The organism is Candidatus Rhodobacter oscarellae (genome assembly GCF_001078595.1).
In the GTDB taxonomy this organism is placed as follows: Bacteria; Pseudomonadota; Alphaproteobacteria; order Rhodobacterales; family Rhodobacteraceae; genus Rhodobacter_B; species Rhodobacter_B oscarellae.
In genome coordinates this window covers 3,904,572-3,995,303 of the sequence record NZ_LFTY01000002.1, presented here as the reverse complement: position 1 = coordinate 3,995,303, position 90,732 = coordinate 3,904,572, and the positions used below count along the sequence as shown (strand labels likewise).

Genomic DNA, 90,732 nt, shown 5'->3' with positions numbered 1-90,732 from the left:
CCAGCACTCGCAGAGCGCGATCTCCTCGGCCCGCGCCTCGATCCCCTCGGCCACGCGCAGCAGGATCGCGCGCCGCTCCCTGGCGGGCATGTCGCGCCAGGCAGGAAAGGCCCCGGCGGCGGCCCGCGCGGCGGCGTCGATGTCGCGCGCGTCACCCCGCGCAACCTGGCAGATCAGGCTCTTGTCAACCGGCGAACGGGATTGGAACACGCCCTGGTTGCCCGCCACATCCTGGCCCGCGATGCGGTTCAGGATTCCGTCCTTGCGGAAGCGGGCAAGATGGGCTTCAAGTTTTGCGGTGTTTTCCTTAAGCGCGCTCATGCGCGGTCCTCCATTTGGGTGCGCGGATCCACGGATGCGGGCGCGCGCTTGTCATTGGCGATTTTGCGGGGCATTTGAGGGGTCATGACCAGGCCGCTACCCACCACGTCCCGCTCGCTCCCCATCGCGCTTATCCGCGCCCGCGAGGGTGTTATGTCGCCCATTCGTGACATGCTGTCAGAGACCGGGATCACCGAACAACAATGGCGCACTCTAAGGGTGCTTGGCGAATTCGGGCGCATGGACACCAAGACGCTCGCCGACCGCTCCAGCCTTTTGTTCCCCAGCATGACCCGCATCGTGGCGACCATGCTCAAGAAGGGGCTTGTGACCCAGACCCAGGGCACAGACGACCGGCGCCGGCGGTATGTCGAGATCACGTCCCATGGGCAGCGTATCATCGACGATTACGCTCCTCAGGCGGCCAGCATCGCGGAAAGTTACAAACGGGTTCTGGGCGAGCAGGACTACGAGACCCTTCTGGATCTGCTGACCAAATTGGACCCCGGCGCACAGACCTAAACCTTGATCGTGCCATTGGCGCGCCATCCGTCGAAGATCTCCAGCGCCTTTTCAGCAAAGGCCGCATCGTTGATGTGGTGGGGGATGCGATGGGCATCGACGGTTTCGGGCAATTGGGCCTGGAGCTCGGCCAGGAAGGCCGCAAGCCCTTGGGGGTTGTGCAGATCCGCCCCCTCGCGGTCCCACTCTCCCAGGCCCAGGTCGGGAAGGATCATTGCGACCGGTCCTTTCGCCTTTGCAAGCTGATCACAATGGGCGCGGGCCACCCGTTTGGTCTCTGCCGCTTCCAGCACAATCGAGGTCAAGAGCCTGTTGTGCTCGTGCTTTAGATGCTGGTCCCACTTGCCTTCGATGGGCTGCCACCCGACGACATCCACCAGGTCATAGCAGCCGGGCGCCACGATCTGCGGCGTGCCGCTGGCGCCTGCGTTGGTCAACCGGTCCGCCCCGGCAGAGATGTTGGACCCATTGACGTGGTTGCCCAGCTCCTGCGTGCAGAAGTCGAAGACGCAGGCAAAGGCGCCCTGCCCAGCCAGGTTCTCGAACGCCCGCCCGCCCATGCCCGTGGCGTGAAAGACGGCGACTTCGAAGCCGCGCGCCTCTAATGCGGGCTTCAGCGGGACCACGTATTTCAGGGCCGAGGTGCCCAAAGACGTCATCCCAATCAGCGGCTTGTCCGGGTTCGGCCCTTGCACCGCCCGCGCCGCCCCCAGCACGGCGCCCGCCGCCTGGCTAAGCGACGCCTTGCAGACCGAGTTCAAACCATAGAGCCCCCCGGCCCAAAGGATCATCTGCGTATCCGCCGCCAGGCGCTCCGCCGGGATCAAGGGCGAGAACGCCACGGTCGAGACGATGTATTTTGGCACGCCAAGTGGCAGGGCAGAGGCGACATCAAGCGCCAGATCGGTGCCCATCGTGCCGCCCAAGGCGATCATTCCGTCGAACCGCCCCTCTCGGTGCAAGCGAGCCGCAAGCTGGCTCGCCCCTTTGGCCATGATCTGCATGGCAAGGTTCTCGTCGCCGCTGTCGATCGCGGTTTGGATCGTGCCGCCGCCTTCCTGCGCCACCTGATGCTTGGATAGATCCGTCGGCTGTGACGGATCGCCCAGCACCGAGACATCCATCGTCAGAACCCGACCGCCCTGCGCGCGGATCACCCCTGCGAGGAAATCCAGCTCGTCGTCTTTCGTGTCATAGGTCCCAATGACCAGGATGGTCTTGTCGGTCATGTCTCCCCCTAAGAGTTTGATCCACGCGGGCTTCAGCCTCACATATCTCTAGCCTGCATGCAGGGATCTGTCAGATCCCTTGCCGGTCGGCCCAGCCCCGCGCAGCGCATCGCACAGCACTGAGCCCGAGTTATGCCTATTGCTGCGAGGTCCATCGCGTGGCCTGTGCTGGCTGTTATGGATGTCGTGATCCGCATCAGGCTGACGGCTGCGCCGCTCTTTGCCATGGCGTCCTGGCTTTGGTGAAAATCGGCATTGGTCTCTCGCCCCTGCAATGGTTCGTGTAATGCATCGCTGTTATGCAAATAAGATTGCTTTAGCAATTATATTTTGTCGAGCCTTTCTTGGGCCCAAAAACCCATGGCCCGCCGGTGACATCCACGTGGCAAGCCGCGACCCTGCTATGCCAGTTCTCAATGGCCAAGCCAGGCAAAGCAGTTCCGCCTTGGCCCAGCCGCGCCGGAACCTGCGCAAGAGCGCCACGCAGCAGCCACTGGGCTGTCCGGCTTGGCTTTTGGGACAAAAGGGCGAACTGCCGACGCGTGCCCGACGTTTTGCCGACGTTTTGCCGACGTTTCGCCGACACCGGTTTTCCCCATAAAATAAGGGCCGATCGCCACAATCCGACCCGATGCGCGGCAGGGCACCGCGCGCGCCGTTTAGAGTTTGGAAATATATGCCCTGCCGCGCCGAAAACGGCGCGGCTCGGGTCTTGCATCCGGTCACAAACGCACAAGTCGTCGACCGGATTTGGGCCCTCTAGTTTACTGCCCGGCCCGCGGTGTTCAGGATCGCGGGGAACAGCTGCTGCAACGAGCGGCTCCATTTCGTGATCGGCTGCTCTTCGATGAACACGATGTCATTGGGGCGCATCTGCATCTGCGTCGCAAAGACGATCTTGGCGGCGTTCTCGATGTTGAGATGATAGGCCGTTATGGTTCCGGCTTCAGAGCCCTGACGTACCCGAAGCACGTAGATCTCCGAAGGGTCCCCCGTCGTGTTGTCGAACCCGCCCTCGCCATAAAGCACATCCGCCAGCGTCGCCTGGCGGTTATACGGCAGGGCCACGCGGGACTGCTTTTCCACCTCGCCCGCAAGGTAGACATAGTCGCGATCCTCGGCGTCGAACTTCGCGCGGGCCTCAAAGTTACGGCGGCGCTCTTCCAAGGCAGCCCGCTGGATACCGATCTCGGCCGTAAGCGCCGACAAGGCCGTCCCGCGCGCCGTGCCCCGAAGGGATATCACGTCGATCTGCTGCTTGTAGAACTCCAGCGCACGGTCCAGATCATAGGTGAGATCCACGAATACGGCATCGCCGTTCACAAGCACTCGATTACGAAGATCGGAATCGGTCAGATAGTTCTCAACTGGGATCTGGTACAAACTGCCGTCGCGGTAGATACGGATCGAGGCGAACTCCTCGTCCTTGACGTCCAGCCCGCCCGCGGCGATCAGCGCCTCGCCCAGCGTTACTGCGTTCAGCCCAATGGGAACCAACGCGGGCTTGCTAACCGCGCCACCCACGGTGACGCGCTGCGAATTGAACTCTGCGATCTCCAGGCTGAACGACGGGTCAATTTGGCTCTCTATAAGCACCTGAAAGAGCGCATCTTCAGCCTCTCGCAGGGTCATACCAGCGATGGAGACCGGGCCGATTTCTGGAATAGCGATCGCGCCATCGTCCCGAACCGTGTACCCCTGGCGGCTATTCTGCGCGGCAAGCAATCCGGACAGCTGCTCTACCGTCGTGGCCGAGCCACGGGTTGCCAGCAACACAACGTCGCCCACGCCGATGCGGTAGGGGGTCGCGTCGACCTCAGGCGGCAGCTCGGCCGCCAGCGTGTTTCGCTGTTCGCTTGGAACATAGGGCGGGTTGGGCAACGCGCCGGCCCCCACGAAGCTGCCGCCGCCGGCAACCGAACTAAAAGCCTTGGGCAGCGTCTTGGGTGAGTATTTCGACCGATTGGCCTCGGCGACCGACGTGGCGATTATCTCGACAACCGTGACGCGCGTGCTTTCGTCATCCGTGTCCACTTTCGGGCTTGTATAGGATACTCCGCAGGCCGGAAGCGCGATGAGCGCGGCAAAGGTCATTGCGCGCCAAAGATCTGGTATCGTTGGTCTTTTAATTGTCGGCTGCAACAATTTCGTTTGCGTCATAGATCGAAGTGCCCCTGTTCAATTCCGCCAAATAAATCACGCGCAGTGCGGTTCGTCACCGACCCATAACGCTCGATGATCGCTTCGATTAACACCTGTCGGAATTTTATCACACATATGTGCATTTGCCTATGAAATTCGTGGGTTATGCACAATGAGCGGCGTGGGAAACTCGTGCGTTGCCACCATTTAGAAGCTCTCACGCCATCCTTCCCTTCACTTCTCCAAGAACGCCCAAAGCGCCCCGAGCACCTCGCCCGGCGCTTCCTCGGCCAGGTAGTGCCCGCACGCAACAGCGCGTCCACTTACAGGACCATCCGCATAGCCAGACCAGATCGCAATCGGCTCATAGAACTTCCCTATGATCCCCTGATCGCCCCATAGCACCAGCAGCGGGCATTGCAAGCGCACCAGTTCCTCACGGCTGGTGCGATCATGCTCCAAGTCGATGGAGGCCGCGGCGCGGTAATCCTCGCAAATACCGCGAATCACGTCCCGGTCCCTGATGGCCGACAGATAATCCGCCAGCGCTTCGGGATGAAACAGCCCCGCCTCCTTCGGCTCGCGCCGGGTGTGGCCATGGAACCAGCCCTCAGGGTCGTTCTCGATGATCTGCTCGGGGAAGGGCGCCTGCATGGCCAGGTAGAACCAATGCGCATAGGCCAGCGCGAAGAGCATGTCGGTGCGCTCGAAATGCTCCAGCGTTGGCACGATGTCCATAACCGCGAGCTTGTCCACCCGCGCGGGGTGGTCCAGCGCCAGTCGGTGCGCCGCCCGCGCGCCGCGGTCATGCGAGACAACGGTGAAGCATTCATGCCCGAAATGGTCCATCAATGCGATGACATCCCCCGCCATGGCCCGCTTGGAATAGGGCGCATGATCGGCGGTGTAACCGGGCTTGGGCGAGAACCCGTAGCCGCGCAGATCGGGGCAGTAGACGGTGAAGCGCTCGGCCAGGGCCGGGGCCACCGCGTGCCACATCATATGCGTCTGGGGGTTGCCGTGCAGGCAGACCAGCGGCGGGCCGGACCCGCCGCGCCGCACCCGCACATCGCCACCCGGCAGCGGCACCGTCTCAAGCGTGAAACCAGGAAACAAGGACATCGCCAACACCTTTCCTTAGCCCCCGCATTCAAGCGCTTTCGGGCCATGACAGCAAGCCCGGGGCTGCGGCAGATGGCCCCCGTTGCCATGCAGGCTTTGCGTCTGGCCCTTAGGGCACTAGGCTGGCCCCGCGAGGAAACCCAAGGGACCGGTGCTGTGCCGCGTGAATCCGTGATCCTTTTGCATGGGCTTGGCCGAGGCGCGGCCTCCATGGCCATGATGGCGCGCGCGCTAGAGGGCGCGGGCTACAATACCATCAACTGTGACTACCCCTCGACCCAGAGCGATATCGAGAGCCTCGCCGAAAGCTCGCTGGACCAGGCGTTTGCGCGGGGCGGCGACGCGCCCGTGCATGTGGTCGCGCATTCGATGGGTGGGATATTGGTGCGCGCCTGGCACGCGCGACACCCCGATGCCGAATTGGGCCGCGTGGTCATGCTTGGCCCGCCGAACCAAGGCAGCGACCTGGTGGACACGCTTGCGGGGCTCGCGCCGTTCCACTGGATTAACGGGCCCGCTGCGGCGCAGCTTGGCACCGCGCCCAAGAGCCTGCCCAACCGGCTGGGGCCCGTCGAGTTCGAGCTTGGCGTCATCGCCGGGAACCTCGCTTTGAACCCGATCTACGCGGCGCTGATCTCGGGGCCCAACGACGGCAAGGTATCGGTGGAGAACACCAAGGTTGACGGCATGGCAGAGCATCTGGTGCTCCCCGTCAGCCACACCTGGATGATGATGAACCCGCTGGTGATCGCGCAGACGCTGGAATTCCTTGCCCATGGGCGTTTTGCGTCGGGCCTGTCGCTTGGCTTGGCGCTGGAACGCCTGGCGGAGGAAACGCTGGGGCTGCGGATTGGGCGTCCCTAAAGCCGCACCGTGCCCGCGATCAAGATGTTGGAGTGCCCGCCCACAAGGACCCTGTCGCCCTCGACACGCACATGGACCCGCCCCGTACGGCCCATATTCGTGCCCTGCGAGATCGTCAGGTCGCGCGTCAGCCGCCCCTCCGCCTGCAGCCAGCGCGCGATGGCGGCGTTCAGCGAGCCGGTGATCGGATCCTCCAGCATGCCCGAGGACGGCGCGATATTGCGGCTCTCATAGGCAAAGTCATGCCCGTCCGGATAAGCGCCCAGCAGCGACAGGCCCTGGAATTCGGGCCAGGTCACCCGCGTGGCGTCCACCGCCAGGGCAGCCTCGGCGCTGGTAAGCTCCAGCAGGTTCCAGACGGGTCCGTTGTCCAAGACCACGGCGTTTGTAATGAGGTCGGGGTCGAGCTCCAGGGCCCGCGCATAGCGGTCACGGTCCGCTTGCGGCATCGGCGCGGCGCTTGTGGGCGGCGCAACAAACCCCGGCACCGCGCCGGTCTGGTCGATCTCGACATGCCCGATGGCGCAGTCCTGAACCACCACCCCCGCGCAGCGCGCCGCGCCGCCGCTGGCCAGCCAGGCCGCGCAGCTGCCCAGCGTGGGGTGGCCCGCGAATTTCATCTCGCGCCCCGGGGTGAAGATGCGCAGCTTGTAATCCGCCACATCGTCCTCGGGCGGCAGGATAAAGGTCGTCTCGGCCAGGTTCGTCCAGGCGGCAAAGCGCTGCATCTGCTCGGTTGTCAGCCCCTCGGCGTCGCGCACCACCGCCAGCCCGTTGCCCAGCGTGGGGTCGGTCGAGAACACATCAACCTGGTAGAAACGGCGGGTCTGAGCCACGGCGGCTACTCCTTTTGGCGCGGGGCGGTGTAGTAGATCAGCGCGATGCTCATTGCGCCCACGATGGCGATGAACAGCGTGGGCTTGCCGATGCAGCCCTCGATCATGGCCAGGTCAACGCCCACGTCGCTGGGGAAGGCGCGGATCGAGGTCCAGACCGCCCAGCCGACCACCACGGCCAGCGCGCCCCACTGGTGGCGCAGGCGGAAGGCCAGCGCGGTGCCTATGAGAAGCAGGACAGAGGGGCCCGAGGCGAAGAGATGCAGGGCTTCGGTGATCAGGGTGGCGGGTATGCCGTTCCAGTCCGGGCGCATAACGGCGCAAACGGGCCCCGACCAAGCCGCAGCAGGCATCGCGGCGCAAAGCGCCGCCGCCCATCCGGGAAGGCGCAGCGACACGGTCAGTCCTCCTCGAACGGGTCCCATTCGTCGTCCACCTCCGGCAGGGCCTCCGCCTCGGCCTCGGCGGCGATGGCGTCCAGGCTGCGCACCTCCAGGATTTGCGCCTGGGGGAAGGCGTCGAACACGGCCTGAACAAGCGGGTGCTGCTTGGCCTCTTCTTCCAGGGCGCGTTTGTCGGCGTCGCGCAGCTCGGCGATGGTCTCGCCGCCGCCCTCGTTGACGAGGCTGACCGCCCAGCGCACGCCGGTCCAAAGCTGCAGCTTGCCCGCCAGCCGCGCGGCGAGGTCCTGCGGCGCCTGCTCGGTGGGCTGGAACTCGATGCGACCGGGCTGGTACTTGGCCAGCCGAAGGCAGGTTTCGATCTCTACCAACAGCTTCACGTCGCGGTTGGCGCGGATGAGATCGACGATTTGGTCAAAACGCGCATAGCGCGCCAGGGCCTGGTCGGCCTGTAACTCTTGCGCCGGTGCGGCTGCGCCACCGCCTCCGCCACCGCCGCCGCCAGACACCACCGCTTGCGTTGGGGCGCGGGCCGAGGCGCCGCCAGGCGCCGAGGCCCCCCCGCCCGCCGCAGGCGCGCCCGCGCTGGCAAAGCCAGCGGGGGCTTGCTGTAGCTTCTTCACCAGGTCCCCCGGCGGCGGCAGGTCCGCCACATGGGTCAGCCTTATCACCGCCATCTCGGCGGCCATCATCGCATTCGGCGCCTGCGCAACCTCGTCGAGCGCCTTCAGCAGCATCTGCCACATCCGCGTCAGCACCCGCATCGGCAGCTTGCCCGCCATGTCCAGCCCCCGTGTGCGCTCGTCGGGGCTAACCGTTGGGTCCTCGGCGGCCTCCGGCGTGATCTTGATCACGCTGACCCAGTGGGTGATCTCGGCCAGGTCCCGCAGCACCGCCAGCGGGTCCGCCCCATCGGCATATTGCGCGGATAACTCCGACAGCGCCTCTGCCGCCGCGCCGCGCAGGATCATGTCAAACAGGTCCAGCACCCGGCCGCGATCCGCCAGCCCCAGCATGGCGCGCACCTGGTCCGCGGTGGTCTCGCCGGCGCCATGGCTCAACGCCTGGTCCAGCAGGGACGTGGCATCGCGCGCCGAGCCCTCCGCCGCGCGGGTGATCAAGGCCAGCGCGTCATCAGAGATCTGCCCGCCCTCGCCTTGGGCGATCTTGCGCATCAGCGCGATCATCACCTCGGGCTCGATCCGGCGCAGGTCGAACCGCTGGCAGCGGCTGAGGACCGTGACGGGCACCTTGCGGATCTCGGTGGTGGCGAAGATGAACTTCACATGCGCGGGCGGCTCTTCCAGCGTCTTCAAGAGCGCGTTGAACGCGCTCGTCGACAGCATATGCACCTCGTCGATGATGTAGATCTTGTAGCGCGCCGAGGCCGCCCGGTAATGCACAGAGTCGATGATCTCGCGGATGTCGTTGACCGAGGTGTTCGAGGCCGCGTCCATCTCCAGCACGTCCACATGCCGGCCCTCGGCGATGGCCACGCAATGCTCGCACTGCCCGCAGGGCTCGGTCGTGGGCCCACCCGCGCCGTCCGGCCCGATGCAGTTCATGCCCTTGGCAATGATCCGCGCCGTGGTGGTCTTCCCGGTGCCCCGGATGCCGGTCATGATGAAGGCCTGGGCGATGCGGTCGGCCTCAAACGCGTTCTTGAGCGTGCGCACCATAGCGTCCTGCCCCACGAGGTCCGCAAAGGTCTCGGGGCGGTACTTGCGCGCAAGGACCTGGTAGGCGGGGGCGTCGGGCGACTCTGTCATCGGGGCGAGACTAGGGCTTGGATCAAACAAGGTCCAGTGATAGCGAGGGGGAACAAATATCGAACACCAAGGAGAGGGCGATGGCAGAGCTATCCACGTATCGCGCCGCATCGGGGCATTTTGTGCCGGTTTGGACTATCGAGATACAGACCCTGCCCGATGATGTTGACCGGATCTTGGACGCGGTGATGAAGGTGCACCCGCTCAGCTATGGCCGCTATCAGCGGAACGCCAGCGTGTCCGCCATAGGTCGCGAGACCGCCCAGCCAGAGCCTGGTTCGACCACGACCACCCATGTCGACGGGTTCGAGGCGGGCTCTACGGAGACCTACCCAATGGTGGAGCTCAAGATCTCCATCGCGCGTGATCTGGAGGTGCTGGAGAAGGTGATGGACGCGGTCATTTACGCGCATCACTATGAGGAGCCCGTGATCTTCTTGCGCGAGGACTGGGCGAGCCGGGCGCGCTATGATCCAAACAGCGACAACCCGAACCGGTGGTGGAACAACGGCCGCGGGTTGCCCGACCGGATATCCTAGACGCATTGGATGGTTTGGAAGAAGCGGTGAGGGACTATTTCGGGACGCGTGTCCGGTGCGGCGGCCAAGGGATCCCTTTCATTTCTTCATGAAATCTAAATCCGAATCGCAACACCCTAAACGGGTGGCGGTTGGGGATGTGAGTCGGGGCAAGGCCCCGACCACCACCCGCATATTATGCGGGGCACTTGGGTTGAGATATCGTTAAATTTGCACCACCCAGGGCCCGCCATAACGCCGCAGCGCGCCGTTTTGCACTACCCCGCGGCGGTGGCACTCTCGCTCTCATCTGGCTGTTTGGAGAACATCCATAGCGCCAGGTAGCCCAGCACCGCCGAGACCGCCGAGCCGCTCAAGACCCCCAGCCGCACCGCGTTCATCAATTCCGGGTCGTCAAAACTCAGCGAGCCGATGAAGAGCGACATGGTGAAGCCAATGCCCGCCAGGCAGGCCACGCCGTATATCTGCGCCCAGTTGGCGCCATGCGGCAGCTGTGCCCAGCCCAGCTTGACCATCGCCCAGACGATCCCGAACACGCCGATCTGCTTGCCGATCACCAGCCCCGCGGCGATGCCCAGAGGCAGCGGCGCAAAGAGGTCGCTGAACGCGATCCCGTCCAATACCACGCCCGCATTCGCAAACGCAAAGACCGGCACGATGAAGTAGAGCACATAGGGCGATAGACCATCCTCGAGCGCGTGTAGCGGCGAGGAACCCCAGCGCGAGGTCAGCGGAATGCAGAAGGCCGTCACCACGCCCGCCAGGGTCGCATGCACGCCGGACTTAAGCACCAGGTACCACAGCACCACGCCCAGCAGGAGCGTCGGCAGGGTGCGGTGCGCGCCGCGCAAGCTCTGATAGGTCATGATCGCCAATGGGATCAGCGCCCAGAGCAGGTAGTTGACCTTCAGCTCCGCGGTGTAGAACAGCGCGATGATCAGGATCGCGCCCATATCGTCCAGGATCGCCAGCGTCAGCAAGAAGATCTTGAGCGAGCTCGGCACCCTGTCGCCCAGCAACGCCAGCACGCCCAACGCAAAGGCGATGTCCGTGGCCGCCGGGATCGCCCAGCCGCCCGCCGCGGGCGTGCCCGCGTTCAGTCCCAAAAAGACGATCGCCGGCACCGCCATCCCGCCGATCGCCGCCATCCCGGGCAGCACCACATCGCGCGGGTTCTTAAGCTTGCCCTCCAAAAGCTCGCGCTTCAACTCCAGCCCGATGAGGAAAAAGAAGATCGCCATCAGCCCGTCATTGATCCAAAGGATCAACGGCTTAGACAGGCCCTGCCCGTCCAAGGTGACCGCCAATTTCGTGCCCAAAAGCGCCTGGTAATCCGGGTTTAACGCCGAATTCGCCACCAACATCGCCGCCAGCGCTGACGCCATCAGGAGCAAGCCCCCCAAAGCCTCGGAGGAGAAGAATTTGTCGAAGGCGCGCAAGAGCATGAAGGGTCCCTGTATTGATATGGCTGTTACATTGCGAAATGGCATTAAGCGGCCAAAAAACAAGCACTTTTTCACTGTTTCACAAAACTGTCACAAAAGTGCCCGAGTTGACGAGGCCCGGCGGATGAATTATTATCAGTGCGCCGGTAGGGGCGGCATCCGGGTCCGCGGAAAGCTGTATCAGCGCCCCTTGATCTGACCGACAATCACTTCGGTTGAACTCGTGCCCGGATAGCGGACCGGCGGGCGGTGAGAGGGAAACCGATGTCTTCATTGGAACAACTACGGCGTCAGGCTAAGGCGCTGCGCAAGGCCTTTGCATCCGGAGCGCCAGAGGCTGTGGCCCGGGTGCGCGCGGTGCTGCCAGAGGCCGCCGAAATCAAGCACGCCGATGCGCTGCATATCCTGGCCCGCGAGGCGGGTCATGCGTCCTGGCCCAAGCTGAAATTCTCGGTGGACGCGGCCGAGATGGACCGGGCGGCCAAAGCCGAACGGCTCAAGATCGCGCTTTACTTTGGCCAGCATTGGGTGGTGGACGCGCTGTTGTCAGAGACCCCGGATCTGGGGCGCGACAATTTCGGCCTCGCCTGTGCGGTTTACGATATCGAACATGTCACGGCTGTTTTGGGCCGCGACCCGGATGCGGCGACCCGTGCGATAGGTGTCAGGCGGCCCATGTGCCACCTGGCTTTCTCGCAGCATCTGCATGGTCAAGGTTCGGAAAGTGACATGCTGGCCGTCGCGAACGCGCTGGCAGAGCATGGCGCCAGCGCGAATGACTTCTATAATTACAATGATCAGGATAATTCTCCACTCTCGGTGCTCTATGGCGCGATTGGGCATTCCAACAACATGGCGTTGGGGCGCTGGCTGCTGGAACGCGGCGCCGACCCCAATGACAACGAGTCGCTCTATCACGCCACCGAGCTTGGCCATCACGAGGGGCTGAGGATGCTGCTGGACCACGGCGCGAAGGTCGAGGGAACCAACGCGCTGCTCCGGGCGATGGACTTCAATGACCATACGGCGATACGGATGATGTTGCAGGCCGGGGCCGACCCGAATGAGGGGTTCTTTCATCACCCCTCGGGCGAGCCGATGGGGCGGGTATACCCGCTGCACCAGGCCGCGCGGCGGATGAACGACGCCGAGATGGTCCGCATCTTGCTGGACGCCGGCGCGGATCCGACGGTGACGTTCGACGGGCTCGCACCCTATGAGTTCGCGCGGGTCTACGGCAATGCCGAGGTCGCTCAGGCGCTGCGCGAGAAGGGCGGCGCGGTGCCGTTGCAAGGCCAAATCGCCTTGCTGGCGCGCATCGCGGATGGCGAGGAGCCCGGCGCCTTCCTGAATCCCGCGAAACTCCCTGACGAGCTGCGCAACATGGTCCGCGCGATCCTGCATCAGCCGAACGTGATGGACCATCTGCAGCGGTTGATCGCCGCCGGCATGGAATGGGACCGCCCCGACGACATGGGCGTGACGCCGGTGCAGACCGCGGGCTGGGAGGGGCTGCCAGATATCATGGCGTATTTCCTGCGCCTCCGCCCCGATCTAAGCCACGTCAACGACTATGGCGGCACGCTCTTGGGCACCATCATCCATGGCTCCGAGAACTGCCCCGACCGGGCAGAGCGCGACCACATCGCCTGCGCGCGCCTGGCCCTTGAAGAGGGCGTGGCCCTTCCCAAACGCGCCATCGAACTGGCCGGAGAGGAGGACATGGCCGAGTTCCTGGCCGAATGGGGCGCGGCGCATCCGGGTCAGGTCGTTCAAGACGGCCCCGGCTGAAGCTTGATATTCCGCTGATCCCCGCGCAAACTGCCGCGGGGATCAATGGGACGGCAGAAGATGCGAAACTTTCTGATCGCGCTCCTCGTTTTCTGGGTGGTGGCCTTCTTTGGCTCGTTCATAGCGTTCTACGTGACACCGTCGCAGGATCTCGGGTTCACGGCGGGCTGGAACAAGTTAGGGGTGTTCATCACGTGGCAAGGTGTTGCCACAGGGCTTGCGGTGCTGTGCCTGTTCTTGCGCTGGACGACCTCGGATGCGCGCCTGCGCCGCTGGGCGGCGATGCCCGCGATCGGGATCGGCATCTTGGTGCTGGGCCTGGGCGGGCTGCTTTTGTGGGCGAACCTGCAACACTCGGCAGCAGTCGGGGGCGCGCCGAGCGTGACGCAACCCGTGACCGTGGCGCCTGACACAGGAAACTAGAGCCCCAACCAAGCCAGGGCGGCCGCGCGTGGCCGCGCCCTCACCGTTTCAGGCCCGCGCAGCTTAGCGCTCACAATTCCTTAAACTTTGCTTCGTTCGCCTTAATGGCGCCACGATGCATTGAGCCCGCATTAACATTCCAAGCCCATCTTTTTCTGCAATGCGTGGGGGCGCAGATCTTGGGGTTATGGGTGGTGGATTTTACCTTCAAGGGGGTTCTCTCAAACGGGCCCGCGAACTTTTTGAACGGCATCACTGATCTCGACATTCGGGTCAGCAACGGCCAAGCCATGCTGTTCACGGCCAACGGCCCCAGCGGGGGCCTGTTGTGTTACCAGCTGTCGGGCGGCAGCGCGACGCTGTTGGACCAGGCGGCGTTTGCAGCCGGCAAGACGCTGGCAAGCCCGACCGCCCTGGAGGAAATTACTCTGAACGGCGGGCAGGCCCTTATCGCATTGGGGCACCATTCGAACGCGCCCGTGCGTTTCGACTTAAACGCAGCCGGTCAGATAACCGGCACCGGCCAATTCCAGGCGCAAGGCGGGTTCGACAGCGCGCTGGTCGCCTTGGAGACCATCTCTTTGGGCGGCGACACGTTCGTTTACACCGGCGAATGGGGCCAATCGGGCCCGGTCGCCTATCGCATCGACGGCAATGGTGTCTTGCAAAAGATCCAATCCAGCGCCAGCGCCGCGCCGCTGCAAGGCGCGGATCTGATCGCGCTGGAGGCCGTGAAAACCGGCGGCAACGACTACCTGGTGACCCTCTCGGCGCAGGGCAATAGCATCACCAGCTACGAGGTCGCCAGCAATGGCATGTTGACAGAGGTCAGCACGCTTGGGGCCGCAGAGGGCCTGGGCATAGACGCCCCGACCGCGATGGTGCGGACCACATTGGACGGCGCTGAGTACCTGATTGTCAGCGCCGCGAACACCGGCTCGCTGTCGGTCCTAGAAATCGGCCCGGACGGCAGCCTGACCAACACCGACCACATCCTTGGCGATCTAAGCATGCGCCTGGGCGGGGTCACCGCGCTTGAAGTCGTCACGATCGAGGGCCGCAGCTTCGTGGTTGCCGGTGGCGGCGAGGGCGGGCTGAACCTGTTCACGCTGCTGCCGGGCGGGCGTCTGCTGCACCTTGATGGCTATGCCGACACCGGCAGCACGGCGCTTGCAAATGTGCAGGCCATAGCGCTGCACGCGACGGCCAGCGGGTTAGAGGTTTTTGCCAGCAGCCAATCCGAGGCCGGGATCACCCACATGTCCATCGGCACCGGCAACATTGCCGCGATGACGCAAGGAACCGGCAGCGGCGACACGCTGAACGGCACCGCGGCGGATGACCTGCTGGACGGCGGCGCGGGCAATGACAGCCTAAATGGCGGGGCGGGCAACGACATCCTCATTGACGGCGCCGGGCGCGACACCCTGACCGGCGGCGCGGGCGCCGACATCTTTGTGTTCACCGATATCGGCAGCAACGAGACGATCACGGATTTCGAGCTGGGGGTCGACCGGATCGACCTCAGCGCCATCGGCTATATCCGCAACCTCTCGCAGATTCAGATCACCTCCACCGCGACCGGGGCGCGGCTTGAATATGGCGGCAAGACGATCACCATTGTCGCGGATGATGGGCAGCCGATAGATCCCGCGCTCTTCGCCATAGAAGACCTCGTGGACATGTCCCATTTCGTGTTCAACCCGACCACGCCAAACAGCCCGACATCTGGGGATGACGTCCTGACCGGCACGGCTGGCGATGACATAATCGACGCCTTGGCTGGGAATGACGAGCTGATGGGCCTGATGGGCAATGACTTTTTGCAGGGCGGGGCGGGCAACGACACGCTGCACGGGGACGCCGATGACGACACGCTGATGGGCGGGGCGGGCGCGGACGACCTGCGCGGAGGCGCGGGCGTTGACACGGCCTTTTACGTCGACAGCACCGCCCCGGTCGGGATCTCTCTGAATGGCGATAGCAATTGGGGCTGGGCAACGGGGGACACGTTCTTTCAGATCGAGAACCTGATCGGCGGGAATTTCAATGACACCCTCGTTGGCAGCGCTGGCGACAACATGCTGGACGGCTGGGACGGCGATGATCAGGTCTTCGCAGGCAACGGCCACGACCTGGTGCTGGGCGGCGGCGGCAACGACTTCTTAAACGGCGACAACGAGAACGACACCGTAATCGGCGGCGACGGCAATGACACGCTGACCGGCGGGCGCGGCGATGACGTGCTCGAAGGCCAGAACGGCGATGACATACTTTGGGGCTGGCTGGGGCTGGACACGATGATCGGCGGGCCGGGGAATGACATGCTGTTTGGCGAGGAGGACAGCGACTACATTGACGGTTGGTCGGACGACGACTCGATCTTTGGCGGCTCTGGGTGGGACACGCTGATCGGCGGCGGCGGCAATGATCTCATCAACGGCGACGACCAGGACGACACGCTTTTGGGCGGCGATGGCTTCGACACGCTCGCGGGCGGGCGCGGCAATGACTACGCCCATGGCGAGGACGGCGACGACTTGCTCTTCGGCTGGCTGGGCCAAGACCTGCTCGAGGGCGGCAACGGCAACGACACGCTGAATGGCGAGGAGGACAACGACACGGTGTCAGGCGGGGCCGGGAATGATCTGGTCATCGGCGGGACGGGTGACGATTTCTTGGTGGGATGGCTCGACCACGACACCCTAGACGGAGGGGCGGGCAACGACCTGATGAACGGCGAGGCCGGAAATGACGTGTTCATATTCTTCGACGGGCATGGCGATGACACCATCCTGGGCTTCGAGGCGAATAACGACCTTGAGGACATCAATCTGAGCGGAATCACCACGATCACCGGGTTCAGTGACCTGCACGCCAATCACATGTCGCAACAGGGCGCCGATGTCGTGATTGACACGGGCACGGGATCCATCCGCCTGGTCGGCGTTTCAATGGCGGATCTCGACGGCGCAGACTTCATTTTCTGAGCCGCGCCACAACCGGCCCGCTTAAGGCCATTGCCCCAGTACAGGCTCATGCTGGCGCGCCCGACCTCGCAGGCGCGCCAGACAATCAAACTTGGTCGTATCTTCTACTTTTTCGTTTTGCCGCTGCCCGGCTTGCGCCCCAGGCCGATCTTCTTGGCCGTTTCTGCGCGGCGCTCAGAGTAGCTGGGCGCGACCATCGGGTAGTCCTTGGACAGCCCCCAACGCTCGCGATACTCGTCCGAGGACATATCGTATGCGGTGCGCAGGTGCCGCTTGAGGGTCTTATACGGCTTGCCATCTTCAAGGCAGATGATGGCGTCCCGTGTGACCGAGGCGTCGATTGGGACGGCGGGGACCAGCGGCGCGTCTGCGGCAGAATCCTGCCCCACAGTGGCACCGCTTGAAAGACCCGTAAGCGTTCCATGGACGGAAGCAATAAGATCCGTAAGCTCGCTTTGCGCCATTTGGTTGTGGCTTGCATAGGCGGCAACGATGTCTGCCGTCATACCCAGAAGGTCTTCGTTCATTTCCGAGTCTTGGTCCGTAGTGTTTGACATTAGGGTTCCTAGCGATGGTACTATTTCATTATAGCCGAAACTGGCCTTCGTTGAGCGTCCTTTAGCATGCATCAATTCAGTAACATGTGAGGGAAAGTCAATAGAATCAGCGGCCAACAAGCGACTTACCGTTCATTTTGAACGTTATAGTAGAACATTCATCGGAATGCCAATACCCATCCGCGCAACGCTCTGCCTCAAGGTTGATCAACCTAAACCAAACAGTGTAATCACCACGACACCCATAGGTTGCATGCCCCAAATCAATGGCCGAAATTACAACATTCCCGGCGAGGATCCGGAACATTCTCGAGTGTATGGAAAATACCGCTTCCCCTCGCAACTTCGCGACGGGATAAAGCGACCATGCGAATTCTGCTTGTGCACAAGAACTTCCCGGGCCAGTTCCGCTATCTCGCCCCGGCCCTAACCAAAGCCGGCCACAAGGTCGGCGTGCTCACTTGGGAGAACAATAAGAACCCCAGGTCTCTGCCCACCGCCGAATACAAATACCAGCCCAGGAAGACCAAGGGACTGTCTGGGTTTTATACCGACAATGTCGAGAATGGCGCCGCAGCGGCAATGCGCGCCTGGCAGCTGTCCAAGGCGGGCGATGCGCCTGATGTGGTGTTCGGATCGATCAATTGGGGAGAGACGCTGTTTCTGAAGGAGGTTTGGCCCAGCGCGCGACTTCTGGGCTATGCCGAGTTCCTCTATGCGACAGAGGGCCGGGATACCGGTTTCGACCCCGAGTTCTCGCGCGAGACCCCCGAGAGCAAGATCCGCACCATCGCGCGCACCGGCCACCTGGTGCTGGCGGCGACGCGCGCGGACGCCCTGCTGTCACCGACAAAGTGGCAGGCCTCGACCTTCCCAGACGAGCTCCAGTCAAAGATCTCGGTCATCCATGACGGGGTCGACACAGACCGGATCGCGCCTGACCCGTCGGCGCAGTATCAGGTCCCAGGCGGGCCGCTCTTGACCGCCAAGGACGAGGTCATCACCTTCGTGAACCGCAACCTAGAGCCCTATCGCGGCTACCACATCTTTATGCGCGCCCTGCCAAAGCTCATGGCGCAGCGGCCGAACCTGCGCGTTGTGCTGGTGGGCGGGAACGGGTCCGGCTATGGCCCGACCCATGCAAGCGGCAAGAGCTGGAAGGATATCTTCCTCGAAGAGGTCTCGGATCGCGTGGATCATTCGCGGCTGCACTTCACGGGCCGCGTGCTTTATAGCGACCTGCTGAATATCCTCCGGATCGGGCGCGCGCATCTCTATCTCACCTACCCCTTCGTTCTAAGCTGGTCGATGCTCGAGGCAATGTCGCTGGGCTGCGTGGTTGTGGGCTCGGCGACCGCGCCGGTGCAGGAGGTCATCCAAGACAGGGTAAACGGGCACCTTGTGGACTTCTTCGACCACGAGGCGCTGGCGGACAGGCTGGCAGAGATCTGCGCGAACCCCGACGCCCAGCAGGGCATCCGGGCCCAGGCCCGGCAGCACATAATCGACACCTATGACCTTAGGCGCGTTTGCCTGCCGCAGCTTATGGACTTCGTCGAGACGGCAGGCGCGTGAGCTCAGCCCGCGTCATGCCGCCAACGCCCCATATCCGGATCTTGATGGCGACCCATTTTGGCGCCGCCTTCATTGACGCCCAACTGGGGTCCATCGCCGAGCAATCCCACAAAGATTGGTCGCTTTGGGTCAGCGACGATGGCTCTAGCGACGCCACGCGGTCCCGGATCGACGCCTTTGCAAGGGCGCATCCCGAACACGAGGTCCAGCTCTTTGACGGCCCCCAAATGGGCGCGGCCGCGAACTTTCTGTCGCTTCTGGCGCGGCTGAAGCCCGGCGAAAGGCACTTCGTCGCGCTGGCGGACCAGGATGATGTCTGGTTCCCGGACAAGCTTGGCCGTGCGCTGCGCGCGCTGGAACCCCTCGACGACGCGCCCGCCGTCTACGCGTCCGCCCAGACCTACACCGACGCCGCGCTGTCCAATCCGCGCCCAAGCCGCGCCTACCCGCGCGGGCCCTCGTTCTCGAACGCCTTGCTGCAGAATATCCTCAGTGGCAGCAGCATCGTATTGACGCCCAACGCGGTGGATCTGCTGGCGTCCGTTCTGCCCGATCAGGCACCAAAGTTCCTCGACTGGTGGATCTACCAGGTCATGACCGGCTGCGAAGCCCATGTGATCTACGACCCAGAGCCCAGCCTGTTCTACCGGCAGCATTCCGGGAACATCTTGGGGGAAGGGCACGGCCTGCGTGCCCGCGCGCGCCGCGTGCTGCTGCTATACGGGTCGGGCTATCGCGCGTGGTTGGACGCCCAGCTGCCCGCGCTCGAGCGCGCCAAGGGCCAGTTCTCGGCAGAGAACCAACGCGTATTTGAGCGCTTTTTGGCGGCCCGCCAGGGCTTTGCGCCAAAGCGGCCCGTTGCGCTTTGGCGAACCGGCGTGCATCGGCAATCCCCCTTAGAGACCGCCCTGCTGCTGTCGGCGTCTGCCTTCGGGCGGCTTTAGCCGAACTGGTCGCCGACAGAGATTTCCGCGCAAGAATGGGCGTTTTGTCCGCCGCCGGATTGCGGTATCTCGACCCAAGATGACACCAAGCGCAACACCAGAGCCCAGCCCGGCACCCGTTTTGGTGCTGATGGCAACCTTGAACGGCGGGCCAGCGTTGCAAGAGCAGCTCGATAGCCTGTCCTCGCAGCAGCACACGCATTGGCGGCTTCACGTCAGCGACGATGGCTCGACGGACGGCACGCTGGACACTGTTGCGGCCTTTGCCAAGGCGCAAGCCGCGCATGGGCGGGATGTGGCGATAACCAGCGGTCCCGGTCGGGGCTTTGTGGCCAATTTCCTCGGCCTTCTGGCCGGCGTGCGGGATGATCCGGCCTTTGTGGCGCTTTGCGATCAAGATGACGTGTGGCTGCCTGACCGGTTGCAGCGCGGGGTCGAAGCCCTGTCCAAGGGCCCGGCTGATCAGCCGGGCCTGTACTGCTCGCGCAGCTGGGTGGTGGATCAGGACCTGCAGAACCCGCGGATCTCGGCGGCGTTTCCCAGGCCGGCCACCTTTGGCAACGCACTGGTGCAGAACATCGCGCCCGGCAACACGATCCTGCTCAACGCCGCCGCGGCCCAGCTGGCGCGCGCGGCCGTTTCAGCGGCGCAGGCGGTGCCCGGGCTGCCGGCCCATGACTGGTGGCTTTACCAGCTGGTCACCGGGGCCGGTGGGTTGGTCATTTGGGACCCCGAGCCGACGCTTCGCTACCGCCAGCACCGATCCAACCAGATCGGCGCCAACAAAGGCTTTGGCGCGACGACCCGGCGGTTTTCTGCAATGCTGGCGGGGCGGTCTCGGAGCTGGACGGACGCCAATTTGGCCGCCCTGCGCGGCGCGGCGCATCTGCTCAGCCCCGAAAGCGCCACGCTTCTAGAGGCATTTGACCGCGCACGTCGCGGGACCCTATGGGTCAGGCTAACGGCTCCATCTAAGCTGGGGATCTACCGAAATGGCACGCTGGCGCAGGCGGCCTTGCTGCTGTCGCTCGCCCTCCGGCGCCTATGAGCCCACGCCCATGTTTTCCTCATGCACCGCAATGGCCTCGTCGACATCGTCATAGATCGTCAGCTTGCCATCCTCGATGACCGCGCCCATGTCGCACAACTCTTTGACCATCGGCATGGAGTGGCTGACAAACAACGCGCCCGACCGTTGCATCCGGTCCAAGAACACCGCGCTGCTTTTCTTGCGGAACGCCGCATCGCCAACCGAGGTGACCTCGTCCACCAGGTAGGTGTCAAATGGGATGCCCATTGACACACCAAACGCCAACCGCGACCGCATGCCAGAGCTGTAGGACCGAAACGGCAGATGGAAGTGTTTTCCCAGCTCGGAAAAATCCTCGACGAAGTCGCATAAGGAATCCGTGTCTATGCCGTAGATGCGCGCAAGAAAGCGGGTGTTTTGTGCGCCCGTCAGCTCGCCATGGAACGACCCCGAAAAACCCACCGGATAAGAGATCGTGCCCGTGGACAGGATTTCGCCGGAGGTCGGCGCGACATTGCCCGCGATCATGTTCATCAGGGTCGACTTGCCCGCACCATTGCGCCCCAAAAGACCCACCGCGGCGCCCGTCGGGATATCCACGGTTATGTTGTCGGCCACGACGTTTCGGCGCCCATTCAGCACAAAAATCTTCGTCAAATTCTGCAGACGGATCATGGCCCAGCGCCCAAATGCCTAACGCCTGTCGCGAAGCGAGTAGGCGATAAGCACAAAGATCGCCCAGACCAGGAAGGAGAACAGCGCAACCAGGCCCAGGATGGTAAGCCGCTGCGGGTATTCCGACTTCTCCGCAAAAGTGGGCGTCAGATAGGGCGCAAGGTAACGCGTCTGGCGCCGCGCATCGGACTGGGCCGCGTCAAAGCTGGCCAGGGCGGCGGTGTAGGTCTGCTCTGCGAACTCGCGATCCACGATCAGCCGCTCGTATTCTCCAACCAGGTTCGCCATGGCGTCGTTAGAGCCCGACTGACCGCCCAGGCCCAGCTTGCGGCGCTCATCCGCGATCCGGTCCTCGATCACCGCCACTTTGCGTTCGAACTGCGATATCCGGGGGTCGGTTTCGCGCGTGGACTGTTTCAGCAGGTCAAGCTCGATCAGCGCCTCGGCAAGCTGCGCATTCAGCGTCGCCAAAAGGCCCGCCTGACCCTCGATGTCGATGGTTGGGTCCACAAGTTGGTTCTTGTTGCGGAACTCTGTCACCTCGGCGCGCGAATTCTTGAGGCGTTCCAGCGCAAGGTTCAGCTCGTCGCGCGCGTATCCGATGGCGTCCTCGCGGGCGACGGCGGTCATTGCGTTTATCATCTTGGTGCTCTCGGCGAACACCGCTTCGGAGATGGCCAATGCGTCCTCTGGCGTGAACGCATGGGCCCGAAGCTCGATCAGGCCGGTCGTGCTGTCATAGAAGACGCGCACCATTAAGGCCCACTGCTCCAGCAGGTCCTCAATCGTGCCCGGCGGGTCGTACACGAAAACGGGATCCCGCGACGCGCCGGGCTTGGCCCATATGGCCCGCAGGTCCAGCCGCGTGTCCAGCGCGGCCACAAGGCTCTGGCTCTGGATGAACTGATACAAAAGCTCGGCATCTGAGGCCGAGGAACTGCCGCTGCCCAGCGCCAGCGGCCCCAGCAATGAATTGATGCCCGCCGCGGGCTCCTCGGCGCGGATGGAAAAGCCCACACGGCTGACATACTGGTCCGCCGCGCGGGTCCACATGTACCACCCGGTCACGCAGACCGGCAGCACGAACATCAGCAGGAAACTCACCAAGACAAGATAGTGGCGCGTTTTCAGGCCGCTGACCTGGGCGGGCGGCAATATGGGATCCGGTTTGGGCGGCGCGGGCGTGGGCTTTGCGGGCGGCGGCGGTGGCGGGGCCGCGGCAACCTTCACCGGTGCAGGCGCCGGGGCGGCCGGCGGCGGTGCGGCGGCAACGGCAGCGGGCGGAGGCGTTGCGGTTGCTTGCGCGGGAAGTTGCTTGTCCTCGACAGGATTGGGGGCAGGATTGGGGACGGGCTTGGGCGGTTGCGGCGGTTCTTGTTCCACCGGGGCTTTCTGCGCGACGTCTTCCACCGGGGCTTTCTGCGCACCTGCTGAACTCTCTGGCGCCTCCCCTTTTGACTTTGGAACGTTCAATGCGGCCTCCGGACCAGCAATTGCAACCTATTAAGAAGTCATACATAATACATGTTGCGAAGGCCAGTGCCACAAATAAGGGAGCGTTAGGTCGCCTGTGTCGGACTTTGCAGACAACACCACATTGCGCAGCGTGAAACAGCGCCGAAGCTTTGCTACATTCCGGGCCGTCAGCGCTATGATGCTGCGCGAGATGACCACAAGCTACGGCCGCTCGCCGATTGGCTACCTATGGGAGATCCTACAACCGGTGGCGGGCATCGCCCTGTTGACGCTGGTGTTCTCGGTTATGCTTGCATCGCCTCCAATCGGCAAAAGCTTTGTCCTCTTTTACACGACGGGCATCGTCCCGTTCATGGCCTACCAGGCCATCAACACAAAGGTGGCGCAGTCGATCTCGTTCTCAAAGCAGCTTCTGGTCTATCCCAGCGTAACGGTCTTTGACGCGATTGCGGCGCGCTTCACGCTGAATTTCTTGACGCAGCTCTTGGTCGGGTTTCTTTTGTTTACTGGCGTGCTGGTATTCGAGGAAACGCGAACCAGTATGCACCTGCCGACCATCTTTCTTGGCGTTTTGATGCTCGGGGCGTTCGCCTTGGGGCTTGGGACGCTGAACTGTTTTCTCTTTGGCATTCTGCCAGGCTGGCAGCGCGTCTGGGCGGTTTTGAACCGACCGATGTTCCTGGTCTCCGGCATTCTCTTCCTTTTCGAGCATATCCCCGAGCCGTACCGATCGTGGATGTGGTGGAACCCGATCACGCATATCGTGGGGCAGGTGCGCCGCGGGTTTTACCCCTTCTACGACGCGGCTTGGGTGTCGCCGGCCTACGTCTTCATCGTAAGCCTGGTCTGCATGGCGGTGGGCGTCGTGTTCCTGATACGCTACACGCTTGATATCATTAATAATTAAGGCGTTCCGCTTTTGGCTTGAGACCCCAAGTAAAAAGCAAAGGCCCAAAGCATGGTCCGGTTCTGCCGCGTTTCGTTTCAGAACCTGACCCAGGTTTTTCGCGATCCGCTGTAGCGCATCGGGATGCTTGGCACCCCCATGCGTGCGTCGCAGAAAGGCTAGGACCGAGCCGCCAGCGCGTCCTCCAACGGGTAGAGCGCATCTTTGCCAAAGAACATCTCGTCGCCCAGAAACATCGTCGGGATGCCGAAGACGCCGCGCTCCACCGCCGCACCCGTGGTGGCAAAAAGCCCCGCCTTGACCTCAGGGTCCTGTGCTGCGGCCAAGATCTCACCCGCCGGCAGCCCCGCGCCCTCCAGCGCCGCCGCGATCACCTCCGGGTCGGTCATGTTCAGCCCGTCCACCCAGCAGGCTTTGTAGACCGCCGCAACGTATTCCGCCTCCCAGTCCTTTCCCTGCGCGAAGACCGCGCCGCGCATCAAAGGCGTGGTCAACACCGGGAAATGCGGGTTCCATTGGAACGGGACCTGATGTTTGGCGATGAAGCGGTCCATCTCGACCCGCATATAGTCGATCTTGGCGGGCACCTCGGCAAAGCGCTGCATCGGCGGCTGGTTCTTCATCGACTTGAAGATCCCGCCCAGCAGTACCGGCACGCGCTTGATCGTGGCGCCGTGGCGCGCGGCGATCCCCGGCAGCACCGCCTCCACCAGATAGGCGTTGGGCGACCCGAAGTCGTATAGGAGTTCAATCTCTTGGCTCACCAGTTCTCTCCATGCGGTCTGATATCCATCTCAAAGGTCCAGCCGTCGCGGGGCTGGTGGTAGAGGTGCCAATAGGCCTCGGCGATGCGCGCGGGGTCCATCAGCGCGCCGTCCTCGACGGGCTTGCCCTGGGCGGCGAAGAGCTCGCGCACGAACGCGGTGTCCACGCCCGCGTCCACCACCAGATGCGCCACATGGATGCCCTGCGGGCCCAGCTCGCGCGCCATGGCCTCGGCCAGTGCGCGCTGGCCCGACTTGGCCGCCGCGAAGGCCGCGTAACCGCTGCCGCCGCGCACCGAGGCCGTGGCCCCGGTGAAAAAGATCGCCCCCCGCCCGCGCGGCACCATGTATCGCGCCGCCTCGCGCCCGCTGAGGAACCCCGCGAAACAGGCCATCTCCCAGACCTTGGTGAAGACGCGGCTGGTGGTCTCGCGGATCGGAAAGCGCACATTGCCGCCGGTGTTGCAGACCACCAAGTCCAACGGCCCGACCTCTTCCTCGATCCACTGGAACCGCTCCGCGACCGCCGCCTCGTCCCGCGCGTCCATGGTAAAGCCATGCGCCGCGCCGCCCGCGGCCTCGATCTCGGCCACCAGCGCCCCCAGCTTGTCCTCGTTGCGCCGCCGCGCGCAGCAGACGGTAAAGCCCCCCGCAGCAAAGCGCTTTGCGATGGCCGCGCCGATGTGGTCCCCGCAGCCGACGATCAAGGCGACGCTCATGGGACGCCCCGGCAGCTAGGCGCGGCACGCGGCCCGTCATCCACCCGCAGGCCCGCCAAACCCGTCAGTCCGCCAACAGAACGCGGCGCATGGGGCCAATCCGGCAGGCCTTCAAACCGCGCGTCCTCCCTGCGCAAGACATCCATGGCAACACCTCCCAACCAAACCCTGCGCGGCCCGCTGCGCCCGGTCAAGCGCTGACCTAAAGGCAGCAACCACCCCCTGCTTCATCTTGTCAAAAATACGCATCTCCACCCTCGCCAGCATCCCGAACGCCGCCGAAAGGGCGCCACCCCGCGCTTTGGAGCGCGTGGGCGGGCGGGTGGGAGCGCTCCAAAGCGCGGGGTGCGATAACCGCTTGATCGCGCGCCACATCGCGGCAATCATCCTTGCAAATGGGAGGAGCGCCAATGCGCGGCATGATGATGGACCGGCCCCTGCGGGTGGCCGACATATTGACCTACGCCGAAGAGATGTATGCCTTCGAGGGCATCGTCTCAAACACGGTCGAGGGCGGCATCCACCGCGAGAGCTATGCTGAGATGGGCACGCGCGCGCGCCAGATGGCCAAGGCGATGCTGGCGCTGGGGCTGGGCCATGGCGACCGGATCGCAACGCTGGCCTGGAACGGCTACCGGCATATGGAGCTCTACTACGCCATCCCCGGCATCGGCGGGATCTGCCACACGCTGAACCCGCGGCTCTCGGCCGAGCAGATGATCTACATCACCAACCATGCCGAAGATCGGGCGATGTTCCTCGACCTGACCTTCGCACCACTTGTGGAGAAGCTCGCGCCACAGTTTCCCCAGATGCAATATGTGGTGATGACCGATGCCGCGAACATGCCGCAGACCGCCCTGCCGAATGTGCATTGCTACGAGGATCTGCTGGCCGCGCAGGATGCGGATTACGACTGGCCCGATTGCGACGAGAATGACGCGGCGGGGCTTTGTTACACCTCCGGGACCACCGGCAACCCCAAGGGCGCGCTCTACTCCCACCGCAGCCAGGTGCTGCACGCGCTGCTGGTGGGGGTGTCGATGCAGAACGCGATGCGCGTGGGCAAGCGCATGCTGCCCGTGGTGCCGCTGTTTCACGCCAATTCCTGGGGCGCGGCCCATGCGGCACCTCTGACCGGGGCCACGCTGGTGATGCCCGGGCCGCATCTGGACGGCGCCTCAGTTTGGGAACTGATGCAGGCCGAGGATGTCTTTGCCGCCTGGGGCGTGCCCACGGTATGGCTGGGGCTCTTGGAAGAGATCAAAAAGCGCGGCGCCAAGCCCGATGGCTTCGCCGAGGTGGTGGTCGGCGGCTCGGCGGCGGCGCCCTCGCTGATCCAGGGCTTCGAAGAGCTTGGCGTGAATGTCTGCCACGCCTGGGGCATGACAGAGATGTCGCCCATCGGCTCGCTGGGCCAGCTATCGGGGCCGCATGCGGCCCTACCCGCCGAGGAGCAGCTCAAGCTCAAGAGCACCCAGGGCCGGCGCGTGTTCGGGGTGGACTTCAAGATCGTGGACGAAAACGGCGCCCGCCAGCCGCATGACGGCGCCAGCACCGGCGAGCTTTACGTGCGCGGGCCCACGATCATCTCGGGCTATCACAACAACGCTCAGGCAAGTGCCGCGGCGATTGACGCCGAGGGCTGGTTCGGCACCGGCGATGTGGCGACGATTGACCCCGAGGGGTTCTTGACCATCACCGACCGCGCCAAGGACCTGATCAAGTCGGGCGGCGAGTGGATCAGCTCCATCGATGTCGAGAATATGGCCCTGGCGCATCCCGACGTGGCCAATTGCGCGGTGATCGCCGTGCCGCATCCGAAATGGGACGAGCGCCCGGTGCTGGTCGCGGTGCCCGCCGTTGCGGCGCCCGATGCGGGCGCGATCCTGGCGCATCTGGCGGCGAACCTGGCCAAATGGCAGGTGCCCGACGATGTGATCTTTGTCGACGAGCTGCCGCTGACGGCCACGGGCAAAGTCTCGAAACTGACGCTGCGCGAGAGGTTCCGCGACCACGCGCTGTCAGGCTAGCGGCGCATGCGCGCACGGCGAATCGGGCGCGTGCGCCTCTGGATTGGGCCTGTATTGGGGCCTGTTTTCGCCCAGATCCGGAGGGCGGATGGCCGCCGCGACGGCCAACAGATCCTGCTCGTTCCAGCATCAATCCCCCACACAACCCCCAGGGTTTTGCTCAGCAATTCCGCAACCTAACATGGCGCGCGGGCGCGACCCGGGCCCTTCAAGCCCTATTGCAATGCGCGAAAAGGCGCACATTTGCACGCGAGAATCGCTTTCCCTGCCGCGGCAGCCTCTCTATAAGTCCGGCGGTGCGGGTGAGCAGAGCCGCCTTATAACACCACGACAATAACAATCCGCGGAAGCCAAAGGTCTCCTTAATGTCATTTCTCTCCGGCCTCTTTTCGTCAGATATGGCGATCGATCTCGGCACGGCGAACACGCTGGTCTATGTGAAGGGCCGCGGCGTGATCCTGAACGAGCCTTCGGTGGTTGCCTATCACGTCAAGGACGGGCGCAAGCAGGTGCTGGCCGTGGGCGAGGACGCCAAGATGATGCTGGGGCGCACCCCGGGCAGCATCGAGGCGATCCGGCCCATGCGCGAGGGCGTGATCGCCGATTTCGACGTGGCCGAGGAGATGATCAAGCACTTCATCCGCAAGGTGCATCGGCGCACGACCTTCTCGAAGCCCAAGATCATCGTCTGCGTGCCGCACGGCGCCACGCCGGTTGAAAAGCGGGCGATCCGGCAGTCCGTGCTGGGCGCGGGGGCCCGCCGGGCGGGCCTGATCGCCGAGCCCATCGCGGCGGCCATCGGCGCCGGCATGCCGATCACCGACCCCACCGGCAACATGGTGGTGGATATCGGCGGCGGCACCACCGAGGTGGCCGTGCTGTCGCTGGGCGACATCGTCTATGCGCGCTCGGTGCGCGTCGGCGGTGACCGCATGGACGAGGCCATCGTCAGCTATCTGCGGCGCCAGCAGAACATCCTGGTGGGCGAGGCCACGGCCGAGCGCATCAAGACCTCCATCGGCACCGCGCGCATGCCCGACGACGGCCGCGGCGCCTCGATGCATATCCGCGGGCGCGATCTGTTGAATGGCGTGCCGAAGGAATCCGAGGTCAGCCAGGCCCAGGTCGCCGAGGCGCTTTCCGAGCCGGTGCAGGCGATCTGCGAGGCGGTGATGACCGCGCTGGAGGCCACGCCCCCGGATCTGGCGGCGGATATCGTCGACCGCGGCGTGATGCTGACCGGCGGCGGCGCCCTGCTGGGCGAGCTGGACCTGGCGCTGCGCGAGCAGACCGGCCTGGCGATCTCGGTCGCCGACGAGTCGCTCAATTGTGTGGCCCTGGGCACCGGCAAGGCACTAGAGTATGAAAAGCAGCTTCGGCATGTGATAGATTACGAAAGCTAGCGCCTCCTCGCGCCCTATCGGGCACGCCTCGGTACAGCGAGGGCGCCCAACCGGGCGGACCGAGCGGCGCTGACAAGGAGATCACGTGGCACGCGAGACCGCCAGCGCAGAGCAATACACCCGCCCGATCCGTCGGATCCTGGTCGGCGTGCTGGTGTTCTTCCTGCTGGTGCTCTTCCTCTTCTGGCGCATCGACAGCCCCCGCGCCGAGCGCCTGCGCGCCCAGATCATCGACAATACGCTGCCGCGCTTCGACTGGGTGCTGGTGCCGGTCACGCGGATGGCGGAGATGGCCGAGAACTTCCATTCCTACCAGCGGCTCTACCAGCAGAACCAGGAGCTGCGCCGCGAGCTGCAGCAGATGAAGGCCTGGAAGGAGGCGGCGCTGCAGCTTGAGCAGCAGAACGCCAAGCTGCTGGACCTCAACAACGTGCGCCTGGACCCAAAGCTGACCTATGTGACCGGGGTGGTGCTGGCCGATAGCGGCTCTCCGTTCCGGCAGTCGGTGCTGCTGAATATCGGCGCGCGCGACGGGATCGTGGATGGCTGGGCGGCGACGGACGGGCTGGGCCTGGTGGGGCGGATCAGCGGCGTCGGCCAGAGCACCAGCCGGGTGATCCTGCTGACCGACAGCAACAGCCGCATCCCGGTTGCGATCCAGCCCTCGGGGCAGCGCGCGATCCTGACGGGCGACAATACCAGCCTGCCGCCGGTGGAGTTCATCGAGACGCCCGAGCAGGTGCGCCCCGGCGACCGCGTGGTCAGCTCGGGCGAGGGCGGGGTCTTCCCCGCCGACATCCTGGTGGGGCGCGTCGTGCAGGGCACGGATCGGCGCCTGCGGGTGCAGCTCTCGGCGGATTACGAGCGCATCGGCTTTTTGCGCGTCCTGCGCGCCACCCCGAAAGAGCCGCTGACCGACCCGGGCGGGCTGGTCATCGAGGGCGCGGTGGCCGCGGATGGTGACACCACCGAGCTGGCGGCCGAGGCGGGGGGCGAGGATGGCTGAACGCACGATGGCCACGCGGCGCTGGTTCTATGGCTGCACCTTCTTCGTAATCTCCGCGCTGATCATTCTGTTGCATCTGGTGCCGCTTCGGATCGTGCCGGGCCGGATCCCCGGGCCGGACCTGTTGGTGTGCTTCACCTTCGCCTGGCTGTTGCGGCGCCCGCATTACGTGCCGGTGCTGCTGATTGCGGTGATGTTCCTGATGTCGGACGTGCTGTTCATGCGCCCGCTGGGGCTCTGGGCGGCGCTGGTGGTCCTGGGCAGCGAGTTCCTGCGCGCGCGCGAAACCGCGGCGCGCGAGCAGCCCTTCCCCATGGAATGGGGCATGGTCGCGGCGGTGCTGCTTTGCATCACCCTGGCCAACGCGGCCGTGCTGGCGGTGCTGGTGGTGGGGCAGCCCGCGCTTGGCCTGACCCTGTTCCAATATGTCGCCACGGTGCTCTGCTACCCGCTGGTTGTGCTGCTGTCGCGCTGGGTCTTTAAGCTGACCAAGATGACGCCGAACCAGACCGACGCGCGGGGGCGGCCAAGATGAAGCGCTCGCCCGCCGATATCACCGAGAGCACGCGGCGCATTACCCGCCGGGGCCTGATACTGGGCGGCACCCAGCTTGCCTTTATGGGCGGGCTGGCGCTGCGGATGCGGTTCATGCAGGTCGAGGAGGCCGAAAAGTACAGCCTGCTGGCAGAGGAGAACCGGATCAACCTGCGCCTGCTGCCGCCGGCGCGCGGGCTGATCTTCGACCGAAACGGCGCGACGCTGGCCGAGAACGAGCAGAACTACCGCATCGTGCTGGTGCGCGAGGACGCGGGCGACGTGGACGACGTGCTGGCCCGGCTGTCGCGGTTCGTGGCGCTTGACCCCGACGATCTAGAGAAGGCCCGCAAGGAGATCTTCCGCCGTAGCCCCTTCGTGCCGGTGACCATCGCCGACCGCCTGACCTGGGAGGAGTTCGCCGAGGTCGCGGTGAACGGCCCCGCCCTGCCCGGCGTGACGCCCGAGGTGGGGTTCAGCCGGGTCTACCCGCTGGGCGGCGACTTCGCGCATTTGGTGGGCTATGTCGGCCCGGTCAGCGACTTTGACCTAACCCGCGGCTATTTGGCCTCTGACGAGGACCCGCTGCTGCAGATCCCGCGCTTCCAGGTCGGCAAGAGCGGCGTCGAGGCGCGGCTAGAGCATGGGCTGCGCGGCCAGGCGGGCAATAAGCAGATCGAGGTGAACGCGGTGGGCCGCGTGATGCGCGAACTTGGCCGGACCGAGGGCACGCCGGGCGCCAACCTGCAGCTGACCGTGGACAGCATGCTGCAGAACTACATGCAGGTGCGGCTCTTGGCCGATACCGCCAGCCAAAGCGCCTCCGCGGCGCTGATCGACATCGAGAATGGCGACATCCTGGCGGTGGCCTCCGGCCCGTCCTTCGATCCCAACAAGTTCGTGCGCGGCATCTCCAACACGGATTACCAGGCCCTGCAGGACGAGCAGCTCCGCCCGCAATTCAGCAAGGCCACCCAGGGCGCCTACCCGCCGGGCTCGACCTTCAAGATGGTCACCGCGCTGGCCGCGCTCGAAGACGGCGTCATCGAGCTGGACGAGACCGTGTACTGCCCGGGCTTTCGCGAGCTGGGCGACCGCAAGTTCCACTGCTGGAACCGCGGCGGGCACGGCAAGGTCGACCTGATCACCTCGCTGGAGCAAAGCTGCGACGTCTATTACTACGATATCGCCGAGCGGGTGGGGATCGAGAAGATCTCGGCCATGGCGCGCCGCCTCGGGCTGGGTCAGCGCTTTGATCTGCCGATAACCGGGCTGCATCCCGGCCTGACGCCGACCAAGGCCTGGAAGCGCGAGCACCGGGACGAGGACTGGCTGATCGGCGACACGCTGAACTCGGGCATCGGCCAGGGCTTCGTTCTGGCCACGCCGCTGCAGCTGGCGGTGATGGCCGCGCGGCTGGCCACCGGGCAGGCCGTGCTGCCGCGGCTGGTGAAGTCGGTCGACGGGGTCGAAGAGCCCGTTGCCGCCGCCGCGCCGCTGGGCCTGACGACCTCGATCCTGCAGGAGATCCGGCGCGGCATGTTCCGGGTGGTCAATCGCCGCTCGGGGACCGCCTATAGCAGCCGGATCGTGGCCGAGGGCATGGAGATGGCGGGCAAGACCGGCACCAGCCAGGTGCGCAACGTGGTGGTGCGCAACGAGGACGTGCCGTGGAACCAGCGCGACCACGCGCTGTTTGTGTGCTACGCGCCCTTCGACAAGCCACGCTACGCCTGCTCGGTGGTGGTCGAGCATGGCGGCGGCGGGTCGCTTGTGGCGGCTCCGGTGGCACGGGATATCATGCTGCAGGCGCTCTATGGCGGCAAGCCGCCGCTGGCGGCCTATCCCACCGCGCAGCGCGGGCGCATCCAGACCCAGCAGCAGAAGCTGGCGCTGCGCGACCCCGCCAGCTTTGCGCCGGGGGCGAACCGCCTATGAGCTACCTTGAATACACCGTTGCCCGCGTGCCCACCGGGCCCGGCAAGATCCTGTACATGAACTGGGCGCTCCTGGTGCTTATCATCACGGTCGCCTGCATTGGGTTCGTGATGCTGTTCTCGGTGGCGGGCGGCAATATGAGCACCTGGGCAGAGCCGCAGATTCAGCGCTTTCTGATCGGGCTGGGGATCCTGTTCTTCGTGGCCATGGTGCCGATCTGGTTCTGGCGCAACATGGCGGGATTCGCCTATGCGGCGTCGATCCTGCTGCTGCTCTACGTGGAGTTCCTCGGCGTCGAGGGCAAGGGCGCGCAGCGCTGGATCGACCTGGGGTTCATGCGGCTGCAGCCCTCGGAGCTGACCAAGATCACCTTGGTGATGCTGCTGGTGGCCTATTATGACTGGCTGGACATCAAGAAGGTGTCGAACCCGATCTGGGTGCTGGTGCCGATCCTGCTGATCCTGCTGCCGACCTTCTTGGTGCTGCGCCAGCCGGATCTGGGCACGGCGTTGCTGCTGGTGATGGGCGGCGCGGTGGTGATGTTCCTGGCCGGCGTGCATTGGGCCTATTTCGGCGCGGTGGCGGCGCTGGGGGCGGGCACGGTTGCGGCGGTGTTCACCAGCCGCGGCACGGGCTGGCAGCTGCTGCAGGACTACCAGTACCGGCGGATTGACACGTTCCTGAACCCCGCCTCGGACCCGCTGGGGGCGGGCTATCACATCACGCAGTCGCAGATCGCCCTGGGCTCGGGCGGCTGGGCGGGCAAGGGGTTCATGCAGGGCACGCAGTCGCGGCTGAACTTCCTGCCCGAGAAGCACACGGACTTCATCTTCACGACCCTGGCGGAGGAGTTCGGCTTTCTGGGCGGGATCTCGCTGCTGGCGCTCTACGGGCTGATCATCTTCTTCTGCGTGATCTCGGCGGTCTCGAACCGGGACCGGTTCGGGTCGCTGCTGACGCTGGGCATTGCGGCGACGTTCTTTTTGTTCTTCGCGGTGAACATGTCGATGGTGATGGGGCTGGCGCCGGTGGTGGGCGTGCCGCTGCCGCTGGTCAGCTATGGCGGCTCGGCGATGCTGGTGCTGATGGGCGCCTTCGGGCTGGCGCAGTCGGCGCATATTCACAAACCAAGGGGCCGGGCCTAGCACGATGACAAATATCCTATTCGCGGCGGGGGGGTTCCGCTGGGGCCAGTTCGAGGCGCCGCTGCGCGCCGCCCTGGCCGAGGCCGGGCTCCAGGCGGACCTCTCGCTAGAGCACGCGCCGGACGAGACCGACTACATCATCTACGCGCCGAACAAGCACTTCATCGACTTCGCGCCCTATGGCCGGGTGAAGCTGGTCCAGAGCCTCTGGGCGGGGGTGGAGAACATCGTGACCGACGCCACGCTGACCCAGCCCCTGGCGCGCATGGTGGATGAGGGGCTGTCCGAGGGCATGGTGGAATGGGTCACCGGGCATGTGCTGCGCCACCATCTCGGGATGGACCGGCATATCGTGAACCCGGGCCATGAATGGGTCTTCGACCCCGCGCCCTTGGCGCGCACGCGCAATGTGGGGGTGCTGGGCCTGGGCGCCCTGGGCGCGGCCTGCGCGCAGGCGCTTGCGGCGCTGAACTTTAACGTGCTGGGCTGGAGCCGGTCCTTGAAGGCCGTCGACGGCGTGGCGTGTTTCGCGGGGGACGAGGGGCTGCGAGAAATCGTCTCGCGATCCTCCATACTCGTGCTCCTGCTGCCCCTGACCGGCGCGACAGAAAACCTGTTGAACGCCGAGCGCCTCGGCTGGATGCCCAAGGGCGCGGTGATCGTGAACCCCGGGCGCGGGCCGCTGATCGACGATGACGCGCTGCTGGCCGCGCTGGAGAGCGGGCAGATCGCGCAGGCCACGCTGGACGTGTTCCGCGAAGAGCCCCTGCCCCAGGGGCACCCCTTTTGGGCGCATCCCGGCGTCACGGTGACCCCGCATATCGCGTCCGAGACCCGGCCCGAAACCGCCAGCCGCGTGGCCGCGCAGAACATCGCCCGTGTGGAGCGCGGCGAGCCCCCGCTATACCTGGTGGATCGCCAGACGGGGTACTGAGAGCGGGCGTTAGGTGCCACAATTTTCTTGCAAGAAAATGGCGAAACTCTTGCAAGAGTTTCTCCAGCGCGCCCCGAAATGGTTCGTCTATCGCACTCTCTAGCCCGCCCGCGGGTCCACTTTCCTTGGAAGGAAAGTGCAAATCTCTTGCAAGAGATTTGGCGGGCCCAAGGGTCCACTCCACGCCATCACCAAACCCACCGTGCGCTCTGTTAACCTCACCGTTTCCCGACAGCGTGCCCGACGGAAGTCCGACACAAAGCCGACGATTTGCCGACACCGGAATCACCTTAAAAATAAGTCCTTAACGCCCGATTCGCGCCTTTGCGCCGCCCGCGCCGATAAGATCTCGTTTACTAATAGGTCGCGCGCCCCCCCGACAGATCGAACACGCCGCCTGTGGTGAAGGAGTTCTCCCGCGTGCAGAGCCAGCAGATCATCGCCGCCGCCTCGTCCAGCTCCAGGAACCGCCCGCGCGGGATCTTGGACAGCATGTAGTCGATATGCTCCTGGCTCATCTGGTCGAAGATCCGGGTGCGCGCCGCCGCCGGGGTCACGCAGTTCACCGCGATATCCTGCCCCGCCAGCTCCTTGCCGAGCGACTTGGTAAAGCCCATCACCCCTGCCTTGGACGCAGAATAGGCGCAGGCGTTGGGGTTGCCGTCCTTGCCGGCCACGCTGGCGATGTTGACGATCCGACCATAGCCCTGGGCGCGCATGCTGGGCACCACGGCCTTGTTCACATGGAAGGTCCCGTTCAGGTTAACCGCACAAATCTTAGCGAATTCAACGGGATCATAGCCCTCGACCGGCCCGTTTGAGCCCGCGATCCCGGCGGAGTTCACCAGGATGTCGATCCGGCCCTGGGCGGCCAGGGTGGCGTCCCGGGCGGCCTCCACCGACGCCCAATCCGCCACGTCGCAGGCCTGGGCCATGCCGCCCAGCGAGGCCGCCTTCTCTGCCGCCAGCCCCTCGTCCATGTCCCAAAGCACCACCGTCGCGCCGCCCGCCGCCAACCGGTCGGCGACCGCGCCGCCGATCCCCTGAGCCCCGCCCGTCACCACCGCCACCTGGCCTTCATAATCGCTCATGCTGCGTCCCATCCCTCGCGTATGCATCTATAGCCGTCACGGTAGTAAGCCTCTGGTGATTCTGCAAAATCTCTCCACACGCGGGTCGCGGCGGCCAAGTCCGGCAGCCCGCGCCCGAAGGCCTCGATTGTCAGCCAGCCGTCATAGCCCGAGGCCTTGATCGCCTTGAAGGTCTCGGCCCAGGGCACGTGCCCCCGGCCCGGCACGCCCCGGTCGTTCTCGGAGATATGCACATGCACCACCTCATCCGCATTGCGGGTATAGGCCGCGATGGGATCCTGTTCCTCAAGGTTGGCGTGGAACGTGTCATACATGGATTTGATCGCGGGGTGCCCGACCGAGCGGGTATAGGCGCAGAGGTCGTCCATCGTGTTGGCAAAATAGCTCTCGAACCGGTTTATCGCTTCCAAAGCAATCACTTGGCCGTTCGCGGCCGCGTGGTCGCCGACGGCGCGATGCACATCCCGCGCGCGCTCGAACTCGGCCTCCGTGGGCCCCGCGCCACTGAAATGCCCCAGCGTCTGATGCAGCGGCCCGCCGATCCCCTCGGCCCCCAGGGCCGCGGCGCAATCCACCAGCCATTTCAGATACTGCACCCCGCGGGCGCGGTCCGCGGCATCCTCGCTCAAAGGGTTCTGGTCCAGCCCGCCGATCACAGAGATCGCGGTGCGCCCCAGCCCCATCTCGTCCAGCATCTTGCCCAGGGCTGCGTATTCATCCGGCGTGCCGCCAAAGACCGGCACCTCGATGCCGTCATAGCCCACCTCCTGGATGTCCGCGATCAGCCGCTTGTGGCTGTCATCCACCGCGGTCGTCCATAACAGCATGCAAAACCCGATCTTCATTCCTATCCCCTCCAGCTATGACTTGAGATCAGCCTAGCAGCGCAGCCGCCGGCCTCAAGCCAGAAATGAGGAACGTACATCAGAAATGCCTTGCAATGCCCCTGATCTGTGAGAAGCTACCCCAGATTTCATTTTCGGGAGGAGATTATGGGGGGCAATTCATATCCCAAGCTGCATAACGCGATGTGGCCCGGGCTGGTGGGCAAAGGCGATGACGAGCCGCCGATCGCGCTGAACAAGATGCTGGACATGACCCAGGCCGCAGAGGCCGGAGGGCACAAGTTTGACGGGGTGGACCTGTTCCTGGCGGACCCGCATACCTCGATTGACGTGGATGATGACGCCATCCAGGCGCTGGCCGATAACATCGGCGGGCGCGGGCTTATGGTGGGCTCGGCGGTGGCGCCGGTCTGGCCGCCCGTGGGCGGCGGATCGGCCATGGACCCCGGTGAGGGGCGCACCGCATTTCTGGACGCTGTGCGCAAGGCCTGCGCGATCCTGGCGCGGCTGAAGAGCCTCGGCGTGCGCGACAGCGGCGTGGTGCGGGTGGACACCGCCACCGGCGTGGAGGACTGGGCCGCCGACCCCGCGGGCAACACCGCCATCATGGCCGAGACCTTCCGCATGGCCTGCGACATCGCCGCCGACTACGGCGAGCGGCTGGCCGCCGAGGGCGAGATCTGCTGGGGCGGCATGCATAGCTGGCGCGACATGGTGAACCTGCTTGAGGCCACGGACCGCCCCAGCGTGATCGGCTTTCAGGCGGATATGGCGCATTCGATGCTTTATACGCTGGGCTATAACGCCCCCGAGCATGCGTTGATCAGCGCCGATCAGCTGGACGACCAGGCGGCCCTGGACGCGGCGTTGACCACGGTGACGGACGCCCTGCGCCCCTGGACCATCGACTTCCATGTCGCGCAGAACGACGGCACCGTGCATGGTCAGGGCAGCCACGACAAGACGGGCCGCCACTGCATGGCGACGGACCCCAATGGCAAGCTGGACATCGTCAAGCACGCCGGGTTCTGGCTGAATGGCCCGGACGGCGCACCCACCAAGGCGATGCGCCATATCTGCTGGGACGGTTGCATGTTTCCTAACGCGGTGCTGGAGGATCAGCAGACCTGGAACGACATCCTCGCCGCCATGGTCGCGGTGCGCGACGCGCATGGGTGGGAGGCTTAGATGGGCAAGCAGAAACTCCGCATTGGCATGGTGGGTTACGGCTTTATGGGCCGGACGCATTCCAACGCCTTCACCCAGGCGCCGAAGTATTTCGACCTGCCGCGCGAACCAGAGCTGGTCGCGGTCTGCGCCCGGAACCGAGAGCGCGCCGAGGCCTTCGCCTCGAATTGGGGCTACCAGGATGTGGAAAGCGACTGGCAGTCGCTTGTGGCCCGCGATGACATCGACCTGATCGACATCGCGGCCCCCAACGACATGCACCATGACATCGCCATCGCTGCGGCACAGGCGGGCAAGATGGTGATGTGCGAAAAGCCCCTGGGCCGCACGGCCGCGGAATCCGCCGAGATGGTCGCCGCCGTCGAGACGGCCGGCGTGGCCAACATGGTCTGGTACAACTACCGCCGCATCCCCGCCGTGACGCTGGCCAAGCAGATGATCGACCGCGGCGATCTGGGGCGGATCTACCACTACCGCGCGAAGTTCCTGCAGGACTGGACGATTGCGACCGACCTGCCGCAGGGCGGTGAGGGGCTGTGGCGGTTGGACGTGAACGTGGCGGGCTCTGGTGTCACGGGTGACTTGCTGGCGCATTGCATCGACACGGCGATGTGGCTGAACGGCGGGATCGACAGCGTGACCGCGATGACCGAGACCTTCGTGAAGGAGCGCGCGCATAGCCTGACCGGCAAGGTCGAGCCGGTGGGCATCGACGATGCCTGCGCCTTCCTGGCGCGGTTCGACAATGGGTCGCTGGCGACGTTCGAATCCACGCGATACGCGCGCGGGCATAAGGCCTTGTATACGCTGGAGATAAACGGCGAGCATGGCTCGCTGGCCTGGGATCTGCACGACCTGCATCGGCTGGATTACTTTGATCACCGGGTGGAGGGCGAGACCCGCGGCTGGCGCTCGATCCATATCACCGATGGCGAGCACCCCTATATGGACAGCTGGTGGGTGCCGGGGCTGTCGATTGGCTATGCCGAGAGCTTCGTACACCAGGCGGCGGATTTCATCCGCGGGCTGGAGGGCGAGGCCGCGGCGCCGACTTTCGCAGACGCCCATCGCACCGATCTGGTGACGGATGCGGTGCTGAAATCTGGCCGCACCGGCCAGTGGGAACCCGCGAGCGACAGTTGATCGCCGCTGGTCTTGGCGCTTCTACGGGCTACCTCCTCCCAGTAGTCAACGTAGGAGCGCCATGATGCATCCAATATTCCCTGCCGCGCTGAGCCTAGCTCTTGGCGCCGCGCCGATCCTCGCCGCGGCCGAGGTGTTTGAGGATTTCACCGGCAGCGGCCCCGCGGCGTGGGAGTATATCGCGGACGGGGTCATGGGCGGTGTCTCTAAAGGCGAGGCGCGCGTGCTGTCGGAGGGCCCGGAACGGGCGATCCATCTGACCGGCACCGTGAGCACCGAAAACAATGGCGGCTTCATCCAGGTGCGCCGGCTTCTGCCGGACGGGCTGCCCGAGGGCACCAAGGGTCTGCGGCTGTCAGTGCGTGGGAATGGCGAGGCCTATTACGTCTTCCTGCGCACCAAAGAAATGATGCGGCCCTGGTACTATTACAACGTCGCCTTCACGGCGCCGGAGGGTTGGGAGACGGTGGAGATCCCGCTTGCGGCGCTGACGCGCAGCCATGCGCATCTGGCCGAACTGGTTGATCCTGCAGAGGCGATCAGCATTGGCCTTGTGGCCTATGGGCGCGACCACGCGGCGGATCTGATGGTGCGCGAGATCACGCTCTACTAGGCCTCAGATGCTGGCCCAATCGGTGAAGATCTGGTGCTTGTTGCGGCGCGTCGGGGCGCTGACTGTACGGGCTTTGCGTTGGCTGGTCTTGGCCAAGTGGTGCATCAATTCATCAAAGGTCATTGTCTTGTTCCCGGTCAGGTTGCTGGTTCTGACAATGGGTCGCAGACAAAGCGCGTTCGGTTCAAAAAAAGCGCGGAGCCATCTGGCCCCGCGCTCGGCTTACCCTCTCAGCTTGTGATGCAGGATGATCGGCACGACGAGGTCCTCTTCGTCGCTGAGGTGCCGCGCAAGATAGCCTTCGATCTCGGAGGCGATGCCGTGCAGCGCCCCGGCCTCCTCGCGGGCCTGAGCCTCATCGAGCTGGATCAACTTTACCACCCGGTTGCCCGCGCGGGTGAACCGGTCCAGCGTCTCGTCCAGCACCTCGTGGTCGGCCTCCAGCATCTGAAGCCCGTGGTCAAAGCGGTCATCCGCCTCGGAGAGCTCGGGGAAGAAAGACCGGTCCTCCCAGGTGTGGTGGCCATGCAGGTTGCGCACAAGCAGGTTGCCATAGACCCCCAGCCGCCCGGCGAAATCCTCCGGGTCGCGGGTCTTGTCCAAGTAGCCTTCGGCCTCCTTGCGGGTCACCTCGCCAAGCTGGCGGAACATCTGATGGGCGCCCATCCAGTTCTGGATGGAGCGGGCGAAATTCGGGTGACCCGGCCAAGCGTCGCGCGGGTAATCCCGAAGCAGCAGCCCCATGTCTTGCGGCAGGGCCTGCCTGTTATGGATCATGTGTTGGGTCATGCCAGGCAGGTGGGGATTGCGTTTTATGTTAACAACCGCGCAATCCCGCAGGGCATTGGTGCGCGCCCGCACCGGCGGGCTGTTATCAAATTGAGTGCTTCCGCACGCTCTTTTCTATGCTGGGCGCGAGGCGACATCTGAACGCTGATGCTGTGATTGGGCGCGGCCGCAGCGATTCCGTATTTATTGCCGAAAAGAAGGGGTTAGCGCAGATCCTTCCAAGGGGCCTGATCGGCAACATCGACAAGCTCATAACCCTGGTCACCCACGCAAGGGCCCAAAATTGCAAGGAGCTGCGCGTCCGCGTCGCCCACGTTGAAACTGGCATGCACCACATCCGCCTTGATGAAGACCGAGTCGCCGGGGCCGAGGGTTTTCCGTTCCGTATCAAGCCATTGCTCGACCTGGCCGGAGATGCAGTAGATCACCTCCTCCTGGTCGGGATGCTTGTGGAAGTCGTGCCCCTGGCCGGGGGAGATATTCACCTCGATCACCGTCAGGTCCTTGGCGCCGGTTGACGGCGGGTGGGACATCCAGCGTAAGCGCCCCCAATCGAGGGACTCTGCCGGGGTCCCGGCAGACATCATGAAACGTCCGGTCATTGGCTATCCTCCGATCTCGGTGAAGGCGCGGACCTGGGCGGTCAGGGCGCGTTCGGTGGGCAGGCGCTCCATCGAGCTGGCGCCATAAAACCCCTGGCAATCCATGCAGTTACGCAGGATGTAGGCGGCGTCATCGGGCTCCGCAATTGGTCCGCCATGGCAGAGCACGATCACGTCGGGGTTCACGCGGCGGGCCTCGGCGGCGATGGCGTCAATCGCGGGCACGCAGCCCTCGAGCGTCAAAGCGGTTTCGGCGCCGATATTGCCGCCCGTCGTCAGGCCCATATGGGCCACGATCACATCCGCCCCGGCCTCTGCCATTAGCGCGGATTCCTCTGGGTTGAACACGTAAGGCGTTGTCAGCAGGTCCTTTTCTCGGGCCGCGCGGATGACGTCCACCTCTAGGCCAAAGCCCATGCCGGTCTCTTCGAGGTTGGCGCGGAACGTGCCGTCGATGAGGCCCACCGTGGGGAAGTTCTGCACGCCGGAGAAGCCCATATCGCTGATATCATTCAGGAACTTGTCCGTCAGCAGGAACGGGTCGGTGCCGTTCACCCCCGCCAGAACCGGCACCTCGCGCACCACGGGCAGCACCTCGCGGCCCATGTCCTGGACGATCTCGTTGGCGTTGCCATAGGCCAGGAGCCCGGCCAGAGAGCCCCTGCCCGCCATCCGGTAACGCCCTGAATTATATATAACAATCAGGTCGATCCCGCCGGCCTCCTCGCATTTGGCGGAGAGCCCCGTGCCCGCCCCGCCGCCAATGATCGGCCTGCCCGCGGCAATCTTGGCGCGGAGGCGGTCGTGGATCTGGGAACGGGCAATGCGGGGCATCTATGTGACCTCTCTGAACGCGGCCAGGGCGGCCTCGGCAAACTCGGGCGTGTTGAGGTTATGGGGCACCGAAATCAGGCGTCGGTCTTGCGTCGGCTTTACGTCGGCATTCAGTCGGCGCATCATACGCTCCAGCGCCTCGGGGCCATGGAACTGCGCTCCGGGCGCGTCGATGGCCGAGACCCCGCCCTGAGGGATCAGGAACCGCACCGGGCCGGTCATCTGGTTCAGCCGCGCGGCGATCCAGGCGGCGAAGCGGTCGCATTCCTCGGGCGTGGTGCGCATCAAGGTGACCTGCGGGTTGTGGACGTGGAACTGGCGCCCGCCGAACTGCGCGGGCACGGTCTCGACCGCGCCGAAATTCACCATATCAAGCGCGCCGAGCGAGCCCACATAAGGCACGCCGGAGCGGATCACCGCGCCGAAGCGATCCTCCGTCGCCGCGAAGACACCGCCGACCAGCAGGTCGGCCACCTCGGTCGTGGTCAGGTCGATCACCGCAGAGATCATGCCGCTGTCGACCAGCTTTTCCATCGACTGGCCGCCGGTGCCCGTGGCGTGGAAGACCAGCGGGTCGTAATCGGCGGAGAGCGCCTCGGCGATATGGCTGACGCAGGTCGTGGTGACGCCGAACATCGTGAGGCCCACGGCCTGCTTGGCCGCGACCTCTGGCGCCGCGTGGGTCAACGCCCCGGCAAGCATATGCGCGGCATTCGCCAGCACCTGGCGCGAGATGCGGTTCAGCCCCTGCACATCGGTCACCGAATACATCATCGCGATATCGGAGGGGCCGACATAGGGCGCGACATTGCCCGAGGCGACGGTGGAGACCAGCACCTTGGGCACGCCCACCGGCAGGGCGCGCATGGCGGGGGCGAGCAGCGCCGTGCCGCCGGAGCCCCCTGCCCCGATGATGCCGGAGACGTCTTGTGTTTTGATCCAGGCCTCGAAGGCCACGGCCATGGCCGAGACCGCAGCACCTCGGTCGCTCTGGTCCAGCACGGCGCCTGCGCCGTCAGGGTGGCAGGCGGCGACTTCGGCCACGGATACGTCCGCCGTGCCGGAGCCGGTTGTACCCAGATCCACGGTGCGCACGGCAACGCCTGCGGCGCGGATCAGCTCAGCCATATAGGTGAGCTCTGCGCCCTTGGTGTCGAAGGTGCCCGCGACCAGCGCGGTCATGCGCGCCACGCCGCCATGGCGGCCTCTGTCTGCGCGCGATCCACGATGCCCGCGTCCGAGCCCAGCCCGCTAGCCACCAAAGACGCGGATGCGGTGCCCAGATGCGCGGCCTCCTCCAAGCTTCGCCCATCGGCCAGCCCGGCGATGAAACCCGCGGTGAAAGCATCCCCGCAGCCGGTCGTGTCCACCACTGAGATATCATAGACGCCGACATGGATGCGCTCATCCCCCATGGCGACCATCGAGCCGTCGGCCCCCAGCGTCAGCACCGGGCATTTCACGCCGCGGGACTGGAAGAATTGGATGTTCTCCTCGACGCCGGTGATTCCAGAGAGGATCTCGGCCTCCTCAATCGAGGGGATGAAGTAGTCGATATGGGGCAAGAGCGGCTCGACGAATTGCCAGGTGTCGGGCCCCGCGCCCACCAGGTCCCAGGTGGTCACGCAGCCCGCCTCTTGCGCCGCCTTCAAGAGCCGCGCCGTGGGCGCGCCGTCGAGCTTTGCCAAGAGCCCCGTGCCGCCCAGGTGGAAGAACCGGCAATCCAGCACGTCGCCCAGCATGTCATCTGATACGTCGAAATGATCGCTGGCGCCGCGGCAATGCAGCGCCGGGCGCTCGCCATTGGGACGCACGTTGAGGATGGTGGCAGAGGTCTCCACCCCGTCCAGCCGCGCCATATGCGTGCAGTCGATGCCGAACTGCTGCATTCGGTTAATGACGAAATCCGCCTTCTCGTCCGAGCCCACCGCGCCGACCGCCTGACAGTTCAGCCCCAGCTTGGCCAGGTCCACCACCGTGCCGCCCGCCGTGCCCGCGACCGTCAGGCGGATCTCTTCGATGAAGTCCACATTGCCGCCGTCGGGGATCGCCGTCACCGGGCGGCCCAGCACGTCGAGAATGTAGAGCCCGACGACCGAGACGTCGAAACGTCGGCTCACCGCAGCGTCTCGATATAGGCCACGTATAAGAGCGCCGTGCCATAGCCCAGCGCCGCCGCCACGCCCAGGATCGCCAGGATGATCACCGAGACCTTCACCAGCGCCCGCGCCGGCACGCCCTCGCGGCAGAAGGGCACCAGGTTGAACGCCAGCGCGCCCACCACCACGGACACGCAGCCGATGGTGAAGAGCTCGATATAGAACGGCTGGAAGATGAACAGGATCGAGAGCACGCAAAGCCCGATGATGATCCGTTCGACCCATTTGGCTTGAGAGGCGGTCATGATGCGCTCCTTAAGGCTTGCTCGTCCTCGGCAAAGACATGGGTGGCCCCCGGCGGGAAGCGCACATGCAGGCGGTCGCCCTCGGTCAGGGGCACGCGCCAGTCGGTCACCAGCCGCAGGTCGTGGTGGCCGTCGTTGAGATGCGCGAGGGTCTCGGCCCCCATCGGCTCCACGATGTCGATCTTGGAGGCGATGCCGTCGGCGACGGGTTCTGCCGACAGCTCGATATTGCGCGGGCGGATGCCCAGGGTCACCTGCGCGCCGGGCGCAAGCGTGGCGATCTTGCGGTCGACCTCGATGGTCATCTCTTGGTCGCCCGCAACGGCAAAGGTCGCCACCTGCCCCTGCGCGCCCTTCAGCGTGGCGGGCAAGAGGTTCATCTGCGGCGTGCCGATGAAGCCCGCCACAAAGAGGTTGGCGGGCCGCGCAAAGACGTTATGGGGCGTGTCCACCTGCTCGATCCGGCCATCGCGCATCACCGCGATCCGGTCCGCCATGGTCAGCGCCTCAAGCTGGTCATGGGTGACGATCACCGTGGGGCGGGAGAGGTCCTGCAGGACCTCCTTGATCTCGCCGCGCATCTCCTCGCGCAGCTGCACGTCCAGGCGGCTGAGCGGCTCGTCAAAGAGAAAGCAATTCGGGTCGCGGATGATCGAGCGGCCCACCGCGACGCGCTGTTTCTCGCCCTCGGCGAGCTGGCTGGGCGTGCGGTGCAGGATGCCGTCGAGCTGCAGCGTCTTGGCGACCTGGGCCACGCGCCGTTCGATCTCGGATTTCGACATCTTCTCGGCATGCAGCGGGTAGGCCAGGTTGTCGGCCACGGAAAGCGAGGGATAGAGCGCGTAGAACTGGAAGGACATCGCCACATTGCGGTCCCGTGGCGCCAGGTCGTTGACGCGCTTGCCGCCGAGCAGCACCTCGCCCTCGGTGGCAAACTCCAGCCCCGCGATCATCCGCAGCGTGGTGGTCTTGCCGCAGCCCGACGGGCCCAGCAGGCACAGCACCTCGCCGTCGCCGACCTCCATATCCACCGCATCCACCGCGGTGAGGCTGCCGAAACGCTTGGTGAGGTTGCGCAGCTCGATGGTCATTTCTTCACCGTCCCAAAGGTTACGCCGCGCAGAAGCTGGTTCTGCAGCAAGAATGTCACGAAGAAGATCGGGATCAGGAACAGGGTCACAATCGCCGCAAGCAGCCCGTAATCCACGCCCACCTCGCCGCCCAGGGTGCGCGCCATGGCCACCGGCACGGTGCGGGTCTCGACCCCTGTGAGCAGCAGCGCGAACAGGAACTCGTTCCAGGTCAGGATCAGCCCGAACACGAAGGTCGCCGAGAGCCCGGCCAGGATCTGCGGGATGCAGAAGTTGAAGAACACGCGCCGCTCGGTCGCGCCGTCCATGCGCGCGGCGTCCTCTATCTCGGGGTTCAGCTCGTCAAAGAAGCTCTTCACCAGCCAGACCGAGAACGGGATGTTGAACGCGGTATAAAGCAGGATGATCCCCCAATAGCTGCCCGCCAGCCCAGAAAGTCGGAACATCAGGAAGATCGGGATGATCACCACGATGGGCGGCATCATCCGCGTGGTCAGGATGATGAACAGATAGGTGTCGTTGCCCTTCAGCGGGTAGCGCGAGAACGCATAGGCCGCCAGGGTCCCCACGATCAGCGCCAGCCCCACCGAGGTGAAGGCGATGAAGATCGAGTTGAAGAAATAGAGCCCCATATCGGTGGCCTGGCTGGTGCCCGTGGTGATCGAGGCGCGGAAGAACACCGACTGGAAATTCTCTAGCGTGGGCGTGAAGAACAGCTTTGGCGGCACCGCCAGCGCGTCCGTGCGCGTCTTAAACGCTGTCAGGATGATCCAAAACACCGGGAAGAAGTAGATGAAGCCCACCACCGATGTGATCGCGGTGTAGCCCCAGCCGGCCTTGCCGATCTCGCGATACTTGCGGGCCATCAGCTTACCTCCTCTGCGCGGCGGTTCACGGCGTAGAGGTAGAGGTTCGTCAGCACGATCACGATGAACAGCACGATATAGGCCAGCGCCGAGGACTGGCTGGTCTTAAAGAACTGGAAGGCGTTGCGGTAGAGGAAGACCGCGATGGTCTCGGTACTGCTGCCGGGGCCGCCCTCGGTGATGATGTAGACGATGTCGAAGAGCTTGAAGGTCTCGATGGTGCGGAACAGCACCGCCAGCAGCAACAGTGAGCGGATATAGGGGAAGGTGATCGTCCAGAACCGGCGCCAGGCGCTGGCCCGGTCGATCTCGGCCGCCTCGTAGAGATATTTGGGCACGCTCACGAGCCCCGCCAGCACCAAGAGCATCACAAAGGGCGACCACATCCACGCATCGGCAATCACGATCCCCGCAATCGCGCCCGCAGGCGAGCCCAGCATCACAAAGTGATCCTCGGTAAAGAAGTTCAACACATAAGACACGATGCCAAAGGTCGGCTCGTAGAAGAGCTTAAAGAACACGCCCACCGACACGAAGCTAAGCATCATCGGCGTCAGCACCAGCATCAGCACAATGCGGCGCATCGGGAAGGCCTTGGCGAACATCAGCGCCAACAGGAACCCGATGATCAGCTGCACGATCACCGACGAGCCGACGATGATCGCCGTGGTCTGGAAGCGCTCCCAGACCTTGTCATCGGTTAAGACGCGCTCGTAATTCGACAGCCCGCGGAACTTGGGCACCTTGAGCGAAGAGGCCTTGTAGTTAAAAAAGGACAGCCCAAAGGACCACATCAGCGGGAAGATGTTCATCACAAAGAGGATTACCAGCGCCGGGGTCACCAGCAGCGCGCCGCGCCGCTTGGGGTCCAAGAGCCAGGCGCCGAAGCCGCCGCGGGAGTTTGCCGTGTTCGCCATGAACTAAGCCATCCGTCAGTCAAAAAATTTCGTTTCAGAAACCGGGGCCCGGCACAAAACCGGGCCCCGACCCACCCCTCGTGTTACTCAAATCACTCGATATACCCACCGTCTTCGAGAAGTTCCTGCTGGAACTCCGCGACCGTATCCAGCGCCTCTTTAGCGCCAATCTGGCCGGTGATCGCCTTGTCGAACTCTTCCTGCTGCTGCGTCAGCAACTCGAAGAATTCTGGGATGTGCCAGACATCCTTCTGCCAGTCGATCATCTCGACATGCGCGCGGTTCCACGGGCGCAGGTCGTTATAGGTCGGGTCAGCCATGACGCTCATGCGGCCGGACTGGCCACCATTGGCCACCGCGGCCAGCTGGGTGTCGGGGCTCAGCCACCACTTCACCACGTTCAGCGCCTCGTCCACGACGTCTTCCGAGTTCCAAGTGGTCAGCACAAAGGGCTGGCCGCCGATATTGCCCGTGCGGTCGATGGAGCCGTCGGCCTTGCGGCTGCCCGGCGCCGGACCAAAGGCCGACTTGTCATGCACCTTGGACGCGCTTGGGTCGAGCACCGGCTCGCCCAGGCCAACCCAGTCGATGATCGCGCCGACCTTGCCCTGCATGTAAAGGTCCTGGATCACGAAGATGTCCATCTGACCGGTCTGGCTGACCGGCGGCATGTACTGCAGGTAGCTGAGGTACTCGTCAAAGGCCGCCACGGCCACATCAGAGTTCACCACGCCCTCGGCCTGGCTGTCGGGCATCTTGGATTCGTCCCAAATGTCGCCGCCCTGCTGCCAGATGAAGGCGTTCGCCTGCATCGTCGAGAAGTCATAGCCCTTACCGGCCTGGTAGGCGATGCCGTAGAAGTCATCGTCCAGCACCTCGCCCGCCAGCATCTCGCCCTTGGCGCGCTGGAAGAACTCGCCGATCTGGCCCCATTTGGACCAGTCGGTGTCCTGCCAGTCCTCATAAGAGCACGGCAGGTTGCTGCCATACTTCGCCTGGAACGCGGCCATCTCGCCCTCGTCGCAGAAGACGTCCTGGCGATAGAAGGTCACATAGGTGTCCGGGAACTGCGGGAAGCCGTAGTAGCTGACCCCCGGAGCCGGCACCTCGCCCGCGGCCTCAAGCTGCGCGCGGGTCTTATGCGGGTAGGTCGAGTAGGCCGAGACCAGCGCCGGGTGCAGGTCCTGCAGGATCGTCGTCAGCTCTGGGTCCGCGGCGATCTTATCGGTCAGGTCCATGTAGTACCCGCCCTCGACAAACGCGCCCAGCCATTGGCTGTCGGTCACGATCATCTGGTACTTCTGCTCGCCCGAGGTCAACGAGGCGGCGACGCGCTCGTAGAAGCTCGGCCAGGGGATGAAGTCCATGTCCAGCGTGGTCGTGTGGCCCGCCGGGGACGTGTAGGTCTGGTCGAAATGCTCTTTCATGAACCGGGTTGGCGGCCAGTCGGGCGCCGCCATGGTGATGGTGATGTCGGCCGAGAAGGCAGGTGCCCCGCCCAGGCCCGCGGTGAGCACCGTGGCGCCCATCAAGCCGCTAATTACGCTACGTTTATTCATCTTTCTCCTCCACTTGCATTCGGTCAATTTACGTTTTCATTTTGACTGCTCACTAAATCTTGACTGTTCACTAAATTTCTTATGATTGGGCCCCGGCGCCTAAACGCGCGCCGGAGGCCTGGTCGAATATGTGTATGTCGGTCGGATCGAAGGCGATCTCTATCGCGTCGCCGACCGAGTACTTGGCCGCCACCTCCTCGCGCAGGACCATTTTCATCTGCGCCTCTTGCGCGGCCACGTCGATCACGGTGACGTCGCCCAGGGGCTCGGTCAGGTGGATCTTGGCGTTAAAGCGCAACGGCGCCCCGCCGGATGAGGCCAGCGCAATGTCATGCGGGCGCAGGCCAAGGGTCACCGGTTGCCCGGACTTCGCGCCCGGCGCGATCAAGGGCTGGTCCAGGAACGGCAGGGTCACCTGGTTGTCAGAGCTCGCCTTTGTTTGCAGGAAGTTGATCGGCGGCGATCCCACCATCTGCGCCACGTAAGTGTCACTGGGCGCCTGGTAGAGGTCGCGCGGCGGGCCGATAGCCACGACCTTGCCGTCGCGGATCACGCCCACGCGCTCGCCCATGGTCAGCGCCTCCAACTGGTCGGGCGTCGCGTAGAGCATGGTCATGCCCAGCTCGCGGTGCAGCCGCTTGAACTCGGCGCGCATGTCGTGGCGCAGCTTGGCGTCCAGGTTCGTCAGCGGCTCGTCCAGCAGCAACAGCTTCGGCCGCCGCACAATGGCGCGCCCGATCGCCACGCGCTGCTGCTCGCCGCCCGACAAAGTGCCGGGCTTGCGCTTGAGCGTGTGGGTGACCCGCAACAGCTCGGCCACCTCGCCGACGCGCTTTTTGACCTCGCTGGACGCGACGCCGTCGCGGCGCAGCGGATGCGCCAGGTTCGCCTCGACGGAGAGATGCGGATAAAGCGCGAAGGTCTGGAAGATCATCGACATGCCGCGCCCCTGCACCGGCGCCTCGGTCACGTCACCGCCGGCAAAATGCACCGAGCCGGCGGTCAGGCTTTCGAGCCCAGAGATTGCCCGCAGGGTGGAGGTCTTGCCAGAGGCGGAGGGGCCGAGCAGGCAAAAGAACTCGCCCTCGGCCACGTCAAAGCTAATCCCGTCCAGCGCCTGCACGGCGCCGAAGTTCAGCTGTAAATTCTCGACCCTCAGGTCTGACATCAATTCCCCCCAAAAATACTAAGGTAAGTTGTCCCTCATAAAAATCTCGATACGTATTCTCTCTTGTTTCTCGTTGATTATCGTCTCGTCGGCAAGAGCCTTTAACACGCGAACTGCTGAACGCACCTCGTGGCTGGGGTCCTGCACCAGGACCGCGTCCACCGTTCCGGCGATCAGCGCGGCCCGCGTGTGGTCCGACAGCTCGGTTGTGACAACGCTGATCTCTTGCGGGGCCGCCTCGATTGCGCCGATCACGCCCTTGGTGCCGCCCCCCACTGAATACAGCCCTACCACATTGGGGTTCTCTGCCAAGAGTTTCGAGAGCTTCTGCTCGACCAATGGCCCGGATTCCTCGCCCTCGATCCAGGGCAGCACGGTCAGATGCGGGCATTCAGCGCGCATCACCTGCTCCAGCCCCATGCGGCGCTCGACATGGTCGCGCAGCGTCCCCGAGCCCGCCACCACCGCCACATCGCCCTTGGGCGCGGAGATGAAGCGCTTTAGCAATCCGCCCGCGACCCGGCCCGCGGCCACGTTGTCGATCCCGACAAAGCGCTGCCGTTCAGAGTTGGGTACGTCCGAGATAAAGGTGATCACGTGCACGCCCTTGTCGCGCAGCGCCTTGATGGCCTCGCGCATGGCCTGGCTTTCCACCGAAACGATCGCGAAGCCGTCGCCCAGATCGTCGCCAAAGCTGTCAATGGCGTCGACAATCGCCTGCGGATCCAATGGCGGCACCGCAACCATGCGCAGCGCCACGCGCTCCTTGGCGGCAAAGTCCCGCGCTGCCTCGATCTCGCCCCTCAAGTCAGAGAAGAACGCCGTCTCGCCCGCCGTCACGATGAAGGTAAACGTGTAGGTGCGCCCGCGCGCCAGGTTCGCCGCCGCCTGATCGCGCACAAAGTTCAGCCGGTCCATGGCCTGGGTCACGCGCTCGATGGTCTTGTCGCGCACGCCCTTGCGCTTGTTGAGCACGCGATCCACCGTCGCGAGGCTCACCCCGGCCTCCTCAGCCACGTCTTGTGCGGTGACGCGAGTCATTCTCCCTCCCATTATTGACAGTGTTGAGGTAATGCTTGAGGTACGTCAATCATTTTTGCGCCGATACGCGCGCCAGGTTGTTTTGGAGGGACCGAAGACATGCTAAGGGGGATTGATAACCGGCTAACGCCGGATTTACTGCGACATCTCAAGGCGATGGGCCATGGCGATGACCTGGTCGTAGCAGATGCCAATTTTCCAGGCGATAGCTGCGGCGCGCGAATCGAGTACCTGCCCGGGGTCAGCGCGACCGAGGCGCTTGAGGCAATCCTGTCGCTCCTTCCGCTGGACCCTTACGTGGACGCGCCGGCCCGAACCATGCAGGTCGTGGGAGACGCCAATGCGGTCCCCGAAGTCGTCGGCCAGTTCCAGGAGATCATCAACCGCGTCGCCGACCAGCCCGCCCCAATTAAGGGGGTTGAACGCTTTGCCTTCTACGAAGAAAGTAAACAAGCGTATGTTGTTGTGCAGACCGCGGAAACGCGGCTTTATGGAAATATAATTCTGAAGAAGGGGATTGTGCCGCCGAATTGACCGATTTTTTTATGACGAAAGATCGCTGGGCGGTGCGGGGAGGAGACGCACGTGCAAACCAAGAAGATCATCAACAACGGCGATGACGCCGTCGACGAGATGCTGGACGGCATCCTGCTGGCCCATCGCGACCACCTGCGCCGCGGCGACCACAAGCGCGCCATCATCGCCACGAACGGGCCGCGCGACGGCAAGGTCGGGCTGATGATCGGCGGTGGCTCGGGGCACGAGCCGACCTTTCTGGGCTTCGTCGGCAAGGGCCTGGCGGATGCCGCCGCGATCGGCAACGTCTTCGCCTCGCCGCCGCCCGACCCGGCGCTGTCCTGCGCCCAGGCGATCAATGGCGGCGCGGGCGTGCTGTTCATGTATGGCAACTACGCGGGCGACGTGATGAACTTTGACATGGCCGCCGAGATGGCGGCGATGGAGGATATCGAGGTCCGCACGGTGCTGACCACGGATGACATCGCCTCCGCCCCCCGCGACGAGGCCGAGAAGCGGCGCGGCGTGGCCGGGAACTTCTTTAGCTTCAAGGCGGCGGGGGCCGCGGCGGATCTGGGCATGGACCTGGACGGGTGCGAGCGCGTGGCCCGCCACGCCAACGCCCGCACCTACACGATGGGGGTGGCGCTCTCGCCCTGCTCGCTGCCGCAGACGCGGCGCTGGAACTTCGACATCGGCGCCGATGAGATGGAGATCGGCATGGGCATCCATGGCGAGCCGGGCATCGCGCGCGGACCGCTGGGGACCGCCGACGAGATCGTCGACGCGATGATGGACCGCATTCTGGACGAGATGGGCGCCAGCGCCGGGGACCGGGTCGCGGTGCTGGTCAACTCGCTGGGCGCCACGCCGCTGATGGAGCTCTACATCATGAACCGGCGCGTGCAGGCGCGGCTGGCAGAGGCCGGGCTGGAGACCCACCGCACCTGGGTCGGGCCCTATTGCACCTCGCTGGAGATGGCCGGCGCCTCGGTCACCGTGCACCACCTGGATGACGAACTGACGCGGATGCTGGACCACCCCTGCGACTGCGCCATGTTCCGGGCGGGCTGAGCGATGGATGGCAATGGCGTGAAATCGATGCTTCTGGCGGTGGCGGACGCGATGGACGAGAACCGCGATATGCTGTGCGTGCTTGACGGCGAGATCGGCGATGCCGATCACGGGATCGCCATGTCGGGCGGCTTTGCCGGCGTGCGCGAGGCCCTGGACGAGCTCGAAGGCACCCCCACGGAGGTGCTCAACACCGCGGCCAAGGCGTTCCTGAACGCCGTGGGTGCGTCCTCTGGTCCGCTCTACGCCACCGCGTTCATGCGCGCGGGCATGGCGGTGAAGGGCAAGGACAAACTGGGGCCCGCGGACGCCGCCGCCATGGTCGCGGCCATGGCCGAGGGGATCGCCCATCGCGGCAAGGCGCAGCAAGGTGACAAGACAATGCTGGACGCCTGGGCGCCCGCAGGGGCGGCGGCCATGGAGGCCGAGGGCTCCATAGCCGCGATCCTAACCGCCGCAGCGGAGGCCGCAGAGGCGGGCGCGCAGGCCACCGCCGATATGGAGGCAAAACTTGGCCGGGCGGCGCGCCTGGGCGCGCGATCCTTGGGGCATAAAGACCCCGGAGCCGCCTCGGCCGCGATCATGCTGCGCGCGATGGCGGCGGCCGTGTGAGGGAAAGAGCCAACGCTGTGATCGGCCTGCCCCGAAGCGGGCATCCGAGTAAGGCGCGCCAGCGCCGCTCGTAAGACAACATCGCCGCCGGGCCGAAGCCCTCCCAGGGACCATCGGACCCGCCAGGAGACCCAACGCGCCACTTGAGCGGCGCGCCGCCATGTGCCAACGTCCAAGGCGAAAGAGGCGCGTGATGTTTCCCAACATGCCCAATCTGCGGCATTACCCAGAGCTGGACGGCAAGACGCTTCTGATCTGTGTCGGCGCAATGAAATGCGCCACGAGCTGGATCTACAACTACCTGGCCAAGCGCGACGGCGTCACGGTCTCGCCCCTGAAGGAGCTGCATTTCTTCAACACAAAGTTCACCGCCCACGCGCTTGGCGACATGGATGGCCTGGCGCTGCGGCGGCTGGGCTTTCACATCGAGCAGCCGGGCGAGGCGCCCGACAACCTGCGCCGGCGCGACGGCTTCCAAGCCAGCGTCGACCGCGCGCAGATGATTTATGACGACAACGCCTATTTCGGCCATTTCGCGCGGATCGTGGACCCGCAGACGCGCACGTTTTGCGACGTCACCCCCGCCTATTCCGTGCTGGGCCCCACGGGCTTTGAGTATATGCGCGCGTTCTGCGCCTCGCAGGACATCCGCCTAAAGGTCCTCTTTGTCATGCGCGACCCTTTGGATCGGCTCTGGTCGCAGCTGCGCCACATGACGCAGGGCAACAAGACCACCAACTTTGTCGAGAACTGGGCCAAGGCGCTCACCGCGCCGGCCATCTGCGCGCGGGCCGACTATCGCGGCACGGTGACGGACCTGGACCAGACATTTCCTGAACAGGACGTGCTGTATCTCTTTTACGAGACGCTGTTCACCGCCGGGTCGCTGCAATCGCTTTGCGCGCTCGCCGACACCCGCCCGGGCCCCGCGGACACCGACACCCGCCAGAATGAAACGCAGCTTAAGGCCGAGATGCCCGGCGCGGCGCGAGCCGCAGCGATGGAGCTGCTCGCCCCGCAATACGCTTTTTGCCGCGCGCGGTTTGGCGCGGACATACCAGAGGCCTGGCAGGCCTAAGCCGCCTTTCTTTGGCATCCCGCAAAAAAGTTTGAACCCTCACCGGATCCCCCACGACCTATGGGCAGACCTGACGGGATGACCCCGGGGGCACGCCAAACTGGAGGATTACAAAATGGCTGACGACGCACTGATTGGATTTAAGTTTCTCGAGTCCGCGAATGGCGACTTCGACAAGAAAGACGCCGCGGTTGATGCGATGATGGACACGCTCTTTGTGGCTAACTGGGGCACCGGCGGCGCAGAGATGCCGCGTAGCACCCGCGAGAAGGTCGTCGAGCCCGCCCCTGATTTCGGTGAGATGGACTTTGTCGAGGGCTTTGACTTCGCAATGTAGACCGCGCCTCACCACCCGCAATTAAAGGACCGCGTCGATGGCGCGGTCCTTTCGCATTTGGGCCTGCAACGGATCGGCGCCCCGCTATTCGGCTTGCGCCGGGAGCGTAGCTGGCATAGCAGCGTCCTCCGTCTTCATCCCGCCGCGCCAAAGAAATTCGCGCCCGCCCTGTTGACCGCTTCGCTTCCGCTCTTTATATCGCCATCGTTATCACTCACGGGAGGTGAGTGATAACACCCGAGATTGAACAGAACCAAGGGAGCGTTCAACAAATGGCATTCACTCCGCTGCATGACCGTGTGCTGGTCCGCCGTGTGGAATCCGATGAAAAGACCGCTGGCGGTCTGATCATCCCCGACAGCGCCAAAGAGAAGCCCGCCGAGGGCGAAGTCGTCGCCGCAGGCGAGGGCGCAATCAAAGATGATGGCTCGCGCGCGCCGATGGCCGTGTCCGCTGGCGACAAGATCCTGTTCGGCAAGTGGTCCGGCACCGAGATCACGCTGGACGGCGAAGAGCTACTGATCATGAAGGAAAGCGACATCCTGGGGATCATCTCCTAACGCGCACCTTCCCGATCAATTTCCACGAATTCTAAGGAGTAGCAAACATGGCTGCTAAGGACGTCAAATTCGATACCGATGCCCGCAACCGCATGTTGCAGGGCGTGAACATCCTGGCCGACGCGGTCAAGGTGACCCTGGGCCCCAAAGGCCGCAACGTGGTGCTGGACAAGTCGTTCGGTGCCCCGCGCATCACCAAGGACGGCGTGACCGTCGCCAAAGAGATCGAGCTTGAGGACAAGTTCGAGAACATGGGCGCGCAGATGGTGAAAGAGGTTGCCTCTCGCACCAATGACGAGGCCGGCGACGGCACCACCACCGCGACCGTGCTGGCCCAGGCCATCGTCAAGGAAGGTATGAAGTCGGTTGCCGCTGGCATGAACCCGATGGACCTCAAGCGCGGCATCGACACCGCGGTTGCCTCCGTGATCGCGAACATCCAGGCCGCCTCGCGCGAAGTCAAAGACAGCGACGAGGTTGCGCAGGTCGGCACCATCTCCGCCAACGGCGAGAGCGAGATCGGCAACCAGATCGCCGACGCGATGCAGAAGGTCGGCAATGACGGCGTGATCACCGTCGAAGAGAACAAGGGCCTGGAGACCGAGACCGAGGTCGTCGAGGGCATGCTGTTCGATCGCGGCTACCTGTCGCCTTACTTCGTGACCAACCCCGACAAGATGACCGCCGATCTCGAGGACTGCATGGTGCTGCTCCACGAGAAAAAGCTGTCCTCGCTGCAGCCGATGGTGCCGCTGCTTGAGGCCGTGATCCAGTCGGGCAAGCCCCTGCTGATCATCGCCGAGGACGTCGAGGGCGAAGCCCTGGCGACCCTGGTGGTCAACAAGCTGCGCGGTGGCCTGAAGATCGCCGCCGTGAAGGCGCCGGGCTTTGGCGACCGCTGCAAGGCGATGCTGCAGGACCTCGCGATCCTGACCGGCGGCCAGGTTATCTCGGAAGACCTGGGCATGAAGCTCGAGAACGTGACCATCGACATGCTGGGCACCGCCAAGCGCATCACCATCACCAAGGACGAGACCACCGTGGTGGACGGCAACGGCGAGAAGGCCGAGATCGAGGCGCGCGTCGCCCAGATCCGTGGCCAGATCGAAGAGACCTCCTCGGACTACGACCGTGAGAAGCTGCAAGAGCGCGTGGCCAAGCTGGCCGGCGGTGTGGCCGTCATCCGCGTGGGCGGCATGACCGAGGTCGAAGTGAAAGAGCGCAAGGACCGCGTGGACGATGCGCTGAACGCGACCCGCGCGGCCGTGCAGGAAGGCATCGTCGTGGGCGGCGGTGTGTCCCTGGTGCAGGGCGCCAAGTCGCTGGAAGGCGTCACGGGCGAGAACTCGGACCAGGATGCGGGCATCGCCATCGTGCGCCGCGCGCTCGAGGCTCCGCTGCGCCAGATCGCCGAGAACGCCGGCGTGGACGGCTCGGTCGTTGCGGGCAAGATCCGCGAGAGCGACGACAGCTCGTTCGGCTATAACGCGCAGACCGACCAGTATGGTGACCTGTTCTCCTTCGGCGTGATCGATCCCGCCAAGGTGACCCGCACCGCGCTGCAGGACGCCGCGTCGATCGCTGGTCTGCTGATCACCACCGAGGCCATGGTCGCCGACAAGCCCGAGAAGCCGGGCGCCGGTGCGCCGGGCGGCGGCATGCCCGACATGGGCGGCATGGGCGGCATGATGTAAGTCGCCATTGCGCCAAGAAACTGGGAAAGGGGTCGCCTGCGCGGCCCCTTTCTTTTTGCGCGGATGCTTGTGGTGGCTTTGCGGACTTTGCCGCCTTTCGGCTTTCAGACAACAGCTACTGGTTTCAGCCCAAAACTGACATGGGTTTTCCGCAACTGGTATGGAGCCCGAACGCTCATCCGAATTCCGCTAGCGATGAAAATATCTCGGAGAGGCGCACTCTAATATTCGGCCCGCATTGCTGGCAAAGCTTGCGACTTCATGGTGCGAGGCCAAGTTCTCCCAATTCTAACGTTGACATTGACTGGCTATGTGCGCCGTTAAGGCATGCGACGACAGCTTGTGTTGTTTGCCCGGGGCGGCTAATGGATGGTTGCATTGTGTCCGGCTTTTTGGACAGAGTAAAAGCGATTTGAGGAGCGATAATGCGGTATGTGGTCCTAATCTTCCTTGTTGCCGCCACCGCTGCAAGTTCGGCGCCACGCGGTCCGACCCATCTGTTAGAGCTGCCGGTCCACCTTGCGCAATCCACGACCAAAGCGCAAATCAAGTCGCTGCGAAAAGACATCAACGAAACGCAAAAAAAGCGGGCAGAATTTCTGCAAGGCGAGTTCAATATCAACCCCAAAGACGACGACCTAGTCACCATGGAGGCGCTCTATGTGGAGACGCTTGCTGCACTGTACGCGCTGGATGACCAGAACGACAAAGAGACACAGAAGCAACGCGACAGGCTGAACAAACTGCTTGCCACACAGCGCAAAAAGCTTCGCAATATTTTTGAGGATTTGGCCAAGAAAGGCGCGGAAACAGCGCCGAGATCCGAAGTCGCCGTAGTTTCTCTGGCCAGGTTTGAAGACTATGAATTTCTGCTGGTCCGGCTGGCCGCTCTGTTCAAAGCCCTTCGCGATTTGCAGGCCAAGTAACAGCCGGGCGTTCTTGCACACGCATCATTCTCTAAAGCAACCCGTGATCCTTAATTTGCTTTGAAGCCTCCAGGCAACAACTGAAACGCCGGGAGTCCCTTGTGTCCGGATCAGTATTTTATCCTGTTTGGGAGATCGATGACTGACAAAGCAGCACAAAGGAGAGAAATCAAAGTCAGCAACGGCTCATTAAATGGCCCACAAACTTCAATACTGAACGGTCACGATTGGACCGACGACGCGACTTTGCAAAGCCTGCTACCTGCGCATAACTGCCGTCGGCGCGGGATGCAGCATCCGACATTTTGGGCTCACACCGGTCCGTTTCATACCACTGCAAGACGCGGCTGGAGTTAGGGTTTGCTAATCACCGCCGAGGCCATGGTTACAGAGAAGCCCGAGAAACCGCGCGCCTGGCGGCGGCATGCCCGACATGGGCGGGATGATGTAAGCGGACATTACGTCAAGAATCTGGGAGGAGGTCGGCTGCGCGGCCCCTTTTTTTCGTGTGGGTGCGCGTGGTCGCTCTGCGGGTCTTCGCAAATTTGGATTTCCTAACGTCCCTAACGCAGCATCGCCGTGCAGGCGCAGCGTGGTGTTTTCCGCGGCGCGTCCCGTTTGCTGTCATTCATCGAGGTTCAAATCTGGGCAATCCCAACCACCCCGTCGCCGCGTTCAAAAATAACAGACGAGTCGCGGATTGAGCCGCCTTTTCAGCGCCACCACCCTTCACTTCTTGGGCATTTCTCGCGCTGCAAAGGTTTCCGGCATCCAGGCCGGGAAAGGCCTAAAGAACGGCCGAACTCGTTTTTCCATACCCGGATTGACGAAAAGCTTTGAGCTTGGATGAAACATCTTTACCATAGGGTCAAAAATCAAGGGGTGCGGGATGCTCGATATTCTGATCCGGAATGCTCGCTTGCCGGACAGGCGCGGGTCCTTCGACATTGCCGTCAAAGGCGAGAAGATCGCGACGATAGCGCGCTCTATTGAAGGCGCCGCCGACATTGAGATTGATGCCGGCGACCAGCTGGTCGCGCCCCCCTTCGTCGATCCGCATTTTCACATGGATGCCACCCTAAGCCTCGGGCTGCCGCGGCTGAACCAGTCCGGCACGCTGCTTGAAGGCATTGCGCTTTGGGGAGAGCTAAAGCCGCTTTTGACGCCCGAAGCCGTCATCGAGCGCGCCCTCAGATATTGCGATCTGGCGGTCTCGCAGGGGCTATTGGCGATCCGGTCCCATGTGGACGTGTCAACGGCCCCGCTGGTGGGCGTTGAGGCTCTTTTGGAGGTGCGCAAGAAGGTCGCCCCGTATATTGATCTGCAACTCGTCGCCTTCCCGCAGGATGGCCTTTACCGCTCTGAAAAGGCCGAGGAAAACCTCCTGCGCGCCCTGGATATGGGCGTTGATGTTGTCGGCGGGATTCCGCATTTTGAGCGCACGATGGCCGATGGCGCGCGTTCGGTCACGCGTCTGGCAGAGATCGCCGCCGAAAGAGGCCTGATGCTTGACCTGCATTGCGACGAGAGCGACGATCCTTTGTCGCGTCACATCGAGACGCTGGCCTATGAGACAACCCGCCTCGGGCTCGCGGACCGCGTTGTCGGCAGCCACGTCACGGCGATGCACTCTTATGACAATTACTACGCCACGAAACTGGTCCCCTTGATCGCGGAATCGGGCATGACGATTGTGCCGAATCCGCTGATCAACATCACGCTTCAGGGGCGGTCGGACACCTATCCCCGCCGCCGCGGCCTGACCCGCGTGCAGGAGCTGCGGGCCGCCGGTGTGAATGTTGCCTTCGGGCAGGATTGCACGATGGACCCATGGTATCCGCTTGGATCAGCCGACATGCTGGACGTGGCGCATATGGGCGTGCACGCGGTGCCGATGACGTCTCGCGAGGCGATGCGGTGGGCCTTCGAATCCGTCACGCTCAACGGCGCCAAGGCCATGCGCCTGCCGGATCCGACCTTGCGCGAGGGAGGCCCGGCCAGCATGGTGTTGCTGCAGGCCCGCGATCCGATCGAAGCGGTGCGCCTGAGGGCGACGCGTCTTGCCGTCATCCGCGATGGTGAAATCCTGTCTCGGACCCCGCCACGGCTGGCCCAGCTCAACCTGGCGGGACGCCCCGCGACCCTCGACCCCGCGGGCTATGCACCCGCCGCCGAGGATGCCTCTGATTAACAAGTCAATACACAGACCAACAAAGGGACCTGATCTATGAAACTTATGACAACTCGCCGCCAGCTAATGGTGGGCGCAGCCGCCACTCTGGCCCTGCCCGCCTATGTTCGCCGCGCGAGCGCGCAATCCGTCACCAAGGTGGCCGCCGTTCACATGTCACCGGTGGAGAACGCCTGGAACAGCCGCATCCATCTGGCGTTCCAAGAGGCCGCCGCGGCCGGCGAGATCGAGTACGCATTCTCCGAAGGCGTGGCGCCCACGGACTATCCGCGCGCCATGCGCGAATACGCCGAGAGCGGCGTAGACCTCGTCTGGGGTGAATCCTATGCCGTCGAGCGCGAAGCCCGCGAAGTTGCGGCGGACTATCCTGAGACGGCCTTCCTGATGGGCTCGTCGGCGGGACCCTCGGGCGACAATTTCGGCGTCTTTGGTACGCGCAATCACGAGGCCGCCTATCTGGCAGGCATGCTGGCTGGGCGCATGTCCGAGAGCAATGTCTTTGGCTCCGTCGGTGGATACCCGATCCCGGAAGTGAACCTGCTGATCAATGCGTTCCGCATGGGCGTCAAAGAAGTGAACGCCGATGCCACCTTCCTCAACGGGTTCATCGGCGCATGGTTCGACCCCGCCCGCGCAAAGGAAGCCGCCATCGCGCAGATCGATGCCGGTGCTGACATCCTCTTTGGCGAGCGCATCGGGACCGCCGATGCCGCACAAGAGCGCGGCATCAAGGCCGTCGGTTCTTTGATCGACTACACGCCGCGCTACCCAGGCACGGTCTTTGCCAACGCGATCTGGAACTACGGCCCGACGATCTCGGCCATTGCGGCGGACATTCAGGCCGGTAAGCCGGTCGGCCGTGACTATACCGAGTATTCGTTCATGTCCTACGGCGGGAACGAGCTGATCTACGTCGCCGACGACGTTCCGGCGGATGCGATCCCGGCGATGGAGGCCAAGCAGGCGGCGATCGTCTCTGGCGAATGGAACGTGCCGCTCGACGAAGCCGAGCCTGCGTAAGCGCCGACCAAAACTATGCAAGATGCCACGGCACTCTCCGCCGCCATTCGGAGTGGGCAGACCACTGCCGTCGACGTGATGGAGGCCAGTCTGTCCGCCTGCGCAGAGCGGGCGGAGCTGGGTGCCGTGGTGTATCTGGACGAGGAAATGGCCCGCGCCAGCGCGCGGGCGGCGGACGCCGCGCCGCAAGATGACCGCAGACCATTCCATGGCGTGCCCTTTCTGGCGAAGGACCTTGGCGGTGTGGCCAGCGGCCTGCCCGCGTCTGCAGGATCCGCCGCGCTGCGCGCCGCAGCGGACACCCCCAAGCTGGACGACGACCTCTTCGGCGCGTTTCGCCGCTTAGGTCTCTTGCCGTTTGGCCGGACCGCCACCCCGCCTTTCGGGACATCGCTAAGCTGTGAACCCGAAGGCTTGCCGCCCACATGCAACCCTTGGAATCCGCAGCTTACGCCCGGCGGTTCTTCGGGCGGCGCGGCTGCGGCGGTTGCCGCCGGGCTGGTTGCGATTTCGCATGCAACGGATGCTGGCGGGTCCATAAGAGTGCCCGCGGCCTGCTGCGGGCTGACGGGGCTTAAGCCCTCGCGAGGTGCGGTGTCTGCTGGGCCCGGTTTCGATAATCACCTTGCGGGGATCGCCCAGGGCCTCGTTCTGGCGCGTTCAATCCGGGACGTTCAGACAGCGTTTCGCTCTGCCCGCCAGCCGCTTCCGGCGGTCGAGCTTTCGGGCAAACCCCGCATCGGGGTGGCGGTGCCGGACGTCTGCGGCGCAGATCAGCGCCGGGCCGTCGAGGCCGTCGCCGATGCGCTACGCGACGCCGGTTGCACGGTAAGCGAGCGCCCCAGCCCCGACGCCATGGGCGAGAAAGCGCACCAGCTGGCATGGTCCGTCATTGGCGTATCCCTGGCGGAATGGCTTGGCGCTTTGCAACTGACCGACGATCAGGTGCCGCCATTGGCCGCGGCGCTTGCAGCCGAGGCGCGCGCGGTCACGGCGACGGGTTTCTTCGCGGTCACGCGGGGCATCGCGCGCCTGACCTATCAAGCGAATACACTATTCGCCGACTGCGACGCTCTTTTGATGCCCGTGCTGTCGCAGGCCCCGCCACCGGTTGGGGCATTCGACCTGTCTGGGCAGGACCCGGCGGACCATCGGGCGCGCATGAAGGCCTTCGCGCCGAATGTCGCCCTTGCGAATGTCGCGGGGCTTCCGGCGCTGGGCCTGCCATTCGGAATGTCCGACGGCCTGCCATTGGGCGCGCAGCTTTTGGGGCCGGTCGGATCCGACGCCGCCCTGCTGGCGCTTGGGGAGCGCATCGAGGCGCGCGCGCCGAGCTTTAGCTTTCCATACCCAATCGCCGGAATGCCACTATGACAAAGGTGCTGGAACTGCGCGGGATCACGAAGCGATTTGGTGCGCTTACCGCAAATGACGACATCTCGCTGGAGCTGCAGCCGGGTGAAATCCTTGCGCTGCTTGGCGAGAACGGCGCCGGCAAGACGACTTTGATGAATATCCTGTTTGGCCACTACGCGGCGGATGAGGGCTCTGTTCATGTCTTCGGACAGAAGCTGCCGCCGGGGGTGCCGCGCAAGGCCATCGAGGCGGGTGTGGGCATGGTGCATCAGCATTTCACGCTCGCGGGGAACCTCTCGGTCCTTGAGAACGTCATGCTTGGGTCGGAACCGCTTCGCCGGATCAAATCGGCCCGTGCCGAGGCCCGAGCCAAGCTCTTGAAGATCGCCGAGCGCTTCGGCCTTCCGATTGATCCCGAGGCAAAGATCAGCGCGCTATCCGTGGGCGAGCGCCAGCGCGTCGAGATCCTCAAGGCGCTTTATCGAGACGCTCGGATATTGATCCTCGATGAACCGACCGCTGTGCTGGCCCGGCCCGAGGCGCAACGCCTATTTGAGACGCTCAGAGATATGACCAAAGAGGGTCTGTCGCTTATCTTCATCAGTCACAAGCTTCGCGAAGTCATGACCGCCGACCGGGTCGCGGTCCTGCGCGGCGGCAAGCTTGTGGCGGAAAGAAACACCGCTGACACCAGCCCCGCAGAGCTTGCCGAACTCATGGTGGGCCGCAAGGTCGAACGCCCGACGCGTGCGGACCACCGGACCGGTGCGCCGGTCATGTCGGCTGTAGGTGTCAGCATCAAACGGGGCGAAGAAACGCGGCTCGATGACGTCAACTTCACGGTTCATGAAGGTGAGATCCTTGGCATCGTTGGGGTATCCGGTAATGGGCAGGCCGCGCTTGGGGCCTTGTTGTCCGGTCTGGTCCAGCCAAGTTCCGGCGAGCTTAGGCTGCGCGGCGCGGACGCCTCTGCGCTGGGCCCGCGGGGTATGATCCGCGCAGGCGTCGGCCGGGTCCCCGAGGACCGCCACGCCGAGGGCGTCGTCGGCGAACTGAGCGTTTGGGAGAACGCCGTTCTGGAACGATTGAAGACGCCGCAATTCTCCAAGAACGGCTTTGTGCGTCAGCGTGAAAGCAGGGAATACGCGGAACGTTTGATCGAGCGCTTCGACATTCGGGGGGCGTCCGCGGACACACGGGCGCGCCTGCTGTCCGGCGGGAACATGCAAAAACTCATACTTGGCCGCGTGCTTTCAAATGAACCCAGCTTTGTTTTGGCAAACCAGCCGACCCGCGGCCTTGACGAAGGGGCCATCGCCTCTGTCCATACGGAACTTCTTGCTGCACGAGAGAAAGGAGCGGCCATCCTTTTGATTTCTGAAGAACTGGAGGAGGCAGTCGCCCTGTCCGATCGCATCCAGGCCATTGTGAAGGGCCGGCTATCTGCGCCCATCGAAGCGAAAGACGCCAATCCGCAGCGCCTGGGCCTAATGATGGCGGGCGCTTGGGACGAGGACGCGCATGCGACTTGAGCGCCGCACGCATACGCCACTGTATATCGTGGTGCTGGCCCCGCTGATCGCTGTTCTTGCAGCGCTCATCCTCGCAGCGGGTCTGATCGTTGCAGCGGGCGTCAATCCGCTGACGGCTTATGGCGAAATGTTGCGTGGAGCACTCGGGTCTCGGCTGTCCATCACAGAGATGCTCACGCGCGCGACGCCGCTGATTTTCACCGGCCTGGCGGCGGCCGTCGCGTTCCGGGCGAAGCTGTGGAACATCGGCGGCGAAGGCCAGTTCTTTATGGGCGCTCTTGTGACCGCCTGGATTGGGCATTCCTTGGGGGTTCCCGGCTGGCTGGGGGTGCCGATGCTTTTGCTTGCCAGCATGGCCGCCGGGGCGGCGCTGCTTGCGGGTCCGGCGTTTCTCCGGCTTCGTTTTGGCGTGGACGAGGTCGTCACGACGCTGCTTTTGAACTTCATCGTCCTGCTATTCGTTGGCCTGATGATAGAAGGCCCCCTAAGGGACCCCTTGGCCTTCGGCTGGCCCTCATCCGTGCCGGTCGATAACGCCTTCCGGCTTCCGGATCTGGTCCCGCGCACCCGGCTTCACATTGGGTTCATCTTCGCGGTTATTGCGGCGGCAACGGTCTGGCTGGTTCTGTCACGCACCGTTTTCGGGGCTGAGACCCGCGCGGCGGGACTAAACGCGGACGCGGCTGCCTTTGCGGGTATCTCGTTGCCTAGGACGATCATGGGCGTCGCGCTATTGTCCGGTGCGCTGGCGGGCCTGGCGGGGTCGGTCGAGGTGATGGGGGTCACCGCAGGGGTCACCACAACGATGAGCCCCGGCTTCGGCTATGCGGGCATCGTCGTCGCCATGCTGGCCGCCTTGCATCCCGCGGGCGTTGTCGCCGCTGCGATATTCGTGGCCACAGTCTTCGTTGGGGCCGACGCGATGAGCCGCGCCACCGGCGTGCCAAGCTTCATCGCGGACGTGATTGTGGCGCTCTGTCTGTTGACGATGATTGTTGCCCTCCTCTTCACAACCTATCGGGTGCGCCGGTGACAGAAGCGATTGACCTCCTCTTCAACACAAGCCTCTGGGCCGCTGTTCTTCGCATCGCGACCCCGCTGATCTTTGGTGTCCTGGGCGCTCTTTTGTGCGAACGCGCGGGCGTATTGAACCTTGGGATCGAGGGGATCATGACGATGGGGGCCATGACGGGCTGGCTGGCCGTCTATCTGGGACTGCCGCTTTGGCTGGGGCTCGTTGTGGCGGCCTCAAGCGGGGCGGTGATGGGGCTTTTGCACGCGACACTGACCGTGCCCCTGGGCTTGTCACAGCATGTGTCCGGGCTGGGCATTACCCTATTCGCTTCGGCTCTGGCCGCGTATCTTTACCGCCTCATCGTAGAGGTCGGTGATTTGCCGCCTACGATCGAGCCCTTCCGCCCGATTGATGTGCCGTTCTTGTCGGATATCCCGATCCTCGGGCCGGTGCTGTTTGGGCAGGCCGCGCCCACATATGTCGCCCTGGCGGCGGTGATCGTCGTCGCCTACATGCTCGCGCGCACGCCGGTTGGGCTGGCCATCCGCATGACGGGTGAAAACCCGCACGCGGTCGAGGCCCAGGGCCTCAACCCCATTCGCATCCGTATCGGAGCAGTGGTCGCAGGCTCGGCCCTGATGGCCGTAGGGGGAAGCTTCCTGACGATGGCCGCCTTTGACAGCTTCTTCCCCGGCATGGTTCAGGGACGCGGCTGGATCTGCATCGCCCTGGTCGTGTTCGCCTCGTGGCGCCCGGGAAAGGCACTGCTCGGAGCGCTGCTCTTCGCCTTCTTCGATGCCTACCAATTGCGGCTGCAGACGGTCGTCGACGGAGTTCCCTACCAGCTCTTTCTTATGGCGCCCTATGTCTTGTCGATCCTGGCCCTGATCTTCGTCGCCCGGCGCGCCGAGGTCCCCGCGTCGCTTATGGTTCCCTACCGGCGGGGCGAGCGATAGGCCCCGCGTTTGCGTGACCCACTGCCGCTTCGCGCCGACGGTAAAGGCGATCTGCTCGTAGGTTATGGTGCGGTCGATGATGATCGCGTCCCGTGGGCCCCTCATAATAGGTCCGCGCGCGGCCCTTTTCGATCACCCAAACACCGTTACGGCTGTCGCTTTGGCGAAAGATGCGCTGACCCGTCTTGAAGGTGCAGCGCGTGCCCATTTTGCGCATTGATTTGCGATCCTCAGACGGTAATGCGCTCGGGCAATCGAAGAGCTGCCTCGGCAGATCCTGAAGGCGCGTAAGCTGAAAACAGCAGCAATCTTGCGCGGCCTCGCCGTCAAACGACCCGGACATCAAACGCGAAACCCGCGGGACACACCAAAAAATCTTGGGGCGGACCCAGATAACTCAGAAATGATGTATCATGGGACGCATGCGAAAGAGCCGTCTAAACGTTTACAACCAGAACCGTTTGATCGAACATTTCGTGGCGAATTCAACGGCGCGAACGGCGGCCAGTTTGTGCGGGGACAACCGCAAGACCTGCTTTGCAAGACCCATTCCAGCAATACTGACCTCCGACACGGATGCCGTTCTCTTGCTGTTGGACAGCACCAACATGGCACATTGCGATGCCGTCGAGTGCGGGCATCCTCTCCGTCAATTTGAAGGCGTGGCGCTCTAGGGCGCCCATCGCAGGAAATTCGAGATCAGCCGGAGCCCCGCGCTCTGGCTTTTCTCTGGGTGGAACTGCGTGCCGATGATGTTGCCGCGGCCCACGATGGCGGTGATCTCTGCGCCGTAGTCGCAATGCGCCAGCCGCTCGGCGGGCTCGGCCACCTCGAACTGGTAGGAATGCACGAAATAGGCATGATCGCCGGTCTTGATGCCGTCCAGCACCGGATGCGCGCCGCGCACGACCAGGTCGTTCCAGCCCATATGCGGCACTTTCAGCGCCGGGTCCTGCGGCGCGATGGGGCGGATATCGCCGCCGATCCAATCAAGCCCCGCGACGGTCTCGTATTCATGCCCGCGGCTGGCCAGCATCTGCATGCCGACGCAGATGCCAAGGAACGGGCGGCCCTTTGAAACAACGGCCTCGCGCATCGCCTCGGCCACGCCGTCCACCGCAAAGAGCGCGGCCTTGCAGGCCGGAAAGGCCCCGTCGCCGGGCAGCACGATCCGGTCCGCCCGCGCCACCACATCCGCGTCCGAGGTCACCACAACCTCGCCCGCCTGCGCCTCCCGCGCCATGCGCTCAAAGGCCTTCTGCGCTGAGTGCAAATTGCCGCTGTCATAGTCGATGATGGCGGTAAGCATGCTCAAGGTCCTTCTTCGGTTTTCAAATATCCCGGGGGGAGTTTGAGGGGGGCAGAGCCCCCCTCAACCGGTCGGATTTCGCGCAGGCGAAATTCGAAACCGGATCAAAGCGCGCCCTTGGTCGACGGCACGGCGTCGGACTTGCGCGGGTCGACCTCCACGGCCTCCCGCAGCGCCCGCGCGACGGCCTTAAACGCGGCCTCGGCGATGTGGTGGCTGTTGATCCCGTGCAGGGCGTCCACGTGCAAGGTGATCCCGCCATGGGTCGAGAACGCGGTGAAGAACTCGCGCACCAGCTCGGTGTCGAAGGTGCCGATCTTGTGCGTCGGCAGGTCCACGTTCCACACCAGGTAGGGCCGCGCCGAGAGGTCCAGCGCGGCGCGCACCAGCGCGTCATCCATGGGCAGCAGGCAGGACCCGTAGCGGCGGATCCCGCGCTTGTCGCCCAGCGCCTGCGCCAGGGCCTGCCCCAGGGCGATCCCGGTATCCTCCACCGTGTGGTGGTCGTCGATATGCAGGTCCCCCTTGGCGCGCACCACCATGTCGATCAGCGCGTGCCGCGCCAGCTGGTCCAGCATGTGGTCAAAGAAGCCCACGCCGGTCTGGTTGTCGTAAACGCCGGTGCCGTCGAGGGTGATCTCGACGTTGATCTCGGTCTCGGCGGTCGTGCGGGTGACCTTCGCGCTGCGCATGCCCGTCTCCTTTGCGTGCTCGCGCGGTCTATAGTCCGCGCCCGCGCGCTTTCCAAGCCAAGGGGTTGAAACTCATGCGGCCTGCGGCGATTGTGCCTCTGCACATCGCTTCCGGAGACCCCCGCCATGACCACCTGCGTGTTCGTTCAACTGCGCTGCACCCCCGGCAAGACCTATAAGGTGGCCGAGGAGATCGCGCTGCGCGAGGTGCATTCCGAGCTCCACTCCACCTCCGGCGAGTACGACCTCTTGATGAAGGTCTACGTGCCGGAGGATGCGGATATCGGCAAGTTCATCAATGAGCGCCTGCTAGAGATCCCGGGGATCGAGCGCTCGCTGACAACGCTGACGTTCAAGGCGTTCTAGCCCTGCTTGGGTAGGAACGCCTCCACCGCCGCGCTGGCGATCACCGTGACCTCGCCGCTGTCGGGGTTGGTGATGTCCAGCCCGCCTTTGACGGCGTGGATCGACACCCGCCCCCGCGGCAGGCAATCCTTCAGCCCGTCGAGGTAGACCTCCTCGGGCTTCTGCACGCCCACGGTCACCTCCACGCGCATCTCCTGATGGTCGATGCCCAAAGCGGTCAGCATCGGGATCGAGCTGTGCCGGATCGCGTCCTCAATCGCCCGCGCCGCGGCCTTGGTGTAGTCCTGGCCGTGCAGGTCGTTGCCCATGCCCATCTCGATGATAAAGCGCTGATCTTCCATGGCTTACACCCCCTTCAGCGACACAGAGATCGCCGCGTTCGCGATCACCGTGGGCTTGCCATCCGGGCGCGGCACGTCCAGCCCGCCCTGCACCACGCGCACATTCGGCTGGCCGTAGGGGAACACCGCCTCCAGGGCCGAGACGTCCACCTGCTCAGGCGCCTGCACGCCGACCTCGACATCCAGGACCATGTCTTCCTTGGGCTTGCCGAAGAGCTCCGCGAGGTTGATCGAGTTGTGCCACAGCGCGTCCTTCAGCGCCCGCACCGCGGCCTGCGTGTAGTCCTGGCGGCGCAGGCTGGAGCCCATGCCAAACTCGGTGAGAAGTCGCGCCATGAGTGTCTCCTTGCCTGCAGGTCACGCGTCGGTATTGTTGTCGGTATTACGTAGGTGAGGTACACCCGTTGGAAAAGCGCTATCAGGTTTTTATTTCGAGCGAGTTCCAGGATCTGCAGAACGCACGGCAGGAGGTCAGCCAAGCCCTACTGCGCGCCGATTGCTTCCCGGCGGGCATGGAGCTGTTCCCTGCCGCAGATGAGGAGCAGTTCGAGTTCATCAAAACGGTGATCGACCAGTCGGATTACTACATCATCATCTCTGCAGGACGGTACGGGTCGATCCATCCAGAGACCGGGCTGAGCTACACCGAGATGGAGTATGACTACGCGGTGGAGACCGGCAAACCGGTGATCCGATTGCTGCACAAGGACCCAGAAAGTCTTCCATCACGAGAACAGGAAACGTCGAACCATGGAAAAGTCAAGCTCGATAGTTTCAGACGCAAGATGTCGGAAGCGACACTTGTTAAATTCTGGGAAAACCCGTCTCAACTTGGCGCCGAAGTTGCTTTTTCTCTGATGGACATCCAAAGAAGGCATCCAAGTTCCGGATGGGTTCGAGGAGCAAATCAAACCGACAAAGAAGAGAGTCCAAATACTAGGGTACCCATTGGTAGCGAAGTATTTATCTCCGTTTCCAGCAAAGACCTCGATTGGGGAGATTGGATAGCTTGGAAGTTGCGGGACCTAGGATACCATGTGCGTTATCATCGATGGGAATTGGGCATTGGAACTGATGTTGCCGCGTGGATGGCAGACGCTGTGGCTAGTTCACAAGTTGCAGTTTTGCTGTTCTCCAAACACACCGAAGCAGCTTCGGAAATCTCTCTAGAACAAAGGTTTATAGCCAACGTTGGCCTCGACCAAAAGGCAATCAAGGTTCTTCCAATTCTAGTTGATCCAGTAAAAATTCCTAGGATTTTTGCAAATCTCTATCGAGTGGAATTATTCTCGAAAAATCAGGATGAAGCGGCCAAGTCGCTTTTGAAAGTTTTTTCTGGCTTTTCAGGTGGCTATTCCAAAGAACCCCTCTTTCCCGGGGGAAATTCCTAATGCTTATTGAGAAAAGGCGAATATTCAGCGTGTTTCTTAGTTCAACAGGTTCAGATCTCGATGGTGAAAGGCAAGCAATATACGAGGCACTGAACCGCATGCAAGACTGTAAATGCGTGAGAATGGAAGACTTTGCAGCGCAGCCGGTGCCAGCCGATGTTGTCTGCAAAAATGAAGTTCAGCTCAGTGACATATTTGTTGGGCTGGTTGCCTTTAGGCACGGTGCTTTGATCGACCCGGGTGATATGACGAGCCCTAGCTACACGGAACTTGAATATGACTCGGCATTGGAAGCAAAACTTCCCATCTTAATGCACATTGCTCCTGACACTTTCAAAGAGCCGCATCATGCGCGCCAGAATGACGAGTTCTTGGACAAGCAGCTTGCATTCAGAGATAGAATACAGGCAATGCCGTGCACCCCAGAAGCCTGGCGAGATAAAGAACTTTTGGCCATGTTCGTTGTTTTGGCGGTAAGACAGCAAATTGATCACCTGAAAGGTATCAAAACTCCACCCCAATCTGCGCCTTGACCCCAGATCGAAAGGGGTGCTTGACCAGCTCCATCTCGGTCACCAGGTCGGTGATCTCGATCAGCTCGGCCCTCGCTTGCACCCCGTCGAATTTGGTGCCGCTAACCGACCGCGCGCAGCGTTAACCACCCTGATCTGCCTTACTGGTGCCCGACAGAAGTCCGACGCTTTGCCGACGCTTCGCCGACACCGATTTTCCCCATAAAAATAGGGGCAAACCCACCGACTCGCACCCGTTTGGTGGCAAACCACCGCGCGGCGCGTTTACGTGTCAGAAACGAAACTGACTGCCTCGATCAAAACTCCACACCGATCATTCTCCTTTTGCAGCGCCCCATCTCGGATCGCCCATCTTCTAGAACATCTTCATCCGACAACCGCTCCCGCGCCACCAATCTGATCTCCAGATCTGAGCCAATTTCGGCGCAACTCTAGGGGGTCATGACATACCATCAGTGACCGATCCTGCAAGCCGCATGGCGGCTGGCGGCCTGCTAAAGCAGGGATTCTAGTTTCCGAGTAAATTTGTCGGATTGACTTATCCGACTCTTTCACTCAGTTTATTTCGGGAAGCGAGCCGCCGAATCTGGGGCAAGCCCAAAAAACCCAGAACCACGAACGGAGTGGGCTGATGAAACCCGCCAACGAACAAGCAGAGAAAGCCGGTACGGACTGGCGCGAGGCCCTCGCAATTGGCTTCGACTTTGGTCACCCAAGCCTCTTCAACTTCGAGTGGCTGATCGACAGGGCCGATCGCGGCGAACGGAGCGTGCCATGCTGGTGAGCGTCGCCCAAGAGATCGAGATGCGCCCCGAGGAAAGGCTGCCGATTTATGAGGCGAGCGACCTCACCAAGGGCGGCGATCTCGCCCGGATCAAGCTGCAGGATCAGCTCTACACGCTCCGCATCACCCGTGCGGGCAAGCTGATACTCACCAAATGAACGCCCCTAGGAACAAAATGGCCGCTCAACATCGCGGCGGCGCACCCGTTGGATATGTCGCAGAGCTCGGCCCCGTTGAGGCGGGCGCGGTGCTGTACCTGCGCCTGTGGTGCGATGGGCCCGAGGCCCAAACCCAAGTGTGGAATGATTTTGTGACCGCCCTTGGTCACGAGAGGGGGCGCAGCGCCCTGAAATCCTTTGAGACGCTCTGTGATTTGTGCGTGCAGCACGGGCGCCGGCCCCTGATGCGCCACCACGTGACATGCAAATGCTTCGGCGCGGACGAGTCATGCTTTGCCAACTTCGTTGGTTACGCCAGCGAGGGTGAGCGCGAGGACGCGCTGCTTATCGCAACAACCATCGTGCGCCCGGACATGGCCCCGGCCCTTGTCGGCGCCGCTCAAGACTTCGGCCTCGCCCTCAGGCGGATGGCCGTCAAAGCCAACCAACCCATCGTAAGATCAACAACGCTTCACTGAAAAGGAAAGCAAGCCTATGAAAGCCCTCACCCTTGCCACGAGTGCCCTGGCGCTCTGCGTCGGCACCGCAGCCATGGCCGACGGACATGCGACCAAGGCGGCCGTGCTCGACACCTATGCCGACATCGCGCAGGCGAATTACACTGACAGCCTGGTCACCGCTCAGCGGCTGTCCGCGGCGGTCGATGCGCTGCTTTCCGCCCCCTCGGCAGAGGCCCTGTCATCCGCCAAGGCGGCCTGGCTGGCCGCGCGGGTGCCCTATCAGCAGTCCGAGGTCTTCCGCTTTGGCAATGCGATTGTGGATGACTGGGAAGGCAAGGTGAACGCCTGGCCGCTGGACGAAGGTTTGATCGACTACGTGGACGCCTCCTATGGCGGGCCCACGGACGAGAACGAAGCGGCGGCGCTGAACGTGATCGCCAATGCCAGCTTTACCCTTTCGGGCGAGACCGTCGACGCGTCGACCATCACGCCCGCCCTGCTCGAAGACACCCTGCAAGAGGCGGATGGCGTCGAGGCCAACGTGGCCACGGGCTACCACGCCATCGAGTTCCTGCTTTGGGGCCAGGACCTGAACGGCCACGGCGCCGGGGCGGGCAACCGGCCTTGGACGGACTACGCGGCGGGTGACGATTGCACCGGCGGCAACTGTGATCGCCGTGGCGCGTACCTAAGGGCGGCGACCGACCTTCTGATCTCGGACCTTGAATGGATCGTGGCCCAATGGGCCGAAGGTGGCGAGGCCCGAGCCACCGTCACGGCGCAAGAAGACGCCGGGATCGCCGCGATCCTGACCGGCATGGGGTCGCTGTCCTATGGCGAGACCGCCGGCGAGCGCATGCGGTTGGGCGTGATGCTGAACGACCCGGAAGAAGAGCATTCGTGCTTTGCCGATAACACCCACAATGACCACTACTACAACGGCGTAGGCATCCAGTCGGTCTATCTGGGAAGCTACACGGGGATCGACGGCACCGTCGTCAGCGGTCCTTCGCTTTCCGATCTTGTGGCAGCCACCGATGCCGATCTTGATGCGGAAATGCAGGCAAAGCTGTCTGACGCCGTGCTGGCCCTTGGCCGGATCAAGACGGCTGCGGAAGCCGGGTTCAGCTATGACATGATGCTAGAGCGCGGCAACGCGGCGGGCGAGGCGCTCATCATGGGCGGTGTGAATGGGCTGATCGATCAGACCCGCAGCATCGAACGCGTGGTCGCAGCCCTGGGCACGTCCATCGAGGTCGAGGGCTCCGACAGCCTCGATGATCCGGACGCCGTGTTCCAGTAAATCCACTTAGGGTCCGCCGCTATCCTCAAACCAAAGGTTTGCAGATCATGATTGTGTGTCACTGCCAGAACATCTCTGATCACGACATTCACGCCGCTATCGACTGGATGCGAGCGGCGGACCCTGATACCCTGATCACTCCGGGCAAAGTCTATCGCGCCTTGGGCAAGGCCGCCGACTGTGGCGGCTGCGTCCCACTGTTCCTCGGAACAATGCGTAACAACCCGAACCTCGAAGTCCCCATGCACCTCCGCAATCTGCGCGGAGCCACACAGGAACCTAAGAAATGCAAGGCGATCCGAAAGTCATCGACTACCTCAACCGGGCGCTCCGTAGCGAGTTAACAGCCATTAGCCAGTACTGGCTGCACTACAAGCTTCAGGAGGACTGGGGCCTGGGCCACATGGCCAAGAAAAGCCGCGAAGAAAGCATCGAAGAGATGAACCACGCGGACAAGCTCATAGAACGGCTGATCTTTCTGGAAGGTCACCCCAACCTGCAAAAGCTCGACCCGCTGCGGATCGGGCAGACGCCGAAGGAAACGCTTGAATGCGATCTGGCTGCCGAGCAGGAGGCGCGCGAGATGTACAAAGAGGCCAGCGAATACTGCCGCGAGGCCGGGGATTACGTGACCATGGAGCTGTTCAAGGCGCTCCTGGAAGACGAAGAGGGTCACATAGATTTCCTCGAAACGCAGCTTGATTTGCATGAACGTGTCGGTGCCGAAAACTATGCTCAGCTCAATGCGTCCAAGATGGATGAAGCCGGGTAAACTCGGCCTCTTAGTGGTTGTATCTGGGTCCGCCGCCATGGCGGGCCCATTTGATGAACCGCATCTGAATATCATTCCCCGAACAGAGGCCGAATCGGCCCGGATCGCAGCGGTCACAGCGCCCGCCGCCAGTTTCGATGCGGCCCAGCCCTTCGAGGAGAACGCGGCAGGTGCCGCAACGGTGCGCGTCCCGCCGAATGCGAACGCCTTCTCGCAGCCATCGGGCAACATCACATTCGAGGACGAGCTGGACTTCAGGGTCGGCAACGGGCTGTTCCGAAAGCTCTGGGTCTCGTCGCCGTCCTCCACGCTGGCCTCTGACGGCCTGGGGCCGCTGTTCAACGCGCGGTCCTGCCAGCGCTGCCACATCAAGGATGGCCGTGGGCATCCGCCGGAGGGGCCGGACGACAACGCGATCTCGATGTTCCTGCGGGTGTCGATCCCCGCCGACCACTCAGCGCTGACGGATAAGATCGAAGGCTACCTGGCGACGCTGCCAGAGCCGACCTATGGCACCCAGATGCAGGATTTCAGCCTTGCCGGGCACCCTGCCGAGTATCGCCTGCAAATCGACTATGAAGAGATCGAGGTGCCGCTTTCCGGCGGCGAGGCCGCGTATCTCAGACAGCCGACCTACACCGCCGCGGATCTCGGCTATGGCCCATTGCATCCCGACGCCATGCTCAGTCCCCGCGTCGCCCCCCAGATGATCGGCCTGGGGCTGCTCGAAGCCATCCCGGCCGCCGACATTCTGGCCTTGGCTGACCCCGAGGATGCGGATGGCGATGGCGTCTCGGGGCGCCCGAACGTGGTTTGGTCGGTGGAGTACGACCAGCCGATGCTGGGCCGTTTCGGTCTCAAGGCCGGGAACCCGACGGTGCGCCAGCAATCCGCCGGTGCCTTCGCCGGGGATATCGGCATCTCAAGCTCGCTCTTCCCGGCGGCGTGGGGCGAATGCACCCAGGCGCAGCCGGATTGCCGCAACGCCCCCCATGGCGATTTGGACGACAGAGGCTTTGAGATTGACGCCGAGGGCATTGACCTCGTGACCTTCTACAGCCGCAACCTTGGCGTCCCGGCCCGCCGCGATGTGGAGGACCGCCAAGTGCTGCGCGGCAAAGAGGTCTTCTATGCGACCGGCTGCACCTCTTGCCACCAACCGTCTTTCGTCACGCACCGGCTTAAGGACCAGCCCGAGCAAAGCTTCCAACTGATCTGGCCCTATACCGATATGCTCCTGCACGATATGGGGCCGGGGCTTGCCGATAACCGACCAGAGGCCAGGGCGACCGGCTCTGAGTGGCGCACGCCACCGCTATGGGGGATCGGTCTGACCAAGCAGGTCTCGGGCCACACATATTTCCTGCATGACGGGCGGGCGCGGTCGCTTCTAGAGGCCATCCTGTGGCATGGCGGCGAGGCCCAGCTGCACCGCGATGCCGTGGTGGATATGCCGCCAGCGGACCGCCAAGCCCTGATCGTTTTCCTGGAGAGCCTATGATGCGCCGACTGCTATGCTCATTCCTTATCTTCGCGGCGTCGCCTCTGGCGGCAGCGGACGATTTTGACATCACCGCCATCGTCGAGACGCATGTGGTGCCGCGCTACGAGATGCTTGCCGGGCAAACCCAGGCATTGGCCCGCGAGGCGTCGGTGGGATGCTCTGCCGCGGCGCCCGATACCGCGCCCGGTTTGCTTTCGGCCTACCACGCCGCGTTCGACGCCTGGGTCGGCGTAGGCCACTTGCGTTTCGGCCCTTCCGAGCAGGACGACCGCGCCTTTGCGCTGGCCTTTTGGCCGGACCCGCGCGGCTCCACCCCCAAGGCTCTCGCCGGATTGGTCAAAAGCCGGGACGCCGCCGTGAATGCACCGGATGAATTCGCCGAGATCTCGGTGGCCGCGCGCGGGTTTTACGCGTTGGAGTTCCTGCTCTTTGATGCGCAATTCGCTCAGCCGCGCGACGCCGCCTATCGCTGCGCCCTGATCCAAGCCGTGACCAAAGACATCTCGTCCAACGCGGCGGCCATTCTGGCCGGGTGGCAGAACGGCTATGGCGCGTTGATGTCAAACCCAGGCAACGACACCTACCGAACTCCAGCCGAGGCGGCCAAACAGCTCTTCACTGCTTTGTCGACGGGGCTGGAATTCACATCGCTCACCCGGCTGGGCCGCCCGATGGGCACCTATGACCGCCCCCGGCCGAACCGAGCCGAAGCCAGGCGGTCCGAGCGGTCGCTTAGGCACGTATTGCTCTCATTGGCCGCAACGCGAGAGCTGACTGAACTGATTTCGGCCGGCAATGAGGCTGTCGATAAGGCGTTCGCCGACGCGATCCAGCGGGCCGAGGCCCTCGATGATCCCACCCTTGCGGGGGTTGCTGATCCGCAGGGCCGGTTCCGGGTTGAGGTGCTCCAGCAGAGTATCGACGTGATACGCCGCATCCTGTCGCAGGAGATCGGCCCCGAATTGGGGATCGCAGCGGGTTTCAACTCGCTTGATGGTGACTGATGCCTGATCGTCGGACCTTCATCGCCGGGATGCTGGCTGCCGGCTTGGCGCCTAGACCGACCTGGGCCGATGCGGGCAGCCCGGCGTTTCTGTCCGCCGGCAAGAAGCCCGATGGCGCTTACGTCTTGTGTGGCTTGACCACCGAAGGCCAAATCACATTCCAGCTGCCGCTGCCCACGCGCGGTCACGCCGCCGCCGCGCATCCCAGATTGGCCGAAGCCGTCGCTTTTGCAAGAAGGCCCGGCACCTACGCGATCGTCCTGGATTGCATCACGGGCCGCGAAAAGGCCCGCCTCTCTGCGCCACCGGGCCGGCATTTCTATGGCCACGGGACCTATTCGGCGGATGGGGATGTGCTGTTCACGACCGAGAACGACTTTGACGCGGCGCGCGGCGTTGTCGGGATCTGGGATGCGCGACGCGATTTTGCGCGCATGGGTGAGTTCCCCTCTGGCGGCGTGGGCCCCCATGACATCAAGCTGATGCCCGATGGCGCATCGCTTGTCGTCGCCAACGGGGGCATCGAAACGCATCCCGAGACCGGGCGCGTCAAGCTTAACATCCCGTCCATGCGCTCGACGCTCAGCTATCTCAGCCTGGATGGTGAGTTGTTGGGCCAAGTGCGGCTCGACAAGGCGCATCAAAAGAACTCGATCCGGCACCTTGCCGTATCCGCCACCGGCGACGTGGCATTCGCGATGCAGTGGCAAGGTGATCTCGCCGTCGACCTTCCGCTCTTGGGCGTCCATCGGATTGAGACCGGCAGGCTTGATCTCGTCGAGCGGGCCTCGGTGCGGCACATGAGCGGATATCTGGGCAGTGTCGCGATTGCCAAGGATGGCAAAAGCATCGCGGCAACCTCTCCCCGTGCGGGGATCGTTCAGGAATTCGCGGGCGCTGAGTATGTCGGTGAGACGTCCATAGCTGATGTCTGCGGCGTCGCGGCGGCGGCGTCGGGTTTCGTTCTGACATCAGGCGCGGGCCTGGTGAAACCCCCGTCAGGCCCGGACGTGTTGCACGATGTCGCCTGGGACAACCACTTAATCGCAATTTGAGCAACGCATACTCAAAATTGTGAGGGGCCTCGCACGCAACTTCGCACATGAACTAGATTAACTGCCAGAATAGATACGAAATTTGCGTCGGCTAAACTGCGCGGCCGTGGGGATCATCACAACGAACTGCCGATTAGGCGTGCAGGCTCCAATTCAACAAGTTCCGCCGAATCTTGGGCGCTTCGATGACGTGCAATAATGAAACCCTGGGGGGCGCGTGCGAGTTCGCGCCGCGACTGAATTTCAGTTGTTTTTTAGCTACTTATGGTGCTGCCGCGGAGATTTGAACTCCGGACCTCTCCCTTACCAAGGGAGTGCTCTACCCCTGAGCTACGGCAGCCCTTATCGTGGGCGGCTGATTAGACCCAAAGCCTGATCAGCGCAAGCGCAATCTGGACCCTACTTGGCGGCTGTTGTAGAACCCCCCTCATGAACGATAAGCGCGATCAAAAGCGCGCAGAAGACGCGCGCCAGGCCAAGGAAGACAGGCTAAAAGCCGCGCTGAAGGCGAATATGGCAAAGCGCAAGGCCCAGGCCCGAGCCCGGGCGGGCGAGGAAAAGAGCAAGGAATAGACAGGCATGGATTCGATACTGGTCAAAGGCGGCGCCGAGCTTTCGGGCGAGATCCCCATCGCGGGCGCGAAAAACACCTGCCTTAAGCTGATGTGCGCCTCGCTTCTGAGCGAAGATCCGCTGACGCTGACCAACGTGCCGCGGCTGAGCGACGTGCGCACCCTGACCACGCTTCTGCAGAGCCTGGGCTGCGAGGTGGCCTTCGCCCAGAACGGCGGCGTCATGATGATCTCGGCGGCGGATCTGACCAGCCACGAGGCGCATTACGACATCGTGCGCAAGATGCGCGCCTCGTTCAACGTGCTCGGCCCGCTGATGGGGCGCGACGGGCGCGCGGTGGTCTCGCTGCCCGGCGGCTGCGCCATCGGCGCGCGCAAGGTGGACTTCCACATCGCCGGGCTCGAGGCGATGGGCGCCAAGGTCGATCTCAAGGACGGCTATGTGCATGCCTCCGCCCCGCAGGGGCTGAGGGGCGCCGAGATCGAGTTCCCCTTCGCCTCGGTGGGCGCCACCGAGAACGTCATGTGCGCCGCGGTGCGCGCCAAGGGCACCACCGTGATCAAGAACGCCGCGCGCGAGCCCGACACGGTGGCCCTGGCCGACTGCCTGATCGCAATGGGCGCCGATATCGAGGGCGCGGGCAGCTCTGAGATGGTGATCCGCGGCGTCGACGCCCTGCGCGGCGCTACCCACCCCGTGATCACCGACCGCATCGAGCTGGGCACCTACATGATCGCCCCCGCCATCGCCGGCGGCGAGGTCGAGCTTCTGGGCGGCGAGCGCCACCTGGTGGCGTCCCTGGCCGACAAGCTTGAGGGCATCGGCGTCGAGGTCACCCAGACCAACCGCGGGCTTAAGGTTGCGCGCAAGAACGGCCGGGTCGCGGCGGTGGACGTGACCACCGCGCCCTTCCCCGGCTTCCCCACCGACCTGCAAGCGCAGATGATGTCGCTCCTGTGCACCGCCGACGGCGTCAGCCACCTGGAGGAGACCATCTTTGAGAACCGCTTCATGCACGCCCCCGAGCTGATCCGCATGGGCGCGGACATCACCGTCTCGGGTGGCACCGCCACCGTGCGCGGCGTGGAGCGGATGCGCGGCGCCCCGGTCATGGCCACCGATCTGCGCGCCAGCGTGTCGCTGATCCTCGCCGGGCTGGCCGCGGAGGGCGAGACCCTGGTGAGCCGCGTCTACCACCTGGACCGCGGCTATGAGCGGCTGGAGGAGAAGTTGAGCAATGTTGGCGCTCTGGTAGAGCGCGTGGCGGCGTGAGCGAGGACGCCCGGTTCGAGGACGGCGCCGAGCGCGCCCTGCGCCTAAAGGCCTTGGAGTCGGCTGATTTAGAGGTGATCTCGGCACTGGTGCAGGACGCGGTCTTCCCGGGCAACGAGATGTCCTACCGGGCGGCGAATCGGCGGTTTGCGATCCTGCTGAACCGCTTCCGCTGGGAGGATGCCGCGCCGGAGCGCCACGGACCCGAACGGGTCCAATCCGTGCTGGTGATCGAGGACGTGCTGCGGGTGCAGACAACCGGCGTTCGCCGGGATGCAGACACGGTGCTGTCGGTGCTCTCGCTTGGCTTTGAGGCAGGGGAGGACGGCGCGGGTCGGGTGGAGATCACCCTGGCGGGCGACGGCGCAATCGGGCTGGACGTGGAGGCCCTGGAGGTGACACTGCGGGACGTGACCCGGCCCTATGGCGCCCCGTCGGGCGCGGTTCCGGGGCACCCGGAATAGCCCATCAGACCCGCCCGGCGCCTGGCCTCTTTTGGTTGTTTGGAGTGGTCTTCGGCCTCAAACACTCCGTCTCAGCAACGTTTGCCGACACCAGACGCAACGGGCCCCAAGCCGCGCAACTGCCCGGGTTGTGCTTGGCTCAAAGCGGAGGCCCCGGGTCAAGCCCGGGGCGGGTTTCTAATGACCGCTCCAGGCCAATTCGCCACGCGCCGCATACCAAGAGCCCAAGCGCCCCACCCGCCGATGGCGATCCCCTCTCGGCGGGGGTCGGCGCCGCCGACCAGCCCCTCGGGTGTGACTTGGATCGCATGCAGGCCGGAGTTCAGCCCGCGGATGTTCACCTCGTAGCCAAGCTCGGTCAGCGGGCCCTCCATTTCCTCAAGATAGGTGCCCTCCTCTAGATCATAGGTGCCGAAGCGGTTCACAGCGTGCGGCATATCAAGTGCGGCCTGCACATCCATGCCCCAGTCCAGATGCGCGATGATCGCCTGCGCGACGTAGCCGATGATGCGGCTGCCGCCGGGCGATCCGATCACCAGAACCGGCGCGCCGTCCTGCATCACGATGGTCGGCGACATGGACGAGCGCGGGCGCTTGCCCGGCTCCACCCGGTTGGCAATCGGCACGCCATCGGCATGGCTCTTGAACGAGAAATCCGTCAGCTCGTTGTTCAGCAGGAACCCGCCCGGCGCCATCAGCCGCGAGCCGAAACCGTTCTCGATCGTCGTCGTCATGGACAGCGCGTTGCCATAGCTGTCCACAATGGAGATATGCGAGGTCGAAGGCCGCTCGACCGAGACATTATCGGCCCAGTTCAGCGCGTGATCGAAGGCGGGGCGGCCCGGCGCGACGCTGTCCAGCGCCCTGTCGCCCTTCAGGTTCTCCGCCCGCGCCGACAGGTACTCGGCATCCACCAGCCCCGCGGTGGGCATCGGCACAAAGTCACTATCGGCCATGTAGCGCCCGCGATCCGCGAAGGCCTGCCGCGAGGCATCGCCGATCAAGCGCAGCACCTGCGCGTCCTCAACGCCAGCCGATAGATCAAAGCTGTTCAGCTGGCCCAGGATCTGACCAACGGTCAGCGCGCCGGACGAGGGCGGGCCCATGCCGCACACATCATAGGCGCGGTACGCCGCACAAACAGCCGGGCGCTCTTTCACCTGATAGGCGGCGAGGTCGATCATCTCCAAACGGCCCGGGTTGGCGTCGAACCCCTGCACGGTGTCCACGATCCCCTGCGCGATATCGCCCGTATAGAAGGCGTCCCTGCCGCCCCCCGCCAGCGCCTTGAGCGTCGCCGCGTAGGGGAAGTTCTTGAGCAAGGCGCCCTCGGCGATGGGCTCGCCCCCGGGCAGGAAATAGGCCGAGGTGCGGGGCTGGCCGGCGAGGCGCTCGGCGTCACGCGCGACCGAGGCCGCCATGCGCGGCGAGACGGCAAAGCCGCTCTCGGCCAGATCAATGGCGGGCTGCAGCAAGTGGCTGACCTCTAGGTTGCCATAGCGGTCATGGGCGTCAAACATCAGCGCCGGGGTGCCGGGCGTACCAACCGAGCGCCCGCCGACCACCGCGTCCCACCACTTCATCCGCTCGCCCCCCATCTGGAACAGCGTGGGATCGGCGGCCAGCGGCGCGGTCTCGCGCCCATCCAGGGTCGTCAGCGCGCCCCTGGCGGCGTCGTACCAAACAAGGAACGCGCCCCCGCCCAGGCCAGAGCTTTGCGGCTCGACAAGGCCCAGCACCGCCTGCACGGTGACCATCGCGTCGGCGGCGGTGCCGCCCTCTGCCAGGATCGCCGCCCCGGCCTCGACGGCCAGGGGATTTGCCGCCGCGACCATCCAATTCGGCGCGCGGACGGGCTCGCCCGCCTCCTTGGCCTTCAGCGCCGCCATGGCATTCGCGCTCATCGCGCCACCGGTCGCGGTAGCGGCTTCGGGCGCCACCGCGTCAGAGGCTTCCTGCGCCAGGGCCGCCGCCCCAGCCAATACCAGGGCTGGAAGGAGAGTGATCAGTGTGGGTCGCATGCGTCGCCTCCAAAATGTCGCCTTAATGTGGAATCATCTTAGCGCGGTTCGCGCGGCATGGAATGGGCGCAAGCGCACATGCCAGCCTGCCGCCGCCGCACCGCACGGCCTCTGCGCGCCGAAACGCATTTGCATTTTCAAGACCAGTCCGCACATTAGCGCCAGCAAAAGGAGAATACACTATGGCGCATTCGCTACTCAGCCTGAACGGGTCCCTGCGCAAGGCATCCCTAAACGGGATGCTGCTGCGCGAGGCGGGCCGCCTGTTCGGCGGCACCCATATTGAGGGCAACCTGCGCCTGCCGCTTTACGACGGGGATCTGGAGGCCGAGGGCATTCCCGCCGAGGTCCAGGCGCTGGCCGATCAGATCGCTGCGGCCGACGCCATCATCATCGCAACGCCGGAATACAACAAATCCCTCTCTGGCGTGCTCAAAAACGCGCTCGACTGGGTAAGCCGCGTCAAGGGCAACCCCTGGCGCGACAAGCCGGTGGCGATTGTCTCGGCCACCGCGGGCCGCACGGGCGGCGAGGCCGCGCAGTTTGCGCTGCGCCTCGCGATGCTGTCCTTTCGCCCGCGCCTGATCGCTGGGCCTGCGGTGCTGATCGCCGGAGGGGCGGACCAGTTCGACGCCGAGGGGCGGCTGACGAATGCGCGTTATGCGGCAAGCCTGGAGGAGTTGGTGCAGGCGCTTCACGCCGAGGTCGCGCGCGCGGCATAGGCTGGGTTATCTAGATCAGATTTCCATTCGGGTCGCGCGGCTAGATCGAGGTGGCCCAGCGCCGTCACCTGCATCGAATTGCCTTCCCAAATGCCGCCGCATAGGCTTGCGCGCATCATGGATGATGCGACCCCAGAGATGCAAACCATTGCCGATGTGATGGACCCCGCGCGCGCGGCGGCACTGCACGCCACGCTTGGGCTCTCGGGGCCTGCCCCAGGCGCGGGCGATCCGTTGCCGCCTTTCTGGCACCACATCTACTTTTGGGACCCGCAGCCGCCGGACCGCCTAGGCCGCGACAGCCACCCGCGCACCGGCCATGGGTTGATCCCCGATCTTGGGCTTCCGCAGCGCATGTGGGCGGGCGGTGCCTTGGAGTTCCACGGCCCGGTCACTTTGGGTCTGCCCGCCGAGAGGGTTTCGACCGTTGAGGATGTCTCGGAGAAGACCGGGCGCAGCGGGCGGCTTGGTTTCGTGCGGCTGCGCCACGACATCGTGCAGAACGGCGTCACCCGCGTGTCCGAGCGCCAGGACATCGTTTACCGCGACCCGCCCGACCAGCGGCGCGCCGTACCGGTCGCCTTGGCCCGCACCGACGAGCGCCTGTCCGAGCCCGCGAGCTTCGACACCACGATGCTGTTCCGCTACTCGGCGCTGACCTTTAACGGGCACCGGATCCACTACGATCTGGACTATTGCCAACGGGTCGAGGGTTATGCCGGGCTGGTCGTGCACGGGCCGCTCTTGGCGCAGCGCCTGATCGGGCTGGCGGATCGCGCGCTTGGCGGGCTCTCCCGGTTCGAGTTCCGCGCGACCTCGGCCCTGATGCATTTCGAGGCGGCCGAGATCTGCATGGGCGAGGATGGCGCGATGTGGGTGCGCGGGCCCGATGGGCGGGTGTGCATGGAGGCGACCGCGCGTTAACGCGCGCCCGAAGGGAAAGGGCCGCACAATCGCGCGGCCCTTCCACTGAGTTCTTAAAGCGCGTCGCCCAAGACCTGAATCACAGCCTTTGGCAGTGCGACCACAGGATGACGACGTTGAGTGCGCCCAGCTGACATCTGATGTCTCAGATCAAAGGCTAGGCGCTGTAGAGCAGACTACTCCGCCCGGCTGATCCGCCCATCGGTCATCGGCGCGATCGGGCCGGTCTTGGCCATGTACTCGGCCAGCACATCCGCCAGGTCAGGCCCGTAATCATAGGCGTTCTTGGCGTCGCGGAACATCTTGTAGCCGTCGCCGCCGCTGCGCACGTAATTGTTGGACACGGCCAGGTAGGTCGCCGCGGGGTCGATCGGCGCGCCGCCGACCATGACCTCGACGATGCGGCCCTCGCCCGGAGCCACGCTTGGGTCCCACTTAAACGACATGCCCGCGACCTGCGGGAAGCGGCCCTTGACCTCTTCCACCTGGCTGACGCCGTTCTCCAGCGCGTCGATCACCATCTGACCGGTGACCTCGAAGGTCGAGAGCGTGTTCTGGAACGGCAGCACCGTCAGCACCTCGCCCATGGTGACCTCGCCGCCGTCGATGGAGGCGCGCAGCCCGCCGCCGTTCTGGATGGCGATCTGCGCGCCCTGGTCCTTGACGCGGTCCAGCATGGCCTCGGCCACCAGGTTGCCCATCGGGCATTCCTCGACCCGGCAGACCGCGCGGTCGCCGTTGATCGCCTCGGTGGTCTCGGCCACCACGCGCGCCTTGAGCTCTTCGATGGGCCCGCCCATCTCGGCCACGCGCGCGGCCATGGCGGCATCGGGCGTCACCGAGGCGTCCAGCGCCATGGGCTCGCCCATCGCCGAGGTCACGTTGCCTTCGTCGTCAAAGGTCAGGGTGATCTCGCCCAGATACTTGGAATAGGCATAGGCCTGCACCACCGGCACGTCGCCCACCATGGTCGGGTAGGGGCCCGCGGCGCGGTCGCTGGTGTTGCTGAGCAGCGTGTGCGAGTGCCCGCCGATCACCAGGTCGAGCCCCGGCACCGCCGCGGCGATCTCTAGATCCTTGGGCAGCCCCACATGGGTCAGCGCGATGATCTTGTTCACCCCCCTGTCGGTCAGCGCCCGAAAATCCGCCTTCAGCGCCTCGATCTCGTCCTGAAAGACCACGTCGGGCCCGGGCGAGGAGGTGTCCACCGTGTCCGTGGCCAGCGCCGAGACGATCCCGACCTTCTGTCCGCCGACCTCAAGCACCAGGTGATCGGCGACCTTGCCGTTCAGATCCGCCGAGCCGGAGAGATCCAGATTGCCCGAGACCACCGGGAAAGAGACCGCATCGATGAAGCCCGCCAGGCCCGCCGGGCCATCGTCGAACTCGTGGTTACCCACGGCCATGGCGTCATAGCCGATGGCCTCCATGAACTCGGCCTCCGCCGCGCCCTTATAGGTGGTGTAGAACAGCGAGCCCTGGAACGGATCGCCCGCGTCCAGCACCAGCAGGTTCTCGCCCGCCATCGCGGCGCGCTTGGCGTCCACGGCGGCCTTGATCCGGGCCACGCCGCCAAAGCACTTGCCCTCGGCCTCGCCGTCCGCGTTGCAGGTGCTGTCATACTTGTTGATCGACTCGATCCGGCTGTGAATGTCGTTCGTGTGCAGGATGGTCAGCGTGAAGTCCGCCTGCGCAATACCTGCAGTCAGGCCGAGCGCGGCGACCGTCGCAAGAAGTCGAGATACCATGAAAAATCCCCCTTGGGTCGTTGGATGCCCCAGCTTGGCGCGAAGCCCAGCGAGAGTCAAAGTGCATGCTAGGGGAGGTGCCATGGCATTGTGACGGCCGCGTAAAGCTTCGGCGGATTTACGCTCTCGTGGGCGCATCGGGCCTGCTTTGAATGGAATGCGCAATATGGGCCTGAAGCGGTCCTTTGAGCGGGCCAAATCTCTTGCAAGAGATTTGCACTTTCCTTCCAAGGAAAGTGGGCCCGCAAGCGGCAAGGGCGTGCGATTAAGGCATCATTTCGGGGCGCGCCGAAGAAACTCTTGCAAGAGTTTCGCAATTTTCTTGCAAGAAAATTGCGTCGCGCCAATCCCTGCGCCAATCCCAAAAACGCCTTCAGAGGAGCTTTAGAACAGCCTCCGGTGGCCGCCCCAGCGCGGCTTTGCCATTGGCAAACACCACAGGGCGCTCGATCAGCTTGGGATGCTTTGCCATGGCGGCAACGAGGGCGTCCTCGCTGCTCTGCTTTGTCAGCCCGGCGGCCTTGAACTCCGCCTCCCCTGTACGCACCAGCTCAATCGCGGGACGCTGCAAAGCCGCCAGCGCATCGCGCAGCTCTGCCGCGCTGGGCGGGTCCTGAACGTAGAGCCGGATCTCGACCTCGCGCCCCTCAAGGAGCGCCAGGGTTTGGCGCGATTTCGAGCAGCGCGGGTTGTGCCAGATCGTGATCGTCATTTGATGCGCCCTTCTGTTCCGACCGCCTCGGCCACGTTCGCAAACCCGTCCCGCGCCAGCAGTTGGTCCAGCTCTCGCGCGATGCGCGCGCCCAAAGAGACGCCCTCATAGACCATAGCCGTATAAAGCTGCACGGCGGAGGCCCCCGCACGTATCTTGGCATAGGCCTGCTCGGCGGTGCTGATGCCGCCCACCCCGACCAATGGGATCGCGCCCTGTGTCTCGGCATAGAGCCGTGCCAGCACCTGGGTGGATTTCGCAAAGAGCGGCGCGCCAGAGAGCCCGCCTTTCTCCTCAGCCTTCGCGCTGTTCAACCCCGACCGGTCCAGGGTGGTGTTGGTGGCGATGATCGCGTCGACCTTTGACTGGCGTGCGACCGCGGCGATCTCGGCGATCTCCTCGTCCGTCAGGTCCGGCGCGATCTTTAGGAACACCGGCACAGGCCGGGCCAGGGCATCACGCGCCTCCATGACCCCGGCGAGGACGCCCAGAAGGGCGGCGGAGCCCTGCAGGTCGCGCAACCGTTCGGTGTTGGGCGAGGACACGTTCACCGTCGCAAAATCCACATGCGGACCGCAATGGGCGAGCACCTGGGCGAAATCCGCAGCCCGGTCCGCGCTGTCTTTGTTCGCACCAAGGTTCAAGCCCACGGGGATGGCGCGCGGGCGGTGGGCCAGCCGGCCCGCGATGCTCTCCATGCCCTCGTTGTTAAACCCAAAACGGTTGATCGCGGCCCGGTCCTTGGTCAGCCGAAAGAGCCGCGGCTTGGGATTGCCTTGCTGCGCGCGCGGTGTGGCCGCGCCGACCTCTAGCCAGCCAAAGCCCGCGCGGCTGAGCGGCGCGATGGCCGTGGCGTTCTTGTCGAACCCCGCCGCAAGCCCCACCGGGTTAGACAGGACGAGGCCCGCGAGCTGGGTCCGCAGCCTGTCCGAGGTCACCACCCCGGGCAGCGGCGCAAACGGCGTATGCAGCGCCCGCAGCGCCAGACCATGCGCCGTTTCCGGATCAAACGCGCGCAGCACGCGCAAACCAAGCCGCTCAATCATCCGAAGGACGCCCCAGCGTCGTCCGGCGCGCATCTAAGCAGGCGGGACGTGCGCACCGCCGCCTGACGGTGCACCACCGCGGCGCGGTAGCCGGGGTCCGTCACCATCGCCAGGAAGGCATGCGCCGAGGGGTAGCGGGCGATAAAGGCGTGGTCCCAACGCTCGCTGTCGGGGCCAATCAGCACGGATTGGAACTGGCCGCGCCAAAGGATCGAGCCACCTAGCCGTGCCAGGATCGGCGCGGTCTCGCGCCCGTAAGCTGCGTAGGCCTCGGCGCCGGACCGGTTTTCTGCGAAAGAAGAATGGCTCTCTGGGTAGTCCGCATGGTCACGCAAGCGCACCAAGTTCAGCATCTCGATGGGATGGTCCCGGTCGAGCGCCTTGAATTGATCGAACTGCGCGCGGTTCGGGTCGACATGGCCGGCGACCTCCTCGGGGAAGACATGCGCGGCATCCAGCAAAGGCAGAGGCCGGTGCCAGAGTATATCGACCAGCCGCAGCGGGGCGTAGAGATGCGGAAAGAGCGCGCCACCGCGGGAGACCTCCCATTTTAGCGCGTCACCTAGCGCCCCGGGATCCAGGGCGAGCAGCACCAGGTCCCCGGCGCCCGCGAAATGCTTGGCCGCGGTCTCCAGTGCCTGATCAGCCGTGGAGAAATGCACGAAACCGTCGGCGACATCGATGGGCGCCCCCGCGGTCTCGCCCTGGGCGCGCAGTGCGGCCCATTCCGCGACGCGCAGGATTTTGTAGATCAGCATGGGGGGCGTGATGACCTGATCGCCTGGGGTCGTCAAGCTGCGGCGCTGGTTTTTCCAAAGTGGCTTTTGGCCTGGAGCGGTCCTAGCGTTTCGAACGTATTAACAATTGCCCCGCCTTCGGTCGCATTAAAGCTCAAGGCGAGAAAGTGCCCCAATTTAATCCTTTTTGCGTCGAAGAAACGGCGCTCGAATCGAGCGTACTGGCGTCATCGAGCAGTCCAAATCGATAAGCATGGTGGAGTGGCAGATGATTGGACTGAGTAAGGTACTATTCGGCGGAGACCCCCGCGCATATCGGCAAGAGATCGGTGGCGCCTGGGGCCGACAAGCAAAAATTCAAAGCGGCCTGGCCTTTGGCATGGTGGCGGGCACCCGGGTCGCAACGGCGATTGGATGGCGCCCGGTCGAGGCGATCACCGCCGGTGATCTGGTCCTGACCTTTGACCGCGGCCTACAGCCGGTCAAGAGCGTGACCCGCGGGCTGCTATGGGCCGCCGATGAGGTCTGCCCCAAGGCGCTATGGCCGCTGCAGGTTCCAAAGGGTGCGTTGGGCAACGACGAAGAGCTCATCGCCCTGCCCGAGCAGCCGCTCTTGATAGAGAGCGACACGGCGGATCTGCTGTTTGACGACCCCTTCGCGCTGGTGAACGCCGCTGACCTTGAGGGCCTGCGCGGGATCAGCCGCGTGCCCCCGATCGGGAACGTGGAAGTCATGGTCCTACAGTTCGAACGCGACGAGGTGGTGTTCGGCGCCGAGGGCGCACTGGCCTATTGCCCGGCGCATCGCGCGCTGGATGTGGTGGACCTGGACCCCGGCGAGACCAAGAGTTCCGAATACACGGTGCTGGACCACGCGGACGCCCGCCTGCTGGTGGCCTGCCTTGACGAAGAGGAAGGGTTCGCGGTGAACCCTATACCGCCAACCGACCCGGTGGCGCCCAAGGTGGCCGCTGCGCACTGAAGTAAGAGAGATCCAAGGATCGGGCGAGCCTTTCCCCCCAAACCCAGCTCGCCCGTGCGCCGGCCCACCCTGCCGGCAGTTTCATGAAGTCATTTTTGAGAGAGTGACGATTGAACCAAGAGCTGCCCGCGCCACTTCCCCCTTGTCCGGCGCGGGCAGTTTCTTTTTTAGAAGGCTCGGCTCCTCGCGCCCTGGGGCGGTCTCACCGCCCTTACGGGCACACCTAGCCATCGCGAAGACCGCCCGATAGGGCTGGATGAGCAGCTGTTAGAGCGTTTCGACATTAGAGCGTTTCGACATTAGTTTGAGACATATCCAGCGGCCTTGAAGTAGTTCGAGCATTCTTCCGGATCGTACAGGTCACAGATTTCACCGATGGCTTTGAAGACGGATGTGAACGAGCGTGCTCCGATCCGTCGGAGATGGGCCTTGAGCTTCGAGAAAGCTTGTTCAATCGGGTTGAGGTCTGGGGAGTGTGGCGGCAGGTACAGAAACCAGCAGCCATGCGCCTTTAGCGCGGCTGCTGCTTCCTTGTTGCGATGCGTGGCCAGGTTGTCGAGAATCACCACCGTGCCGGGTGTGATTTCGGGCACCAGCACTTCGCGGATGTAGGCGGCAAAAGCAGGACCGTCCATTGCGCCTTTGATGACCCAGGGTGCGATCAGCGCATCATAGCTCAGACCGGCAATCAGTGTCTGCGTCCCCCAACTGCCGAAGGGCGCGTCCATGGTCAGGCGCTCGCCGCGTGACGCCCAGCCCCGTAGCCGCGTGAGGTTCGTCTTCACGGCGGTTTCGTCAATGAAGACAACACGATCCGGTGAGGCCCCGACGGCCGGAATGCGATGAGCAAACCAATCAGCCCGCCGTCGCCTTACCTTGGCATGGCGGCGCTCGGAGGCCACCAACGACTTTTTTTGTGCGTGAAGCCGAGGCGCTTGAGCAACCCCGCAATGGCGGAATGATGGACCGCAACCCCTTCCGCATCAGCGAGTGCATCACGCAGTTCGAATAACGTGATGTCCGGGTCCTGCGTCACCAACTCCCTAAAGAACTCTATATGGTCGGCCAGCTTGCCCGATCCCGCAGGACGTCCCATCAGTGCAACAGTGGCAGCCCCGGTACTCCGGATTCGACCGGCCCATCGAGCGCCAGTGGCGGCAGAAACCTGAAGGCGGCGTGAGGCTTCTCTCCCGGACAGTCCTTCCCTGATCAAACGCGCAAAGCGGTCGCGCAGTTCTGTCGACAATGGTGCTGGCATGATGTGATCCTCCCTATCAAGGTGAATCACAGTTCAAGCTCTGTGGGAATCCAACCGATTCAAACTTTTGTCGAAACGCTTTAGNTAGAGCGTTTCGACATTAGTTTGAGACATATCCAGCGGCCTTGAAGTAGTTCGAGCATTCTTCCGGATCGTACAGGTCACAGATTTCACCGATGGCTTTGAAGACGGATGTGAACGAGCGTGCTCCGATCCGTCGGAGATGGGCCTTGAGCTTCGAGAAAGCTTGTTCAATCGGGTTGAGGTCTGGGGAGTGTGGCGGCAGGTACAGAAACCAGCAGCCATGCGCCTTTAGCGCGGCTGCTGCTTCCTTGTTGCGATGCGTGGCCAGGTTGTCGAGAATCACCACCGTGCCGGGTGTGATTTCGGGCACCAGCACTTCGCGGATGTAGGCGGCAAAAGCAGGACCGTCCATTGCGCCTTTGATGACCCAGGGTGCGATCAGCGCATCATAGCTCAGACCGGCAATCAGTGTCTGCGTCCCCCAACTGCCGAAGGGCGCGTCCATGGTCAGGCGCTCGCCGCGTGACGCCCAGCCCCGTAGCCGCGTGAGGTTCGTCTTCACGGCGGTTTCGTCAATGAAGACAACACGATCCGGTGAGGCCCCGACGGCCGGAATGCGATGAGCAAACCAATCAGCCCGCCGTCGCCTTACCTTGGCATGGCGGCGCTCGGAGGCCACCAACGACTTTTTTTGTGCGTGAAGCCGAGGCGCTTGAGCAACCCCGCAATGGCGGAATGATGGACCGCAACCCCTTCCGCATCAGCGAGTGCATCACGCAGTTCGAATAACGTGATGTCCGGGTCCTGCGTCACCAACTCCCTAAAGAACTCTATATGGTCGGCCAGCTTGCCCGATCCCGCAGGACGTCCCATCAGTGCAACAGTGGCAGCCCCGGTACTCCGGATTCGACCGGCCCATCGAGCGCCAGTGGCGGCAGAAACCTGAAGGCGGCGTGAGGCTTCTCTCCCGGACAGTCCTTCCCTGATCAAACGCGCAAAGCGGTCGCGCAGTTCTGTCGACAATGGTGCTGGCATGATGTGATCCTCCCTATCAAGGTGAATCACAGTTCAAGCTCTGTGGGAATCCAACCGATTCAAACTTTTGTCGAAACGCTTTAGGCGGCGGCTTTCGTCTCGGTAAAGCGCCCATAGAAGCTCTCGCCCTTTGCGGCGATGTCCTTCAGAAGCGCCGGCGCCGCGAAGCGCTTGCCGAATTTGGCCTCAAGACCATCGCAGATCTCCACGGCCTTGGTTGCACCGATCATATCCAGCCAGCTGAGCGGCCCGCCGGACCAGGGCGCAAAGCCCCAGCCCAGGATCGCGCCCACATCGCCCTCGCGGATGTCCAGCAGCACGTCCTCCTCGATCGCGCGCACCGCCTCCAGCACCTGGGCCATCATCAGCCGGTGCTGCACCTCGGTCAGGTCCGGGTGGTCATCCTTGGTGTATTTGTCGCGCAACCCCGGCCAGATACCCGTGCGCTTGCCCTTCTCGTCATAGTCGTAATAGCCCGCCGAGGATTTG

At 64.0% G+C, this 90,732-nt stretch carries 91 protein-coding genes, 1 tRNA gene and 2 pseudogenes (1 of these 94 cut by a window edge); 52 read left to right on the top strand and 42 right to left on the bottom strand.

The genetic code is table 11. The features are described from left to right. Positions 1–321: aldehyde dehydrogenase family protein (locus AIOL_RS23860; protein WP_049645269.1), on the bottom strand; the 321-nt coding region annotated here is incomplete at its 3' end. Between the two features lie 84 nt (positions 322–405). On the opposite strand from AIOL_RS23860, the gene hpaR reads away from it, so the two are divergent. After that, positions 406–843, top strand: a complete 438-nt coding sequence (gene hpaR, locus AIOL_RS23855; RefSeq protein WP_049645268.1) for a homoprotocatechuate degradation operon regulator HpaR — start codon at positions 406–408, stop codon at positions 841–843. On the opposite strand, the gene AIOL_RS23850 is transcribed toward hpaR, so the two are convergent. From AIOL_RS23850 to AIOL_RS23835, 3 genes are all read right to left on the bottom strand, one after another. Continuing rightward, on the bottom strand, positions 840–2,072 hold the full coding sequence (locus tag AIOL_RS23850) for a Tm-1-like ATP-binding domain-containing protein (RefSeq protein WP_049645267.1): 1,233 nt from the start codon (positions 2,070–2,072) through the stop codon (positions 840–842). The genes hpaR and AIOL_RS23850 overlap by 4 nt on opposite strands. 759 nt (positions 2,073–2,831) lie before the next feature. Continuing rightward, a complete protein-coding gene (locus tag AIOL_RS23840) occupies positions 2,832–4,166 on the bottom strand; it encodes a polysaccharide biosynthesis/export family protein (protein ID WP_082152777.1) in 1,335 nt (444 codons plus the stop codon). 282 nt (positions 4,167–4,448) lie between these two features. After that, positions 4,449–5,336, bottom strand: a complete 888-nt coding sequence (locus tag AIOL_RS23835) for an alpha/beta fold hydrolase (RefSeq protein WP_049645265.1) — start codon at positions 5,334–5,336, stop codon at positions 4,449–4,451. Between the two features lie 45 nt (positions 5,337–5,381). Between AIOL_RS23835 and AIOL_RS23830 the strand changes: the two genes are divergently transcribed. Continuing rightward, a complete protein-coding gene (locus AIOL_RS23830) occupies positions 5,382–6,200 on the top strand; it encodes an alpha/beta fold hydrolase (RefSeq protein ID WP_235439156.1) in 819 nt (272 codons plus the stop codon). Here the strand turns inward: AIOL_RS23830 and AIOL_RS23825 are convergent. Genes AIOL_RS23825 through AIOL_RS23815 form a run of 3 tightly spaced genes read right to left on the bottom strand, consistent with a single transcriptional unit; the run spans position 6,197 to position 9,206 of the window. Next, positions 6,197–7,036, bottom strand: a complete 840-nt coding sequence (locus AIOL_RS23825) for a PhzF family phenazine biosynthesis protein (protein WP_049645263.1) — start codon at positions 7,034–7,036, stop codon at positions 6,197–6,199. The two genes, AIOL_RS23830 and AIOL_RS23825, sit on opposite strands and share 4 nt — an antisense overlap. A gap of 5 nt (positions 7,037–7,041) precedes the next feature. Then, the gene (locus AIOL_RS23820) at positions 7,042–7,434 is read right to left on the bottom strand and encodes a hypothetical protein (RefSeq protein ID WP_152912670.1); all 393 of its coding nucleotides are present in this window, start codon (positions 7,432–7,434) and stop codon (positions 7,042–7,044) included. Positions 7,435–7,436: 2 nt separating this feature from the next. Beyond that, on the bottom strand, positions 7,437–9,206 hold the full coding sequence (locus AIOL_RS23815; protein WP_049645261.1) for a DNA polymerase III subunit gamma/tau: 1,770 nt from the start codon (positions 9,204–9,206) through the stop codon (positions 7,437–7,439). An 80-nt stretch (positions 9,207–9,286) separates the two neighbouring features. Here AIOL_RS23815 and AIOL_RS23810 point away from each other — a divergent pair, with 80 nt between their 5' ends. Continuing rightward, complete coding sequence (locus tag AIOL_RS23810) at positions 9,287–9,745, top strand: hypothetical protein (RefSeq protein WP_235439154.1); 459 nt, start codon at positions 9,287–9,289, stop codon at positions 9,743–9,745. A 257-nt stretch (positions 9,746–10,002) separates the two neighbouring features. Here AIOL_RS23810 and nhaA read toward each other — a convergent pair whose 3' ends face one another. Next, positions 10,003–11,190, bottom strand: coding sequence for a Na+/H+ antiporter NhaA (gene nhaA / locus AIOL_RS23805; protein ID WP_049645260.1), 1,188 nt, complete (start codon positions 11,188–11,190; stop codon positions 10,003–10,005). 264 nt (positions 11,191–11,454) lie between these two features. Between nhaA and AIOL_RS23800 the strand changes: the two genes are divergently transcribed. The 3 genes from AIOL_RS23800 (at position 11,455) to AIOL_RS25335 (ending at position 16,394) form a co-directional block, all read left to right on the top strand. Then, positions 11,455–12,981, top strand: coding sequence for an ankyrin repeat domain-containing protein (locus AIOL_RS23800; protein WP_049645259.1), 1,527 nt, complete (start codon positions 11,455–11,457; stop codon positions 12,979–12,981). A 60-nt stretch (positions 12,982–13,041) separates the two neighbouring features. Next, positions 13,042–13,404, top strand: coding sequence for a hypothetical protein (locus AIOL_RS23795; RefSeq protein WP_152912669.1), 363 nt, complete (start codon positions 13,042–13,044; stop codon positions 13,402–13,404). A 191-nt stretch (positions 13,405–13,595) separates the two neighbouring features. After that, on the top strand, positions 13,596–16,394 hold the full coding sequence (locus tag AIOL_RS25335; protein ID WP_235439153.1) for a calcium-binding protein: 2,799 nt from the start codon (positions 13,596–13,598) through the stop codon (positions 16,392–16,394). A 104-nt stretch (positions 16,395–16,498) separates the two neighbouring features. Here AIOL_RS25335 and AIOL_RS23785 read toward each other — a convergent pair whose 3' ends face one another. Then, positions 16,499–16,921 carry a MucR family transcriptional regulator gene (locus tag AIOL_RS23785; protein WP_235439151.1) on the bottom strand — a complete coding sequence of 141 codons (423 nt, stop codon included), beginning with the start codon at positions 16,919–16,921 and terminating at the stop codon, positions 16,499–16,501. A 396-nt stretch (positions 16,922–17,317) separates the two neighbouring features. Here AIOL_RS23785 and AIOL_RS23780 point away from each other — a divergent pair, with 396 nt between their 5' ends. The 3 genes from AIOL_RS23780 (at position 17,318) to AIOL_RS23770 (ending at position 20,518) form a co-directional block, all read left to right on the top strand. After that, positions 17,318–18,526 (top strand): glycosyltransferase, encoded by a 1,209-nt coding sequence (locus AIOL_RS23780; protein WP_049645255.1) that lies wholly within the window; start codon positions 17,318–17,320, stop codon positions 18,524–18,526. Between the two features lie 44 nt (positions 18,527–18,570). Further along, positions 18,571–19,470, top strand: coding sequence for a glycosyltransferase (locus tag AIOL_RS23775; protein ID WP_049645254.1), 900 nt, complete (start codon positions 18,571–18,573; stop codon positions 19,468–19,470). A 79-nt stretch (positions 19,471–19,549) separates the two neighbouring features. Next, on the top strand, positions 19,550–20,518 hold the full coding sequence (locus AIOL_RS23770; protein ID WP_082152771.1) for a glycosyltransferase: 969 nt from the start codon (positions 19,550–19,552) through the stop codon (positions 20,516–20,518). On the opposite strand, the gene AIOL_RS23765 is transcribed toward AIOL_RS23770, so the two are convergent. Next, on the bottom strand, positions 20,513–21,175 hold the full coding sequence (locus AIOL_RS23765; protein WP_049645252.1) for an ABC transporter ATP-binding protein: 663 nt from the start codon (positions 21,173–21,175) through the stop codon (positions 20,513–20,515). The genes AIOL_RS23770 and AIOL_RS23765 overlap by 6 nt on opposite strands. 18 nt (positions 21,176–21,193) lie before the next feature. Next, positions 21,194–22,330, bottom strand: a complete 1,137-nt coding sequence (locus tag AIOL_RS23760; RefSeq protein ID WP_049645251.1) for a hypothetical protein — start codon at positions 22,328–22,330, stop codon at positions 21,194–21,196. Positions 22,331–22,781: 451 nt separating this feature from the next. Between AIOL_RS23760 and AIOL_RS23755 the strand changes: the two genes are divergently transcribed. Further along, positions 22,782–23,558 carry an ABC transporter permease gene (locus AIOL_RS23755; RefSeq protein ID WP_235439150.1) on the top strand — a complete coding sequence of 259 codons (777 nt, stop codon included), beginning with the start codon at positions 22,782–22,784 and terminating at the stop codon, positions 23,556–23,558. 158 nt (positions 23,559–23,716) lie between these two features. On the opposite strand, the gene AIOL_RS23750 is transcribed toward AIOL_RS23755, so the two are convergent. Together AIOL_RS23750 and AIOL_RS23745 are read right to left on the bottom strand one after the other, a co-directional pair. Next, positions 23,717–24,322, bottom strand: coding sequence for a 2-hydroxychromene-2-carboxylate isomerase (locus AIOL_RS23750; RefSeq protein WP_082152769.1), 606 nt, complete (start codon positions 24,320–24,322; stop codon positions 23,717–23,719). After that, on the bottom strand, positions 24,319–25,041 hold the full coding sequence (locus AIOL_RS23745) for an SDR family NAD(P)-dependent oxidoreductase (RefSeq protein WP_049645248.1): 723 nt from the start codon (positions 25,039–25,041) through the stop codon (positions 24,319–24,321). The genes AIOL_RS23750 and AIOL_RS23745 overlap by 4 nt, the downstream gene beginning before the upstream one ends. 410 nt (positions 25,042–25,451) lie before the next feature. Here AIOL_RS23745 and AIOL_RS23735 point away from each other — a divergent pair, with 410 nt between their 5' ends. From AIOL_RS23735 to AIOL_RS23705, 7 genes are all read left to right on the top strand, one after another. Beyond that, on the top strand, positions 25,452–27,074 hold the full coding sequence (locus AIOL_RS23735) for a long-chain-fatty-acid--CoA ligase (RefSeq protein ID WP_049645246.1): 1,623 nt from the start codon (positions 25,452–25,454) through the stop codon (positions 27,072–27,074). Between the two features lie 365 nt (positions 27,075–27,439). Beyond that, on the top strand, positions 27,440–28,477 hold the full coding sequence (locus AIOL_RS23730; protein WP_049645245.1) for a rod shape-determining protein: 1,038 nt from the start codon (positions 27,440–27,442) through the stop codon (positions 28,475–28,477). 85 nt (positions 28,478–28,562) lie between these two features. Continuing rightward, positions 28,563–29,483 carry a rod shape-determining protein MreC gene (gene mreC / locus AIOL_RS23725; protein ID WP_049645244.1) on the top strand — a complete coding sequence of 307 codons (921 nt, stop codon included), beginning with the start codon at positions 28,563–28,565 and terminating at the stop codon, positions 29,481–29,483. After that, positions 29,476–30,018, top strand: a complete 543-nt coding sequence (locus tag AIOL_RS23720) for a rod shape-determining protein MreD (RefSeq protein ID WP_152912666.1) — start codon at positions 29,476–29,478, stop codon at positions 30,016–30,018. The genes mreC and AIOL_RS23720 overlap by 8 nt, the downstream gene beginning before the upstream one ends. Next, the gene (gene mrdA, locus AIOL_RS23715) at positions 30,015–31,955 is read left to right on the top strand and encodes a penicillin-binding protein 2 (RefSeq protein WP_049645242.1); all 1,941 of its coding nucleotides are present in this window, start codon (positions 30,015–30,017) and stop codon (positions 31,953–31,955) included. The genes AIOL_RS23720 and mrdA overlap by 4 nt, the downstream gene beginning before the upstream one ends. Next, on the top strand, positions 31,952–33,100 hold the full coding sequence (gene rodA, locus AIOL_RS23710) for a rod shape-determining protein RodA (protein ID WP_049645241.1): 1,149 nt from the start codon (positions 31,952–31,954) through the stop codon (positions 33,098–33,100). Before mrdA ends, rodA begins: the two co-directional genes overlap by 4 nt. Before the next feature lie 4 nt (positions 33,101–33,104). After that, positions 33,105–34,034 carry a 2-hydroxyacid dehydrogenase gene (locus AIOL_RS23705; protein WP_049645240.1) on the top strand — a complete coding sequence of 310 codons (930 nt, stop codon included), beginning with the start codon at positions 33,105–33,107 and terminating at the stop codon, positions 34,032–34,034. Positions 34,035–34,390: 356 nt separating this feature from the next. On the opposite strand, the gene AIOL_RS23700 is transcribed toward AIOL_RS23705, so the two are convergent. Together AIOL_RS23700 and AIOL_RS23695 are read right to left on the bottom strand one after the other, a co-directional pair. Next, positions 34,391–35,125 carry an SDR family NAD(P)-dependent oxidoreductase gene (locus tag AIOL_RS23700; protein WP_049645239.1) on the bottom strand — a complete coding sequence of 245 codons (735 nt, stop codon included), beginning with the start codon at positions 35,123–35,125 and terminating at the stop codon, positions 34,391–34,393. After that, entirely contained in the window at positions 35,122–35,970 is an 849-nt protein-coding gene (locus tag AIOL_RS23695) for a sugar phosphate isomerase/epimerase family protein (RefSeq protein WP_049645238.1), read from the bottom strand. The genes AIOL_RS23700 and AIOL_RS23695 overlap by 4 nt, the downstream gene beginning before the upstream one ends. Positions 35,971–36,117: 147 nt before the next feature. On the opposite strand from AIOL_RS23695, the gene AIOL_RS23690 reads away from it, so the two are divergent. The 3 genes from AIOL_RS23690 (at position 36,118) to AIOL_RS23680 (ending at position 38,914) form a co-directional block, all read left to right on the top strand. Further along, complete coding sequence (locus AIOL_RS23690) at positions 36,118–37,158, top strand: sugar phosphate isomerase/epimerase family protein (RefSeq protein ID WP_049645237.1); 1,041 nt, start codon at positions 36,118–36,120, stop codon at positions 37,156–37,158. Continuing rightward, on the top strand, positions 37,159–38,301 hold the full coding sequence (locus tag AIOL_RS23685; RefSeq protein ID WP_049645236.1) for a Gfo/Idh/MocA family protein: 1,143 nt from the start codon (positions 37,159–37,161) through the stop codon (positions 38,299–38,301). It begins immediately after the preceding gene. Positions 38,302–38,362: 61 nt separating this feature from the next. Further along, positions 38,363–38,914, top strand: a complete 552-nt coding sequence (locus AIOL_RS23680) for a CIA30 family protein (protein ID WP_053101359.1) — start codon at positions 38,363–38,365, stop codon at positions 38,912–38,914. A gap of 222 nt (positions 38,915–39,136) precedes the next feature. Here AIOL_RS23680 and AIOL_RS23675 read toward each other — a convergent pair whose 3' ends face one another. The 12 genes from AIOL_RS23675 to AIOL_RS23620 form a co-directional block, all read right to left on the bottom strand. Continuing rightward, positions 39,137–39,691: a hemerythrin domain-containing protein gene (locus AIOL_RS23675; RefSeq protein ID WP_235439149.1), complete on the bottom strand. Its 555-nt coding sequence runs from the start codon at positions 39,689–39,691 to the stop codon at positions 39,137–39,139. 215 nt (positions 39,692–39,906) lie between these two features. Continuing rightward, positions 39,907–40,305: a cupin domain-containing protein gene (locus AIOL_RS23670; protein WP_082152768.1), complete on the bottom strand. Its 399-nt coding sequence runs from the start codon at positions 40,303–40,305 to the stop codon at positions 39,907–39,909. Between the two features lie 3 nt (positions 40,306–40,308). Further along, positions 40,309–41,139 carry a phosphoenolpyruvate hydrolase family protein gene (locus tag AIOL_RS23665; protein ID WP_049645234.1) on the bottom strand — a complete coding sequence of 277 codons (831 nt, stop codon included), beginning with the start codon at positions 41,137–41,139 and terminating at the stop codon, positions 40,309–40,311. Beyond that, complete coding sequence (locus tag AIOL_RS23660) at positions 41,140–42,321, bottom strand: Tm-1-like ATP-binding domain-containing protein (protein ID WP_049645651.1); 1,182 nt, start codon at positions 42,319–42,321, stop codon at positions 41,140–41,142. Then, positions 42,318–43,259, bottom strand: a complete 942-nt coding sequence (locus AIOL_RS23655) for a carbohydrate kinase family protein (RefSeq protein ID WP_049645233.1) — start codon at positions 43,257–43,259, stop codon at positions 42,318–42,320. Before AIOL_RS23655 ends, AIOL_RS23660 begins: the two co-directional genes overlap by 4 nt. Beyond that, complete coding sequence (locus AIOL_RS23650) at positions 43,256–43,543, bottom strand: hypothetical protein (RefSeq protein ID WP_049645232.1); 288 nt, start codon at positions 43,541–43,543, stop codon at positions 43,256–43,258. The genes AIOL_RS23655 and AIOL_RS23650 overlap by 4 nt, the downstream gene beginning before the upstream one ends. After that, on the bottom strand, positions 43,540–44,634 hold the full coding sequence (locus AIOL_RS23645) for an ABC transporter ATP-binding protein (RefSeq protein WP_049645231.1): 1,095 nt from the start codon (positions 44,632–44,634) through the stop codon (positions 43,540–43,542). The genes AIOL_RS23650 and AIOL_RS23645 overlap by 4 nt, the downstream gene beginning before the upstream one ends. After that, positions 44,631–45,500, bottom strand: a complete 870-nt coding sequence (locus tag AIOL_RS23640; protein WP_049645230.1) for a carbohydrate ABC transporter permease — start codon at positions 45,498–45,500, stop codon at positions 44,631–44,633. Before AIOL_RS23640 ends, AIOL_RS23645 begins: the two co-directional genes overlap by 4 nt. Continuing rightward, complete coding sequence (locus AIOL_RS23635) at positions 45,500–46,417, bottom strand: carbohydrate ABC transporter permease (protein ID WP_049645229.1); 918 nt, start codon at positions 46,415–46,417, stop codon at positions 45,500–45,502. Before AIOL_RS23635 ends, AIOL_RS23640 begins: the two co-directional genes overlap by 1 nt. A 92-nt stretch (positions 46,418–46,509) precedes the next feature. Further along, complete coding sequence (locus AIOL_RS23630) at positions 46,510–47,976, bottom strand: ABC transporter substrate-binding protein (RefSeq protein WP_049645228.1); 1,467 nt, start codon at positions 47,974–47,976, stop codon at positions 46,510–46,512. 79 nt (positions 47,977–48,055) lie between these two features. After that, positions 48,056–49,144, bottom strand: coding sequence for an ABC transporter ATP-binding protein (locus AIOL_RS23625; protein ID WP_049645227.1), 1,089 nt, complete (start codon positions 49,142–49,144; stop codon positions 48,056–48,058). An 18-nt stretch (positions 49,145–49,162) separates the two neighbouring features. Further along, positions 49,163–50,185 (bottom strand): LacI family DNA-binding transcriptional regulator, encoded by a 1,023-nt coding sequence (locus AIOL_RS23620; RefSeq protein WP_049645226.1) that lies wholly within the window; start codon positions 50,183–50,185, stop codon positions 49,163–49,165. A gap of 156 nt (positions 50,186–50,341) precedes the next feature. Here AIOL_RS23620 and AIOL_RS23615 point away from each other — a divergent pair, with 156 nt between their 5' ends. The 14 genes from AIOL_RS23615 to AIOL_RS23550 all read left to right on the top strand — a co-directional run bounded on the left by AIOL_RS23615 (position 50,342) and on the right by AIOL_RS23550 (position 65,052). Beyond that, positions 50,342–50,719 (top strand): RbsD/FucU family protein, encoded by a 378-nt coding sequence (locus AIOL_RS23615; RefSeq protein WP_394298933.1) that lies wholly within the window; start codon positions 50,342–50,344, stop codon positions 50,717–50,719. A gap of 51 nt (positions 50,720–50,770) precedes the next feature. Then, a complete protein-coding gene (locus AIOL_RS23610; protein WP_049645224.1) occupies positions 50,771–51,775 on the top strand; it encodes a dihydroxyacetone kinase subunit DhaK in 1,005 nt (334 codons plus the stop codon). A 27-nt stretch (positions 51,776–51,802) separates the two neighbouring features. Continuing rightward, positions 51,803–52,387 (top strand): dihydroxyacetone kinase subunit DhaL, encoded by a 585-nt coding sequence (gene dhaL, locus AIOL_RS23605; protein ID WP_235439203.1) that lies wholly within the window; start codon positions 51,803–51,805, stop codon positions 52,385–52,387. A gap of 193 nt (positions 52,388–52,580) precedes the next feature. After that, positions 52,581–53,465 (top strand): sulfotransferase, encoded by an 885-nt coding sequence (locus tag AIOL_RS23600; protein ID WP_049645222.1) that lies wholly within the window; start codon positions 52,581–52,583, stop codon positions 53,463–53,465. Positions 53,466–53,580: 115 nt separating this feature from the next. Further along, the gene (locus AIOL_RS23595) at positions 53,581–53,802 is read left to right on the top strand and encodes a hypothetical protein (RefSeq protein ID WP_049645221.1); all 222 of its coding nucleotides are present in this window, start codon (positions 53,581–53,583) and stop codon (positions 53,800–53,802) included. A gap of 272 nt (positions 53,803–54,074) precedes the next feature. After that, complete coding sequence (locus AIOL_RS23590) at positions 54,075–54,362, top strand: co-chaperone GroES (protein ID WP_049645220.1); 288 nt, start codon at positions 54,075–54,077, stop codon at positions 54,360–54,362. 47 nt (positions 54,363–54,409) lie between these two features. After that, complete coding sequence (gene groL / locus AIOL_RS23585) at positions 54,410–56,056, top strand: chaperonin GroEL (RefSeq protein WP_049645219.1); 1,647 nt, start codon at positions 54,410–54,412, stop codon at positions 56,054–56,056. A gap of 425 nt (positions 56,057–56,481) precedes the next feature. Beyond that, positions 56,482–56,982, top strand: coding sequence for a hypothetical protein (locus tag AIOL_RS23580; RefSeq protein ID WP_049645218.1), 501 nt, complete (start codon positions 56,482–56,484; stop codon positions 56,980–56,982). 889 nt (positions 56,983–57,871) lie between these two features. After that, positions 57,872–59,173 (top strand): amidohydrolase family protein, encoded by a 1,302-nt coding sequence (locus AIOL_RS23575; RefSeq protein ID WP_049645217.1) that lies wholly within the window; start codon positions 57,872–57,874, stop codon positions 59,171–59,173. Between the two features lie 36 nt (positions 59,174–59,209). Continuing rightward, positions 59,210–60,193: a BMP family protein gene (locus AIOL_RS23570; protein ID WP_049645216.1), complete on the top strand. Its 984-nt coding sequence runs from the start codon at positions 59,210–59,212 to the stop codon at positions 60,191–60,193. A 15-nt stretch (positions 60,194–60,208) separates the two neighbouring features. Then, positions 60,209–61,567 (top strand): amidase, encoded by a 1,359-nt coding sequence (locus tag AIOL_RS23565; protein WP_082152767.1) that lies wholly within the window; start codon positions 60,209–60,211, stop codon positions 61,565–61,567. Beyond that, complete coding sequence (locus AIOL_RS23560; protein ID WP_049645214.1) at positions 61,564–63,081, top strand: ABC transporter ATP-binding protein; 1,518 nt, start codon at positions 61,564–61,566, stop codon at positions 63,079–63,081. The genes AIOL_RS23565 and AIOL_RS23560 overlap by 4 nt, the downstream gene beginning before the upstream one ends. Next, entirely contained in the window at positions 63,071–64,114 is a 1,044-nt protein-coding gene (locus tag AIOL_RS23555; RefSeq protein ID WP_049645213.1) for an ABC transporter permease, read from the top strand. Before AIOL_RS23560 ends, AIOL_RS23555 begins: the two co-directional genes overlap by 11 nt. Then, positions 64,111–65,052 carry an ABC transporter permease gene (locus AIOL_RS23550; protein ID WP_049645212.1) on the top strand — a complete coding sequence of 314 codons (942 nt, stop codon included), beginning with the start codon at positions 64,111–64,113 and terminating at the stop codon, positions 65,050–65,052. The genes AIOL_RS23555 and AIOL_RS23550 overlap by 4 nt, the downstream gene beginning before the upstream one ends. A 670-nt stretch (positions 65,053–65,722) precedes the next feature. Here AIOL_RS23550 and hisH read toward each other — a convergent pair. After that, positions 65,723–66,361: an imidazole glycerol phosphate synthase subunit HisH gene (gene hisH / locus AIOL_RS23540; RefSeq protein ID WP_049645210.1), complete on the bottom strand. Its 639-nt coding sequence runs from the start codon at positions 66,359–66,361 to the stop codon at positions 65,723–65,725. A 104-nt stretch (positions 66,362–66,465) separates the two neighbouring features. After that, positions 66,466–67,053 carry an imidazoleglycerol-phosphate dehydratase HisB gene (hisB, locus tag AIOL_RS23535; RefSeq protein WP_049645209.1) on the bottom strand — a complete coding sequence of 196 codons (588 nt, stop codon included), beginning with the start codon at positions 67,051–67,053 and terminating at the stop codon, positions 66,466–66,468. A 126-nt stretch (positions 67,054–67,179) separates the two neighbouring features. On the opposite strand from hisB, the gene AIOL_RS23530 reads away from it, so the two are divergent. Further along, complete coding sequence (locus tag AIOL_RS23530) at positions 67,180–67,419, top strand: Lrp/AsnC family transcriptional regulator (RefSeq protein WP_049645208.1); 240 nt, start codon at positions 67,180–67,182, stop codon at positions 67,417–67,419. Here the strand turns inward: AIOL_RS23530 and AIOL_RS23525 are convergent. Continuing rightward, on the bottom strand, positions 67,416–67,760 hold the full coding sequence (locus AIOL_RS23525) for a Lin0512 family protein (protein WP_049645207.1): 345 nt from the start codon (positions 67,758–67,760) through the stop codon (positions 67,416–67,418). The genes AIOL_RS23530 and AIOL_RS23525 overlap by 4 nt on opposite strands. A 3-nt stretch (positions 67,761–67,763) precedes the next feature. Then, on the bottom strand, positions 67,764–68,096 hold the full coding sequence (locus AIOL_RS23520; RefSeq protein ID WP_049645206.1) for a Lin0512 family protein: 333 nt from the start codon (positions 68,094–68,096) through the stop codon (positions 67,764–67,766). A 68-nt stretch (positions 68,097–68,164) separates the two neighbouring features. Between AIOL_RS23520 and AIOL_RS24035 the strand changes: the two genes are divergently transcribed. Then, positions 68,165–69,151: a DUF4062 domain-containing protein gene (locus AIOL_RS24035; RefSeq protein ID WP_053101356.1), complete on the top strand. Its 987-nt coding sequence runs from the start codon at positions 68,165–68,167 to the stop codon at positions 69,149–69,151. Next, on the top strand, positions 69,151–69,684 hold the full coding sequence (locus AIOL_RS24715; protein ID WP_082152765.1) for a DUF4062 domain-containing protein: 534 nt from the start codon (positions 69,151–69,153) through the stop codon (positions 69,682–69,684). Before AIOL_RS24035 ends, AIOL_RS24715 begins: the two co-directional genes overlap by 1 nt. On the opposite strand, the pseudogene AIOL_RS24710 reads toward AIOL_RS24715, so the two are convergent. Next, positions 69,656–69,754, bottom strand: a pseudogene (locus AIOL_RS24710) (cob(I)yrinic acid a,c-diamide adenosyltransferase); the annotation flags it as partial. The gene AIOL_RS24715 and the pseudogene AIOL_RS24710 sit on opposite strands and share 29 nt — an antisense overlap. A gap of 561 nt (positions 69,755–70,315) precedes the next feature. Between AIOL_RS24710 and AIOL_RS25630 the strand changes: the two are divergent. Genes AIOL_RS25630 through AIOL_RS23480 form a run of 9 tightly spaced genes read left to right on the top strand, consistent with a single transcriptional unit; the run spans position 70,316 to position 76,725 of the window. Further along, positions 70,316–70,468, top strand: a complete 153-nt coding sequence (locus AIOL_RS25630; RefSeq protein ID WP_160314560.1) for a hypothetical protein — start codon at positions 70,316–70,318, stop codon at positions 70,466–70,468. 20 nt (positions 70,469–70,488) lie between these two features. Further along, complete coding sequence (gene hemP / locus AIOL_RS24705) at positions 70,489–70,626, top strand: hemin uptake protein HemP (RefSeq protein ID WP_235439202.1); 138 nt, start codon at positions 70,489–70,491, stop codon at positions 70,624–70,626. 17 nt (positions 70,627–70,643) lie between these two features. Then, positions 70,644–71,105 (top strand): hypothetical protein, encoded by a 462-nt coding sequence (locus AIOL_RS23505; RefSeq protein WP_049645204.1) that lies wholly within the window; start codon positions 70,644–70,646, stop codon positions 71,103–71,105. A 16-nt stretch (positions 71,106–71,121) separates the two neighbouring features. Beyond that, positions 71,122–72,390, top strand: coding sequence for an imelysin family protein (locus tag AIOL_RS23500; RefSeq protein ID WP_049645203.1), 1,269 nt, complete (start codon positions 71,122–71,124; stop codon positions 72,388–72,390). A gap of 47 nt (positions 72,391–72,437) precedes the next feature. Continuing rightward, positions 72,438–72,734, top strand: a complete 297-nt coding sequence (locus AIOL_RS24700) for a (2Fe-2S)-binding protein (protein ID WP_082152843.1) — start codon at positions 72,438–72,440, stop codon at positions 72,732–72,734. After that, the gene (bfr, locus tag AIOL_RS23495; protein WP_049645202.1) at positions 72,677–73,162 is read left to right on the top strand and encodes a bacterioferritin; all 486 of its coding nucleotides are present in this window, start codon (positions 72,677–72,679) and stop codon (positions 73,160–73,162) included. Before AIOL_RS24700 ends, bfr begins: the two co-directional genes overlap by 58 nt. Further along, positions 73,149–74,663, top strand: coding sequence for a di-heme oxidoreductase family protein (locus AIOL_RS23490; RefSeq protein WP_049645201.1), 1,515 nt, complete (start codon positions 73,149–73,151; stop codon positions 74,661–74,663). Before bfr ends, AIOL_RS23490 begins: the two co-directional genes overlap by 14 nt. Then, the gene (locus tag AIOL_RS23485) at positions 74,663–75,670 is read left to right on the top strand and encodes an imelysin family protein (protein WP_049645649.1); all 1,008 of its coding nucleotides are present in this window, start codon (positions 74,663–74,665) and stop codon (positions 75,668–75,670) included. The genes AIOL_RS23490 and AIOL_RS23485 overlap by 1 nt, the downstream gene beginning before the upstream one ends. Next, on the top strand, positions 75,670–76,725 hold the full coding sequence (locus AIOL_RS23480; protein ID WP_049645200.1) for a DUF1513 domain-containing protein: 1,056 nt from the start codon (positions 75,670–75,672) through the stop codon (positions 76,723–76,725). The genes AIOL_RS23485 and AIOL_RS23480 overlap by 1 nt, the downstream gene beginning before the upstream one ends. Before the next feature lie 265 nt (positions 76,726–76,990). Here AIOL_RS23480 and AIOL_RS23475 read toward each other — a convergent pair. Next, positions 76,991–77,065: transfer RNA gene (locus tag AIOL_RS23475), tRNA-Thr, on the bottom strand. An 89-nt stretch (positions 77,066–77,154) separates the two neighbouring features. On the opposite strand from AIOL_RS23475, the gene AIOL_RS25765 reads away from it, so the two are divergent. From AIOL_RS25765 to AIOL_RS23465, 3 genes are read left to right on the top strand one after another with little or no spacing between them, the layout of a single operon-like run. Further along, complete coding sequence (locus AIOL_RS25765; RefSeq protein ID WP_200898779.1) at positions 77,155–77,298, top strand: hypothetical protein; 144 nt, start codon at positions 77,155–77,157, stop codon at positions 77,296–77,298. A gap of 6 nt (positions 77,299–77,304) precedes the next feature. Continuing rightward, positions 77,305–78,570: a UDP-N-acetylglucosamine 1-carboxyvinyltransferase gene (gene murA / locus AIOL_RS23470; protein WP_049645199.1), complete on the top strand. Its 1,266-nt coding sequence runs from the start codon at positions 77,305–77,307 to the stop codon at positions 78,568–78,570. Then, complete coding sequence (locus AIOL_RS23465) at positions 78,567–79,034, top strand: DUF2948 family protein (protein ID WP_049645198.1); 468 nt, start codon at positions 78,567–78,569, stop codon at positions 79,032–79,034. Before murA ends, AIOL_RS23465 begins: the two co-directional genes overlap by 4 nt. Positions 79,035–79,192: 158 nt before the next feature. Here the strand turns inward: AIOL_RS23465 and ggt are convergent, their stop codons facing one another. Beyond that, positions 79,193–81,055: a gamma-glutamyltransferase gene (gene ggt, locus AIOL_RS23460; RefSeq protein ID WP_082152763.1), complete on the bottom strand. Its 1,863-nt coding sequence runs from the start codon at positions 81,053–81,055 to the stop codon at positions 79,193–79,195. Positions 81,056–81,237: 182 nt separating this feature from the next. Here ggt and AIOL_RS23455 point away from each other — a divergent pair, with 182 nt between their 5' ends. Further along, positions 81,238–81,777, top strand: coding sequence for an NADPH-dependent FMN reductase (locus tag AIOL_RS23455; RefSeq protein WP_049645197.1), 540 nt, complete (start codon positions 81,238–81,240; stop codon positions 81,775–81,777). Positions 81,778–81,894: 117 nt separating this feature from the next. Further along, positions 81,895–82,701 carry an acyl dehydratase gene (locus AIOL_RS23450; protein ID WP_049645196.1) on the top strand — a complete coding sequence of 269 codons (807 nt, stop codon included), beginning with the start codon at positions 81,895–81,897 and terminating at the stop codon, positions 82,699–82,701. 176 nt (positions 82,702–82,877) lie between these two features. Here the strand turns inward: AIOL_RS23450 and AIOL_RS23445 are convergent, their stop codons facing one another. The 5 genes and pseudogenes from AIOL_RS23445 to AIOL_RS26065 all read right to left on the bottom strand — a co-directional run. Further along, positions 82,878–84,449, bottom strand: coding sequence for a bifunctional metallophosphatase/5'-nucleotidase (locus AIOL_RS23445; RefSeq protein ID WP_049645195.1), 1,572 nt, complete (start codon positions 84,447–84,449; stop codon positions 82,878–82,880). Positions 84,450–84,822: 373 nt separating this feature from the next. Further along, positions 84,823–85,161, bottom strand: coding sequence for an arsenate reductase (glutaredoxin) (gene arsC, locus AIOL_RS23440; RefSeq protein ID WP_049645194.1), 339 nt, complete (start codon positions 85,159–85,161; stop codon positions 84,823–84,825). After that, positions 85,158–86,207 carry a quinone-dependent dihydroorotate dehydrogenase gene (locus AIOL_RS23435; RefSeq protein WP_082152762.1) on the bottom strand — a complete coding sequence of 350 codons (1,050 nt, stop codon included), beginning with the start codon at positions 86,205–86,207 and terminating at the stop codon, positions 85,158–85,160. The genes arsC and AIOL_RS23435 overlap by 4 nt, the downstream gene beginning before the upstream one ends. After that, positions 86,204–86,560 carry a DUF1330 domain-containing protein gene (locus tag AIOL_RS26070; RefSeq protein ID WP_326973184.1) on the bottom strand — a complete coding sequence of 119 codons (357 nt, stop codon included), beginning with the start codon at positions 86,558–86,560 and terminating at the stop codon, positions 86,204–86,206. Before AIOL_RS26070 ends, AIOL_RS23435 begins: the two co-directional genes overlap by 4 nt. A 72-nt stretch (positions 86,561–86,632) precedes the next feature. Continuing rightward, positions 86,633–86,965, bottom strand: a pseudogene (locus AIOL_RS26065) (DUF952 domain-containing protein); the annotation flags it as partial. A gap of 247 nt (positions 86,966–87,212) precedes the next feature. On the opposite strand from AIOL_RS26065, the gene AIOL_RS23420 reads away from it, so the two are divergent. Beyond that, a complete protein-coding gene (locus tag AIOL_RS23420) occupies positions 87,213–87,926 on the top strand; it encodes a Hint domain-containing protein (RefSeq protein ID WP_160314559.1) in 714 nt (237 codons plus the stop codon). Between the two features lie 299 nt (positions 87,927–88,225). Here AIOL_RS23420 and AIOL_RS24690 read toward each other — a convergent pair. The 3 genes from AIOL_RS24690 to AIOL_RS23395 all read right to left on the bottom strand — a co-directional run. Further along, positions 88,226–89,184 (bottom strand): IS630 family transposase gene (locus AIOL_RS24690; protein ID WP_152912289.1). Its coding sequence is split into 2 segments (ribosomal slippage): positions 88,226–88,840 and positions 88,843–89,184, totalling 957 coding nucleotides; the frame shifts between segments, so codons are not numbered across the junction. Positions 89,185–89,284: 100 nt separating this feature from the next. Next, a protein-coding gene (locus AIOL_RS24685; protein WP_152912289.1) for an IS630 family transposase occupies positions 89,285–90,243 on the bottom strand; the annotation gives its coding sequence in 2 pieces (ribosomal slippage) (positions 89,285–89,899 and positions 89,902–90,243; 957 coding nt in all). Positions 90,244–90,323: 80 nt separating this feature from the next. After that, a protein-coding gene (locus AIOL_RS23395) for a 3-hydroxyacyl-CoA dehydrogenase NAD-binding domain-containing protein (RefSeq protein ID WP_049645191.1) crosses the window boundary here: on the bottom strand, positions 90,324–90,732 show its 3' portion. The gene runs 1,784 nt beyond the window's last position; only the last 409 of its 2,193 coding nucleotides appear in the window; its start codon lies off the right edge, out of view; it ends in the stop codon at positions 90,324–90,326.

Coding starts and splice junctions, on each gene's coding strand:
- hpaR (WP_049645268.1), top strand. CDS start 406: ATGACCAGGCCGCTACCCACCACGTCCCGCTCGCTCCCCATCGCGCTT.
- AIOL_RS23850 (WP_049645267.1), bottom strand. CDS start 2,072: ATGACCGACAAGACCATCCTGGTCATTGGGACCTATGACACGAAAGAC.
- AIOL_RS23840 (WP_082152777.1), bottom strand. CDS start 4,166: ATGACCTTTGCCGCGCTCATCGCGCTTCCGGCCTGCGGAGTATCCTAT.
- AIOL_RS23835 (WP_049645265.1), bottom strand. CDS start 5,336: ATGTCCTTGTTTCCTGGTTTCACGCTTGAGACGGTGCCGCTGCCGGGT.
- AIOL_RS23830 (WP_235439156.1), top strand. CDS start 5,382: ATGACAGCAAGCCCGGGGCTGCGGCAGATGGCCCCCGTTGCCATGCAG.
- AIOL_RS23815 (WP_049645261.1), bottom strand. CDS start 9,206: ATGACAGAGTCGCCCGACGCCCCCGCCTACCAGGTCCTTGCGCGCAAG.
- AIOL_RS23810 (WP_235439154.1), top strand. CDS start 9,287: ATGGCAGAGCTATCCACGTATCGCGCCGCATCGGGGCATTTTGTGCCG.
- nhaA (WP_049645260.1), bottom strand. CDS start 11,190: ATGCTCTTGCGCGCCTTCGACAAATTCTTCTCCTCCGAGGCTTTGGGG.
- AIOL_RS23800 (WP_049645259.1), top strand. CDS start 11,455: ATGTCTTCATTGGAACAACTACGGCGTCAGGCTAAGGCGCTGCGCAAG.
- AIOL_RS23795 (WP_152912669.1), top strand. CDS start 13,042: ATGCGAAACTTTCTGATCGCGCTCCTCGTTTTCTGGGTGGTGGCCTTC.
- AIOL_RS23785 (WP_235439151.1), bottom strand. CDS start 16,921: ATGAACGAAGACCTTCTGGGTATGACGGCAGACATCGTTGCCGCCTAT.
- AIOL_RS23780 (WP_049645255.1), top strand. CDS start 17,318: ATGCGAATTCTGCTTGTGCACAAGAACTTCCCGGGCCAGTTCCGCTAT.
- AIOL_RS23775 (WP_049645254.1), top strand. CDS start 18,571: ATGGCGACCCATTTTGGCGCCGCCTTCATTGACGCCCAACTGGGGTCC.
- AIOL_RS23770 (WP_082152771.1), top strand. CDS start 19,550: ATGACACCAAGCGCAACACCAGAGCCCAGCCCGGCACCCGTTTTGGTG.
- AIOL_RS23765 (WP_049645252.1), bottom strand. CDS start 21,175: ATGATCCGTCTGCAGAATTTGACGAAGATTTTTGTGCTGAATGGGCGC.
- AIOL_RS23745 (WP_049645248.1), bottom strand. CDS start 25,041: ATGAGCGTCGCCTTGATCGTCGGCTGCGGGGACCACATCGGCGCGGCC.
- AIOL_RS23735 (WP_049645246.1), top strand. CDS start 25,452: ATGCGCGGCATGATGATGGACCGGCCCCTGCGGGTGGCCGACATATTG.
- AIOL_RS23730 (WP_049645245.1), top strand. CDS start 27,440: ATGTCATTTCTCTCCGGCCTCTTTTCGTCAGATATGGCGATCGATCTC.
- AIOL_RS23720 (WP_152912666.1), top strand. CDS start 29,476: ATGGCTGAACGCACGATGGCCACGCGGCGCTGGTTCTATGGCTGCACC.
- mrdA (WP_049645242.1), top strand. CDS start 30,015: ATGAAGCGCTCGCCCGCCGATATCACCGAGAGCACGCGGCGCATTACC.
- rodA (WP_049645241.1), top strand. CDS start 31,952: ATGAGCTACCTTGAATACACCGTTGCCCGCGTGCCCACCGGGCCCGGC.
- AIOL_RS23705 (WP_049645240.1), top strand. CDS start 33,105: ATGACAAATATCCTATTCGCGGCGGGGGGGTTCCGCTGGGGCCAGTTC.
- AIOL_RS23700 (WP_049645239.1), bottom strand. CDS start 35,125: ATGAGCGATTATGAAGGCCAGGTGGCGGTGGTGACGGGCGGGGCTCAG.
- AIOL_RS23695 (WP_049645238.1), bottom strand. CDS start 35,970: ATGAAGATCGGGTTTTGCATGCTGTTATGGACGACCGCGGTGGATGAC.
- AIOL_RS23690 (WP_049645237.1), top strand. CDS start 36,118: ATGGGGGGCAATTCATATCCCAAGCTGCATAACGCGATGTGGCCCGGG.
- AIOL_RS23685 (WP_049645236.1), top strand. CDS start 37,159: ATGGGCAAGCAGAAACTCCGCATTGGCATGGTGGGTTACGGCTTTATG.
- AIOL_RS23680 (WP_053101359.1), top strand. CDS start 38,363: ATGATGCATCCAATATTCCCTGCCGCGCTGAGCCTAGCTCTTGGCGCC.
- AIOL_RS23675 (WP_235439149.1), bottom strand. CDS start 39,691: ATGATCCATAACAGGCAGGCCCTGCCGCAAGACATGGGGCTGCTGCTT.
- AIOL_RS23670 (WP_082152768.1), bottom strand. CDS start 40,305: ATGACCGGACGTTTCATGATGTCTGCCGGGACCCCGGCAGAGTCCCTC.
- AIOL_RS23665 (WP_049645234.1), bottom strand. CDS start 41,139: ATGCCCCGCATTGCCCGTTCCCAGATCCACGACCGCCTCCGCGCCAAG.
- AIOL_RS23660 (WP_049645651.1), bottom strand. CDS start 42,321: ATGACCGCGCTGGTCGCGGGCACCTTCGACACCAAGGGCGCAGAGCTC.
- AIOL_RS23650 (WP_049645232.1), bottom strand. CDS start 43,543: ATGACCGCCTCTCAAGCCAAATGGGTCGAACGGATCATCATCGGGCTT.
- AIOL_RS23645 (WP_049645231.1), bottom strand. CDS start 44,634: ATGACCATCGAGCTGCGCAACCTCACCAAGCGTTTCGGCAGCCTCACC.
- AIOL_RS23640 (WP_049645230.1), bottom strand. CDS start 45,500: ATGGCCCGCAAGTATCGCGAGATCGGCAAGGCCGGCTGGGGCTACACC.
- AIOL_RS23635 (WP_049645229.1), bottom strand. CDS start 46,417: ATGGCGAACACGGCAAACTCCCGCGGCGGCTTCGGCGCCTGGCTCTTG.
- AIOL_RS23630 (WP_049645228.1), bottom strand. CDS start 47,976: ATGAATAAACGTAGCGTAATTAGCGGCTTGATGGGCGCCACGGTGCTC.
- AIOL_RS23625 (WP_049645227.1), bottom strand. CDS start 49,144: ATGTCAGACCTGAGGGTCGAGAATTTACAGCTGAACTTCGGCGCCGTG.
- AIOL_RS23620 (WP_049645226.1), bottom strand. CDS start 50,185: ATGACTCGCGTCACCGCACAAGACGTGGCTGAGGAGGCCGGGGTGAGC.
- AIOL_RS23615 (WP_394298933.1), top strand. CDS start 50,342: ATGGGCCATGGCGATGACCTGGTCGTAGCAGATGCCAATTTTCCAGGC.
- dhaL (WP_235439203.1), top strand. CDS start 51,803: ATGCTTCTGGCGGTGGCGGACGCGATGGACGAGAACCGCGATATGCTG.
- AIOL_RS23600 (WP_049645222.1), top strand. CDS start 52,581: ATGTTTCCCAACATGCCCAATCTGCGGCATTACCCAGAGCTGGACGGC.
- AIOL_RS23595 (WP_049645221.1), top strand. CDS start 53,581: ATGGCTGACGACGCACTGATTGGATTTAAGTTTCTCGAGTCCGCGAAT.
- AIOL_RS23590 (WP_049645220.1), top strand. CDS start 54,075: ATGGCATTCACTCCGCTGCATGACCGTGTGCTGGTCCGCCGTGTGGAA.
- groL (WP_049645219.1), top strand. CDS start 54,410: ATGGCTGCTAAGGACGTCAAATTCGATACCGATGCCCGCAACCGCATG.
- AIOL_RS23580 (WP_049645218.1), top strand. CDS start 56,482: ATGCGGTATGTGGTCCTAATCTTCCTTGTTGCCGCCACCGCTGCAAGT.
- AIOL_RS23575 (WP_049645217.1), top strand. CDS start 57,872: ATGCTCGATATTCTGATCCGGAATGCTCGCTTGCCGGACAGGCGCGGG.
- AIOL_RS23570 (WP_049645216.1), top strand. CDS start 59,210: ATGAAACTTATGACAACTCGCCGCCAGCTAATGGTGGGCGCAGCCGCC.
- AIOL_RS23565 (WP_082152767.1), top strand. CDS start 60,209: ATGCAAGATGCCACGGCACTCTCCGCCGCCATTCGGAGTGGGCAGACC.
- AIOL_RS23560 (WP_049645214.1), top strand. CDS start 61,564: ATGACAAAGGTGCTGGAACTGCGCGGGATCACGAAGCGATTTGGTGCG.
- AIOL_RS23555 (WP_049645213.1), top strand. CDS start 63,071: ATGCGACTTGAGCGCCGCACGCATACGCCACTGTATATCGTGGTGCTG.
- hisH (WP_049645210.1), bottom strand. CDS start 66,361: ATGCTTACCGCCATCATCGACTATGACAGCGGCAATTTGCACTCAGCG.
- hisB (WP_049645209.1), bottom strand. CDS start 67,053: ATGCGCAGCGCGAAGGTCACCCGCACGACCGCCGAGACCGAGATCAAC.
- AIOL_RS23530 (WP_049645208.1), top strand. CDS start 67,180: ATGACCACCTGCGTGTTCGTTCAACTGCGCTGCACCCCCGGCAAGACC.
- AIOL_RS23525 (WP_049645207.1), bottom strand. CDS start 67,760: ATGGAAGATCAGCGCTTTATCATCGAGATGGGCATGGGCAACGACCTG.
- AIOL_RS23520 (WP_049645206.1), bottom strand. CDS start 68,096: ATGGCGCGACTTCTCACCGAGTTTGGCATGGGCTCCAGCCTGCGCCGC.
- AIOL_RS24715 (WP_082152765.1), top strand. CDS start 69,151: ATGCTTATTGAGAAAAGGCGAATATTCAGCGTGTTTCTTAGTTCAACA.
- AIOL_RS25630 (WP_160314560.1), top strand. CDS start 70,316: ATGAAACCCGCCAACGAACAAGCAGAGAAAGCCGGTACGGACTGGCGC.
- hemP (WP_235439202.1), top strand. CDS start 70,489: ATGCGCCCCGAGGAAAGGCTGCCGATTTATGAGGCGAGCGACCTCACC.
- AIOL_RS23505 (WP_049645204.1), top strand. CDS start 70,644: ATGGCCGCTCAACATCGCGGCGGCGCACCCGTTGGATATGTCGCAGAG.
- AIOL_RS23500 (WP_049645203.1), top strand. CDS start 71,122: ATGAAAGCCCTCACCCTTGCCACGAGTGCCCTGGCGCTCTGCGTCGGC.
- AIOL_RS24700 (WP_082152843.1), top strand. CDS start 72,438: ATGATTGTGTGTCACTGCCAGAACATCTCTGATCACGACATTCACGCC.
- bfr (WP_049645202.1), top strand. CDS start 72,677: ATGCAAGGCGATCCGAAAGTCATCGACTACCTCAACCGGGCGCTCCGT.
- AIOL_RS23490 (WP_049645201.1), top strand. CDS start 73,149: ATGAAGCCGGGTAAACTCGGCCTCTTAGTGGTTGTATCTGGGTCCGCC.
- AIOL_RS23485 (WP_049645649.1), top strand. CDS start 74,663: ATGCGCCGACTGCTATGCTCATTCCTTATCTTCGCGGCGTCGCCTCTG.
- AIOL_RS23480 (WP_049645200.1), top strand. CDS start 75,670: ATGCCTGATCGTCGGACCTTCATCGCCGGGATGCTGGCTGCCGGCTTG.
- AIOL_RS25765 (WP_200898779.1), top strand. CDS start 77,155: ATGAACGATAAGCGCGATCAAAAGCGCGCAGAAGACGCGCGCCAGGCC.
- murA (WP_049645199.1), top strand. CDS start 77,305: ATGGATTCGATACTGGTCAAAGGCGGCGCCGAGCTTTCGGGCGAGATC.
- ggt (WP_082152763.1), bottom strand. CDS start 81,055: ATGCGACCCACACTGATCACTCTCCTTCCAGCCCTGGTATTGGCTGGG.
- AIOL_RS23455 (WP_049645197.1), top strand. CDS start 81,238: ATGGCGCATTCGCTACTCAGCCTGAACGGGTCCCTGCGCAAGGCATCC.
- AIOL_RS23450 (WP_049645196.1), top strand. CDS start 81,895: ATGGATGATGCGACCCCAGAGATGCAAACCATTGCCGATGTGATGGAC.
- AIOL_RS23445 (WP_049645195.1), bottom strand. CDS start 84,449: ATGGTATCTCGACTTCTTGCGACGGTCGCCGCGCTCGGCCTGACTGCA.
- arsC (WP_049645194.1), bottom strand. CDS start 85,161: ATGACGATCACGATCTGGCACAACCCGCGCTGCTCGAAATCGCGCCAA.
- AIOL_RS23435 (WP_082152762.1), bottom strand. CDS start 86,207: ATGATTGAGCGGCTTGGTTTGCGCGTGCTGCGCGCGTTTGATCCGGAA.
- AIOL_RS26070 (WP_326973184.1), bottom strand. CDS start 86,560: ATGCTGAACTTGGTGCGCTTGCGTGACCATGCGGACTACCCAGAGAGC.
- AIOL_RS23420 (WP_160314559.1), top strand. CDS start 87,213: ATGATTGGACTGAGTAAGGTACTATTCGGCGGAGACCCCCGCGCATAT.